At 44.4% G+C, this 107,773-nt stretch carries 103 protein-coding genes, 1 tRNA gene, 1 other RNA gene and 2 pseudogenes (1 of these 107 running past the window's edge); 56 read left to right on the top strand and 51 right to left on the bottom strand.

Annotated elements, in window-relative coordinates:
* The 3 genes from leuE to OC23_RS14055 form a co-directional block, all read right to left on the bottom strand.
* Positions 1 to 107, bottom strand: partial view of a leucine efflux protein LeuE gene (leuE, locus tag OC23_RS14045; RefSeq protein ID WP_038345509.1) — the 5' portion only. The gene continues 544 nt to the left of window position 1, outside the view; the window shows 107 of its 651 coding nt (coding positions 1–107); its start codon is at positions 105 to 107; its stop codon lies off the left edge, out of view.
* A gap of 74 nt (positions 108 to 181) precedes the next feature.
* Positions 182 to 1,171: a transaldolase gene (tal, locus tag OC23_RS14050; protein ID WP_038345510.1), complete on the bottom strand. Its 990-nt coding sequence runs from the start codon at positions 1,169 to 1,171 to the stop codon at positions 182 to 184.
* 113 nt (positions 1,172 to 1,284) lie between these two features.
* Positions 1,285 to 2,175 (bottom strand): LysR family transcriptional regulator, encoded by an 891-nt coding sequence (locus OC23_RS14055; protein ID WP_038345511.1) that lies wholly within the window; start codon positions 2,173 to 2,175, stop codon positions 1,285 to 1,287.
* An 88-nt stretch (positions 2,176 to 2,263) separates the two neighbouring features.
* Here OC23_RS14055 and aceI point away from each other — a divergent pair, with 88 nt between their 5' ends.
* Positions 2,264 to 2,692: a chlorhexidine efflux PACE transporter AceI gene (aceI, locus tag OC23_RS14060; RefSeq protein ID WP_038345512.1), complete on the top strand. Its 429-nt coding sequence runs from the start codon at positions 2,264 to 2,266 to the stop codon at positions 2,690 to 2,692.
* 284 nt (positions 2,693 to 2,976) lie between these two features.
* Here the strand turns inward: aceI and OC23_RS14065 are convergent.
* Positions 2,977 to 3,546 (bottom strand): annotated as a pseudogene (locus tag OC23_RS14065) (DUF4291 domain-containing protein).
* 235 nt (positions 3,547 to 3,781) lie between these two features.
* On the opposite strand from OC23_RS14065, the gene mfd reads away from it, so the two are divergent.
* From mfd to OC23_RS14080, 3 genes are all read left to right on the top strand, one after another.
* Positions 3,782 to 7,240 carry a transcription-repair coupling factor gene (gene mfd / locus OC23_RS14070; RefSeq protein WP_038345513.1) on the top strand — a complete coding sequence of 1,153 codons (3,459 nt, stop codon included), beginning with the start codon at positions 3,782 to 3,784 and terminating at the stop codon, positions 7,238 to 7,240.
* A gap of 198 nt (positions 7,241 to 7,438) precedes the next feature.
* Positions 7,439 to 7,873: an HIT domain-containing protein gene (locus OC23_RS14075; RefSeq protein WP_004661448.1), complete on the top strand. Its 435-nt coding sequence runs from the start codon at positions 7,439 to 7,441 to the stop codon at positions 7,871 to 7,873.
* A 52-nt stretch (positions 7,874 to 7,925) separates the two neighbouring features.
* A complete protein-coding gene (locus OC23_RS14080) occupies positions 7,926 to 9,362 on the top strand; it encodes an adenylate/guanylate cyclase domain-containing protein (protein ID WP_038345514.1) in 1,437 nt (478 codons plus the stop codon).
* 14 nt (positions 9,363 to 9,376) lie between these two features.
* Here OC23_RS14080 and OC23_RS14085 read toward each other — a convergent pair whose 3' ends face one another.
* A complete protein-coding gene (locus tag OC23_RS14085) occupies positions 9,377 to 9,832 on the bottom strand; it encodes an Rrf2 family transcriptional regulator (RefSeq protein WP_038345515.1) in 456 nt (151 codons plus the stop codon).
* 108 nt (positions 9,833 to 9,940) lie between these two features.
* Here OC23_RS14085 and OC23_RS14090 point away from each other — a divergent pair, with 108 nt between their 5' ends.
* Complete coding sequence (locus OC23_RS14090; protein WP_038345516.1) at positions 9,941 to 10,822, top strand: NAD(P)/FAD-dependent oxidoreductase; 882 nt, start codon at positions 9,941 to 9,943, stop codon at positions 10,820 to 10,822.
* A gap of 56 nt (positions 10,823 to 10,878) precedes the next feature.
* Here OC23_RS14090 and fdx read toward each other — a convergent pair whose 3' ends face one another.
* The 8 genes from fdx to OC23_RS14130 form a co-directional block, all read right to left on the bottom strand.
* Positions 10,879 to 11,217 (bottom strand): ISC system 2Fe-2S type ferredoxin, encoded by a 339-nt coding sequence (fdx, locus tag OC23_RS14095; protein WP_038345517.1) that lies wholly within the window; start codon positions 11,215 to 11,217, stop codon positions 10,879 to 10,881.
* 17 nt (positions 11,218 to 11,234) lie between these two features.
* Positions 11,235 to 13,094 carry a Fe-S protein assembly chaperone HscA gene (gene hscA / locus OC23_RS14100; RefSeq protein WP_038345518.1) on the bottom strand — a complete coding sequence of 620 codons (1,860 nt, stop codon included), beginning with the start codon at positions 13,092 to 13,094 and terminating at the stop codon, positions 11,235 to 11,237.
* Between the two features lie 38 nt (positions 13,095 to 13,132).
* Positions 13,133 to 13,651, bottom strand: a complete 519-nt coding sequence (gene hscB, locus OC23_RS14105; protein ID WP_038345519.1) for a Fe-S protein assembly co-chaperone HscB — start codon at positions 13,649 to 13,651, stop codon at positions 13,133 to 13,135.
* Between the two features lie 86 nt (positions 13,652 to 13,737).
* Positions 13,738 to 14,058: an iron-sulfur cluster assembly protein IscA gene (iscA, locus tag OC23_RS14110; RefSeq protein WP_038345520.1), complete on the bottom strand. Its 321-nt coding sequence runs from the start codon at positions 14,056 to 14,058 to the stop codon at positions 13,738 to 13,740.
* A gap of 29 nt (positions 14,059 to 14,087) precedes the next feature.
* Entirely contained in the window at positions 14,088 to 14,474 is a 387-nt protein-coding gene (gene iscU, locus OC23_RS14115; protein ID WP_004639432.1) for a Fe-S cluster assembly scaffold IscU, read from the bottom strand.
* A 91-nt stretch (positions 14,475 to 14,565) separates the two neighbouring features.
* Complete coding sequence (locus tag OC23_RS14120) at positions 14,566 to 15,783, bottom strand: IscS subfamily cysteine desulfurase (protein WP_038345521.1); 1,218 nt, start codon at positions 15,781 to 15,783, stop codon at positions 14,566 to 14,568.
* Between the two features lies 1 nt (position 15,784).
* Positions 15,785 to 16,258, bottom strand: coding sequence for an Rrf2 family transcriptional regulator (locus tag OC23_RS14125; protein WP_038345522.1), 474 nt, complete (start codon positions 16,256 to 16,258; stop codon positions 15,785 to 15,787).
* A gap of 107 nt (positions 16,259 to 16,365) precedes the next feature.
* On the bottom strand, positions 16,366 to 17,004 hold the full coding sequence (locus OC23_RS14130) for a hypothetical protein (protein ID WP_038345523.1): 639 nt from the start codon (positions 17,002 to 17,004) through the stop codon (positions 16,366 to 16,368).
* 209 nt (positions 17,005 to 17,213) lie between these two features.
* Here OC23_RS14130 and OC23_RS14135 point away from each other — a divergent pair, with 209 nt between their 5' ends.
* The 3 genes from OC23_RS14135 (at position 17,214) to OC23_RS14145 (ending at position 20,121) form a co-directional block, all read left to right on the top strand.
* Positions 17,214 to 17,669 (top strand): phasin family protein, encoded by a 456-nt coding sequence (locus tag OC23_RS14135; RefSeq protein WP_038345524.1) that lies wholly within the window; start codon positions 17,214 to 17,216, stop codon positions 17,667 to 17,669.
* Between the two features lie 168 nt (positions 17,670 to 17,837).
* Positions 17,838 to 18,110, top strand: a complete 273-nt coding sequence (locus tag OC23_RS14140) for an HU family DNA-binding protein (protein WP_038345525.1) — start codon at positions 17,838 to 17,840, stop codon at positions 18,108 to 18,110.
* Between the two features lie 139 nt (positions 18,111 to 18,249).
* Complete coding sequence (locus OC23_RS14145) at positions 18,250 to 20,121, top strand: SurA N-terminal domain-containing protein (RefSeq protein ID WP_038345526.1); 1,872 nt, start codon at positions 18,250 to 18,252, stop codon at positions 20,119 to 20,121.
* Between the two features lie 65 nt (positions 20,122 to 20,186).
* Here the strand turns inward: OC23_RS14145 and OC23_RS14150 are convergent, their stop codons facing one another.
* Positions 20,187 to 21,041, bottom strand: coding sequence for a YbgF trimerization domain-containing protein (locus OC23_RS14150; protein ID WP_038345527.1), 855 nt, complete (start codon positions 21,039 to 21,041; stop codon positions 20,187 to 20,189).
* Between the two features lie 322 nt (positions 21,042 to 21,363).
* On the opposite strand from OC23_RS14150, the gene ffs reads away from it, so the two are divergent.
* An RNA gene (gene ffs, locus OC23_RS18880) (signal recognition particle sRNA small type) lies at positions 21,364 to 21,460 on the top strand.
* Between the two features lie 10 nt (positions 21,461 to 21,470).
* Here ffs and OC23_RS14155 read toward each other — a convergent pair.
* From OC23_RS14155 to OC23_RS14170, 4 genes are all read right to left on the bottom strand, one after another.
* Positions 21,471 to 21,953 (bottom strand): regulatory protein RecX, encoded by a 483-nt coding sequence (locus OC23_RS14155; protein ID WP_038345528.1) that lies wholly within the window; start codon positions 21,951 to 21,953, stop codon positions 21,471 to 21,473.
* Positions 21,954 to 21,999: 46 nt separating this feature from the next.
* Positions 22,000 to 23,046, bottom strand: coding sequence for a recombinase RecA (recA, locus tag OC23_RS14160; RefSeq protein WP_038345529.1), 1,047 nt, complete (start codon positions 23,044 to 23,046; stop codon positions 22,000 to 22,002).
* 159 nt (positions 23,047 to 23,205) lie between these two features.
* A complete protein-coding gene (locus tag OC23_RS14165; RefSeq protein ID WP_038345530.1) occupies positions 23,206 to 23,634 on the bottom strand; it encodes an RNA-binding S4 domain-containing protein in 429 nt (142 codons plus the stop codon).
* Positions 23,618 to 24,322: an HAD-IA family hydrolase gene (locus OC23_RS14170; RefSeq protein WP_038345531.1), complete on the bottom strand. Its 705-nt coding sequence runs from the start codon at positions 24,320 to 24,322 to the stop codon at positions 23,618 to 23,620. Before OC23_RS14170 ends, OC23_RS14165 begins: the two co-directional genes overlap by 17 nt.
* Before the next feature lie 11 nt (positions 24,323 to 24,333).
* Here OC23_RS14170 and OC23_RS14175 point away from each other — a divergent pair, with 11 nt between their 5' ends.
* Both OC23_RS14175 and OC23_RS14180 read left to right on the top strand, forming a co-directional pair.
* Positions 24,334 to 25,191 carry a 3'(2'),5'-bisphosphate nucleotidase CysQ gene (locus OC23_RS14175; RefSeq protein ID WP_038345532.1) on the top strand — a complete coding sequence of 286 codons (858 nt, stop codon included), beginning with the start codon at positions 24,334 to 24,336 and terminating at the stop codon, positions 25,189 to 25,191.
* 51 nt (positions 25,192 to 25,242) lie between these two features.
* Positions 25,243 to 25,977 (top strand): histidine phosphatase family protein, encoded by a 735-nt coding sequence (locus tag OC23_RS14180; RefSeq protein ID WP_038345533.1) that lies wholly within the window; start codon positions 25,243 to 25,245, stop codon positions 25,975 to 25,977.
* Positions 25,978 to 26,107: 130 nt separating this feature from the next.
* Here the strand turns inward: OC23_RS14180 and OC23_RS14185 are convergent, their stop codons facing one another.
* Positions 26,108 to 26,530, bottom strand: coding sequence for a polymer-forming cytoskeletal protein (locus OC23_RS14185; protein ID WP_038345534.1), 423 nt, complete (start codon positions 26,528 to 26,530; stop codon positions 26,108 to 26,110).
* Between the two features lie 277 nt (positions 26,531 to 26,807).
* On the opposite strand from OC23_RS14185, the gene OC23_RS14190 reads away from it, so the two are divergent.
* Entirely contained in the window at positions 26,808 to 28,076 is a 1,269-nt protein-coding gene (locus tag OC23_RS14190; RefSeq protein WP_038345535.1) for a hypothetical protein, read from the top strand.
* A gap of 47 nt (positions 28,077 to 28,123) precedes the next feature.
* Here OC23_RS14190 and rpsT read toward each other — a convergent pair whose 3' ends face one another.
* Positions 28,124 to 28,390, bottom strand: coding sequence for a 30S ribosomal protein S20 (gene rpsT / locus OC23_RS14195; RefSeq protein WP_004771687.1), 267 nt, complete (start codon positions 28,388 to 28,390; stop codon positions 28,124 to 28,126).
* 212 nt (positions 28,391 to 28,602) lie between these two features.
* Between rpsT and OC23_RS14200 the strand changes: the two genes are divergently transcribed.
* From OC23_RS14200 to OC23_RS14220, 5 genes are all read left to right on the top strand, one after another.
* Positions 28,603 to 29,268, top strand: coding sequence for a nucleoside-diphosphate sugar epimerase (locus tag OC23_RS14200; protein ID WP_038345536.1), 666 nt, complete (start codon positions 28,603 to 28,605; stop codon positions 29,266 to 29,268).
* Positions 29,269 to 29,280: 12 nt separating this feature from the next.
* Positions 29,281 to 29,793: a ribonuclease E activity regulator RraA gene (gene rraA, locus OC23_RS14205; protein ID WP_038345537.1), complete on the top strand. Its 513-nt coding sequence runs from the start codon at positions 29,281 to 29,283 to the stop codon at positions 29,791 to 29,793.
* A 12-nt stretch (positions 29,794 to 29,805) separates the two neighbouring features.
* On the top strand, positions 29,806 to 30,594 hold the full coding sequence (locus OC23_RS14210; protein WP_038345538.1) for a glutathione S-transferase N-terminal domain-containing protein: 789 nt from the start codon (positions 29,806 to 29,808) through the stop codon (positions 30,592 to 30,594).
* A 117-nt stretch (positions 30,595 to 30,711) separates the two neighbouring features.
* Positions 30,712 to 31,065, top strand: coding sequence for a hypothetical protein (locus tag OC23_RS14215; protein ID WP_038345539.1), 354 nt, complete (start codon positions 30,712 to 30,714; stop codon positions 31,063 to 31,065).
* Positions 31,066 to 31,188: 123 nt separating this feature from the next.
* Complete coding sequence (locus OC23_RS14220; protein WP_038345540.1) at positions 31,189 to 33,696, top strand: tetratricopeptide repeat protein; 2,508 nt, start codon at positions 31,189 to 31,191, stop codon at positions 33,694 to 33,696.
* 79 nt (positions 33,697 to 33,775) lie between these two features.
* On the opposite strand, the gene OC23_RS14225 is transcribed toward OC23_RS14220, so the two are convergent.
* Positions 33,776 to 35,308, bottom strand: coding sequence for an acetyl-CoA C-acetyltransferase (locus OC23_RS14225; RefSeq protein WP_038345541.1), 1,533 nt, complete (start codon positions 35,306 to 35,308; stop codon positions 33,776 to 33,778).
* A gap of 223 nt (positions 35,309 to 35,531) precedes the next feature.
* Between OC23_RS14225 and OC23_RS14230 the strand changes: the two genes are divergently transcribed.
* The 3 genes from OC23_RS14230 to OC23_RS14240 all read left to right on the top strand — a co-directional run bounded on the left by OC23_RS14230 (position 35,532) and on the right by OC23_RS14240 (position 39,272).
* The gene (locus tag OC23_RS14230) at positions 35,532 to 36,923 is read left to right on the top strand and encodes a 3-oxoacyl-ACP reductase (protein ID WP_038345542.1); all 1,392 of its coding nucleotides are present in this window, start codon (positions 35,532 to 35,534) and stop codon (positions 36,921 to 36,923) included.
* 161 nt (positions 36,924 to 37,084) lie between these two features.
* The gene (locus OC23_RS14235) at positions 37,085 to 37,939 is read left to right on the top strand and encodes a MaoC family dehydratase (RefSeq protein WP_038345543.1); all 855 of its coding nucleotides are present in this window, start codon (positions 37,085 to 37,087) and stop codon (positions 37,937 to 37,939) included.
* Between the two features lie 79 nt (positions 37,940 to 38,018).
* A complete protein-coding gene (locus OC23_RS14240) occupies positions 38,019 to 39,272 on the top strand; it encodes a serine hydrolase domain-containing protein (RefSeq protein ID WP_038345544.1) in 1,254 nt (417 codons plus the stop codon).
* Here the strand turns inward: OC23_RS14240 and OC23_RS14245 are convergent.
* Positions 39,269 to 39,787 (bottom strand): annotated as a pseudogene (locus OC23_RS14245) (GNAT family N-acetyltransferase). The gene OC23_RS14240 and the pseudogene OC23_RS14245 overlap by 4 nt on opposite strands.
* Before the next feature lie 12 nt (positions 39,788 to 39,799).
* Positions 39,800 to 40,384 carry a TetR family transcriptional regulator gene (locus OC23_RS14250; protein WP_038345545.1) on the bottom strand — a complete coding sequence of 195 codons (585 nt, stop codon included), beginning with the start codon at positions 40,382 to 40,384 and terminating at the stop codon, positions 39,800 to 39,802.
* 126 nt (positions 40,385 to 40,510) lie between these two features.
* Here OC23_RS14250 and OC23_RS14255 point away from each other — a divergent pair, with 126 nt between their 5' ends.
* A complete protein-coding gene (locus OC23_RS14255) occupies positions 40,511 to 42,001 on the top strand; it encodes an MFS transporter (protein ID WP_038345546.1) in 1,491 nt (496 codons plus the stop codon).
* A 42-nt stretch (positions 42,002 to 42,043) separates the two neighbouring features.
* Here OC23_RS14255 and OC23_RS14260 read toward each other — a convergent pair whose 3' ends face one another.
* Both OC23_RS14260 and OC23_RS14265 read right to left on the bottom strand, forming a co-directional pair.
* Positions 42,044 to 42,637, bottom strand: a complete 594-nt coding sequence (locus OC23_RS14260) for a Maf family protein (RefSeq protein ID WP_038345547.1) — start codon at positions 42,635 to 42,637, stop codon at positions 42,044 to 42,046.
* On the bottom strand, positions 42,637 to 43,020 hold the full coding sequence (locus OC23_RS14265; RefSeq protein WP_038345548.1) for a DUF2237 family protein: 384 nt from the start codon (positions 43,018 to 43,020) through the stop codon (positions 42,637 to 42,639). Before OC23_RS14265 ends, OC23_RS14260 begins: the two co-directional genes overlap by 1 nt.
* Positions 43,021 to 43,160: 140 nt before the next feature.
* Between OC23_RS14265 and OC23_RS14270 the strand changes: the two genes are divergently transcribed.
* A complete protein-coding gene (locus OC23_RS14270; RefSeq protein ID WP_038345549.1) occupies positions 43,161 to 44,348 on the top strand; it encodes a phosphoglycerate kinase in 1,188 nt (395 codons plus the stop codon).
* A 150-nt stretch (positions 44,349 to 44,498) separates the two neighbouring features.
* Positions 44,499 to 44,750, top strand: coding sequence for a hypothetical protein (locus tag OC23_RS14275; RefSeq protein ID WP_038345550.1), 252 nt, complete (start codon positions 44,499 to 44,501; stop codon positions 44,748 to 44,750).
* A gap of 48 nt (positions 44,751 to 44,798) precedes the next feature.
* On the opposite strand, the gene OC23_RS14280 is transcribed toward OC23_RS14275, so the two are convergent.
* Positions 44,799 to 45,182: a hypothetical protein gene (locus OC23_RS14280; protein WP_038345551.1), complete on the bottom strand. Its 384-nt coding sequence runs from the start codon at positions 45,180 to 45,182 to the stop codon at positions 44,799 to 44,801.
* A 255-nt stretch (positions 45,183 to 45,437) separates the two neighbouring features.
* Here OC23_RS14280 and OC23_RS14285 point away from each other — a divergent pair, with 255 nt between their 5' ends.
* The 18 genes from OC23_RS14285 (at position 45,438) to ahpF (ending at position 64,279) form a co-directional block, all read left to right on the top strand.
* Positions 45,438 to 46,016, top strand: coding sequence for a nitroreductase (locus OC23_RS14285; RefSeq protein WP_038345552.1), 579 nt, complete (start codon positions 45,438 to 45,440; stop codon positions 46,014 to 46,016).
* A 48-nt stretch (positions 46,017 to 46,064) separates the two neighbouring features.
* The gene (locus OC23_RS14290) at positions 46,065 to 47,138 is read left to right on the top strand and encodes an NAD(P)H-dependent glycerol-3-phosphate dehydrogenase (protein WP_038345553.1); all 1,074 of its coding nucleotides are present in this window, start codon (positions 46,065 to 46,067) and stop codon (positions 47,136 to 47,138) included.
* A 75-nt stretch (positions 47,139 to 47,213) separates the two neighbouring features.
* On the top strand, positions 47,214 to 47,669 hold the full coding sequence (gene sixA, locus OC23_RS14295; protein ID WP_038345554.1) for a phosphohistidine phosphatase SixA: 456 nt from the start codon (positions 47,214 to 47,216) through the stop codon (positions 47,667 to 47,669).
* A 39-nt stretch (positions 47,670 to 47,708) separates the two neighbouring features.
* On the top strand, positions 47,709 to 48,848 hold the full coding sequence (gene gspL, locus OC23_RS14300; protein WP_038345555.1) for a type II secretion system protein GspL: 1,140 nt from the start codon (positions 47,709 to 47,711) through the stop codon (positions 48,846 to 48,848).
* Positions 48,848 to 49,327 carry a type II secretion system protein GspM gene (gene gspM, locus OC23_RS14305; RefSeq protein ID WP_038345556.1) on the top strand — a complete coding sequence of 160 codons (480 nt, stop codon included), beginning with the start codon at positions 48,848 to 48,850 and terminating at the stop codon, positions 49,325 to 49,327. The genes gspL and gspM overlap by 1 nt, the downstream gene beginning before the upstream one ends.
* A 91-nt stretch (positions 49,328 to 49,418) precedes the next feature.
* Positions 49,419 to 50,426: a quinone-dependent dihydroorotate dehydrogenase gene (locus OC23_RS14310; RefSeq protein ID WP_038345557.1), complete on the top strand. Its 1,008-nt coding sequence runs from the start codon at positions 49,419 to 49,421 to the stop codon at positions 50,424 to 50,426.
* 1 nt (position 50,427) lies between these two features.
* Positions 50,428 to 51,021 (top strand): CvpA family protein, encoded by a 594-nt coding sequence (locus OC23_RS14315; RefSeq protein ID WP_038345558.1) that lies wholly within the window; start codon positions 50,428 to 50,430, stop codon positions 51,019 to 51,021.
* Between the two features lie 24 nt (positions 51,022 to 51,045).
* Positions 51,046 to 52,584: an amidophosphoribosyltransferase gene (purF, locus tag OC23_RS14320; RefSeq protein WP_038345559.1), complete on the top strand. Its 1,539-nt coding sequence runs from the start codon at positions 51,046 to 51,048 to the stop codon at positions 52,582 to 52,584.
* Between the two features lie 101 nt (positions 52,585 to 52,685).
* A complete protein-coding gene (locus tag OC23_RS14325) occupies positions 52,686 to 54,575 on the top strand; it encodes a peptidase M48 (RefSeq protein ID WP_171194796.1) in 1,890 nt (629 codons plus the stop codon).
* A 128-nt stretch (positions 54,576 to 54,703) separates the two neighbouring features.
* Positions 54,704 to 55,504, top strand: a complete 801-nt coding sequence (locus OC23_RS14330; RefSeq protein ID WP_038345561.1) for an undecaprenyl-diphosphate phosphatase — start codon at positions 54,704 to 54,706, stop codon at positions 55,502 to 55,504.
* Positions 55,505 to 55,612: 108 nt separating this feature from the next.
* Positions 55,613 to 56,410, top strand: a complete 798-nt coding sequence (locus tag OC23_RS14335) for a PaaX family transcriptional regulator (RefSeq protein WP_038345562.1) — start codon at positions 55,613 to 55,615, stop codon at positions 56,408 to 56,410.
* Between the two features lie 121 nt (positions 56,411 to 56,531).
* Positions 56,532 to 57,527 (top strand): fatty acid desaturase family protein, encoded by a 996-nt coding sequence (locus OC23_RS14340; protein ID WP_038345563.1) that lies wholly within the window; start codon positions 56,532 to 56,534, stop codon positions 57,525 to 57,527.
* Positions 57,528 to 57,579: 52 nt separating this feature from the next.
* The gene (locus OC23_RS14345) at positions 57,580 to 58,002 is read left to right on the top strand and encodes a PaaI family thioesterase (protein WP_038345564.1); all 423 of its coding nucleotides are present in this window, start codon (positions 57,580 to 57,582) and stop codon (positions 58,000 to 58,002) included.
* Between the two features lie 147 nt (positions 58,003 to 58,149).
* Entirely contained in the window at positions 58,150 to 59,142 is a 993-nt protein-coding gene (locus OC23_RS14350; protein ID WP_038345565.1) for a putative solute-binding protein, read from the top strand.
* A gap of 175 nt (positions 59,143 to 59,317) precedes the next feature.
* Positions 59,318 to 60,094: a hypothetical protein gene (locus OC23_RS14355; RefSeq protein WP_038345615.1), complete on the top strand. Its 777-nt coding sequence runs from the start codon at positions 59,318 to 59,320 to the stop codon at positions 60,092 to 60,094.
* Between the two features lie 12 nt (positions 60,095 to 60,106).
* On the top strand, positions 60,107 to 61,237 hold the full coding sequence (locus tag OC23_RS14360; protein ID WP_038345566.1) for a toxic anion resistance protein: 1,131 nt from the start codon (positions 60,107 to 60,109) through the stop codon (positions 61,235 to 61,237).
* Positions 61,238 to 61,504: 267 nt separating this feature from the next.
* Positions 61,505 to 62,419: a hypothetical protein gene (locus tag OC23_RS14365; RefSeq protein WP_038345616.1), complete on the top strand. Its 915-nt coding sequence runs from the start codon at positions 61,505 to 61,507 to the stop codon at positions 62,417 to 62,419.
* Positions 62,420 to 62,713: 294 nt separating this feature from the next.
* Positions 62,714 to 64,279, top strand: coding sequence for an alkyl hydroperoxide reductase subunit F (gene ahpF / locus OC23_RS14370; protein ID WP_038345567.1), 1,566 nt, complete (start codon positions 62,714 to 62,716; stop codon positions 64,277 to 64,279).
* Between the two features lie 48 nt (positions 64,280 to 64,327).
* On the opposite strand, the gene OC23_RS14375 is transcribed toward ahpF, so the two are convergent.
* The 5 genes from OC23_RS14375 to dnaE all read right to left on the bottom strand — a co-directional run bounded on the left by OC23_RS14375 (position 64,328) and on the right by dnaE (position 72,708).
* Positions 64,328 to 66,349: an esterase/lipase family protein gene (locus OC23_RS14375; protein WP_038345617.1), complete on the bottom strand. Its 2,022-nt coding sequence runs from the start codon at positions 66,347 to 66,349 to the stop codon at positions 64,328 to 64,330.
* A gap of 124 nt (positions 66,350 to 66,473) precedes the next feature.
* Positions 66,474 to 67,373: an ABUW_2363 family tetratricopeptide repeat lipoprotein gene (locus OC23_RS14380; protein WP_038345568.1), complete on the bottom strand. Its 900-nt coding sequence runs from the start codon at positions 67,371 to 67,373 to the stop codon at positions 66,474 to 66,476.
* Between the two features lie 113 nt (positions 67,374 to 67,486).
* Entirely contained in the window at positions 67,487 to 68,299 is an 813-nt protein-coding gene (gene cysE / locus OC23_RS14385) for a serine O-acetyltransferase (protein ID WP_038345569.1), read from the bottom strand.
* Complete coding sequence (locus OC23_RS14390) at positions 68,292 to 69,131, bottom strand: RNA methyltransferase (RefSeq protein ID WP_038345570.1); 840 nt, start codon at positions 69,129 to 69,131, stop codon at positions 68,292 to 68,294. The genes cysE and OC23_RS14390 overlap by 8 nt, the downstream gene beginning before the upstream one ends.
* A gap of 13 nt (positions 69,132 to 69,144) precedes the next feature.
* A complete protein-coding gene (gene dnaE, locus OC23_RS14395) occupies positions 69,145 to 72,708 on the bottom strand; it encodes a DNA polymerase III subunit alpha (RefSeq protein ID WP_038345571.1) in 3,564 nt (1,187 codons plus the stop codon).
* A 215-nt stretch (positions 72,709 to 72,923) separates the two neighbouring features.
* Between dnaE and OC23_RS14400 the strand changes: the two genes are divergently transcribed.
* Positions 72,924 to 73,826, top strand: coding sequence for a tetratricopeptide repeat protein (locus OC23_RS14400; protein ID WP_038345572.1), 903 nt, complete (start codon positions 72,924 to 72,926; stop codon positions 73,824 to 73,826).
* Between the two features lie 38 nt (positions 73,827 to 73,864).
* Here OC23_RS14400 and OC23_RS14405 read toward each other — a convergent pair whose 3' ends face one another.
* Positions 73,865 to 75,295, bottom strand: a complete 1,431-nt coding sequence (locus OC23_RS14405; protein WP_038345573.1) for a pyridoxal phosphate-dependent aminotransferase — start codon at positions 75,293 to 75,295, stop codon at positions 73,865 to 73,867.
* Between the two features lie 241 nt (positions 75,296 to 75,536).
* On the opposite strand from OC23_RS14405, the gene msrB reads away from it, so the two are divergent.
* The 4 genes from msrB to OC23_RS14425 all read left to right on the top strand — a co-directional run bounded on the left by msrB (position 75,537) and on the right by OC23_RS14425 (position 78,006).
* Positions 75,537 to 75,956 (top strand): peptide-methionine (R)-S-oxide reductase MsrB, encoded by a 420-nt coding sequence (msrB, locus tag OC23_RS14410; protein WP_038345574.1) that lies wholly within the window; start codon positions 75,537 to 75,539, stop codon positions 75,954 to 75,956.
* A complete protein-coding gene (locus OC23_RS14415) occupies positions 75,953 to 76,441 on the top strand; it encodes a glutathione peroxidase (RefSeq protein ID WP_038345575.1) in 489 nt (162 codons plus the stop codon). Before msrB ends, OC23_RS14415 begins: the two co-directional genes overlap by 4 nt.
* A gap of 65 nt (positions 76,442 to 76,506) precedes the next feature.
* Complete coding sequence (locus OC23_RS14420; RefSeq protein ID WP_038345576.1) at positions 76,507 to 77,310, top strand: AraC family transcriptional regulator; 804 nt, start codon at positions 76,507 to 76,509, stop codon at positions 77,308 to 77,310.
* A gap of 72 nt (positions 77,311 to 77,382) precedes the next feature.
* On the top strand, positions 77,383 to 78,006 hold the full coding sequence (locus OC23_RS14425; protein WP_038345577.1) for a LysE family translocator: 624 nt from the start codon (positions 77,383 to 77,385) through the stop codon (positions 78,004 to 78,006).
* 44 nt (positions 78,007 to 78,050) lie between these two features.
* Here the strand turns inward: OC23_RS14425 and OC23_RS14430 are convergent, their stop codons facing one another.
* From OC23_RS14430 to OC23_RS14440, 3 genes are all read right to left on the bottom strand, one after another.
* Positions 78,051 to 81,200 carry an efflux RND transporter permease subunit gene (locus OC23_RS14430; RefSeq protein WP_038345578.1) on the bottom strand — a complete coding sequence of 1,050 codons (3,150 nt, stop codon included), beginning with the start codon at positions 81,198 to 81,200 and terminating at the stop codon, positions 78,051 to 78,053.
* A 1-nt stretch (position 81,201) separates the two neighbouring features.
* Complete coding sequence (locus OC23_RS14435) at positions 81,202 to 82,392, bottom strand: efflux RND transporter periplasmic adaptor subunit (protein ID WP_038345579.1); 1,191 nt, start codon at positions 82,390 to 82,392, stop codon at positions 81,202 to 81,204.
* A gap of 182 nt (positions 82,393 to 82,574) precedes the next feature.
* Positions 82,575 to 83,027 (bottom strand): Lrp/AsnC family transcriptional regulator, encoded by a 453-nt coding sequence (locus OC23_RS14440; protein WP_038345580.1) that lies wholly within the window; start codon positions 83,025 to 83,027, stop codon positions 82,575 to 82,577.
* A gap of 149 nt (positions 83,028 to 83,176) precedes the next feature.
* Here OC23_RS14440 and OC23_RS14445 point away from each other — a divergent pair, with 149 nt between their 5' ends.
* The gene (locus OC23_RS14445) at positions 83,177 to 83,797 is read left to right on the top strand and encodes a LysE family translocator (protein WP_038345581.1); all 621 of its coding nucleotides are present in this window, start codon (positions 83,177 to 83,179) and stop codon (positions 83,795 to 83,797) included.
* Between the two features lie 264 nt (positions 83,798 to 84,061).
* Positions 84,062 to 84,679: a DUF6037 family protein gene (locus tag OC23_RS14450; protein WP_038345582.1), complete on the top strand. Its 618-nt coding sequence runs from the start codon at positions 84,062 to 84,064 to the stop codon at positions 84,677 to 84,679.
* Between the two features lie 38 nt (positions 84,680 to 84,717).
* Here the strand turns inward: OC23_RS14450 and dapC are convergent, their stop codons facing one another.
* The 4 genes from dapC to OC23_RS14470 all read right to left on the bottom strand — a co-directional run bounded on the left by dapC (position 84,718) and on the right by OC23_RS14470 (position 90,359).
* Positions 84,718 to 85,887: a succinyldiaminopimelate transaminase gene (dapC, locus tag OC23_RS14455; RefSeq protein WP_038345583.1), complete on the bottom strand. Its 1,170-nt coding sequence runs from the start codon at positions 85,885 to 85,887 to the stop codon at positions 84,718 to 84,720.
* 25 nt (positions 85,888 to 85,912) lie between these two features.
* Complete coding sequence (gene glnD / locus OC23_RS14460) at positions 85,913 to 88,576, bottom strand: [protein-PII] uridylyltransferase (RefSeq protein ID WP_038345584.1); 2,664 nt, start codon at positions 88,574 to 88,576, stop codon at positions 85,913 to 85,915.
* 54 nt (positions 88,577 to 88,630) lie between these two features.
* Positions 88,631 to 89,848: a formate-dependent phosphoribosylglycinamide formyltransferase gene (gene purT / locus OC23_RS14465; RefSeq protein ID WP_171194808.1), complete on the bottom strand. Its 1,218-nt coding sequence runs from the start codon at positions 89,846 to 89,848 to the stop codon at positions 88,631 to 88,633.
* Between the two features lie 121 nt (positions 89,849 to 89,969).
* Positions 89,970 to 90,359 (bottom strand): tautomerase family protein, encoded by a 390-nt coding sequence (locus OC23_RS14470; RefSeq protein ID WP_038345586.1) that lies wholly within the window; start codon positions 90,357 to 90,359, stop codon positions 89,970 to 89,972.
* Positions 90,360 to 90,545: 186 nt separating this feature from the next.
* Between OC23_RS14470 and OC23_RS14475 the strand changes: the two genes are divergently transcribed.
* Entirely contained in the window at positions 90,546 to 91,010 is a 465-nt protein-coding gene (locus OC23_RS14475; RefSeq protein WP_038345587.1) for a hypothetical protein, read from the top strand.
* A gap of 65 nt (positions 91,011 to 91,075) precedes the next feature.
* Here OC23_RS14475 and OC23_RS14480 read toward each other — a convergent pair whose 3' ends face one another.
* Entirely contained in the window at positions 91,076 to 91,393 is a 318-nt protein-coding gene (locus OC23_RS14480) for a hypothetical protein (protein WP_038345618.1), read from the bottom strand.
* A gap of 203 nt (positions 91,394 to 91,596) precedes the next feature.
* Positions 91,597 to 92,301: a Crp/Fnr family transcriptional regulator gene (locus tag OC23_RS14485; protein WP_038345588.1), complete on the bottom strand. Its 705-nt coding sequence runs from the start codon at positions 92,299 to 92,301 to the stop codon at positions 91,597 to 91,599.
* Between the two features lie 106 nt (positions 92,302 to 92,407).
* Here OC23_RS14485 and OC23_RS14490 point away from each other — a divergent pair, with 106 nt between their 5' ends.
* Positions 92,408 to 92,941, top strand: coding sequence for a DUF962 domain-containing protein (locus OC23_RS14490; RefSeq protein ID WP_038345589.1), 534 nt, complete (start codon positions 92,408 to 92,410; stop codon positions 92,939 to 92,941).
* A 135-nt stretch (positions 92,942 to 93,076) separates the two neighbouring features.
* Positions 93,077 to 93,649, top strand: a complete 573-nt coding sequence (locus OC23_RS14495) for a hypothetical protein (RefSeq protein ID WP_038345590.1) — start codon at positions 93,077 to 93,079, stop codon at positions 93,647 to 93,649.
* 89 nt (positions 93,650 to 93,738) lie between these two features.
* Here OC23_RS14495 and ychF read toward each other — a convergent pair whose 3' ends face one another.
* The 7 genes from ychF to OC23_RS14530 form a co-directional block, all read right to left on the bottom strand.
* On the bottom strand, positions 93,739 to 94,830 hold the full coding sequence (ychF, locus tag OC23_RS14500; RefSeq protein ID WP_038345591.1) for a redox-regulated ATPase YchF: 1,092 nt from the start codon (positions 94,828 to 94,830) through the stop codon (positions 93,739 to 93,741).
* 94 nt (positions 94,831 to 94,924) lie between these two features.
* A complete protein-coding gene (locus OC23_RS14505) occupies positions 94,925 to 95,584 on the bottom strand; it encodes a methionine ABC transporter permease (protein ID WP_038345592.1) in 660 nt (219 codons plus the stop codon).
* On the bottom strand, positions 95,565 to 96,635 hold the full coding sequence (locus tag OC23_RS14510; RefSeq protein WP_038345593.1) for a methionine ABC transporter ATP-binding protein: 1,071 nt from the start codon (positions 96,633 to 96,635) through the stop codon (positions 95,565 to 95,567). Before OC23_RS14510 ends, OC23_RS14505 begins: the two co-directional genes overlap by 20 nt.
* Positions 96,636 to 96,646: 11 nt before the next feature.
* Entirely contained in the window at positions 96,647 to 97,477 is an 831-nt protein-coding gene (locus OC23_RS14515) for a MetQ/NlpA family ABC transporter substrate-binding protein (protein ID WP_038345594.1), read from the bottom strand.
* Positions 97,478 to 97,504: 27 nt separating this feature from the next.
* Positions 97,505 to 98,917, bottom strand: a complete 1,413-nt coding sequence (locus OC23_RS14520) for an LLM class flavin-dependent oxidoreductase (protein ID WP_038345595.1) — start codon at positions 98,915 to 98,917, stop codon at positions 97,505 to 97,507.
* Positions 98,917 to 100,140 (bottom strand): SfnB family sulfur acquisition oxidoreductase, encoded by a 1,224-nt coding sequence (locus OC23_RS14525; RefSeq protein ID WP_038345596.1) that lies wholly within the window; start codon positions 100,138 to 100,140, stop codon positions 98,917 to 98,919. The genes OC23_RS14520 and OC23_RS14525 overlap by 1 nt, the downstream gene beginning before the upstream one ends.
* Before the next feature lie 13 nt (positions 100,141 to 100,153).
* Positions 100,154 to 101,365 carry an SfnB family sulfur acquisition oxidoreductase gene (locus OC23_RS14530; RefSeq protein ID WP_038345597.1) on the bottom strand — a complete coding sequence of 404 codons (1,212 nt, stop codon included), beginning with the start codon at positions 101,363 to 101,365 and terminating at the stop codon, positions 100,154 to 100,156.
* Positions 101,366 to 101,725: 360 nt separating this feature from the next.
* Here OC23_RS14530 and OC23_RS14535 point away from each other — a divergent pair, with 360 nt between their 5' ends.
* Positions 101,726 to 102,496 carry a glutathione S-transferase family protein gene (locus tag OC23_RS14535; protein ID WP_038345598.1) on the top strand — a complete coding sequence of 257 codons (771 nt, stop codon included), beginning with the start codon at positions 101,726 to 101,728 and terminating at the stop codon, positions 102,494 to 102,496.
* A 457-nt stretch (positions 102,497 to 102,953) separates the two neighbouring features.
* Positions 102,954 to 103,424: an Lrp/AsnC family transcriptional regulator gene (locus tag OC23_RS14540; protein WP_004771770.1), complete on the top strand. Its 471-nt coding sequence runs from the start codon at positions 102,954 to 102,956 to the stop codon at positions 103,422 to 103,424.
* Positions 103,425 to 103,469: 45 nt separating this feature from the next.
* Here OC23_RS14540 and OC23_RS14545 read toward each other — a convergent pair whose 3' ends face one another.
* Together OC23_RS14545 and OC23_RS14550 are read right to left on the bottom strand one after the other, a co-directional pair.
* The gene (locus OC23_RS14545; protein WP_038345599.1) at positions 103,470 to 104,219 is read right to left on the bottom strand and encodes a YebC/PmpR family DNA-binding transcriptional regulator; all 750 of its coding nucleotides are present in this window, start codon (positions 104,217 to 104,219) and stop codon (positions 103,470 to 103,472) included.
* A gap of 143 nt (positions 104,220 to 104,362) precedes the next feature.
* Positions 104,363 to 104,908, bottom strand: coding sequence for a 1-acyl-sn-glycerol-3-phosphate acyltransferase (locus OC23_RS14550; RefSeq protein ID WP_038345600.1), 546 nt, complete (start codon positions 104,906 to 104,908; stop codon positions 104,363 to 104,365).
* Between the two features lie 277 nt (positions 104,909 to 105,185).
* Between OC23_RS14550 and OC23_RS14555 the strand changes: the two genes are divergently transcribed.
* The 3 genes from OC23_RS14555 (at position 105,186) to OC23_RS14565 (ending at position 106,779) form a co-directional block, all read left to right on the top strand.
* Positions 105,186 to 105,262 (top strand) — tRNA-Ile (locus OC23_RS14555).
* 427 nt (positions 105,263 to 105,689) lie between these two features.
* Entirely contained in the window at positions 105,690 to 106,085 is a 396-nt protein-coding gene (locus tag OC23_RS14560) for a hypothetical protein (protein ID WP_038345619.1), read from the top strand.
* A 151-nt stretch (positions 106,086 to 106,236) separates the two neighbouring features.
* Complete coding sequence (locus OC23_RS14565) at positions 106,237 to 106,779, top strand: chorismate mutase (protein ID WP_038345620.1); 543 nt, start codon at positions 106,237 to 106,239, stop codon at positions 106,777 to 106,779.
* Between the two features lie 60 nt (positions 106,780 to 106,839).
* Here OC23_RS14565 and OC23_RS14570 read toward each other — a convergent pair whose 3' ends face one another.
* Positions 106,840 to 107,280, bottom strand: coding sequence for a MaoC/PaaZ C-terminal domain-containing protein (locus OC23_RS14570; protein ID WP_038345601.1), 441 nt, complete (start codon positions 107,278 to 107,280; stop codon positions 106,840 to 106,842).
* Positions 107,281 to 107,773: the final 493 nt, after the last annotated feature.

Consider the following 107,773-nt stretch of genomic DNA (forward strand, 5'->3'; position numbering starts at 1 on the left):
CCATAACGCGAAGCGACCGACATCACATATAATGAGTTGGGGCCCGGCAATAACACAATCAAGATTGTCCCAATTATATAAGTGGTTAAATCTGTTATACCGAACACGTTGAAAACTCATTAAAAAACCGATTTTTGTTAATATAGCAAAAATCGGTTTTTATGGGTGAAAATTCGACTAATTATGGTTTGATTTCAGCATCAATTCCAAAAGATTGACGCAGCAATAAACTCAGTTGATCACGGGCCTTGATAAAGCCGTCGATACCGCCTTGCAGTAACTGGAAGGCCATCAGGTCCTGCTCAAGTTCAGCCTTAAAGCTTTCTCTGGTTTGCGCTGGACGCTCAATTTTTTCAGCTTGCTGGGCTGACTCAATGCTCAATTGGGCTTCAACCTTTTGCTGATCCTGTTCAAGCTGAGCCAGCAGGCCTGGTGCAATGGTCAGCAGGTCGCAACCGGCCAGTCCCAGTACCTGTGCAGTACTGCGGAAGCTTGCCCCCATGACTTGGGTCTGAATACCTTGCTGCTTATAATAATTGTAGATTTTCTTGACTGAAAGTACACCCGGATCTTGGGCAATTGGATATTGCTCAACGCCTTCTGCTTTTTTATACCAGTCAAGAATACGACCCACAAAAGGTGAGATCAGGGTAACGTTTGCATCGGCACAGGCCTGTGCCTGATGGAGACCAAACAGCAGGGTCAGGTTACACGGAATGCCTTCTGCTTCGAGTACTTTAGCCGCCTGAATACCTTCCCAGGTCGAAGCAATCTTGATCAGGATACGGGATTGCTCGATACCATAGCCTTGATACAGTTTGGAAAGTTCGCGTGCTTTGGCGATGGTAGCTTCTGTATCATAAGACAACGAGGCATCGACTTCGGTTGAGACACGGCCTTTAATCAGTTTTAAGATCTCGACACCAAACTTTACGGTCAAGATATCAATGGTTCGCTCGATCAACTCGTCGCTTTGATAACCTTCCTGTTTTGCTTGGGTATAGGCATCTTCAATCAGTGCGCGGCTTTCTGGTAGTTCTGCAGCAGCAGTAATCAGTGAAGGGTTGGTTGTTGCATCGAGCGGGCGAAACTTTTCAATTGCTTCCAGGTCACTACTATCGGCAACAACAGTGGTTAAATCTTTTAATTGGTGTAATGCGGTCTGAGTCATTGATATAGCGTTCTTACTTAAACATATTATTGGTAATTTCTTTTATAACATAATCCGGATGAAAGCAAAGCATCGCTTTTGTTGGCAGATTTATTCCTTAAGGTTATGTTTTATTACTTGCTGTGCTGTCGCTGTTTGCGGATATGTTCTATCAGGAACCGCGCGGCTGCACCCAGTTCGCTTTCCCGGCTCCAGACCAGATCGACATAGTATTCAAACTTGGGAGTAAAATCGTAAAGATCCAGAATTTTTAATTTCTTGCGTAATTCAGGGTTTTCATTAAACATCTGTAATGGGAGTACACCCCAGCCCAGATTCCGCACGATCATCATGCATGCCGAGTGATGATTATCGGTACGCCAGTAATCTTTAGAGTAGAGTAATTCTGGCCGGATGGTATGATCACGGCTGGCCACTACAATTTGTCGGGTCTGTACCATTTGCTCAAATGAAACCTTGTCCAGTTGAGCCAATGGGTTCGTTCTGGCAATTACGGGAACCAAAGCCTCACTTTTTAGTTCAACAAACTGTTCGCGGCTGTCGAGTTGTTCCCGTTCAAACATCAAGGCAAGTTGCGCCGTCTGGTCAAGTAACATTTGTAGCGCATCTTCCTGTGGTGCTGAAACGATATTCAGTGACAGGCTGGGAAAATGCTGGTCGAGCAGGGTAATGTAATCTGTCCAGTTGGTATGTAGCAGTTCGGAGACCACGACAATATTTAAGGTCGATTCTAACCCTGTACTTAATGCATGGGCATGCTGTTTCCACTGGTTCATCTCGATCAGTAATTGTTGTGTCTTTTCATAAAGTACAAGAGCTTCTGCCGTAGGCGTCGGTTCCCGTCCGATTCGCTCAAAGAGTTTAAGATCGAGGTCGATTTCCAGATTGGCAATCGACATACTGACCGCAGAAGGAACCTTGCCCAGTTTACGGGCAGCGGCAGAAAAGGAACCGGTCTCAATGACGGTCTGAAACATGAGTAGTTGTTCTTGGTTAATATTCATTTGTCAGAAAAATTGAAAGAATCTTATTGGATTAATCAGTATTATAAAAATAAAATGACACTTATCCAAACAAGAGAGTGTTACAAAAATGTTGATTTCCAAAAGAAGACTCATTCATGCAATCAGCTATGAAGTGATTTTATTGGTCATCATCGCGATTGCATTAAGTTTTATTTTTAGTATGCCACTAGAGGTAACGGGTATTCTAGGTACGATCATGGCGGTGATTTCTGTATTCTGGAATATAATCTTTAACCATTTCTTCGAAAAAGTAGAACACAAATATCAATGGGAAAGAACCATCCCGGTACGTATTTTACATGCGATTGGTTTTGAAGGCGGCCTGATGCTTGCAACGATTCCAATTATTGCTTACCTGATGAAGATGACAATTATTGAAGCCATCATTTTAGACTTTGGTTTAACCATGTGTATTCTGGTTTACACCTTCATTTTCCAGTGGTGCTATGACATTATTGAAGGACGTTTCTTTCCGAATGCCAAACTGGCCTCTTAATTAACAATAATCATTGAAAATGAAGCACTTTTCGTCATTTGATGAAAAGTGCTTTTTTACATGTTGGCAATTGACTCGATTTGCTTACAGTATCGATAAGGTCAGACCATTCAAGACAGGTCAACCCAGAGTTCATATGAAAATTATTTTTCGTGATTGGCCTGTAGATAATTTGGATATCCCTATTGATCGAATGGTTGTTCGGGAATCCCATTAAAAAATACATTTATAAGGTTCTAAGAGCTTAGTAATGAGAGAGTACTTAAAAATATACTAGGGCTTATCTATGCAAGATAAATTGTCTCCTGAGGTAATAATCGAGTGGCTTCATCCAATTTATTGTCTTCTATTAATGCATGAATTTGATGAGCTAGTGGAGTCACATCTGTAATCGATTTAATCCATTCATTAACATATAATTGAACAGCCTCGTGACCAAGCCCTATTTGTATTGCTCTATGATCAAGAGGATTTAATTTCAAATCTCGTTCAGGATCCCACTGGATACGAACAGGAGAACTTGATTTGAGTCGTTGCCACTGTTCCTGACTCATTGATGGATCTGGATGGCTTAAGCAGCTATGTGCCAACGCCCATTCAAAACCTTCACGCGTTATATCGATAGCCAATATTCGGCTTTGTCCCTTATCTTTGAATCCCCAACCAGACCGATACATCATCTAAAGAAATGAGGGTTTAATCCATGTCATTCTTTCCATCTTGAAGGGAGGGGAAACAAAAGTCTGATTTTCTAGTGCGGTGTTGGCAATAACGTCAGAATAAGCTTGGTATACACGTATGGTTTTATCGTTATAGACGGCACGAATTTGATGAGTAGGAATATTAGTTAACATAAACTTGTTCAATTATCTCACTTTTATCTATTTAAATATTTATTTTTTATAATAAAATTAAGTTTATCTTTTTTAAGGTTCAGATTTATTAAACTTAAATTATTGGGTTAAAATAACAAATAAAATAGCCTAAGTAAATTAAAATGCTTTTAATCGAACCGCGAATTTCTTCTTTAACTAAAAAACATCATGCTAAAATAGGGAACTTATCTTTTTAGATTGCATGATTTTCTCTATGTTTCAACAAGAAATCTCTCAATTAAACCTACAACAATTCAAAGCGGGCGAAAAACGCTGGATCGGTTCCTTGCTAGGATCATCGGCTGCATTATTATTCAAAGAAATCGCCGCCCAAAGCTCTAATCTCTATGTGATTGTGGCTCGAAATAACCAGCATCTTGCCCAGCTGGAAAGTGAACTCGAGTTTTATGGCATTAAGCCTACAATCTTTCCGGACTGGGAAATCTTGCCCTATGACCGGTTATCTCCGCATCAGGATATCGTCTCTGAGCGTCTGGCGATTTTATCAAATATGCCGCAAAAGGGCATTTTACTGATTTCGGCCAGTACCTTGGCGCAACGTGTGGCACCATATTCATGGGTGGTCGGTGAACATTTCGATATTAAAGTCGGACAAAAACTCGATTTGGAAGTCCAAAAAAAGCAGTTGGTACAAGCGGGTTATCGTCTGGTAGATACCGTATATGACCACGGCGAGTTTGCTGTTCGCGGCAGTATCATGGATATTTTTGCATCCGGTCAAAGCCAGCCGATTCGGATTGACTTGTTTGATGATGAAATTGAAAGCTTAAAATTCTTTGATCCGGAAACGCAACGTACCACCGAATCTCTAAAAAACTTCACGGTGTTACCTGCGAAAGAATTTCCTTTAAAAGAAGGACGTTCTATTTTCAGAGACCGTTATGCAGAAAGTTTCCCAACCGCAAATCCAAAGAAAAATCCAATTTATCAGGATGTGCTTGAAGGTATTTCGACACCCGGATTAGAGTTTTACCTGCCATTATTCTTTGATAAAAAGGTGATGGAAGCGCAAAGTATGTTCACGACATACTTACCAAAGCATTGCGTTGTCATTACAAACAATGAAATTGAAGATGAATTAATCAATTTCTGGAAAGAAGTGATGCGTCGCTATGAAGACCGTCGCCATAATATTGACCAACCGATTTTGCCGCCTGAAGACCTGTTCTTGATGCCCAATCATGTATTACAGGCACTCAATCAGTTCCCAAGAATTATAGCCTCAACAGATGCATTTGAAGCAAAAGCCGGTGTGTTAAATCTGGCTGCTGAGCAACCGCCCAAATTGCCGGTTGATCCGAAAAAGCCACAACCTTTTGAAGCCGTTAAACAGTATATCGATCAGGCTAAACATCCTGTACTATTGGTGGCAGAGAGTGCGGGCCGCCGTGAAACCTTAAAAGATGCGCTACGTTCTGTTTTGGGAGAGATTCAGAATGTAGAGAGTTTTGCCCAGTTCCAGAAAAATAAATTACAGGTCGCCATTACCAGTGCGCCTTTAGATCGTGGTTTGTTGCTGACAGACCAGTTATCGGTGATTTCAGAAAACCAGCTGTATGAACATCGGGTGGTGCAGCGCCGTCGTAAGCGTCAGCAGGAAGTTTCAGAAGAATTTTTAATTCGCAGTTTAACCGAGCTAAGCATTGGTGCGCCTGTGGTGCATATTGATCATGGGGTCGGGCGTTATGCCGGCTTGGTGACGCTGGAAATTGATGAGCAGGATCATGAGTTTTTACAGCTAGATTATGCTGACGGTGCAAAAGTCTACGTTCCTGTGACCAATTTACACCTGATCAGCCGTTATAGTGGTGGTGATCCGGATCTGGCTCCGCTGCATAAGCTGGGTACAGATACCTGGAGTAAAGCAAAACGTAAGGCGCTGGAGCAGATTCATGATGTGGCGGCTGAACTGCTGCACATTCAGGCGCGTCGCCAGTCCAAACCGGGCTTTGCCTTTGAACTGGATCATACCGGCTATATGCAGTTTGCCAGTGGCTTTGCTTATGAGGAAACGCTCGATCAGGCCAATGCCATTGAGGCGACCCTGCATGATATGCAATTGGCCAAGCCAATGGATCGGCTGGTCTGTGGTGATGTTGGCTTCGGTAAAACAGAAGTGGCGATGCGTGCTGCATTTGTGGCGGTACAGAACAATAAACAGGTGGCTGTTCTTGTTCCAACCACCTTGCTGGCCCAGCAACATTATGAGTCTTTTAAAGACCGTTTTGCCGATACGGCAGTGCGTATCGAGGTGCTGTCACGGTTTGGCAATAATAAAGCGCATTTAAAAACCATTGAAGATCTGGCCGAAGGTAAGGTCGATATCGTGGTGGGAACGCATAAGATTCTGCAAGAGAACGTACAGTTTAAAGATCTTGGCCTGATGATTGTCGACGAAGAACATCGTTTCGGTGTACGCGATAAAGAACGGATCAAGGCACTGCGTGCCGATGTCGATATGCTGACGCTGACTGCAACACCAATTCCGCGTACTTTGAACATGGCTTTCTCGGGAATGCGAGACCTGTCGATTATTGCGACACCGCCAGCACGTCGCTTGGCGGTAAAAACCTTTGTTCAGGAACATACCGGTGATTCGGTGAAAGAAGCGATTCTGCGTGAATTGTTACGTGGTGGTCAGGTGTATTTCCTGCACAATGAAGTCGATACCATTGAACGTGCAGCGGAAAATATTCGTCAGCTGGTGCCTGAGGCGCGTGTGGCCGTGGCGCATGGACAAATGCGTGAACGTGAACTTGAGCAGGTGATGCAGCAGTTCTATCACAAAGAATATAACGTGCTGGTATGCTCGACCATTATCGAGACCGGTATTGATGTACCCAATGCCAATACCATTATTATCGAACGTGCAGATAAGCTCGGTCTTGCTCAATTACACCAGTTGCGTGGCCGTGTAGGGCGTTCACATCATCAGGCCTATGCCTATTTGCTGGTACCTTCAATCAAACATCTGAAAGGGGATGCTGAAAAACGACTGGATGCCATTCAACGTGCATCAACGCTTGGCGCGGGCTTTATGCTGGCAACCGAAGATCTGGAAATTCGTGGTGCCGGTGAGTTACTCGGTGAGCAGCAAAGTGGTTCAATGCAGGCCATTGGCTATAGCCTGTATATGGAAATGCTAGAGAAAGCGACCAAAGCGATCCAGAAGGGGAAAACCCCGAACTTTGATGCGCCATTGTCATTAACGGCTGAAATTAATTTACATATGCCGGCCTTGATTCCCGATGACTATCTTGGTGATGTGCATCAGCGTTTGTTGTTCTATAAGCGCATCAGTAATACCGATAGTCAGGAAAAGCTCGATAATATCCGTATGGAGCTGATTGACCGTTTTGGGGTCCCGCCGCAACCTGTCAAACAGTTATTTAGTGTTCATCAGCTGCGTTTAAAGGCAGAACAGCTCGGCATTACCAAGATTGATATCAACAGTAATGGCGGTTATATCGAGTTTTCTCCAGACACGCCTGTGCAGGCGATCAGTATCATCCAGCTCATGCAAAAGCAGCCAACATATTATCGGATGGAGGGCGGGCAGCGCCTGAAAGTTATGGTGCAGCTGGCGGAGTACGACAAGCGGATCCAGTTCATTGTTGAGCTGTTAAACAGGCTGCTCAGTGAACTGAACTAGGCTGTTGTGGTGTGGGTGTTGCCTATTAATCATACAGTCGGTTTTTTTTGCAGGGATACGAGCTGTTTTTGGTCGGGTGTTGATGTAATAAATGAGGAAAATCATTGTTATTTGTAATCAAACAGGTGACTAAGAATATTCACATCAAAACTGATGTGGTAGTATTGATCATCATTATTCTGCATCATTTATAAAGATATGTTTAGTTTGCATCCACAACTTGCTCAAGATACATTTTTTGTAGGCGACTTCCCGCTTTCAACATGTCGTTTAATGAATGATATGCAATTTCCCTGGCTGATCCTTGTACCGCGTGTACCGGGTATCACAGAATTATATGAACTTAGCCAGGCAGACCAGGAACAGTTCTTACGTGAGTCTAGCTGGTTGTCAAGCCAGCTTTCACGGGTATTCCGTGCAGACAAGATGAATGTGGCTGCATTAGGTAATGTTGTACCCCAGCTCCATTTCCATCATGTAGTACGTTATCAAAACGATGTGGCTTGGCCAAAACCGGTTTGGGGCACGCCAGCGGTACCATACAGTAATGATGTGCTTGCACACATGCGTCAGACCTTGATGCTCGCATTGCGCGGTCAGGGTGATATGCCATTTGACTGGCGTATGGACTGATCCGGAAAATAGAATAAGAAACAGTATTCTATAATAAGAAAAGGAGGACAGAGTGCCACTAGATAGGTTAATTGATAAAGAACCTAGACAGTTCGCCTATTTTCATCGTTTGATGGGATACTCGATTTTGTCACTGATACTGGTAATTTATACATTTACCTCCAGCAGTGCTAGTTATCAACTCTATCTCCTTCCATTATTGCTTGTTTATTTTCTGCTTTGTCCGCGTTTAGAAAAATGGCTGCAATATAAATTTGATAAAAAAATTGAAAAAAATGTCCTGTTTGCCAATGAAGCGGTTATTGTCGCACTGGTGCTGGCAGCCTTACATCTGAGCCTGGTACCGACATTTACCATCTTGTTTGCATTGTTATATGTCGGTTTAAACAACAAGATTTCTTTACCTGTTGCCTGTCTGATTGGCCTGATTGGTGTCATTACATTTTATATCAGTACCTATCTTATCTTTGAAACTGAAGAATATTTTGAGCCGACCAACCCCGAGCTGACAGTCGTGAGCCTGCTGGGCCTGATGATGTTTATTGTGATTGGTAACTACTACCAGCACCGTCGCCTGAATATTCTGGGGCAACAGCGACAGCATTATCATAATCAGATGACCCGCTATATTGCTTTTGCAAATCAATTAAGCCGCTATGCACCACTGCAATTGTGGCAATCGATCATGCGTGGCGAGGCTGAAGCAAAAATTGAATATAAGCGTAAAAAACTGACGGTCTTCTTTTCCGATATTCAGGGCTTTACCGAGCTATCTGAAACCCTGATTCCGGACGATCTCGCTTTTCTGCTAAATGACTACCTGAGTCACATGACAGAGATTGCCAAGCAATATGAAGCGACAGTCGACAAGTTTATGGGCGATGCGATTCTTATTTTCTTTGGTGATCCAAATTCGCAAGGCGTCGAGCAAGATGCAAAATCGTGTGTGGAAATGGCGATTGCGATGCGTCAACAAATGAAACTGTTGCGTGAGCGCTGGAAGAAAATGGGCTATCCGGCCTTGCATATCCGTATGGGGATTAGTACCGGTTATTGCCACGTTGGTAACTATGGCGCTTCCCACCGTATGGCCTATACCATTGTTGGTCGTGATGTAAACCTGGCCGCCCGCTTGCAGTCTGCGGCTGAGGTTGATGAAATCCTGATTGCTGATGATACACATCAACTGATTAAAAATGAATTTCTCTGCGTGCCGAAAGTGCCTATCTATTTAAAGGGCATTCAGGGGCCGGTAAAAACCTGGCAGGTGATGGAAAAATTTACTGGCAAGAAATCCGATACGCAAAAATGGTTTGATTTTGATTATAAGGGTTTCCATCTGGTGCTCAACCTGGAAGAAGTGCAGAACTATGAATATCCGGAACTGGTCGAGATTCTGGAAAACATGGTTGAGCGTATCAAGAACCAGCAAAAAATTACCAATGCGCAGGGAATTCCTAAACTCACGCTGGATGATGAAGTCAGATAAGCAGCCTGTGATGCTTAGTGTTGAATGTTGATCTGTTTATGTTCATGCTGTGCATAGAGGTGATCAAAATCTGCAGCCAAGGCAGCAAGCGTGGTTGATTTGAGCTGCCGGACTAAAATACGCTGAGCCTCCTGAATTGCCTGATCTAAAGCGCTATTGACAACACGTTCAACCAGACATGCCGGATGATCTCTTTCATTACCTATTGCAAATATCGTCGGCTCTCCCACAGCCTGATAAATATCCCATAGGGTGATTTTTTCTAAATCTCCTGTCAGTTGCCAGCCACCACCAGCCCCTTTTTCCGAATGAACGAATCCTGCCTTTTTGAGGCCGGACATGGTGCGCCGCACCACCACCGGGTTGGTAGACAGCATGTGAGCAATTTCATCCGAAGTAAAGGTTTTATCTTGTCTGGCCATATGCAATAGCACATGAAGCATTCGGGAAAGTTTACTGTCAGTACGCATATCAGGTTGTAGTCAGGCAAGAGAAGAATAATAAATGTAACATCAAAAGTTGCAAAATAAAATAAAAAGTATTAACGTAACTTTAAAAGTTACGTTTAGGTGAATGCGATGCACTATGATGTTGTGATTATTGGTGGCAGTTATGCAGGTCTGTCTGCGGCAATGCCGCTGGCAAGAGCCCGTAGAAAAGTGCTGATTATTGATGCGGGACAACGCAGAAACCGTTTTGCCGAGTATTCACATGGTTTTCTGACTCAAGATGGTACTCGGGCGAGTGAAATTGCGCACATTGCAAAGCAGCAGGTCTTGGCATATCCGACCGTAGACTGGCAGGACGGAAAGGTTAGACGCGTTGAAAAACTTGAAACAGGTTTTGCCGTCTGCATTGATGCAACACATTCAATTACAGCCAGGCGCTTGATTATTGCCACTGGTATTACAGATCGATTGCCTGACATTACGGGACTGGCCGAACGTTGGGGGAGAACGGTATTTCATTGTCCTTATTGTCATGGTTATGAGCTGGATCAGGGAAAAATTGGTGTCATTGCGAGCTCGGAACATGCTGCCCATTTGGCAATGGTGCTCCCAGACTGGGGGGAAACTTTACTTTTCCTGAATGGCTATCCTGTAGCAGATCAGATAAAGCATCAATTACAAGGTCGGGGCGTTTCGACTGAAACACAATTCATTCAGGAAATTATCGGACACAGTGATGTTTTGCTTGAAGATGGGCGCGTTATACAGCTAGAAGGTATTTTTGTAAGCAGTCAATGCACAATTGCCCAAGACTGGATTTTTCAGCTGGGGTGTGAAATAGAGCACAATGCAATGGGTGGGGTGATTAAAACCAACAGCATAAAAGAAACCACGGTTGCAGGTATCTTTGCTTGTGGGGATGTAGCCCGTTTGGGCGGTTCTGTGGCTCTGGCTGTTGGGGATGGCAGTATGGCGGGGATTGCCGCACATCGGTCGCTGATTTTTGCCTAGAGATAAAAAAAGCTAGAGATCAACTCTAGCTTTTTCCGATCAGTCAGGCACTGGGCTTAATGATTTTCTGAAGCGTGATTAATCGTATATTTCGGGATTTCGATTTCCAGATCTTCATCCACAATTTCAACCTGGCAAGACAGGCGAGAGTCTGGCTCTAACCCCCATGCGCGGTCTAGCAAATCTGCTTCAACATCATTCATTTCTTCCAGACTGTCAAAACCTTTACGCACGATCACGTGACATGTGGTACATGCACATGACATGTCGCAAGCATGCTCGATTTTAATGCCTTGCTTTAGCAGGCTTTGGCATAAATTGGCATTCTGTTCCACTTCGAATTCGGCCCCTTCAGGACAGAATTGAGCATGAGGAAGAACTTTAATACGTGGCATATTGATCACCTATACCTTTAGTTTGAGTTTGACCAATCTTCAAGTTTCGTACCCTTTAAGGCATGGTCAATATGTCGGTTCATGCGAAGCGCAGCAAAGGCATCGCTGTGAATTTTAAGTTGTTGCACGGCATGTTCAATGGCAGCAAGATCGTCTGTTTTGAGGCGCGCTTTTAACGCTTCAGCAGCAAGAATCAAATCACGTGCTTGTTGCTGGGACAACAAATCGGTGTCTGCTTTTAAAGCTTGCTCTAGTGCTTCTAGTTCACGTTGGGCTTCAACCTTGGTTTCTTGCAAATGACGAAGCTGCTTGTCTTCCTCGGCATGCTGGAAACCTTCCACCAGTAGACGTTCGGTATCTGCTACCGATAAACCGTAAGAAGGTTTGATATCGATTTGCGCTTGAACACCAGAAGTGGTTTCTTTTGCCGAGACCGTCAGCAAACCGTCAGCATCAACCTGGAAGGTCACTTCAATGCGGGCCTGACCTGCGGTCATCGGCGGAATGCCGTGAAGTACAAAACGGCCCAACGAACGGCAATGTTCAACCAGATCACGTTCACCTTGTACTACATGAATCAGCATGGCCGTTTGGCCGTCCTGATAAGTGGTGAATTCTTGACGGCGAGCGACCGGAATGGCTGTATTGCGCGAGATTAAACGCTCAACCAAACCGCCCATTGTTTCAAGGCCAAGAGAGAGCGGGGTAACATCAAGCAGTAATGAACCGTCCTGACTATTGCCAATGAGCTGGTTTGCAGTAATCGAGGCGCCAATCGCCACGACTTCATCTGGGTTAATGGTGCATAGTGGCTCACGTTCAAAGAGCTCGCGCACCGCTTTCTGTACTGCATAGGAGCGTGTTGAGCCACCGACCAGAACCACATGCTCAATGTCATCCAGTTCAAGCTTGGCATCGCGTAATACACGCTTACATACACTCATGGTTTTATCGAGCGCCACCTGAATGATTGCTTCAAAGGTCGGGCGGTCCAGAGTTAAACGATCATCTAGCAGTACTAATTCGGCAGACTCGTGATCGGTTAGATATTCTTTGGCCTGGCGTGCAGCAACAATAAATACAGCATATTCTTCATCGCTCAATGTTTCGATATTGAGCTGTTTTTTTGCCCATTTTACGATCAGGCGATCCAGATCATCTCCGCCCAGTGCCGTGTGTCCACCAGTAGCAAGGACTTCAAAGACACCTTGCGAGAAACGCAAAATCGAAACATCAAATGTACCGCCACCCAAATCATAAATGACATAGTTCCGGTCGGTACTGAGATTACTTTCCTGATCCAGACCGTAGGCTACAGCAGCTGCAGTCGGCTCATTTAAAAGGCGTAAAACATTAAGTCCGGCAAGATGGGCGGCATCACGTGTGGCCTGACGTTGTGCTTCATCAAAATAGGCCGGAACGGTAATCACTGCGCCATTGACCGGATTCTTCAGGCTTGCTTCAGCACGGTCTTTTAATTGTTTTAAAATTTCAGCAGAAATTTCGACCGGGGTTTTGCGTCCGGCTGCTGTTTCAAATGCCGGCATTTCATTTTCTGCACCAACCAGTGTATAGGGGTGCTGGAATTTGATATCGGCCTGAGAACGACCCATAAAGCGTTTTACAGAAACGACAGTATTCTTTGGATCGGTCATCATAAACGGCTTGGCTTCGTAACCAAACGTTGTCAAATCTTTTGCATAATGAACAATAGACGGAAGTAAAACCCGATCTTTATCATCTTGTAGAACTTTCGGTTTCCCCGATAGCACTGTCGCCACTAGAGAGTGGGTTGTTCCCAGATCAATGCCAATTGCAATGCGATGTTGGTGCGGTGCAGTAGATTGACCAGGTTCAGCAATTTGCAAAAGTGCCATACGTACGGTATCCCTTGAAAAAAATTGGTAATAGCGGATTAAAAGTCATCATCCAGATCGAAGCTTTCTGCTTCATCCAGCATACGGTCTTCAGCCTTATCAATATCATTCATGACACGTTGGAAGAAACGTAACTTACGTACGGTATCGCGTGCCTCTGCCCAGTCTTCATCTGCGTAATCGATTTTAAATTCGCGAACCAGACCATCAATCCATTGCTGAATTTCAACTTTTAAAGTACGAAGCTGATCGGTAGAGGTGGCCTCATCTAGCTGTTCACGCATTTCGAGTGCCGACTGCAAGAACTCAAAATCGTTAATAGACTGGTCAAGATGATGGTCCTGTTTTTTTAAGGCAAGCAAATAGGCGGCGCGACTATCTACTTGAGATAACACTTTATAAGCCTGATTGATTTCGCTGGACTTGATCAGAGCCTGATCCTTGTCACTTGCTTTATCCGGGTGATATTGCTGTTGCAAACTTAAAAACTGTTTTTTTAAAGTTGCCAAATCTATATCGAGTGCTTCTGGTAACTGGAACAACTCAAAATGATTCATGGGAGATGAATTCCGCTATTGATAAATACGTTAAAACAGTGCGGAACACACTGTTTTGACGAAAAGAAAAAGAGTAGTGGTTGAGGTTAAACAGTGAAAGACTCACCGCAACCACATTCACCTTTTTGATTTGGGTTGTTAAACTCAAAGCCTTCATTGAGCCCGTTTTTGACATAGTCCATCTCTAAACCATTCAGATAAACCAGACTTTTAGGATCAACGAAAACCTTAACACCAAACTGCTCAAAAACCTGATCATGTGTGTCGACATCGTCAACAAACTCAAGTACATAAGCCAGTCCGGAACAACCCGAAGTTTTCACACCAACACGAATGCCTTCACCCTTACCGCGGTTTTGCAGGTAATTGCTGATGTGAGTCGCAGCATTTTCAGTTAAATGGATCATGAAAACTCCAATGTTATTTCGGTCATCAATTAAGCTTTCGCTTTTTTGCCACGATAGTCTTCAATCGCAGCCTTGATCGCATCTTCAGCCAATACAGAGCAGTGTACTTTTACTGGTGGAAGCGCTAATTCAGTGGCGATGTCAATGTTTTTGATTGCTTGCGCTTCATCAAGGGTCTTGCCTTTTAACCATTCGGTTACAAGTGAGCTTGATGCAATTGCAGAGCCACAGCCGTAAGTCTTGAAGCGAGCTTCTTCAATTACGCCATTGTCATCGACCTGAATCTGTAAACGCATTACGTCGCCACACGCTGGTGCACCGACCATACCTGTACCTACGTTTTCTGCATTTTTATCCAAAACACCTACATTACGAGGGTTTTCGTAATGATCAATTACCTTTTCACTATAAGCCATGTCGCTTCTCCAAACCTCGGGGTCAGCCTAATATTAATATGAGGGTTAAAACCTGATTTTCAATAGAGTGCCCGGACGGGCACCTGCTGAATCAGTGTTCTGCCCATTCAACTGTTGAAAGGTCAATACCTTCTTTGTACATATCCCAAAGCGGAGAAAGTTCACGCAATTTCTCAACGGCAGCTTTGGTGATGGTTAATACATGATCAATATCTGCTTCAGTCGTGTATTTACCAAAACTGAAACGGATCGAGCTATGTGCCAGTTCGTCAGACAAACCTAAAGCGCGTAATACATAAGATGGCTCTAGTGTTGCAGAAGTACATGCCGAACCGCTTGATACGGCTACATCTTTTAATGCCATCATCAATGATTCACCTTCAACAAAGTTGAAGCTGACATTAAGGTAGTTGGCAACGTTTTGCGTAGGGTGGCCATTCAGGAACACTTGTTCAAGGTCTTGTAAGCCATTCCAGAGCTTGTCACGTAACTTGCGGATACGTTCCTGTTCTGCTTGCATGGTTTTACCGGCAATTTCAAAAGCCTCACCCATACCTACGATTTGATGCGTCGCCAGAGTACCAGAACGCATACCACGTTCATGACCACCACCATGCATTTGAGCTTTTAAACGGACACGCGGGCTACGGCGAACGAAAAGGGCACCGATGCCTTTAGGGCCATAGACCTTATGACCTGAGAAACTCATCAGGTCGACTTTCATGGTTGAAAGGTCGATTTCAACTTTACCGGCAGCCTGGGCAGCATCCACATGGAAGAAGGTCTTGTTTGCACGGGTTAACTCACCAATTGCAGCGACATCTGTCACAGTACCGATTTCATTGTTAACCATCATCAGTGAAACCAGGATCGTATCCGGACGTAAAGCGGCTTTAACCATTTCCGGAGTGATCAGGCCAGTACGTGGTTCCGGCTCTAAATAGGTAATTTCAAAACCTTGTTCTTCTAGTTCACGGCAAGTATCCAACACGGCTTTGTGTTCGATTTTACTGGTAATGATATGTTTGCCTTTTGAGCCGTAGAACTGTGCAATCCCTTTCAAGGCGAGGTTGTCAGATTCGGTCGCACCCGAAGTCCAGACGATTTCGCGTGGATCTGCCTTAACCAGATTGGCAACTTGCTCACGTGCATATTCAGCTTTTTCTTCGGCTTGCCAACCATAAGCATGTGAACGTGATGCAGGGTTACCAAAAGTTCCCTCGAACGTTAAACATTCCATCATACGTTCTGCAACTTCAGGCAGAACCGGGGTGGTTGCTGCGTAATCAAGATAAATTGGACGTTTCATGTCAAATACCTGTAACCGATAGGAGGGCTGAATCTAGGCTTGGTGAATTCTGGCGTAATGCAACTGTTTGAACATTGTCGCGCGCAATCAGGTCAGCAAGGGTGATTTTTGCAAGATAATCGGCAATATGGTGGGAGAGTTCTTGCCATAAGTCATGTGTCAGACACATCGCGCCATTCTGGCAGTTACCCTTATGGTCACAACGAGTTGCATCAACAGTTTCATTTACAGCTTCGATGATTTCTAGCACAGTAATTTCTGTTGCATTGCGCGCAAGGTGATACCCACCATTTGCTCCGCGAACGCTAGAAACTAACCCATGACGCTTGAGTTTCGCGAATAACTGTTCTAAATAAGCGACTGAGATGGATTGGCGTGCTGCTATTTCCGCAAGCGTGATCGTTTGTTCAGTTGGCTGCAAAGCTAAATCAAGTAGAGCAGTCACTGCGTAACGACCGCGAGTTGTAAGACGCATGATTCGATACACATGGTTAGACTAGATGTTTAAATTTTATGAATTCCGACTAAAATAGTCAAGTTTTAAATTGCCATTCTGTGAGTGAAAAGTGAAATATATTGGAATTATTGTATCCACGTATTATAAACAAAAAAGGCGATGAAAATAAAGCTTAAAACAGCAAAACCGATGTTGATCAGGCGCTGACGTTTTTGCAGGCGATGAATACGGTTCTGATACTGTTTGACCTCTACCAATAAAGAGTTAATCTCCGAACGTTGCTGATCAATTTTTTCCAGCAGGGGGGCAACGCGTTGTTGTGAAGCAACTGTTTCAGCTTCGTCACTGAACCACTGTTTCCAGTTCATTAAAATACTGGACAGGGTAAGGTGCGGTAGCAGGTCGAGAAACTCTTCGCTGTGCCGGGCATCACCCAGAATACGCATATTGGCAATGCTGCGCTGATTGTTGAATACGAAAATCTTGATCAGGTCGATCAGTGTACTGTTAATTTCGAGATCGATTGTCCGGTCCAGTGCTTTCATATCAAATAAAAGCCCTTTTTCAGTAAACTGGATGTAAAAATCAAAGAACGGGATATAACTATTGATCCGGATCGTGATTTTTTGATCAATAAGTTTTTTTGCCTGCAAGCGTAATGTCGCATCGTGCGTCAGAATGAACGAGAAAAAAGTTTCTAAAACAATGATGACAATGTTTAGCAACAAATGCGGATGTTTATGTCTTTGTTGCGTATCATTCATAGGGCTCTTTTTCCTTACCAATCAATCAATAAAACTCAAAAACCTGTAAACCTGAGCATCCGTACCTAATTGTTAAAAATAATTTACAGGACTTTATTGCTTTGTAGAACAGTTTTTTAAAACGATCAAGTCTTAACTTTGATATTATAAAAACATTTTTATGGTTAAATACGACATACTGTTTGTAAAGTGCTTAGGAGTAAAGGTCAATGGATCACCCAAATAAAGAAATTCCTAATGAAGAAGCTGAAGTAAAAACTAAGCCAAAATCAAAGAGTTCCAAAAAATCTGCGTTAGATTTCAAAAAATATACACAACAAATCTGGCTGGCAGGATTGGGCGCATTTTCACGCGCAGAAGAAGAAGGCAACAAACTGTTTGACTCACTGGTCAAGGTGGGTGAGGAGCTGGAGTCAAAAACCGTCGATTTTGCGGACAATACCGTAGGCAAGGTGACAGAGAAAGCCAAAGAGTCGGTGACGGATACCAAGGACAAGGTAGAAAAGATTTTAGATAGCAGTGTCAATCATTCACTTAACCGGATTGGACTGGTGACACCCAAGGATCTGCAGCATATTGAACAGCTGCTTGTACAGCTTCATATCAAGGTCGATGCCCTGATCGAAGAAAATAATCAATTGAAGGCCAAATTGAATAAAAAGTAAAAAAATTGCAGGTAACTCGTCTGTTTATGTCGTATTTCAGTATTTATTTTAATTAAAAGGCCTTTCTAGTATTGCGTTCTCCCCTAAAGCATTGCTATAAAGGCGTCATGGCCTTTTAAACTATAGCCTTGGATCTTAACAAACGATATTAAGAGGATATTTTTTATCATGAATAAATCAGAATTAATTGATGCGATTGCTGAAAAAGGGGGCGTGTCAAAATCGGATGCTGGTAAGGCACTCGATGCGACAATTGCATCAATCACTGAAGCGCTTAAAAAAGGTGATACGGTTACTTTAGTTGGGTTCGGTACTTTTAGCGTTAAAGATCGTGCTGCTCGTACTGGTCGTAACCCTAAAACTGGTGAAGAAATTGAAATCAAAGCAAGCAAAGTGCCAAGCTTCAAAGCTGGTAAGGGTTTAAAAGATTCGGTTGCGTAATCTTATTAAATCAATAAACGCACCATTTTGGGTGCGTTTTTTATTTATTGAATGAAAAAGTTAATTTGATTCTTATTCTGCATTCATTCACTTTTGTTTTTCAGTTAAAATTGCCCCGAAATAAAATATTGGAATTCTTATGGAATCGTTTCGTACTCTCATTAAGGGTTGGCTTGGCAAAGTCCTGTTAGTTTTGTTTTTGGCTCCTTTAGCACTTGTCGGTATAGAAGGGTATTTTAGTGGTAGCAATAAAGCAGACGTTGCAAAATCAGTAAACGGTCAAGATATTTCTAAAAAAGAATTAGAAAGTGCAACCAAAAACTATAAAGATCAATATCTTGCTTTGGTAAAAGGCGACGAATCACTTTTAAATTTACCTGTGATTCAGGAAAAAGCACTTGATGCGCTGATTGCACGTTCGTTATTGCAACAGCAAGCTGAAAAACTGGGAATTTCCTTGAGTGAAGTTCAACTTGAGCAAATGCTGGCCCAACAGCCAAGCTTTCAGGAAAATGGCAAGTTTTCTCAAACCTTGTATGAAAACTACTTACGTTCTGTGGGAATGACCAATCAGGCCTTGATCACAAGCTTGCGTCAAGATCATGCGCTGAAAATGATTTCATCATCATTGATGGATTATGCCTTGGTGAGTAAGACGGATGTACAGCAACTGGCAAATTTGCAGACCGAACAACGTACCTTGCATTTGGCGAGTATCAAGCTTGATGACTATAAAAAAGGCGTTACAGTCTCAAACCAGGAAATTGCAGACTACTATAACAAGCATAAAAATGAATTTAAGCAGGTGGCAAGTGTTGATGTTGATTATGTGGTACTAACACCTGCCTTATTGCCTAAAGCCAACCTTGCTGTAACTGATGCAGAGTTGCAACAAGCTTATGCTGCATTTGTAGACGAGCAGAAAAAAGCGGTTAAACGTCAGGTTAAGCATATCTTAATTACCACTGATGCACGTGATGATGCGGCTGCCCAGAAACTTGCAAATGAAGTCTATGCGAAAATTCAGGCAGGCGAGTCATTTGCTCAGGCTGCGGCTCAATATTCTGAAGATCCGAGCTCCAAGGCTCAGGGCGGATTGGTAGATGCCTATGCTCCTGGAGTTTTTTCAGCTGATTTTGATAATGCTGTCAATGCCTTGAAAAACGGTGAAATTTCCAAGCCTGTTAAAACCCAATACGGTTATCACATTATTGAAGCGGAAACTCCGATGGTAAAACTACCATCATTTGAAGCTGAAAAAGCGCGTTTAACTGCTCAGATCGAGAAAAACAAGCAGTCAAACCAGTTTAGCGATACGGTAAACAGCCTTAATGAAATGATTGTGGGTAATGACTCTTTAGATGCTGCGGTACAGGAAGTGAAGGGTGCCCGTATTGAATCTGCAAATGGCGTAACCTTGGCAACTGATCATCCGTATTTAAGTGATTTGAGTGTTAAGGCAAAATTATTTAATGATGATGTGAAAAATGGTGATCGTAATGCATCATCTAATATCCAGCTGGCAAATGGAGATACCATCTGGATCAAGGTGCGTAACTATCATGCAGCTGGTGTTAAATCTCTAGATCAGGCCACTGCTGAAGTGAAAGCCAAAGTCATTGAAGCCAAGGCTTATCAGGCAGCTCAGGCAAAAGTCGCTACTATTCTGGCTGATTTTAAAACACAACCGGCAGCGCAGGTGGTTGCCAAATCTCAGGTAAACTTTGAAAATGCAGGTACTTTTGCCCGTTCCCAAGGTTTAAAACGCCCGATTGAACGTGCGGCATTTAGTATTCCTGCACCGGCCAAAGACGGTCTGTGGTCTGCAACAACGGCGAAATTGCCGAATGAGCTGGTCATTGTTGCTGTGTCTAATGTGAACAGTCGTGTTGCCAGTACTTTAGCGCCAGAACAGTTGCAGGAGTTGAATAAGCTTTATCAACAGTTCCGTGGACAACAGGTTCTGGAAGACTATACCGAGTACTTGAAATCACAAGCCAAGATCAAATAAGGGTTTGATCTGGGTCATAAAAAAGCCAGTGGATATCCACTGGCTTTTTTATTGAAGCAAAAATCTTATTTTTTCTGAATAAACTTGGCTTCTTCAGATTGAGGATACTGGCTGAGTAACTTGCTTCTATACTGATTGGCTAAAGCAGTGTCGTGATCCACTTCTTTGGCAATGCTGTAGAGCTGATAAACTGCCCGTGAGGCTTTAGCTGAATTTGGATAGCGTGTCGCAACGATATTATAGTTTTGCTTTGCTGCTTTATAGTCTACAGGTTCAACCGCCAGATAGAATTCTGCCAGCCAGAAATAGGCATTACCGACATAAATACCGTTAGGGTGGTTTTTAATAAAGTTCTGCATTGGCTGAATGGCTTTTTTTGCCCCGCCTTGTTTGTAAGCATCCAGTGCAACCGTATAAGCTGCTTTTTCCAGTTCAATCTGACTGTTGGTATTGGCAGTGGTTGCTGTGTTTGATTGCGGTTGTACAGCAGGAGTCTGGGTTGCAGGCGTGGTTTGTTGTGGTACCGGAGCGGCCGGAACAATGGCTGGTGTGCTGGTGTCTGCGTTGGTTGAAGAGGATGCAGCAGCAGGTGAGGCTTCTGCTTCTGGATTGTCTTCAGGCGGATCAATCTTTTGTGAAAGTAGTTCCAGACGTTGATCCAGATCGGTATAACGGTTAGTCAGTTCTTTTTTTAGTTGCTCAATTGCATTGTCATGTTCTTCAAGCTGTCCACGTAACTTGCGGATCTCTTCTTCAAGCTTCTGGTTTTTTTGCATGATTTCCCAGTTTAAGCTCGGTGTACCTGCGACAACATTATTGGCCTGCTGTTGGCTGAGGGCGCGCGATTCGATCGGCACATTGGCATATAAATGGGTCGTACCCAGCAGGGCCATAAAAAGTACGGAATGCTTTTTTAGCATAAAAATTCATCCATAAGTTGAAAATAAAGCTGTGGTCGGACAAGTTTTCATCTTTTACTTGTAACATACCAGATATAGATTTTTGATTTAGCCATTAAAACAGCAACTGGTTTAAATGCAATAAGCATTTACAATCTTCAAGCACTTTTGAAGAAATTAGTCTGTTCTTGTTGAATGTTTGCACATAATAGGCATAAAAAGATGAAAAATATTAGGTGTTTGATGATGAATTAGGCAGTTGAGCTGAAAACTTGCTGAAAAACAGGGACAAGGCTTGCAACTCGGCAAAAAATCTCTATACTTTGTCAGGCAATGGTAGCCCTGCTGGTAGCTTCGCAATTGTACTCTATGAACCCCGCCAGGACCGGAAGGTAGCAACGGTAGTAGATCTATGATGTGCCGAAGTCATGCTGGTAGGGCTGCCACCAGTTATTCTTCTCCGCTCGTCCGAGCAATCGCTTTCATAATAACGTCCATATCAAATCCGCGATATTGTAAAAACCGAATCTGTCTGGCCTTGATTTTTGGGTCGGTTGCGACTTCTTCTCCGAATTTCTTTATTTTAAGCTGGTACGCTTGATCAAGCCAATCTACTTCCTGCAATTCCTCTGTAATCAGTTCTGCATCCAGCTGCTTGGCTTTGAGTGCCTGTTTGATTCTCTGCAGACCTTTTCCTTTTCTTAACTGACTGGCCAGAGTCAGTTCGGCCACACGCTGGTCACTTTGATAATTTTGCTGTGCCAGCTCTGCTACCAGTGCATCGACTTCTTTCGGGTGGATTGCATATTGATTGAGTTTGGCAACCAGTTCTGCCTGTGAATAATCCCGGCGTGTGAGTAGGGCAAAGGCATAAGAACGTAATCGGGTTCCGGTCAGGGTTTTGGGCTTTTCTGTTTTTTGGTGATTAAACAAAATCTATTTCCTCATGAAAGAAAAACGCCCCGAAGGGCGTTTTAGCTTAGCTTTCTAAAAAATCTGGTTCTTCTTCATCTTCGGTTTGCAAAGCTTCAGTGTTGGTTTTGGTTAGAAGCTGCTCACGAATCAATTTTTCAATTTCTTGAGCCATGGCCGGGTTCTCTTCAAAATAACGGATCACATTGTTTTTACCTTGGCCAATCTTGTTACCTTGATACGAGTACCAGGCACCTGCTTTTTGTACGATATCCTGCTGTACGGCCAGATCAACCAGCTCACCTAGCTGATTGGTTCCCTTGCCATACATGATCTGGAACACGGCTTCCTTGAATGGAGGTGCCATTTTGTTCTTCACGACTTTAACACGGGTTTCGTTACCGGTAATTTCGTCACCTTCTTTGACCTGACCGATACGGCGGATATCCAGACGTACTGAGGCATAGAATTTAAGTGCGTTACCACCTGTAGTTGTTTCAGGGCTACCGAACATGACACCAATCTTCATACGGATCTGGTTAATGAAGATCACCATACAGTTAGAGCGTTTGGCATTACCTGTAATCTTACGCAAGGCCTGACTCATTAAACGTGCTTGTAAGCCCATGTGTGAGTCGCCCATTTCACCTTCAATTTCGGCTTTAGGGGTGAGTGCTGCTACAGAGTCGACAACGATCAGGTCAATCGCGCCTGAACGTACCAGCATGTCTGCGATTTCAAGCGCCTGTTCACCATGATCGGGTTGTGATACCAGCAGGTTGTCAATGTCGACACCCAGCTTGCGTGCATATTCCGGGTCTAATGCATGTTCTGCATCGATAAAGGCACAAGTACCGCCATTTTTTTGACATTGTGCAATGGCTTGCAGTGTCATGGTCGTTTTACCAGATGATTCAGGACCGTAAATCTCGATGATACGGCCTTTAGGTAATCCGCCAATCCCTAATGCGATATCAAGTGTCAAGGAACCTGTAGAAACGGCTTCAACCGCTTGTACAGTGTTATCACCTAGGCGCATGACTGTGTTTTTGCCAAACTGTTTTTCAATCTGGCTTAAGGCGGCTTGTAACGCCTTGCTTTTATTATCATCCATCTCAAAACCTCAAAACTTTATTTCTTAACGACTAACCCAAGTGGATGTATTGAATCTCAACTTGTTGGGACTTGAGTATAGTGGCAGATTCTCAGTGTTTATTCTACATCTGGCCTGTGTCTAAGCGACACAAGATGACGCATCCAAAAATAGGAAATTTTACTCGTCATGGTAAGACCATGACTGGACATTTTCCTGCTTAAAGCGATTGATATCACGACGATCTTTTTTGCTTGGTCGATGATCCGGTCGGGCTAGATTATGCATTTTTCGTTGTGATGCATGCAACTCCCGACGTGCAATACTTTCTGGTGTTTCTTCATAAAGCAGTTGGGCTGCAGGTGCGCCACCCCGCACAGCCGAGAGTGCCTTGACGATGACGGTCTTTTTTTCAAAACCTTGCTGGATGGTCAGCTCCATGCCGATCCGCACATCTCTGGAGACTTTGACACGGTCATTGTTGTGATGGACTTTGCCACCTTCAATTGCAGCTTTGGCAATCGAGCGGGTTTTAAAAAAACGTGCGGCCCAAAGCCATTTATCAATACGCATGGCTTCCATGCTTTCGGGTTCATGCTGTCTTGGCATCTGTTACCTGTAGGTTGGTTTCAAGATAATCAAAAAGTTCAGTTAAGTGATCAAGTGCCGGATAGGGGAGCTCGGAGGCTGTTCTGGCTGCTTTACTGCTGGAGGGTTGCAAAATACTGAACAGCTGGCAGATACCAAAATCTTCTGCACTTTTGAGTACGGCAACCGTATCGTCAACAAACACGGCCTGTGCAGGATCAAAGGGATGCTGCTGTTGCAGTTTTTGCCAAAAAGCGGTTTCCTCTTTGGCATGCCCGATTTCTTCACTACTGACTATAAGCTCAAAATATGGGCGAAGCTCGACATTTTCAAGTTTTAGTTGTAGGCCGGCACGGTCTGCATTGGTGAGTAACCAGCAGCGATAACCTTTGGCCTTGAGCTGTGCTAGCAGTTGATGGCAGCCGGCACGAGGGCCGATTTTATGGCGATATTCATGCTGGAGTTGTAGTACATCTACTCCGACTTTAGCCGTCCAGTGCGCCGAAGAATACCAAGATAGTGTATGCTTATGCTGTTGGTAAAATTGAAAGAGTGTATGTTGGCTTTGTTCCAGGCTGCATTGGTGTACCTGAGCATGACGCTCGGGCAAACAATGATTCCAGATCAAGTCATCAAATGCCAGGTCAAGTAATGTGCCATCCATGTCGAACATGGCAATCGGCTGCTGCTGTAAATCTGAATATGACATAAGGTTGGTCTATGTTTATTAAAACGCTTGCTCCACAAGATCAGTTAATTTCACAACTTGTTCCGATCATGGCGCAGGCTAGTCAAATATTGCTGGAAGAATACCAAAGTTATTGTGCCGGGTGCGAGTTTAATATTCAGGAAAAAAGTGATGATTCGCCGGTTACCCAGGCAGATTTGAAGGTGAATCATTTCTTATTGAAGCATTTGGCGACTGTCTCCCCGCAATTGCCGGTGTTGTCGGAAGAGAGTGATTATTCGGCCCGCGCGGCATGGCAACGTTGCTGGATGCTTGATCCTCTGGACGGAACCAAGGAGTTTATTCATGAGCGGGATGAATTCACGATTAACCTGAGCCTGATTGATGACCATCAAACTACATTTGCCATCATTGCGGTGCCCTGTGAACAGGTCATGTATGTGGGTTATACCTCGCAACTCCCTTATAAATATAGCTTTAGTCAACAACAATGGTTTCAGTATCAGCCACAGCCACACGACCCGGATGCGGCCCTGCAAATTGGTTTAAGCCATAATAGTAAAAATCCCAAATATCAAAATTTTATCCAGCCGATCTTGCAGCACCGCACGATAGAGCGTCGCGAAGCCGGCAGTGCCTATAAATTTTGTATGATGCTGGAGGGGGAAATCGATATCTATCCACGTTTTCATCCGACTTCTGAATGGGATACCAGCTCAGGGCAGGCTTTGCTGGAAAGCATTGGCGGCGGGCTGATGACACTGGACCAAAAGCCTTTTTTATATAATCAGCGTGAAACGGTTTTAAATGGCGGTTTTATCGCATTTAAAGATCAGCAATGCAAAAAAATTGCTTTTGAGGCGTTGGCGCTTTCCGGTATTTTCGATTGAGCATGTTCCTGCTCATGTTATAGTGGGTTAAATTCAAATTTGTGTGTGAATATGGCCCTGCACTTATTGCCTAAAAGCATGTTTGAAGCAATGGATTTATTACCGGATGCTTCAACACCTGTTACCTTGTTTACTCGTCACTCCCTGCGTGAGCTGGTGAATGGGCAGGGGCTGGCCGGTTATGATCTGCAATTGACAGAACCGGGGCGTGAGCTGGCTTATGCCTGGGGGCAATATTTGAGTCGGCATAGTGGCCGTGCCATTCAGCATTGTATCTCCAGTCCGATCCAGCGTTGTGTCGATACCGCAGCCTTGATGATAGAGGGGGCGGATCAAACCCGTAAAGCTGTGAATACGCATCATATTGAAATTGTCGAGCAGCGTTTACTGGTTGAGCCGGGAAGCTTTGTGCTGGATATCCAGCAGGCGGCGCCTTATTTCCGCAAACAGGGCGCATTGGGTTTTATTAACAGTTTTGTGAATAACGCACTGCCGGGCATGAAACATCCGATCACAGGGGTATTTGATGTATTGGAGCTGCTTTATCATACTCATCCGTCCCAGCAAAATAGCCTAAGCCTTGCGGTCAGTCACGATACCATACTGGCGGCAATCATTGCGGTGATTTCGGGTAAGAACCAGATTGAGCAAACAGACTGGCCAGATATGATGGAGGGTTTGTTTGTGTGGTTTGAAGGCGATGATTTTGCAGAGAGTCAGCTAAAATGGATTTGGCGTGGAGAAAGAAAGGTTTTGGATATCAAGCAGTTTTTAAGCGGTAAATAAGTGGGTGGCTTAAACCTGTTCTGAAAAATAAAATACCATCAGGCCTACTGGTCTGTAGAGCCGGGTTCTGCCTGAATCAACCCCGAGCCCGAATGGTGAATCCGGGTGGGGTTGAATAAGCAAATGTGCCTCATAAGGAACGGCATTGGCCGATTTTCTGTCCTTCGATACTGCTCTGGTTTACTTGTAGTCTGGTTGATGAAGCGCAATGTATATCTCCGGAAATGACCGATTTTTCTAAAGTGATTGTAGTTGCTGCCTGTGAGGCATGTACATCGCCGCTAACACTGGAATTGATTAACCGAACTGCTTTAGCCTGATTGGCGTGTATGCTGCCTTGAATTGAGGCGCTGTTTAATATCAGGCTGGCACCTTTCTGCAAGCTCACATCACCTTCTACAGACGAGTTGCTGACTGTACAGGTGGCGCCAGCAGGAATGTTAAGCTGGTTTACCGTATTGTTGTGTAGTGCACTTGAGCAGTTGGCTGCCAGGCCAAGGCTACTCCATGAAAGGGCGACTGTCAGAGGGATGATTTTCCAGATGTGAATCATAGTGCGCTCCTGCTACGATTGTTTTTGCTATTGTTTAAATAATATTCAATATAAATTAAAGAAAATTTAATAGAGTGTTATTTAGGTAATAAAATGTAGCGGGGGGCTGATCGAGAAAAATAATTTAAATCAGTGGAACAGCGTAATCGGTGTACTTTGTGATGTATAAATGTGAGAGTGACCTTAAAAATAATAAAAACTGTACTTTTAATAGATGACGTTTTTCGTCATGATAGGAAAATAAAAAGAGAAAACTGACACATAATTGGATAAAAAGATGTTATCAGACACAATTTATTTATGGGAGCCTGAGATTTTTACAGGCAAGGTGCCTTCAGAAGAAGATGCCCATCAGGTTGCTGTTGAGCTGCATCAGCAATATTGCAATATTTCCAGTCACGGCAAGACCTTGCAGGCATGGTTAAACTTATTTGCCAGTAAAATCTGTGATCCGCAATATCAGGCCTATTTCTCTGAGCCTGCTCGGCAATGGGTGCAGCAGATCAGACAGCAATTTGGCCAAGGGGTGTGTGCGAGTGTGCGTTTGAATGCATTGGTACAAGAAGCACAAAATGATGCTATTTACCGGGTCTTTTATGAAGCGGTGCAACAGAGTGGTGTTGGGTTTTACGAGCCAAATTATAATGTCTGGGCAATCGGTGAATTACAGTCTCCTGAAAATGCAGTAACCCATATGCTGCAACCTTATTTGTTGCACCCTTTGGAGCTAAAACCCGTTCAGGTGGTTGAAGAAACCAGATCACGTCTGGACACAGGCGAGTTTGAGATGCCGCATAATATGGCGGCTGCCGAGCAACTGATTGGTCAGTGGTTTGAGCAGCAGGACGTGACCAGACATCTCAAGCTTGAAGTGTTTAATGTTGCACATGATTATATTTCCAACTGGGGAAATATCGGTCGGCCAGAATTGGCGCTGGATACAGGTTATCGCTGCTTTTTGTTGACCCAGAAGCAGCTTGGGGTGTTTTATCAGTTAAAAATGGTGCTGAGAAAACTGACCATTAGTCCGATGCTGTCTTTTGCAATGGATTTTACCGATCGGTTTATTCCTCAGCACTTGCAGGAGCAGCTATCTGAACGCTTGATCTTCCGGCTGCGTTCGATGGATGTGCATCGGCGTTTGATGGGGCAATACAAGTCTGAGCCTTGCTTTGCTTTAACGGGTCGTTGGGAAAACCAAGCCGATATTCAGGAATTTTTTAAGCAGCTGGATGCTTATATTCATTTTATCTTTTCAAACATTGGAAAAGGTCGACTGGAAGTGCTGCAAGCGTGGGCCTATGGTGATATGCCTGCTGACTTTACGGTAGATCTGGATTTCCGTTTTGAGTTAATGATGATTGCACTTGGTCTGGATGATGATTATTTAAATGAGCGCTATCAGTTTTATAAACAGGCTTTTACTCGGCACAATGCGCGGACACGTGATCTGGGGCTGCTCGAGGAAAGTTATAAGTTTTGCCAGAAGCTTATGCTGATAGTAGAAGAGGCGGGGACAGGGCTACAGCCTTATCTCAAAAAATAAAGACAATAAAAAAGCCCGAAAATTCGGGCTCTTTTATATGCATCAAATTAGTTAGCTAATGCTTTAACTTGAGCGTTCAAGCGGCTCTTATGACGAGCAGCTTTGTTTTTGTGGATGATGCCTTTATCAGCCATACGGTCGATTACAGGAACAGCTTTTTTGTAAGCTTCTGTAGCAACAGTATAATCACCAGCAGCGATCGCATTTACAGTACGTTTGATGTAAGTACGAACCATAGAACGCAAGCTTGCGTTGTGTTTACGTGCTTTAACGTTTTGACGAGCACGTTTTTTAGCTTGAGCAGAGTTTGCCACTCGTGCACTCCTTGAAAATAAGTTGGTCTGGGCGGGCTGAAGTTAAAACCAAAATATATTGGCAACATTCACCAGCCCGTAAACAAGTGCCATATTTTGAGGAAACTAAGCCCCGAAGTCAAGTCTTGTGATACTTTTAAGTACATTTAACAGATGATAATCGAGCAAGAAAACGTTACATTAGCCCTAGTGATGACTTGGAAGAATTAAAAATGCAAACAGGTGACAAGAAAGCAATCGTGATTGGTGCGACAGGACTGGTTGGCCAGGCACTGGTTGATGAATTACAACGCGCTGAAGATTTTAGTTCAATTACCGTTGTGGTTAGGAAAAATTATGAAATATTAAAATCTTATCCTAAAGTTACCCAACTGGTTCTGGAAGATTTCCTGCTCTTGAATGATGAGGATGTCAGCTCTTACACCCATGCCTTTAGCTGTCTGGGAAGCACGATTAAACAGGCTGGTTCCAAAGATGCTTTTTATGCGATCGATTACGAAATTAATGCCCATTTTGCTGATTTGATTCAGGATAAAAATATTCATTTATTGATCGTCAGTGCATTGGGAGCGAATGCAAATTCGCCAATTTTCTATAATAAAGTCAAAGGTGAACTGGAAAACTACTTAAAAAGCCTGTCAATTTATAAGCTCTCTATTTTCCAGCCGTCACTGCTCATCGGGAAACGCAGTGAAATACGCCTGCTCGAGGATCTGGCGCAAACCGCCTTTAAGCTGGTCGAAAAAACATGGACTCGGCCGTTTAAACTTAAGCCTGTTACAGCAGAACAATTGGCGCATACTATGCGGGTCGCAGCACAAACCCAGACTGCCGCATTTAAACTGTACGATAACCTGAGTATACAACAAAGCAAATAACGGAGAATTTCAGTGACAACAATTCCTTTTGTAACCTGTGATTTGTTAGATGATAACCCTGAAAAAGAGCTGCAAGTGGTCACACCTTCTTTAGATGGTAAATTCTTTAAAAGCTATGGCGCGCGTAAAACCTTTGGTGGTCAAGTGGTGACTGTAAAGTGTTTTGAAGATAACTCACGTGTGAAAGAACTCTTGGCCACCGATGGTAGCGGTAAAGTTCTGGTGGTTGATGGTGGGGCGTCGATGCGCTGTGCCCTGATGGGCGACATGATTGCCGAGTCAGCGGTGAAAAATCACTGGAATGGCGTCGTGATTTATGGCTGTGTACGGGATGTAGATGCACTTGCAGAACTGGATCTTGGGGTACATGCATTGGCTGCAATTCCGCAAAAAAGTAACCGCAAAGGCATAGGTGAAGTTGATATCAGCTTGTATTTTGGTGGAGTGACCATCAATTCGGGCGATTATATCTATGCAGATAATAATGGCATCGTGATTGCAAAAGAAAAACTGGTCGACTGCTAAAAGGAGAGCACGATGCTAAATCAGGTGAATCATCAACTGAAGGTTTTACAATCTGTGGTTGCCAGTGTGATTGAAGGGGGAAGAGGGGTTTCTGGTACACCATTTCCCAATCAACCGGCAAAGGCAATCAGGCTCTATGAGTTTGAAGGTTCACCATTTTGCCGCCGTGTCCGTGAAGTGATTACTTTACTGAATCTGGACGTGGAAATTTATCCATGTCCTAAAGGCGGGCAGAAGTATCGGCAGGTCGTGATCGCACAAGGAGGCAAAGCCCAATTTCCCTTTTTGATTGATGAAAATACTGGTGACCAGTTATATGAGTCACAAGCGATTATTGATCATCTGTTTAAGCACTATGGGAATACTGGACAGACCCCGAAAAAGTACCGTCATTATCCAAAGCTTCCATACGTATCGACTTTGGCAACCCTGGCCAATGCTGCCCGTGGCATCTGGATTAACCAGCAGATTGTTGATCGTCCGGCACCAGCGCAGTTACTGGAACTATGGAGCTTTGAAGCGAGCCCCTATACCCGTCTGGTGCGCGAACTGCTAACAGAACTGGAACTGCCTTATATATTGCATAATGTGCCAAAGGAGCGCTGGCAGGATATGGGGCCAGCTGTATTGCGTTTAAAACCCGGTCAATATATTCCATTGCCAAATGGTAAACGTGAAAAGGTGGTTGCGGTGATGGGACGCGATATTCAGGTGCCTTATCTGGTTGATCCAAATACAGGCGTAAAAATGTTTGAATCTGCCAAAATTATGGAATATTTAAAGAAGCAGTACGGCGCATAACTGTTCAGAAAGCATCTGTTACAAGGTGCTTTTTTTATATCAACTGATGTGATGGTTGCTTCAAGCCTGGATTTAACGGTTTAATAGATCTGAAAATAGTCATATGATCACCCCAAAATGTTAAGTCAATTTACCAATCTCTTCAAAAGTTCTAAACAAACACCTGAGCAGCTATTTCTAAAAGAACGCGCTTTGTCTTTTGATGCTGAACAGGGGCCAATTTTAAATGGTGTGGTACTGAATGAACTGGGATTTCGTCTGGAATATTTTTCAAACCGGAAATTAGACCGTTTTGATGACTTGGAAAAGCTGTTCCGGATTGCACCGCAAATTAATGAAAAAATTGATCTGGAAATTCATTCACAACGTTTTGTTGAGCGGTTGGGTAATAGTGAAGAAAATCTCAAAGAACTCAAGCAAGCGATTAAAGTTTTAAATGATTATTATGTGAAGTTTAAACGGGCTAGATAGATCAGTATAAGTGCAACATTCACCATCAAGTAAGCAACACCTATAAGGTGTGGTTATAAAAGTGTAGTCTTACGCTGTATTCGGGTATGAACTTTCATAAAGATAATAACTAGAGACAAATACATGGCACATCGTATTTATTTATATAACGTTGATAAAGATAAACGGCATAGCGATTTAGGCTATCTAGGTGAATGGAATTATGAAATTCCACTCCTGTTACTGCCGCTGTTTTTTGCACAACCTTCCCGTAAGGGGCATTTGCTGTACTTTGACCGCCAGGGTGGTGTTGAGTACTTACAACGTTTTTATGAGTTATTAAATGAACAATATCAATTCAGTGAACAGGCGGGCTGTGTAGAGGCCCGGCAGACCATGTTTGAGCTGTTACAGCACTTGCCTTATGAGCATTTTGAAATGGATGCTACTGATGTCTTTAATATGAATGATGACAGTCATCGTCAGCAGGCACAGCAGTGGCTTGAAGACATCCTGGAGAAAAAAGTCTTGTATGATCAGGCTCTGGAGCAGCGGGATTTAACTGTTCTGGATGCTGTATTGGCCGGGACTGGTTATGAAAACTTTCTGGATATCTTGCAGACAGACTGGGTGCAATGGGGTCTGGGCTATTGGGAAGAATCTCTGTATCGGGATGCATCGGAAAGCTTTGAAGAGAATGGCCTGTGGGGGCTCAAAAACCGTAAAGGCGAGGTTGTTCTTGCACCGCAGATGAGCGAGATCTGGGCATTTAATGATGAGGGCATCGCCGTATTTGAGCGCAATGCACAATATGGTTATCTCAATCATTATGGGAAGATTCTGCTTGAGGCGCAGTTTGCAGATGCCTATGACAGTTTTCAACTTGAAGGTAAAAGTTATGCAGTGGTTCATCCACAGCAAAGCCCTGAACTAGAAGGGCTAATCTGTATTGAGGATGGACAATGGATGATTCCCGCCTGCTACGAAGCAGTTGAACAGCTTCTTTATTTTGATCTGTTTAATGTGTTTAAAGATGGTGTATATCAACTGGTTAATCTCCAGCATCAGGCTGTGATTGCTGAATCATCGGAGCATCCTTTTGAGATAGATTATTTAAGTGAACAGGTTAAGCTGTATTACAGTGCACAAAAAGGCTCGGCAAAGAGACGCTATTTCCTCAGTAACGGCAGCTATCTGGGGGAGTATGTTGAAGATGTACTAAAACCCCTCAGTCATGGCTATTTATGGGTCAAGCCGAATAAGTTCCAGCGCAAGATTTGTGTATTAAAACCAGATGGCGAGTTACTGATTGATGATATTGATCAGCTAAAAGCATGGTCGGATTATGGTTATCGGAGTTTTGCTTATCGCAAGCACAAGCAATGGTCTGTCTATCAGACCGAAACCCATCGTTTTCTGTTAGCGCAAGGTATGGAGAAGCTGATTGAGGGAGAATATCTGCATGAGCTTGAGGATATTTATCTTTTTGAACATGCAGGGAAATATGGTCTGTTCGATGCCAAGCAACAGCAATGGTTGATCCCGCTGGACAATTCGTTTGAGCGTATCGAACATGTCAGTCATGGCTTGTTCCAGTGCATCACGACAGCTGGAAGCTATTACTATGATGCAAAACAAAACATGCAGGCAACAACAGGTTTTGACTATATTGCGCCGGCAATTGAGCGTTACGACCCGGAACAGGGGTTGTTAACTTTATTTAAAGATCTGGATGTATTTTTTATCGGCCCACAGCGTCAACTGGTACAAGCTGCCCCTGATCAGATTGCACAGTTTTATTTGCGCCGCTTTAATTTTCAAGGCAAGGATTTAAGATTTTTCGAGCAGTTCTATTCACGCTGGAAAGCCGCCCAAGGCAATACTTATTTTGACCAGCTAAAGCCCAACACCTTGTTGAAAATGGCGCAGTATTTTGAAGAACATCATGATATTGCCCAAGCCATACCATATTATCAGGCTGCTGCGGATCAGGGGGATAGCGAAAGTATGGTGGCCCTGGGCCTGATTTATGATAATGGTACAGGTGTACAGCAAGACTATACGCGCGCGCTGGACTATTACTGGCAAGCAGTGCAACGGGACAATTCGTGGGGCTGGAACAATCTGGGATGTATGTATCTTAACGGGCACGGAATTGAGCAGGATGTCCAGCTGGCAATTGACTGTTTTTACAAGAGTGCACAACTGGGTAACGGGCAAGCCTGCAAAAATCTGGCAGGGCTTTATTATGACGGGATTGAGGTTGAACAGGATCTGGAGCTTGCCGCAACATATTATCAACGTGCCGAGCAGCAATTTTATTTCAGTGGAGAACAGCTTGCTGATATCTACTATCAACAGGGAGCGTATGCACAAGTTGCCAAGCTGATCAAGCGTGATAAAGACGAGGCCTATACGGCGATCTATTATGCACTGATGTATGAAGCAGGGCATCAGTTTAAGCAGAATATTAAAAAGGCCATTCAGTATTTCGAGAAAGCATTGCAGTATGCCGATTATCCTTATGCATTGAAGCAGTTACTACATTACTATGCTGAATCGGAACAGTTTAAAAATCCTGAAAAATATCAGCATTGGCAGGAATATATCGAAAGCAATGATATACAACTTGATGAATCTGCATCTGATTAAGGGGTATAACTGTAAAAGCGCTGAGTAATAAAAAAGCTGAATCAAGTGATTCAGCTTTTTTGCTTCGGTTGGTGAGCAATTATTTTTCAATAATCGCGGTCACACCTTGACCACCCGCAGCACAGATCGAAACAAGGATACGACCTGAACCTTTTTGGTTCAAGATTTTCGCAGCAGTCGCGATGATACGACCACCTGTCGCCGCGAACGGGTGACCCGCAGCTAAAGAAGAACCTTTAACGTTGAGTTTGCTACGGTCAATTGAACCTAACGGTGCATCTAAACCTAAACGCTCTTTACAGAATTTTTCATCTTCCCATGCTTTCAAGGTAGAAAGTACTTGTGATGCAAATGCTTCATGGATTTCATAGTAGTCGAAATCTTGAAGTTTAAGACCAGCGCGCTCAAGCATACGCGGAACGGCATAAGCCGGCGCCATTAATAAGCCTTCTTTCTTGCCCACGAAATCAACCGCCGCAGTTTCAGAGAAAGTCAGGTAAGCAAGGACTTCGTGACCATTGGCTTTCGCCCATTCTTCAGAGGCTAAAAGTACGCATGATGCACCATCAGTCAGTGGTGTCGAGTTACCTGCTGTCATGGTTGCAGCTTCGCCCTTACCAAACACTGGTTTTAATTTTGCCAGTTTTTCAGTCGTTGAGTCAGCACGCAAGTTATTGTCACGGCTTAAGCCCAGGAATGGCGTGATTAAGTCATCGAAGAAACCTTCTTCGTATGCTTTTGCCATTTTTTGGTGGGAAGATGCAGCTAGCGCATCTTGTTCTTCACGTGGAATGCCCCATTCAAGCGCAGTAATTGCCTGATGGTCGCCCATAGAGAGACCGGTACGTGGTTCACCATTTTTAGGTGCATCCATCAGGTCTTTGATATTGATTTTCGCTAACGCTTTTAAGCGGTCTTTACCGGTTTTGGCAATGTTTAACTCAAGCAGGGCTTTACGTAAACCGTCACCGAAAGCAATTGGTGCATCAGAAGTAGTATCAACACCACCTGCGATACCCACTTCGATTTGACCTAAGGCAATTTTGTTTGCGACCAGAAATGCGGCCTGTAAACCTGTACCACATGCCTGTTGAATGTCATAGGCTGGCGTTTCTGGCGCAAGTTGTGTATTTAATACACACTCACGTGTCATGTTGAAATCACGGCTGTGCTTTAAGACTGCACCCGCAACCACTTCACCCAGACGTTGACCTTGCAGGTTGAAGCGCTCAACCAAACCGTTTAGCGCAGCTGTAAACATGTCGATGTTAGAAGCTGTGAAATAAGCGCCGTTAGAGCGAGCGAAAGGAATACGGTTACCGCCGATAATGGCAACACGGCGCACAGTGTTTTGGCTCATGGTTTTATCCTGTTGAACAGAAGGTTTGGTTGTTTTAGTAGTCGCTGCTTTTGTCGTTGTAGCAGCAGCGTTTTTTGCAGCACCTGCACTACGTGTTGTAGAACGGGTACGCGTTGTTTTGGGTGTCGACGTTGCTGCTTTTGAAGCTGTGCTCGCAGTTTTACGTTTTGTAGAAGCTGCTTTTGATGTATTTGACACATTCTCCTGAGCAGAATTGTCGACTGCTGGATTTTCTTGAGTTGTTTTGCTCATAAGGCTTTTCCAAGCATAATTGCGATATTCTTGCTACAAACATACCATATTTCCCATACTGCTGTATTGACTAGAATGACGCTTGCGACCACATTCGGGTCAAGACATCCGGACATGAACTCAAGTATGATTTGTGATGAGTCAATCAGACATTGATTTCATGCCATATCCCAACATGATTCATGTGTTTGTAACAAATTCATTTGTATGAGAGATAATAACCATGACTGATCAGTACCAAGCATTTACACAATCACCATTAGGTAAATTTGTGGTAAAAAATCTAGGTTTACCATCACCTGTTACGCTAGATCGTTTTGAAAGTGCTCAACCGGTTGTGAATGGGGCAGTATTGCTTGGCGCAGCGCCATCAAGTACGGTTTCTGCTGCGATTGCTCAAGTTCTTAGCAATATTCATGCAGATAGCTATGTTGGCAATAATGTTGAGTTACAGCAGACTGCTGCAAAAGTCGGTTTAAATCTGCGTCCATTAAATGCCGATGATAAAGAATCTAAATTTAAAGCGGTTGTATTTGATGCGTCGGGTATTCAGGATTCTGAGCAGTTAAAAGAGTTGTATAACTTCTTTAATCCAATTGCTCGCCAGATCTCAAGTTCAGGTCGTGTGATCGTGATCGGTACTACCCCTGAAACTGCAAAGACAGTCAAACAGGCGATTGCACAACGTGCGCTTGAAGGCTTTATCAAATCTGTGGGTAAAGAGTTCAAAAAAGGCATTACTGCTCAAGTGGTGTATGTTGACCAGGGCGCAGAAGCCAACCTTGAATCAACTTTACGTTTCCTGATTTCACCACGTTCTGCCTATGTATCCGGTCAGGTGATTCGTGTCTCTAAAGCCGATGTGGCTGATCTGGACTGGGCGAAACCACTTGCAGGTAAAACTGCACTGGTTACCGGTGCAAGCCGTGGTATCGGTGAAGCGATTGCACATGTCCTGGCACGTGATGGTGCACATGTCATCTGCTTGGATGTACCACAACAACAAGCCGATCTTGAGCGTGTGGCAGGTTCAATTGGCGGTTCGGTATTGGCAATCGACATTACGGCTGCCGATGCAGGTGAAAAAATCAAGACTGCTGCTGCAAAACAGGGCGGTTTGGATGTGATCGTGCACAATGCCGGAATTACCCGTGACAAAACTTTGGCAAACATGAAGCCTGAGCTTTGGGATCTGGTGATCAATATTAACCTGTCTGCCATTGAGCGTGTTAACGATTACTTACTCTCTCATGACGGTTTAAATGCCAATGGCCGTATTGTTTGTGTATCATCAATTAGTGGTATCGCGGGTAACCTCGGTCAAACCAACTATGCAGTATCTAAAGCTGGTGTGATTGGTCTGGTTAAATTTACTGCGCCAACATTAAAAAATGGCATTACTATCAATGCAGTAGCGCCAGGTTTCATCGAAACGCAAATGACGGCTGCAATTCCGTTCGCGATTCGTGAAGCTGGACGCCGTATGAACTCGATGAATCAGGGTGGTCAGCCGGTCGATGTGGCTGAAGCAATTGCATGGTTTGCATCTACCGGTTCAACCGGTGTGACTGGTAACGTGGTACGCGTCTGTGGCCAAAGCTTGTTAGGTGCGTAAGAACTTAAAGCGATAAAATCTCCCTTGCGGAGCGAATGCTCCTCGCCCTCTTTAACAGGAGGGGGACTTCCTGAAAATTAAAGCCTATATAATTTATGGAAACTCCCTCCTTTATCAAAAGGAGGGCCGGGGAGGATTCCTGTACTATAAAAGGTTTTATTATGAATACACGTCATTTTAGTCAGTTGCCAAAACCTTATTTAGCTTATCCCAAAGTCATTCAAGGTCTGATTTTCAAAAAGCCAAAAGGCGAAAAAGTTTTGCCACAAGTTGAGTATGTGGTCGATACACTTAAAATTGATAGCAAGCATTTGGAAAGCTATAACGAGATTTGTGGTTTTAAAAATGATGGTTTCGTGCCAGCCATTTATCTGGCAGTTTTGTCGCAAAGTCTGCAAATGCACATGATGACCAGCGAAGCTTTCCCGTTTCCAATCTTGGGTTTGGTGCATATCCGTAATCAGATCAAGCAAATACGTAATATTGGCTTGAATGAGCAAATTACGTTGTCGTGCAAGTTTGGTGAGTTAAAACCGCACGACAAGGGTTTGCAATTTGATTTTATCACCACTGCGAAAGTAGACGGTGAAGTGGTGATGGAGAGTTTAACCACCTATTTATCACGTCAGAAAACTGAGAAAAAAGCAGGCGAGAAAGCTAAAGATACGCAAGAACCCGCTTATCAACCACAAGCAGAGTGGAATATTTCAGAAAATACCGGGCGCCGTTATGCGGTGATTTCGGGTGACTTTAACCTGATTCATATTCATGCGGTGACTGCAAAAGCGTTTGGCTTTAAACAGGCGATTGCGCACGGGATGTGGAGCAAGGCCAAAGCTTTGGCAAGTATCGAATTGCCTGCGGCTTATGAGGCAGATGTCTGGTTCAAGCTGCCGATGTATTTACCTTCAACGGTTGAGTTCCTCACCGCAGCTGAAGCAAAGCAAACAGATTTCCTGATTCGTAATCTGAAATCTAAAAAGCCGCATGTGGCAGGTACAGTGAAGGCACTTTGATCGATTATTCAATAAAAATACTCCCTGTTGTGCGCAATAGGGAGAGCATAAAAACATTAATATCATAAGGAATTGAGCTTTGATTAAAGAATTATTATTTGCCGATACCCATCATTATCACGGTAGCGTTGATGAACGCTTTATTGATCTGGCTCACCAGTTTAGCCGTTTACAGGATGCACGTAGCCAGCAAGGTGGCGCGGCATTGGTGGTGTATTTTCAGGGGCAGAAAGTTGTTGATATTTTCACTGGGAAAAAATCTCAACATGAAGACTGGCAAGCTGATACCTTGGCCATGTGCTATTCAACCGGTAAGGGTGTTCTTGCAACGCTGGTGCATATTCTAGTGAGTGAAGGCGTGCTGGATTATGAGCAGCCGATTGCACATTACTGGCCTGAATTCGCTCAAAATGGCAAAGCCAGTATTACCTTGCGTCATGTGTTATCCCATCAAAGCGGTTTGTTTGATATTCGCAATATGATTGATACAGCGACAGAAATGCTGGACTGGTCGCATATGCTGGATGTGGTTGCTGCAGCAACACCGCGTTTTATGGCAGGGCAAAGCTATGCTTATCAACCTTTGACCTATGGCTGGATTCTGGGTGGTGTCATTGAAAAGGCAGCCAAACAGCCGTTAAGCTGGCTGATGCAACGTTATCTGGTACAACCGCTTGAACTGGATGGCGCTTATTTTGGAACGCCTGCTTCAGAACTAGATCGTGTTGCACGTTTATTGGAAAAACCCAAAACGGCATCTCAAGCTAAACCACAGAACAAGAAAAACAGTCAACCGCGTAAAGCCTCTTTATCCGAACGGTTATTGGAGCTTTCCGGGCAAAACCCGCAAGATTTTCAGGATGCCATGATTCCAAAAGGGATGCGCCATTTTAGCTTCTATAGTGATGAGGGCTTGCAAGCTGTCATTCCGGCAGCCAATGGTGTATTTACTGCCAATAGTCTGGCTAAAGTGTATGCCATGCTGGCCAATCAGGGGCAATGGCAAGGTCGGCAACTGATTCGACCAGAAGTGTTCAAGCAACTCAGTACGGTACAAAGCAAAGCACGTGACCGGGTGATGCCGATTCCAATGCACTGGCGTTTGGGCTATCACCGTATTCTGACCCTCGGTAAACGTGCGCCACATGGCTTTGGACATGTGGGCTTTAATGGTTCTGGTGCATGGTGTGATGTTGATCGTGAACTGAGTTTTGCTTATACCCATAATTTTAATGTGACTTCGGCAACCGGAGATTATCGCCTGTGGAGCCTGAGCCAGGAAACGCTCCGCTGTGCCGATGCGCTTTTAAATGGACGCAAAGGCTGGTTTTAATTCGCCTGAATTTGATAGGGCGGAATATGATAAATCACTGCTTGATATTTTCTTTCCGTCTTGTAGCCCGCAATAGCGCCACCTAAAAACTCAGCCAGTTGACGACTGGGCTGATTATCGACTGCTACTGGATATAAGAAATATTGAGCAGATAGATGCGCAGAAGCCCAGCGAAAAACTTCAAGAATTGCTTCTTTGGCAAAACCCTGATGGTGGCAATCTTCCCGAATCCATATGCCCAGTTCCGGTGTCGAGGTCTGCATGCGATGCACACCGATCAGACCAATAAAGCGCTGGTCTTGTTTATGACGCAACACAAAATGCCGGTCTGTATTGTTGGCTTCTTTTTCTAGCCATTGCTGACCAATTTTTTCCTGTTCTGCAAAGCTGGATGCAGGCTCCCAGCTCATATAGCGTGTGAGTGTCGTTGTAACGCATGGGTAGATGTCAGCAAGATCATCCAGTTGAAATACAAATAAATTAAGTCTTTGGCTTTGTCATAAAGGCTGTTTCATGGGGTGCTCATTTTAGTTTTTAAATAATTCTGCCTGAATCATGGCTTCGGTATGGCGTTTAAAGTCGCTTTCATTTAAACCCTGCAGCCCGAGTTTGTAAATTCCTTCCAGTCCACACACAAACGCAATTAACCGCCATGCGATGTCTTCACTCTTGCCATCAAATTGAAAATCGCCTTGTACCCGGCCTGCATCAATCATACGCATAATTGAGCGATGCCAGTCCTGCATGGCGATATTGTAGGCCCGTTTTATTTCTTCATCTTGCTCAATCAGTACCTCAGCTTCATTCCAGAGCCTTAAATAAGGCTGGATCTGTTCAATATTTTCGCAACCCAGCAAGAGGGAAAGGCGCTGCAAGGGATTGGCTGTGCTGACCTGATTTTCAATTTCATCCAGTTGTTGCATTAACCTGATAAATGCTTCGGCTTTTAAATGTGAGCTGGAGGCAAAATGATGATGGACTTGTCCTGTTGAAGTTTGGGCCTCGGTGGCAATGCGGCGTACAGTCATCGCAGAAAAACCTTCGTTTAAGGCCACCTGCATGGCTGCCTGTAAAATCATTTCACGACGTTGTTCACGATGTAAATAAGCCATTGTCTGTTTGCACCTGTATGGACGGGTTAATCGGACACACACTACTCCAAATTTTAAAGTTGGACAAGTGTTCAATTTTGGTTATAATGGCACCAATTTGAACAATTGTCCAATTTAGAGGCATTTATGTCACGCAAGTGGTTAATTCTTGCAATCGTTGTATTGATCTATCTCCCTGTATCGATTGATGCAACCGTTTTACATGTGGCGACACCGACCTTGAGCGAGTCGCTTTCCTTAACGGCAAATGAGTTGCTGTGGATTATTGATATTTATTCTCTGGTCATGGCCGGTCTGATTTTACCGATGGGAGCCCTGGGTGACCGTATTGGTTTTAAACGCCTGATGATCATTGGCGGCATTTTATTTGGTCTGGCATCACTGGCCGCTGCATTTTCTTCGACTGCCTATGCCTTGATTGGTTCGCGGGCTTTACTGGCGGTGGGTGCAGCCATGATTCTGCCTGCCACTTTATCTGCGGTTCGTAATACCTTTCTGGATGAAAAGCAACGTAACTTTGCACTTGGCATCTGGGCAACGGTCGGCGGAGGTGGGGCTGCCTTTGGCCCATTGCTCGGTGGTTTCTTACTGGAGCATTTCCATTGGGGCGCAGTGTTCCTGATTAATGTTCCGATTATGCTGGCTGTATTGGCTTTAACGGTTTTCGTGATTCCAAAACAGGCAGGGCAACCAAAACAGAACCTTAATCTGTTACAGGCAATTGTGCTGGTGGTTGCGATCCTGAGCATGATCTATGCTGTTAAAACCGTGATGCATGGGTTTAGTATCTGGTCAGTGTTGATATTCGCCGTGGGCTTTGGTTTACTGGTGGGCTTTATCCGTAAACAGCTCACCTCAACTTCGCCAATGATCGATATTCAATTGTTTAAACATCCGGTGATTGCAACGGGTGTGGTGATGGCAATTGTTTCCATGATGGCACTGGTCGGTTTTGAATTGCTGATTTCACAGGAACTGCAATTTGTTTACCAGCTTTCGCCATTGGCTGCGGGTGCATTTATTTTACCGTTTATGGTGGCGATCAGTCTGGGTGGTCCAATTGCCAGTATGCTGGTCAACCGTTTTGGACTGCGTTCGGTGGCATCGCTGGGGATGTTGATGAGTGCTGTCAGTTTGTGGGGCCTGGCCAATACAGACTTTATGCAGGCGAAGATGCAGGTCTGGAGCTGGATGGTTGTGCTGGGAATCAGCGTAGAAATTGCTTTACTGGCATCCACCTCGGCCATTATGTCGTCAGTGCCGCCAAGCAAAGCGACGGCAGCAGGAGCAATTGAAGGCATGGCCTATGAATTGGGTGCAGGTCTGGGCATTGCCTTTTTCGGTCTGATGTTGTCATGGTTCTATGCCAACTCGATTGTGGTACCAGCCGATGTGCCGTCTAGCATTATTGAACAGGTCAGTAGCTCGATTGGTGAGGCAGTTCAGGCTACCAAACAATTACAGCCCGTGATTGCTGAACATGTGATTACAGCTGCAAAACAGGCTTTTAGCCAATCGCATCGTTCCGTGTTGAATGTGGCAGCCTTATTATTCTTGATCTTGTCGATCTTTATCTGGTTTGCTTTACCAAAGCGAGTCAAGGTGGTTGAGGAATAATGATTGACCCTGATCTAAAGTAGTTTAGATCAGGGTATTTTTTTAAGGCGTATTTATCCCAAACTGACGTAAAATTTTACACAACTGAATCATTGGCAAGCCCATCAAGGTGGTTTGATCATCACCTACCATTTTCTCAAATAGGCTAATGCCCAGGCTTTCACATTTAAAACTGCCCGCACAATGCAGGGGTTGGTCAATTTCAATATAACGCTCAATTTCTGCCAAGGTTAACTGACGGAATTTGACTTGGTAATGTTCAGCCACTGTCGTTTCAAAGCCAGATTGTATATGTTGAACACTGAGCGCAGTACTGAAAAATACAGTTTGACCCGAGTTGGCCTGTAATTGCTGAATGGCTTTTTCAACACCCAGCGGCTTGCCAATGAAATCGTAAGGTGCATGTTCACGCCAGGCCACCTGATCGGAACCAATCACAATTGCATCTGGATATTGCGCAGCAATCACAGCCGCTTTCTCAAAAGCGAGACGTTTAGCCAAATCATCAGCATGCAGCTCACCCATAGCAGACTCATCAATATCCGGGGAAATGCAGCGATAATCCAGCCTTAAGCGGTTCATCAGGTCTTTGCGGGTCTGGCTACTAGAGGCCAGAATCAGTTCATATTGACGCATTACACTGCATATTCCACAAGAATATTGAGCGGTACATAGTGTAGCACCGCATTGTGGCAGGCATTCAGTTTGATCGGTGGTGCATGTCCAGCCTGATAGGCTTCTACCCAGCGCGTCACACAGATGCACCAGAAATCGCCCGGTTTCAGGCCGGGAAAGCCAACCTCAGGTAATGGCGTGATCAGGTCATTGCCGACTTTTTGTGAAAAATTCAGAAATTCCGAGGTCATTTGCGCGCACATGGTGTGCTGGCCCGAATCGGTGACCGCGGTATGACAAAAACCATTACGGAAATATCCGGTGAGCGGATCAAAACAGCAGCTGGCTAAAGGTTCGCCAAGCACATTTAGGCGGTTAATTTTAGGATCTGGATGAATAGACATAGTAATAATATAGATCGGGTGACACTGATTATCATAATCAAAAGTGACGGCTTCGGCAGCTTTTCTGCAAAAAAACTCACCTTTATTTCAGAGAATCATTTAAAATTGTGCCGTTTTTAAAATCAACTAGAGAGCCATCCATGAATTTTCAGCGCATGACTGATCTTGATTTAGCAGGGAAACGTGTCCTTATTCGTGAAGACTTGAACGTTCCTGTAAAAAATGGGGAAATCACCAGCGATGCACGTTTACGTGCGGCATTGCCAACCATTAAGGCAGCTTTAGAAAAAGGTGCGGCAGTGATGGTATTTTCTCATTTGGGTCGTCCTGTAGAAGGTGAGCCAAAACCAGAACAATCACTTGCACCAGTTGCTGCTTATTTAAGCAAGGCCTTGGGTCAAGACGTTAAATTATTCACAGACTATCTGGATGGTGTGGAGGTTGCACCGGGTCAGGTGGTATTGCTTGAAAACGTGCGTTTCAACCACGGTGAAAAGAAGAATAACGAAGAACTGGCAAAAAAATATGCAGCGCTTTGTGACGTATTCGTAATGGATGCATTTGGTACAGCGCACCGTGCAGAAGCATCAACTGAAGGTGCTGCACGTTTTGCGCCAGTTGCAGCGGCAGGTCCATTACTGGCGGCTGAGTTGGATGCGCTTGGTCGTGCCATGCAAACGCCGGAAAAACCAATGGTGGCGATTGTTGCGGGTTCTAAAGTATCAACTAAGCTTGATGTCTTAAACTCATTATCAACCATCTGCGATCAATTGATCGTGGGTGGTGGGATTGCCAATACTTTCCTTGCAGCAGCAGGTTATAACGTGGGCAAATCACTTTACGAAGCAGATCTGGTTGAAACGGCAAAACAAATTGCTGCAAAAGTCAGTGTGCCATTACCAACCGATGTTGTGGTTGCAGATGCCAGCCAGATCAACTTTGAAGACTTCCTGGGTTCATTGGCAAGCGCACAAGCTGTCGTGAAAAATGTTGCAGATGTAACTGACACCGACATGATTCTGGATGTTGGTCCTGAAACGGCGAAAGCCTTTGCAGAAATCCTGAAATCTTCAAAAACCATTCTCTGGAATGGCCCGGTCGGCGTATTTGAAGTGGATCAATTTGGTGAAGGCACCAAAGCACTTTCATTGGCAATTGCTGAATCTGCTGGTTTCTCGATTGCAGGTGGTGGTGACACATTGGCTGCGATTGATAAATATCAGGTTGCCGAGCAAATCGGTTATATCTCAACCGGTGGTGGTGCTTTCCTTGAGTTCGTAGAAGGCAAGACTTTACCTGCAGTTGCAGTACTGCTTGAGCGTGCTTAATCAAAAAATAGTGCTTTGATTAAACAGGAAAATAAAAAAGAGCCGGTTTAAACCGGCTCTTTTACTTTTGTGCAACGTGGTCGTCATGAAAGTGTCATATATCTGAAATATGCTTGTCACAAGTTAACCAAGTTACTGTGGAAAGCCGTAATGAAATTTAAATTAACCCTTGCCGCGCTAATCATTGCTCCAATCATGCTGACTGCATGTGCAAAGAAAGATGAATCGAAGAACGCTGAACAGCAAGATCAGACTGCTGCTGTATCTACACAATCGACACAGACGACTCCAGAACAACAGGCTGCAATTGATGCCATTGATAAGCCAAATCTAGATGAACATAATACTGACGTTGCCGAGCAAGATGCAGCTTCAGAGGTTGCTGCGAGCGAAGCGCATTAAGCAACCCGCAATATAAAAGCCGATGTTGATACATCGGCTTTTTGTTATTTAGGCGTTGGCCTTGCAATAGAAGGTGAGTGTGGTCTGGTAATCATCATCTTTGGCTAAAGAGGCATTTTTACCTGTAATGGTGCCAATCACACCTGCGGCAGCTTCTACCATCTTGCCGGTTTGCTCATCCACCACACCTTTGAGTACGCCTTGATACGCTGTTTTTTCATCAACCACTACAGGTGAGGTATTACGGGTACAGGTTTTTTGCGCAGCGCTAATCGCATTATTTTTGGCGATCAGGTTGGTTTTACCAATGCCCGTCACTTCAAATTGATTGTTTTCTTTTTGAATGGCCAAGGTATTGGTTGAGGTCGATGCACAGGCAGTCAAACCCAGTGCCAATCCGCCAAGTAAGCTCATGATGAAGGTTTTTTTCATTGCTTGTTCTCAAGTGATTACGTAATCATATTATTTGAACATATAATTTATGGGCACTTTGGCAGGTTATGTACAGTTTGTGCAGAGACTCTGTTAATTTTGTCAAATGAATGATGGGCTTAGTAATGAGGAGGTTTTCCATTTATTGACAAAAAAGCAATATAACCCATCCTGACAAGCCGGAATTAGGCATAGTGGAATCCATTCAGATTATGCTAATCTAGCGCCATCCTTGTGTTAGTTAGATTCATTTCAATGACGGACTCAAAAATAGAGACAATTCATCAAAATATTCATCAACGTCAATCTATTGGGCAACTCATTGAGCCTGCACCGAATACAGAACAACTTGAAAAAGCAGTACAGGCTGCGCTGACTGCCCCGGATCATCACCGTTTAAAGCCGACCCGTTTTGTCATCGTTACAGCCGAGCAGCGCGCTGCTTTTGGTGAGCATCTGGCAAAAGCCCTGGCAGACCTCGGAGAAACAGATCCTGCCCAGCTCGATCGGGTCAAGCAGCATCCATTCCGTGCGCCGTTGCTGGTTCTTGCTTTAACGACCCTTCAGGACCATCCAAAAGTACCGCACTTTGAACAGATTTTAAGTACCGGGGCAGCGATCCAGAACTTTTTGCTGTCTTTACAGGCACAAGGCTTTGCCAGTATGTGGCGTTCAGGTGCTGTAGTGGAGTCTAGCTGGTTAAAACAACAGCTGGGTTTAAAAGAACAAGATTTAATTTCAGGAATTATTTATATCGGTACTGCGGCGAAGGCGATTGCGCCACGTGCAGAAATAAACAGTCAGGATTTTGTCAAGGTGTGGCAAGCAAACTGAGTCTGGTTTGTAATGATGAAAGAAAGAAAATAGGTTTCAGGATAAAAAATGACAGAGTTAAAATTTAGTGATCTGGTTGAACCGGTGGCCGTTGACCAGAAAACGGCATTAAGAATTACGGTATTGGGGGGCGGCAGTTTTGGAACAGCCATGGCGAATCTGGCTGTGCGGAATGGCTGCGATACCATGATCTGGATTCGTGATGCTGCTGTTGCAGAAGAAATTAACCAGACGCATGTCAATAAGCGCTATTTACCTGATTTTACCTTAGAGGCCGGATTGCGTGCAGTCGCTGATCTGGAGCTTGCGGTACGTGACCGTGACATTATTCTGGTGGCGATTCCGAGCCATTCATTTCGTGATGTGTTAAAGCAGATTGCGCCATTTATTAGCTCTCAGGCTGTGGTGTCATTGACCAAAGGGATTGAAGCCAAAACCTTCAGTTTCATGAGTGATATCATTCGCACAGAATTGCCAGAAGTCCCCTATGGCGTGTTATCGGGGCCCAACCTTGCCAAGGAAATCATGGCCGGTATGCCATCGGGAACAGTGATTGCCAGTGAATCCGAGCTGGTACGTTATGCCGTGCAACATGCATTACACAGTGCCTTGTTCCGTGTGTTTGGCAGTGATGATGTGCACGGTGTGGAGCTCGGTGGTGCACTGAAAAATATCTACGCCGTGGCGATGGGAATGGGAGCTGCCTATAATATTGGTGAAAATACCAAGAGTATGATTTTAACCCGGGCTCTGGCCGAGATGAGCCGGTTTGCAGTAAAACAGGGGGCTAATCCTTTGACCTTCCTGGGGCTGTCAGGGGTAGGTGACCTCTTTGCAACCTGCAACAGTCCATTAAGCCGTAATTACCAGATTGGCTTTGCACTCGGTTCAGGTAAAACACTGGATCAGGCGACCAAAGAATTGGGCCAGACTGCTGAAGGGATTAATACCATCGTGCAGGTGCGAACCAAGGCGCAGGAACTGGATGTGTATATGCCAATTACCAATGCGCTGTATGAGGTCATTTTTGAAGGTGCGCCGCCAATGAATATTGCACTGTCCTTAATGAAAAATGGTCACCGTAGTGATGTTGAATTTGTGTTACCTCATCATGAAGTCTAGGCAATATCATGAGATGTATCAAAAAACTGTCATCTATCCGGGTTATGATACCGCTATAAAAAATAAGGTCATTTTATGCAGTTAACTTTAGTTCGTCATGGTGAAGCGTCACCTGCCATCAATGGAAATGATACGCAACGCCCCCTGACTCCACGTGGGCATCAGCAGGCCGAGCAAACCGGTCAGTTTTTAAAAGATGTCATTCAGCCAGACATCTTTGTGGTGAGTCCTTTGTTACGTGCCCAGGAAACGTTGGCCCATATCAAGGCCCATTTCCATGGTGTACCGGTATTGATTTGCGATAAGATCAAGCCGGATGATCAGGCCAAAGATGCGATTGAATGGTTGTCAAAACTACCGTATGAGTCGATTGCAGTGGTCTGTCATATGAATGTGGTGGCGCATATTGCCGAGCAGCTGACTCATGAGAACTTTAATCCGTTTGCATTGGCTGAAGCCCGTATTTATGATCAGACTGTCATTGCAAATGGTTTATCGACACAAAAGAACCGTTTTACGCCAACATTATAATTTTTATAGATCCGCGTTAGGATAAGGTACTGAACACCGATGCTGTATATATGGATGCCCGAAACCAATGGAACATGGTATTGGTCGGCTGGGGAAAACTGGTTGCAGGCCAGCAGTCTTGAACAACTGATTCAGGACTTGCAGGCATATCAGGGAAAAGAGGCGGTGGTTTATTTTCCGAGCCGTTATGCACAAATACTGCAACAGCCCATGACCAAGGCACATTATAAGCAACTGGGACAAGACGGAATCAAATATCTGCTGGAAGAGTTTGTGAGCTTGCCGATTGACCAGATGAAGGTGGTGCATCATTTTCAGCATGATCAGGTCAGTATTCTGGGGGTAGCACAGTCAAATATTGAAACCTGGCAGCATGCACTGAGTCTGTTGCCTGTCCAGATTACGGCATTCTTGCCTGATTTTCTAATTGTGCCTGAACCCGAAGCAAATGAGGTGGTCATCCTTAACCTGTATGAGCGATTACTGGTCAGGGAGAATGGCTGGCTAGGTAACTCGGTAGATGATCTAGGCTTGTTACTGGAGTTCCAGCCGCCTGAAACGCAGTTTAAGTTTGCCAATTTAAATGCTGCCCAGATGGACAGTCTGGCAACCGCTTCAAGCAAAGAGCAGCGTACAGAATTCAGCTATCAGTTTCAGCCCCTGTTAAAAGCCAAGCAGCATCCACTCAATGTCTTGCCAAAGTCAAAAAATGCAGAACCCCAATGGTCTGGTTACTGGAAAGCTGCAGCAGCGGTTCTGCTGGCGATTATTGTGGTGCAATTGGGATATGATGCATTACGGTGGTCAAAGCTGAAAAAAGTGGCTGACCAGACTGCAACTCAGGCCATTGGTCAATATAAAGCCTGGTTTGGTGAGAGTGGCCGTATCACAGAACAAAATCTTAAAAACTCCTTTGAAGGCCAGTTACGTATGAGCAAGCTTGGTGATACGCAAGCCCTTTCGTTACTGAGCCGGGTCGGCCCGATTCTGATGCAGAAACAGATTGTGGCCCAGCAAGTCAGTTATGATGCCGCAACCTTGGTCATGTCGCTAAAAGCAAGATCTGCAGATGATTTGCAGGGATTGACCCAGCAACTAAATCAACAGGGGTTTCAGGCCGAGCTTGGGAATGTTCAGGCCGATAGCATCGGCGCAATCGGGGTGGTAAAAGTAAAATAATGAAAGCATTAACACGTTTGCAAAACAGCCTTGACCAGAAAGCTGAAGCGCTCAATGAATATTTGCAAGGTTTATCTGCACGGGAACGTATCATGGTCGTTTTTACTGCCATTTTTGTGCTTGTAACCGCGATCGGGTATTCGTTATGGAAAATGCATGCTTTGGCCGAGTACCAGCAAAAGCGTTTAAATGAGCTAAAAGATGTTACAGTCTGGATGCAGAGTAATGCTGTGACCTTAAAACCTGCCAGCGACCTGGCGCTTACGACGGCAGACAAGATTCAGCGTACAGCGCAACAGCAGGGGCTGGCGGTGGCTTCCCAGCCAGCTGGTGAACAGATCCAGCTGGTCGCAGAACACCAGAACTATGCTGTTTTAGCTAACTTTTTAATGCAATTGTCGCAAATGGGCGTGAGCATCCAAAAAATGGATATGGTGTCAAACAATAATCAGATTAAATTAACTGCAACAGTACAATAACCGATTAAAATAACCCTATGTCAGGCATGGCGTTTTGAGGCGCCAATGCCTATAATATGCCTACTTGAAAAAACAGTAGACTGTGGTTGGTATGTTATATTCATTGGCTCGCCCTTTGTTGTTTACTTTAGCGCCAGAGCGTGCACATGAACTTACACTTTCTATGCTGGACAAAGCCCATAAAGTTGGCTTGATGCATCAGAAAGTTGCAGCAAAACCTGTGACTTGTATGGGAATTGAATTTCCCAATCCGGTTGGTCTTGCTGCCGGACTAGATAAAAATGGTGCGCATATTGATGCCCTGGCTGCACTAGGCTTCGGATTTATCGAAATTGGTACCATTACCCCACGTCCGCAAGCAGGTAATCCTCAACCGCGTTTATTCCGTATTCCTCAGGCCAAAGCCATTATTAACCGTATGGGCTTTAATAATGACGGCGTCGATAAACTGATTGAAAATGTCAAGGCATCAAAGTTTAAGGGTGTACTGGGCATTAATATTGGAAAAAATGCCGATACGCCTGTTGAAGATGCAGTTTCCGATTATCTGATCTGTCTGGAAAAAGTATATAACTATGCTTCTTATGTGACCGTTAACATTTCATCACCCAACACCAAAAACCTCCGTAGTTTACAAAGTGGTGATGCGCTGACAGAGTTGTTACAAACTTTAAAAGATCGTCAACTCGAACTGGCAAAACAATATAATCATTATGTTCCTCTTGTACTTAAAGTTGCGCCGGATTTAACCGCTGAAGATATTGACTTTATTGCAGCACAATTATTGCAGTTCAAGATCGATGGACTCATCGTGACCAACACTACGCTTGGTCGTGAAGGGGTGGAAAACCTGGCCAACGGAAATGAGGCAGGAGGATTGTCCGGTGCACCTGTATTTGAAAAAAGTACTGAATGCTTGCGCCAGTTTGCCAAGGTACTGGCAGGACAGATTCCGTTAATCGGTGTGGGTGGTATTCTGGCAGGTGAACATGCGGTTGCTAAACAGCAGGCAGGTGCAACTCTGGTTCAAGTGTATAGTGGGCTGATTTATACAGGTCCGACCCTGGTTAAAGATTGTGTTAATGCGATGACATTGTGAAATGAACACGCTTGATATCATCATTCTGGTCATCTTGCTCATTGGAGGGCTGAACGGTTTGCGCCAAGGATTTATCAAAGCCTTTGCGAACTTGATCGGATGGATATTTGCATTGATCATTGGAGCAAAATACGCCGTAGTATTGGCACCTGCCATGAGCAGTCTGAGCCAAGATCCGGTCGTGCAAAAAATTGCAGCTTTTGCTTTTATCGCATTAATCATCGTGGTGTGTACCTGGATTGTTTCGGCACTTTTGAACGGGCTCTTGAAAAGTTTGAAACTGGGCCCATTAAACCGTTTGGCGGGTGGTGCTTTCGGTTCACTGAAAGGGCTGCTGATTGTGCTGATTGCCATGCAGGGTTTAGGACCATGGGTCGAAAGTTCACCGCACTGGAAACAATCTAAATTTATACAGATCTTATTACCTTACGCACCTTTGGCAACTGAATTGTCCAAAGATGCGGCAAATCAAGCTTTACATCAAATGACATCCGAAGGTGCGCTATTACATCGCCCTTCACCAGAAATGGACGAATCAGAGCGTGCTTCAGTCACAGACCGTTCTGATCATTCGACGAAAAATCCTTTTTATTAATCGCTAGCTTGTCGCGAGGTTGCTATGTGTGGAGTTGTTGGGATAGCCGGTAAATCGCCAGTGAACCAAATGTTATTTGATGCCTTAACGATGCTGCAACATCGGGGACAGGATGCTGCAGGGATCGTAACCTGCCATCAAGGGCGTTTATTCCTCCGCAAAGATAACGGGATGGTGCGAGATGTATTCCATACCCGTCATATGCGTGCATTGCTTGGAAACTACGGGATTGGGCATGTGCGTTATCCAACTGCAGGTTCATCTAGCAGTGCTGAAGCTCAGCCATTTTATGTAAACTCTCCTTACGGGATTACCCTTGCGCACAATGGTAACCTGACCAATGCGGCCGAAATTCATGATGACCTGTTCAAAACAGACCTGCGTCACATGAATACCGATTCAGATTCAGAAGTCTTGCTCAATGTCTTTGCGCATGAACTGCAAAAGCTTCGCACTTTAAATCCAACTCCGGACGATATTTTCCACACCGTTTCTCGCGTACATGAGCGTTGTAAGGGAGCTTATGGCGTGGTTGCCATGATTACGGGGCATGGTCTGGTCGGTTTCCGCGATCCAAATGGCATTCGTCCTTTAGTTTATGGTTCTCGCGAAACTGAACAGGGGACCGAATATATTATTGCCTCTGAGTCGGTGGCCATTACCGCACTTGGCTTTAAGGTTGAGCGTGATATTGCGCCTGGCGAAGCAATTTTCATTGACGAGAAAGGGCAGCTTTATAGCAAGCAATGTGCAGCGAACCCGGAATACCGTCCGTGTATTTTTGAATATGTCTATTTTGCGCGTCCAGATGCCACAATTGACGGTATTTCGGTGTATAAAGCCCGCTTAAAAATGGGCGAGAAGCTGGCGTATAAAATTTTAAAAGAGTGGGGCGAGCAACACGATATTGATGTTGTGATTCCGATTCCGGATACCAGTCGTACTTCTGCGCTAGAGCTGGCAAATATTTTAGGGGTTAAATTCCGTGAAGGTTTTATGAAAAACCGTTATATCGGACGTACCTTTATTATGCCAGGTCAGCAGCAACGTAAAAAATCGGTTCGTCAGAAACTCAATCCGGTCGAGCTTGAGTTTAAAGACAAGAATGTCCTGCTGGTTGATGACTCGATTGTACGTGGGACCACCTGTAATGAAATTATCCAGATGGCACGTGACTCGGGTGCGAAGAAAGTCTTCTTTGCCTCTGCTGCACCAATGGTAAAATATCCGAATGTCTATGGGATTGATATGCCTGCGAAATCCGAGCTGATTGCTTCGGAGCGTACCGTTGAAGAAATTCGTGAAATTATTGGTGCCGACCGTCTGGTTTTCCAGGATCTGGAAGATCTGAAAAATGCGGTTCGTACCAGCAAGGTACCTGATCTGACCGAGTTTGACTGTTCTGTATTTGACGGTGTGTATGTGGCTGGCGGGATTGACAAGGCTTACCTTGCAGCGCTTGAGCAGAAACGTAGTGACTCTGCCAAAAAGAAATCCGATAGCTATATTGATGTCAATATTGATGCTGCCTCGGTTGATTTGACCGGAATTAGAGAAGAGTAAGCATATTCATCTATCGAAAAGCGGGAATTTCCCGCTTTTTTATTTTATGATAGCGGGGACGGAAGCCCTAAACAGCAACAATGTAATCAGGAAAATTTACATTGAGAGAAATGAGCCATTACTTAATCGAAAACAAGAATATTGCATGGTCAATGAGCTTTTGTTGGCTGGCGATGTTACTGACGGTATTTATTCTTAACCTGATTTTAGGATTGGTGGTTCATTTTTTTGATTATACGCAGCCGATCTGGTGGCATGTGCTGAGTCCCTATTTTATTTTGCTGCTGATTCTGGTACTGGTCTGGTCTGTCGGCGCAGAGCTGTATGTATTGCGTGAGGGCGGGCATTCACTGGCCAAACAATTAAAAGCTAGACGTCTGGTTTTTGATGAAAGTACGCCAGAAGAAAGTACGGCATTAAAAATTGTGGAGCAGGTTGCCAAAAGCTTTTCCATCGATCCGCCAGCGGTCTATGTTTTACCCGATGAGATCGGGGTGAATGCCCTGACAGCAGGTTTCAGGTCACAGGATATCGTAATTATTCTGACTTGGGGGGCCTTGCAAAATCTGGATGAATTAGAGCTTTACGGTTTGCTGAGTTATGAGTTTAACCAGATTTTGTCGGGTGAAGCTGTTGAAAATACCAAGCTCAAGATTTTGTATAGTGGTTTAACCACCTTTAGTCAGTGGGGCAGTAAACTTGCCCAGGCGGGCTATAATCCTTATGCGACGTCTTATCGCAACAAGTTCGAAACGATTTTTGTTGCCATTGGCGGGGTGATCTGGTTGATCGGCAGTCTCGGGATTTTAATTACCCGTGCCATTAAATATCTGACCTTGAGTGGACGGACGTTCCGTAATGACCTGAAAACCATGCGTTTGATGAATAACAATGCCAATATTCAAACCTTGTTGCGGATCTATGTGCATCATTCGGGTTCACAAATCCATAGTGCCTATTCTGAATCGATATCGCATATGTGCTTTGCAAACTCGCTTAGCCCGCAGAGCTGGATGAATATTCATCCCGGCATTAAAGACCGGATTTATGAGCTGAATCCGACCCTGTTGCAGGATTTGCAACTGGAAAATTTAAGAAAGCTGCGGAATCGTCCGTTATTTAGTTTATTCCGTTCGCTGGAAGAAGAAACTGCTGATATTACCACGCCGTGGTGCTCGCCTCAGCCTCTACCGTTGTTGCGCTTGTCTCCGATTAGCTTTGCCCTGAATGATGCCATTAAGCCGCTTAATCCGGAAATACGTAAAAATAAAAAACGGCCTGAGCTGATCCAGCGTGCCATGCAGACCGCCACAGGCTCGCGGGAAGTAATGGTCGCAATTTTGATGATTCGCCAGTATCGCGAATTTATTCCGCAAGATGCCCCGGTCAGTCATGCCATTGTGGACGCCTTGTTGAATCTGGATGGCCGTGTGCATGTGCAGATATTCCATGATGCCTGTAAAAATATAGGTCATATGCCTGCCAGTATTGCCCGTCAGTTCTTGACCAAGCTGGCGTGTATCATTCAGGAGGATGGGGAAGTCGGGTTGCTGGATGCGTTGTTGCTGGAGCGTGTCAAATTTGAGCTCAACCTTATGCCGGCTCACTTACCTGCAGCATTTGAAGATGTAAAATCCCAGATTGTGCATTTGATTGATGCCTTGTTACATGTCCAGCAAATTAACAGCCCTAATCAGCTTGAAGTGCGTGAACGTATTTTACAGCTGCTTTTAACTGAAGACGAGATGCAGACCTATGCCGATATCTCGGATGAGCCGCTAGATCTGGCCGAAATCCTGAATGATGTTTCCGGTTTATTATTGCGGGATCGTCTCAATATTCTGTCAATTGCAGAAAGATGTCTCTGGAATGACCGTATTATTACCCAGGACGAGCTAGACGTTTTAGAGCTTTTATATTGGCGCTTGGGCTTTGATACGCATGAGGTTGTCGAGCAGATGCAAAAGAAAAATAGTCTGATGATTATTTAGGACGCTTTCATCGTTTGTTGTGTCCTCTTTTGATAAAAACGTTACGTGACCAACACATAAAATGATGCCATTTCAGAGTAAGCTTGCCGTTTATTTTTATTTTTGTATTACGTGCTTTTGAGTAAGTTATGGAACATATTGAAATTTTAAAAGCCTTATTTTTGGGCTTTATTGAGGGTTTAACCGAGTTTTTGCCGATCTCGAGTACGGGGCATTTGATTTTATTTGGTCATATGATCGACTTTCATTCAGATGATGGCCGTGTTTTTGAAGTGGTCATTCAGCTGGGTGCCATTTTGGCTGTGTGCTGGTTATATCGTCAGAAGATTGTTGACCTGCTGAAAGGTTTTTTTAGTGGAGATGCGCAAGCACGGCATTTTGCCTTTAGTGTGCTGCTGGCGTTTATTCCGGCAGTGGTGATTGGGGTATTTGCAGTCGATTTTATCAAGAGCGTGTTGTTTAGTCCGCTTGTGGTTGCCGTTGCCCTGATCGTGGGTGGTCTGATTATTTTCTGGGTAGAATCCAGAAACTTTGATCACAAAACCACTGATGCAACCCAAATTACTTATAAGCAGGCCTTTTTGGTGGGCTGTGCACAATGTGTGGCCATGATTCCGGGGACTTCACGTTCGGGTGCAACAATTGTTGGCGGGATGTTTGCCGGATTGTCACGAAAGGCAGCCACCGAGTTTTCATTTTTCCTGGCCATGCCAACCATGCTCGGAGCGGCAGTATTTGACCTGATGCGTAATGCTGATGTGTTAACCCAGGATAATATGCTCAATATTGCAGTGGGTTTCGTGGCAGCCTTCATTTCTGCTTTTTTTGTGGTGAGTGCATTGGTGAAGTTTGTTGAACGTCATACTTTACGTGTATTTGCCTGGTACCGTATTGTGCTGGGTATTATTTTATTGTTTATTTTCCTGTAATAGAATAAAAAATGCTCCCTTCTGACACATGCCAGAAGGGAGATTCCTGTTTAAAATCCTGATTTGTTATTCTCATCATTCACCTTCCAATCTTGGTTCGACTGCAATATGACAATCACTAAAATGAATGCCCGTGACTTAATTATCGATTTGCTTTTGGGGTCTCAAGGTCGTGCGATTTCAATCAAACAGATTATTTTGGCGGCCAGATTATTCAAAATCAGTGAAAACAGTATTCGTGTGGCAGTTACCCGGTTGTCGGGTGATGGTGTGATTGAGGCGATTGAGCGTGGCGTATACCAGTTTACACGTCAATCCCATGAGTGGGCCAATGTCATGCTAAACCGTAAACAGGGGATCAAGCAGACCAAGAGCTGGACTCATCAGTATCTGGCCGTTTTTACCGGAGAACTGGGGCGGGTTGATCGCACAGCTTTAAACCGTCGTGAACGGGCATTAAAACACTTTGGTTTTAAAGAGCTGGAACAGGGAATTTTTATTCGCCCGGATAATCTGGCGATTGGCTTCGATCAGCTTTTTAACGAATTAAAATCTGCCGGTTTGGAAGATTCTGCAAAAATCTGTCAAATCAGTCATTTTGACAAGACAACGCTGGCCAGCCTGCCGCAGCTTTGGGCAACCCAGACCTTAAACCAGAATTATAAAAAATATCGTGACCTGATCCAGCAGTGGCTGGCAGCAGCACCTGAGCTTTCTGTCGAGGATGCCGCAAGAGAATCATTATTGCTTGGCCGGCAGACCATTTCCTTATTGATGAATGATCCTTTATTGCCTGAGCATTTTGTAGATGTCGGGTTGCGGCAACAATTTGCTGAAAGTGTGCAGCAACTGGACCAGACGGGGCTGGAGGCATGGCGTAAATTTTATGAACAGCAGGCTGAGTAAAACCGGTCTATCAATATTACATTAATTTTAATTTAAATATATTGACAGAAATATTACTTGGTCTAGAATAAAAAGATAGATTGTGTAGTTTTATAACAATAGAACACATCGGGATAAAGATATGAATACACGTGTTGCAATAAGTGATTTATTCAGTCGTGAAGAAATTACTGAACTCACAGCCAAATCGGATCTACATGGCAGTTGGGCTGTATTTTCGACATGGGCCGTCATTGGCGGGACGTTTGCTGCGGTCGCCAGCTCCTGGGAATATCTGCCTGCCTGGGGCAAGTTGCTGATGTGTATTGCTGCTTTGGTTATTCTGGCCGGGCGTCAGTTAGCGCTGGCAATTATCATGCATGATGCTTCCCACCAGAGCCTGTTTAAAACCCGATGGCTCAATGACACGCTAACGGACTGGTTATGTGCACGCCCGATCTGGAATGACCTGCATAAATATCGTGCCCATCACATGCGTCATCACAGTAAAACCTCGACAGTGGATGACCCGGACCTGTCACTGGTCACAGGCTTTCCGGTCACTAAAAAATCATTAATGCGGAAATTTATGCGTGACTTGTCCGGTGTGACCGGATTCAAGTTTGCAGTTGGCCGTGTACTGATGGATATTGAGAAAATGGAGTGGACGGTTTCTAATGACCGTCGCTGGATTGTGCAGGAAGGACGGCACTGGATGGATTATGCGAAAGCCTTTTTTAAAAATAGTGGTGGCGCAATTGCAACCAATGCAGCACTATTTTCTGCCCTCTGGGCAGCAGGGCATCCGAAGCTGTATGCATTGTGGATTGTGGCGTATTTAACCCCGTTTCCACTCTTCCTGCGAGTGCGCTCCATGGCAGAACATGCAGGTATGGCAACCAGTCCTTCGGCTTTAACCAATACCCGGACCACCAAGGCGGGCTATCTGGCACGTGCCCTGGTTGCACCGATTCATGTCAACTATCATAAAGAGCATCACCTCATGGCGGCTGTTCCTTATTTTAAACTGCCTAAAATGCATCAGATGTTGCGGGAACGCGGATATGTTCCTGAGCCGCCAACGTACTGGCAGGTGCTTGACGAGCTTTCTAACCGGCCTGAAGAGGGCACTGTTTAACTATTTATTTATTGCCAATCAGGGAAAAGATCATAAATTGTTGGGATAACATATGGCTGCAAGTAAAGATGAAATCATGGGGTTTTTGGCACAGGAATTTCCACAAGCCCTGAAAAAAAGCGTGATTGAAGAAATCACGGTAAAAGGTGCCCAACTGCTTTATCGTGTTGATGCAGGTGATTTGCGGCCGGGGCAGACGGTATCCGGACCGACTTTGATGCTAGTGGCAGATTATGCCTTGTATATTGCCATCATGGGACATTTGGGGCTGATCGCCATGGCGGTGACCACCAACATGAATATTAATTTTTTTCGTAAACCCAATGGCAATCGCGATATACGGGCTATCTGTAAACTGATCAAGGTGGGTAAAACCCTGGTGACCGGAGAAGTCTGGCTGTATTCGCTGGATGATGAAGAACCCGTTGCCCATGTGATTGGAACCTACGCGCTTCCGCAATCTTCAGCTGGATAACCATGTAACGGCGCAGAGGCAATGAAACGGTTCTGGCTCAGAGAAGGATTGACTGTAAATCCGATAAAAAAATAAATCACGTCATAGGATATCCGAGGTGAATCGGATGAGATGAAACAATAATAACTCTGCTTTGGGAATAGCGTGATGAACATTAAAAACGGTTTACTGGCTTTGGCATTATTGGGGTGTGCAGCCAGCACTCAGGCCAGACAGACGGTCTGTGTATTTGATCCTGTCGGAAAATCGGGCGATGCCTTTGCCTTGGCAAAGGATTATGCACTTGAAGCTAAAAAATGGGGTGCTGATATCGATTTGCGTGCTTATGTGGATGAACGTGTTGCCGCAGAAGATCTCAAGGTCGGTCAATGTGATGGTGCCATCATCAGCGGTTTGCGTGGCCGCCAGTTCAATAAATATGTCGGTTCACTGGATGCCATCGGTGCGTTAACTGACTTAAAAACGGCAATTTTAGCTTACCAGCTCTTATCGAAGCCCCAGGCTGCCAAAAACATGATCAATGGGCCGTATGAAATCGCTGGTCTGGGGACGATTGGGCCAGCTTACCTGTTCGTGTCTGACCGCAGTATCAATACTTTGGCCAAGGCCGCAGGGAAGAAGGTCGGTGTGTTTGCCTACGATGAAGCACAACCGAAACTGGTTGCTCAAGTGGGGGCACAGGCTGTTGCGGTTGATGTGACCAATGCAGGCGCAAAATTCAACAATCATCAGATTGATATTGTCCCTGCCCCAATAGTTGCCTATAAACCTTTTGAGCTATATAAGGGCTTAGGCGACAAAGGCGGGATCGTCAAATTTCCGCTCACTCAAATCTCGGCAAATTTTATTATTCGCAAGGATAAGTTCCCAGCCGGATTTGGTCAAAAGTCACGTGAATGGGTGGCGGGCCAACTGGGACGTACTTTTAATATCATTGCCAACTATGAAAAGGATATTCCGGCCAGATACTGGATGCATATTTCTCCTGAAGAGCAAGTTAACTATATGAAAATGATGCGAGAGGCGCGTATTGCGCTGACCAAGGCAGGCATCTATGATGCAAAAATGATGAATTTTTTGAAGAAGGTGCGTTGCAAGCAGAATCCGAATAGTTTTGAATGTGCGCTCAATGATGAGTAAAACAGCAACTACGCCTCTTATCACCCTCTTTATTGCTTGTAATCTAGAGGGTTTTTAGACTGAGGCAAGACGCCGGATTTTAAAAAACATAACAACAATCCTGTAGGCGAAACCACCAGAACATGCTACAACTAGGCTTGTTCACATCTATTTGTACTCACGATTTCTAATGTCTATGACGATAGCGCCTGACCTGATACCTTTATCGCAAATTGAGGCAAATCAAGAACATATTTTAGCGATCAAGCGTAATGATTTATTGCCTTTATTAAACGATCCCCATCGTTTAAATCATTATGCAGATCATCTGGTGCAGGCGCAGAGTGTCCTGCTTAATGGGGTTGATCCTAAGCTGAACCAGCAATTGAGTGAAGTCATTACCCAGATTATTCAGCAACTGTCGCTTTCAAAAAAATATCTGGGTAGCCGCCGTTTTAATGCCTTGCAAAAATGGTTGGGTATTGATGTTGAATATGATGCCGGGCAAGTAAAATATATCAAAGATCTGGACCGTTTGATCAATGAAGCCAATCACCTCAGTCAGCGTCTGCAGATCGAAATCCAGAAGTCGCAGTCACGTTTGCAGCAGGCTTTGGGTTTGCGCGAGCAAATGGCTGCCTATATACAGGCAGCAGACGAGTTTCTGAAAGAATATCCGCAATTTAGCAAACAGCAGGTACTGGATCATTTTGTGGAGCGGCTTTCAAAAAAGGTCAATACGTTACAGACCTTGCAGGCCAGCAATGATATTGCAATGAAACAGATGCAACTGACCCAGCATTTATCCTTTAGTCTTTTAGACCGCTTCAAAGAAGCACAGCAGGTCTTGATTCCTGCATGGCAGTATTATTTGAAACAGAGTCGTGAGTCCGGTTCAACGGCGACCCTTGATCAACTGGACAAGAGTCGTGAAGAGCTGATTCAAAATTTGAAAAAATCATTACAGAAATAAGAGGGGAATATCATGTCAGATTCAGAACTCAGCAATGTATCTCGTGAACTTGAACTGAAACCGGAGCAACGTTTTGAGCAACTTAACTTAAAAGAGCTGGGGTTGCAGCCACAAGATCTTGCCGAAGTGATGGAAGCTCATAAAGAACTGGCAGAGATCAGTAATACGGTCGTGGCAGAGTATGGCAAGAATATCGCAAATAAAACATCGACCTATACTGATGAGTTGCTTGATCTGGTACAGAACAAGGATCTGGACCATACCGGGCAAAAGCTCAATGAAGTGGTACAGGTGGCCCAGCAGCTCAATACCTCAAGTATTCTGAATAAGTCAAAAAGCTCTGGCTTTTTTGGCGGGTTACTGAGCAGGTTTAAAAATGCCAAGCAAAGTTTCGACCAGCATTTTAATACCACCAAAGAGCAGATTGATGTACTGGTCAAGGAAATTGAAAGCTCGCAAGCTGGCCTGAAGACACGGGTGGGCACACTCGATAAAATGTTCGATGCTGTACAGGATGAATATAAGCAACTCGGCGTATACATTGCAGCCGGACAGTTAAAGCAACAGGATATCCAGCAGCAGATTTCTGATTTGACCGCTCAGGCGCAAGACCAGCAGACTACACAGCAGATTTATGACCTGAATCATTTGGCCAATAACCTTGAAAAACGGGTGAGTGATTTACAGGTGTTACAACAGTCTGCGATGCAGACACTGCCCATGATCCGGATTATCCAGTCAAATAACCTGATGCTGGTCGATAAATTCTATGCGATTAAAAACATCACTTTGCCAGCCTGGAAAAATCAGATTAGTCTGGCGATTTCCTTGCAAGAGCAAAAGAACAGCGTGCAGCTAGCCAAAGCGATTGATGATACCACCAATGAACTGTTGCGCCGTAATGCCGAATTATTGCACCAAAACTCGGTAGATACAGCCAAGGCTAACCAGCGTTCAGTCATTGATGTAGAAACCCTTGAACATGTCCAGAACACCCTCATTAAAACAGTAAATGATGTGATTCAGATCCAGAAAGAAGGCATGCAGAAACGTGCGGAAGCCACCACACGGTTACGGGCCTTGCAGGATAACCTGAATCATCTGGTGTTGGAAAACAGCCAGCACAATTCATCCCGGTCTTGATTCTGTCAGGATGAAGTTGCTCATCGGTTGAACTGGCCCATCGTTAAGCCGATATTGTGCTATGTTCTGTGCAGGGCTTTGAGCAGGTAATTTAGGCGTATTGTGCCCGATAAAAAGCGGTAAAGCCCGCTAAGATCATTGTTAAGGCCTTGCGTTTTACCATCGCCTTCGCGACTTTTACCTGCTCAGGTTGTGGAGGATATGTGCGGATATTTTTCCATCACAACATTTATATTGATGCGGACATTGTTTGAAGAGGAAAGCTCATTGTCACCCATAGACGATTTTAGTGTACAACCGATTGACCAGCGTTTAGATGTGTTAAGAAAACGTCAACGTCACCTGATGATCTGGTTTTTTCTGGCCGGTGCCATAACGGTGGTGACATTTTTCTCGCTTTTTTTTCAAAAAGAATTTGTTTATCGGTTATTTGATCTTTCCATACAGGTTCAGGACTTGGATCTGCCTTATCATGTACAGGAACTGATTCCTTTTAAACAGCCTGTAGATTATTTATTGAATTTATTGTCATGGGTCGGCTGGCTGTTCCTGAAACTGATTGTTTCATTTTCCGGTGCTTTTATTCTGGTGAGCTGGGCGAAAAAATTCAGGTTTTTCCAGCAGCGTTTTCAGGCCCGTACACAACGTTTTCTGGCATGGGTCATTTCCTTTATCATCCTCTGGTCAGGCTTGAGTTATATCCAGTATGACTGGAAAGATGAGACCAAGCAGGCTTACCAGCAGTGGATGAGTTATCAAAATAATATTGTGGAAAGTCAGATCGCCCAGGATTTGCAGCAAGCTGATATTTCTTCGACTGAAAAGGCGTATGTCTTGGCGCAAGTAGCCCTATTGCATCAACCTGTTGATCGTAAGACTGCCAATATATATGTGAACCAGCTGATTGATGCCGAAAAAACAGATCCTGTCCTGTTTAAAAAATACGATTTCAAGCCGGAACAGCTCTGGGTGATGCAACAGCAACTTTATGGTAGAAGCATCACTGCACTAACCCAGCCTCTGGATGTGCGTGCCCAGCAGGCTGAGCGTGTCTCCAATATTATCCAGGTGATGTTGTGGGGAGTGGCGATATTGCTTGTGGCGATAAGTACAGGTTTATATGGACTCGCCAGACACCTGAAAAACCGTCGTATCCGGATCAGTCAAAAGCTTGAGGATTAAGCAGCTATTATGACAGAGGCCGCTTTGTGTAAGTGGGACTGAGCTGTTTTCAGGTCAGTGTTCGAGCGGGTGACCCCGGTTTCAGCCAGCTTGCTGCGCATGGTCTATGGGCAGCACAATATGCTGATCTGGGCCATTCACGAACGGGTATGTTTTAGGTCAGCAATGTAGTTTAATAGATTTATTCGATCAAACCTATAAAAACATACTGTTTTACCTATTTATGATTTTTGCGTAGTATAGCCTTATTGAATGAATTGACCGATTTAAAAGTCTTAGGGTTTGGAGAAATACATGTTAGATCAAAATATTAAAACTCAATTAAAAGCTTATTTAGAACGTTTAGAAAGCCCGATCGAGCTGGTTGCTGCTTTAGATGACTCAGACAAAGCAGAGAAAATCAAAGAACTGGTGACTGAAATCGCGGAACTTTCTGATCAGGTTACGGCGCGTTTTGACGGTTCAAACGCTCGCCGTCCTAGCTTCGGTGTGGCTAAAGCAGGTGAACAACCGCGTGTGTTCTTTGCCGGCTTGCCGATGGGCCATGAGTTTACTTCTTTGATTCTGGCATTACTGCAAGTATCTGGCTATGCGCCAAAAGTCTCTGATGAAGTCCTGGCTCAAATCAAAGGCCTTAACCTGACTGCCAACTTTGATGTGTTTGTGTCACTGAGCTGCCACAACTGTCCGGATGTGGTTCAAGCCTTGAACCTGATTGCAATCAACAACCCGAACACCACGGCCACCATGATTGATGGTGCTTTCTTCCAGGATGAAGTGGAAGAGCGCAAGATTCTGGCAGTACCGATGGTGTTCCAGGACAACCAGCATATCGGTCAGGGCCGTATGACACTGGAAGAAATCGTGGCCAAGCTCGATACCAACTCTGCCGAGAAAGATGCAGCGGCCATCAATGCCAAAGATGCGTTTGATGTGTTGGTGATTGGTGGTGGGCCTGCCGGTGGTACTGCGGCCATCTATGCTGCGCGTAAAGGCATCAAGACCGGTATCGTAGCTGAACGCTTCGGTGGTCAGGTGATGGATACCATGGACATTGAAAACTTCACTACTGTACAAAAAACCGTAGGTCCGAAGTTTGCTCAGGATATGGAAGCGCATGTCCGTGAATACGGTGTGGATATCATGAACCTGCAACGTGTCAGCAAGATCACAGGCGCAGATCAGACTGCTAATGGTCTGGTTGAGGTTGAACTGGAAAATGGTGCCAAGCTTGAATCGAAAACCATCATTCTTTCCACCGGTGCACGCTGGAGAGAGATGAATGTACCGGGTGAAGCCGAATACCGGACCCGTGGTGTGGCTTACTGCCCGCACTGTGATGGCCCGTTGTTCAAAGGCAAACGTGTTGCGGTAATTGGTGGTGGTAACTCGGGTGTAGAAGCTGCGATTGACCTTGCAGGTATTGTTGAGCATGTCACACTGGTTGAATTTGACACCAAACTTCGTGCTGATCAGGTGTTGCAAGACAAGTTAAACAGCTTGTCAAACACCACGGTGATCATGAATGCCTTGAGTACCGAAGTGGTTGGTGATGGTTCACAAGTAACGGCATTGAAGTACAAAAACCGTGCCACTGATGTTGAACATACGGTAGAGCTTGCAGGGATCTTTGTCCAGATCGGGTTATTGCCAAATACTGACTTCCTGAAAAACAGTGCAGTTGAGTTAAGCAACCGTGGCGAGATCGTGATCAACGACCGTAACGAAACCAGTGTTAAAGGTGTATTTGCTGCCGGTGACTGTACGACCGTACCATACAAGCAGATCATCATTGCCACAGGTGAAGGTGCCAAAGCATCCCTGTCTGCCTTTGATTATATGATTCGTTCAGGCAGCTAAGTAGTTGTATAAAAAAGGCCCCAAGATCTGGGGCCTTTTTTATGGTGGTCAGTTCTTAGGTTTATATAAACCATGATCGACCAGATGCTCACGTAAAATACGACGAAGTTCCAGCACGGCTTCAGGTGTTTCCTGAATGGAGTGGCCACCTTTAAAAACCTTCTCTGAAACGGCACCGTCCAGATGGGCACTTTTATAAGGCACAATGCCATCAGTAATCACGTCAGGATCATCGCTTTTGGTCACATTGCCCATAATCGAATGGAAAACCAGCCCGCTTTCTGGCGGAATGGTGGCGGTTAATTCCATAAATTTGGACTTTTTGCTTAAATCACTTGGACCATTTTGAATGACATCATTGGTCAGTGTTTTTACAAATTCCTTCAGATCCATATCATCACTGGTCAGTGTATCTGCCAAGGTGGTCAGGAAGGTAGCCGGTAATTTGATAATTTTACGCGCAGCCAGCGTAAACCAGCGGTCTGCGTACTCTGTACCACGATGTGGAGCTGCCAGAAAGATGGCCCGGTCAAAGTTCTTGATCGGTTCCATTTTCAGACGTTCGCCAATGACAGGATGTTTTCTCAAACGGGCCTGCTGGCGGCTATTCATCAGGGTCAGTGCCTGTTTTGAAATATCTGCATCACTCACCAGCAAGCGACTGATAATTCCACCCATACTGTGACCGATTAAAACCGCATCCTGAGCTGCTGCATCTTTAGGATTGAGAGAACCAAAAGCCTGTTTTAGCAGGGCATAGATCTGGAAGCGGCTTTCCAGAATCGGCATATTGGTCGAGTAGAAAACCTGCCATACCTGATAATGCTCACGGAGTACCGCATCCCCCATAATGTCATTGGTTACAGCGATCCAGGCTTCAGGGCTACTGGCCAGACCGTGTACCAGAACAATCACTTTCTTATTTGGATTATAAGGTTCCAGCATGTACAAGTGTGGCATGGTTAAATGCTGGTCGCGGTCAATCAGGGTCAGGTAGGCAGCAGTCCCCAGATTGTTTTCAGCCAGCCACAGGCCATAAGGGGCCGAGAAATTGGCTGCCAGAGAATATTCTTTACCCGCAATGTTGACTTTCTCGATGCTATACGGATCGTAAACCTTAACCTCAAACTCGGGACTGTTCAGAACATCATCAATGCTGGCCGTGGCTTTTTTGGGTTGTGCAATAATGGTTGCAGCCAGATAACGTGCCTTATGAATGTTCGGGTTCACGCCATTGGGGTAGTTAAAGCTTAACGGGTCAAGTATATATTTATTTTCACCATGGGCTGTCCCCTCGGCCGAAGGAAATACAGCGACGAAATCTGAGCCGAAACCATCTCGCCGGTTAATCGCCCTTAAACCTGAAAAGTTCATGTTATAGCTGGAAATAAACTTTTCAAGCTTCATGTTTTGTAGGCGCTGATACGCCTGAATGTCAATGGTATAGGTACTTTTTCCAATTTTAATTGTAGGCGTGATGGTTTTGGACGGATTTCTTAAACTATGCACATTCACCAGTTTGGTCAGTGCCTGATTATAGAAATCCCGAATCTGAACCTGCCTGTTGTCAAAAATACGCTCTTGGGGCTGACGAGCGGTTTTAAATAAATAGGCATAGCTATAACGGATACTTTTATCCAGGGCCTCCAGCTCTTGATCCAGACACTGTTCATAGGCTTGCTGATTCTCTTTTTGTATTGCTTCTGCCTTATGCTTGCTCAGCTTACTCACTTTACAGTCAGATGATTCAGACAGGCTCATGGCTTTTGACAGATACAATTCGCTGGCTGTGGATAACAGTTGCTCGTCCTGAATTTGCGGAATCTTGTGCAATTCAGCAATACATTCATCTGTGGTCTGCATACAGACTTTGGCTTCTTTACCTGACATGGACAGCACATTGAGGCTGGCTTCACTCAATTTTTTCTGGGTCAGGATACTATTGCGCTCATTGGCAATCGTGACATTCAGGTCTTGCTGTTTAAGGCTGACGACCTGACAACCGCTCATTACCACTGAGCTGAAAAGGGCAAGCGTTAATAAACGTTTATTTGGGGTAAATGCTAGCATCATAGATTAGCAATTGAGCTGGGAGATGGAGGATATAATACGAAAATCGAATGTTTTTTCAATCATGCATAAAAAAATAGACTGTACAAGACAGTCTATTTTTCACTACAGAATGGGCTGTTGATTAGTTCAATACCTGCCAGACATTCCAGCGTTTACCAGATTCAACTTCCTTGATCAGGCGATCAGTTACCTCTGCTTCATCCGGATAGTTAACTTTATAGTTCTTCAAGGTCTGAATCGCATTTTTCTTCTGCTCTAACCAGAGGTAGTTATTTGCAGCAGAAAGATAAGCTTCCTGAACACCACCTTTAATTGCCTTATCGAGATAAGGGATGGCTTCACGCTGACCACCACCTTCAGACAAGCCGAAACCAAACCAGAAGTTTGTTTCTGCATCATTCGGGTTGATGGCAAGAATACGTTGGGCATAGTTCAGGGATTTGGTGGTATAAGCCGTACCCAGGTCCATGTTACGTGCCATTACGCTAGCTTTGAATGCACGTGTCAGTACATCAAGAGAGGCATTTGGCTTTTCTGCCAGCGCATCAAGCTTTTGTGTAACTTCTTTTAATTTTGCTTCGTAGCCTTTACGTTCCTGACGGTCAGGGAAACGAGGCGGATAATGGCGTGCCTTACCTTCAACCAGTTGCAAGAAGTCATCAATTTCGGTTACGTCAATTTCGTTATCGCCAGCAAGTACGGCATATTTTTCACTCCGTTGTTTGCTGTCGATGGTTGGGACAATAATTTTGTTAACTTCTAGCGTGGTTGTTTTTGATGGATCATTTTGTAATGACACAACCATTTTGGTTACAGGTTGGGCTGCTGCATTTTTAATAGCCACTTCAAAGCTTGGTGGCTGATCATATTTGATTGGATTTAAAGCATAGAACGGAGGGGTTGGTTCTGGCTCTTTAAAGACAAATGGCTCAGAAGCTTTATCTTTTTTGACTGGTGCGATCCCGCAGGCAGTTAAAAAAGAGGTGGAAAGTACAAGTAATGCCAAAGGCTTAAAATTCATGCTTTACATCCATTAATTTTAGTTAAATGAGAAGTAGATCGTTGGTTTCACCAGTCTAGGAAAAGCAAAACCAACTTGCAATGATAAGCTTGTTACATTTCTTATATATTCGATTATGTTGCTGAAGTTTTGTTCTGTGCCTCGCATTCACGTCTAACTTCTTCAATAATTTTAAGTTCTTCTTTACTCAATGGTTGATTTTTGGAATTTTGCGGTGCAAAACTCGGGTCGAGTTCAGAGAGGCGCTGGCATAGCACATTCATGCGTTTTTCATTGTTTTGCATACGGTCTAGAAGTACACGTATACCTTCCAGGATGGGATCGGACTGGTCCTGCGTAGTGGCATAAGGCTGGAAGCCAATGCTTTCGGCATAGTCACGGCGACGCACTTCATCTTGTTCAACCTGGCGTTTATCTTTAAAGATATAGCGGGCAGGGTTACCTACAGCGGTCACGCCTTCTGGAACTTCTTTGGTGACCACGGCATTCGAGCCGACTTTAGCCCCTTTATGCACGGTAAAGGGTCCCAAAATTTTAGCTCCGGCGCCGACCACCACACCATCTTCGAGCGTTGGATGACGTTTGCCTTTATTCCAGGTGGTACCACCTAGGGTAACCCCGTGGTAAAGCGTTACATCATCACCGATTTCAGCTGTTTCACCAATGACCACACCCATGCCATGATCAATAAAGAAACGCTTGCCAATTTTGGCGCCCGGGTGTATTTCAATGCCAGTGGCAAAACGGCTAAACGAAGAAAGCAGGCGGGCTGTGCCTTTATATTCCTTTTTCCAGAGTTCATGTGCCATACGGTGCATGATCAATGCATGGATGCCGGGATAGGTGGTCAGAACCTCAAGGGTATTGCGGGCTGCAGGATCACGTGCAAATACAGCCTCGATATCTTCTTTAAGCTGTTTAATCATTTGAATGATCCTCCATGTTTGTCTTTTTCCATGAACCTTTGGCCAGTGCCTGAACGCGACTGAAGATCCCGCGCAATAAATGATATTCCATACGATCTAATTGTATCCTTCCAAATAAACGACGCAAGCGCAATGGAAGTAAACGAGGATTATCCGGGTCTAAAAACTCGATTTCAGTCAGCATTTTTTCCAGATGAGGGTAGAACTCTTCCATCTGTTGCTGCGTTACCAGCGGTTCGTCCCATGCCATGCTTTGCTGTTGTTTTAGTTGCATGTGATCATCTGGTACGCTGGTAGCCGTGGTGTTTTGCTCAAGTGCGGCCATTCTTAATTCATAGCACACCACCTGAATGGCTTGAGCGACATTGAGCACACCATATTCAGGATTGACCGGAATGGTTAGATGATAATTGGCCAGAGCCAGTTCTTCATTGGTCAGGCCACGGTCTTCACGACCAAATACAATGGCAATATGTTGTGCTTTGCTTGCCGCTTGTAAGGCTTCTTTCGCCGCAGGGCGCACGTCCAGCAAAGGCCATGGAATGGTACGGCTACGCGCACTGGTACCGAATACGATATGACAGTCCTGGATGGCTTGTTCCAGCGTCTCGACAATCTCGATCTGTTCAATCAAGTCTTGTGCACCGGCAGCCAAGGCATCAATATCGGGATGCGGATAGGTCTTTGGCGCTACCAATACGAGTTTAGATAAGCCCATGGTTTTCATGGCACGCAAGGCACTGCCGATATTGGCCGGCAAGGTCGTATTGACCATGACAATACGCACATGATCCAAATGTTTGGACACGTTATTTGAGTCAAACTGGTTCATATATTATCCAAAATTAAGAGTATTGAGAGACTTCGGCCTGATAGAGATCAAGGGCTTCATCCATGGACATGTTGTCTGGCGGTGGAGCAATATTTGCCACCTTCGGTGCTTCAGCGACTTTGGCAGCTTTGGATTTCACCTGATATTCAATCACGATGGCATCTTTACCAAAATAATCGCGTAACTTGCCGAGTAGCTCATCTAATGGTGCAACTTTCCATTGCGGGCCGAGGTGTAACTCTGCGGTTGCAAAGCGCTGGTCCAGCTGGATTTGCACACCAATATGCTGGCACATGTCGACATTGCAATACGGGAGAAGAATGGCTTGCAGGTCTTTGGCGAGAGTTTTGCCCATTAGATCCGGAGCCAACCGGATTTGAATGCTTTGTGCCCGTTTCTGGCGAATCTCATTCAGGCTAAAGGCTTTGCTCAAGCGCGCCATCGGGCGGTCAAAGCCTTCACGTTCGTAGATTTCACCTTCAATCACCACCACCTGTTCCAGGCGGACGATTTCCTTATAGCGCTGGAAACGTTCATGGTTACAGCTGATTTCAACACGTGCTGTTCCGTCATCCAGGGTGATCATGATACGGTTCGGGAAGTTGGCAATATCGACCACTAGACCTGCAAAAACCGTCGTGACGCCACGGCGTGTCGGGGTAAGCTCATTCAGTTTGGACGGAATGAACGCTTTTAGCTCGGCACGATACACATCGATTGGGTGACCGGTCAGGTAAAGCCCCAGCGTATCCTTTTCACCTTTTAAACGGACTTCATCCGACCATGGTTTCACCGGTTTGGCAGGCTTGCGTTGAACTTCTTCAACCTCGCCAAACAGGTCCATGATACCTGTTTCACGGTTGCTACGGGCCTGTTCGGCTGCCTGAACAGCTTCTGGCAATTGCGCCATTAAGCTTGAACGCTCAATACCCAGACAATCCAGTGCCCCTGCGCGAATCAGGGCTTCAAGTGTACGTTTATTGATTTTTTTCAGGTCGATACGGTGACAGAAATCGAACAGATCCTTGTACGGGCCTTCATTGATACGTGAATCAATGACCGATTGCATCGCCTGTTCGCCTACACCTTTAATCGCCCCCAGACCATAGACAATGGTGGCTTCATCGCTGGCATGGAAATGATACAAGGACATATTCACTGAAGGTGGTAATACTTCCAGCTTGTTATTGCGGCAGTCATCGATCAGGAACACGATACTGTCGGTGTTCTGCATTTCCGAAGATAAAACCGCCGCCATGAACTCAGCCGGGTAGTGTGCTTTTAACCAGGCGGTGTGGTAGGCCACCAGGGCATAGGCAGCAGCATGTGATTTGTTAAAACCGTAGCCTGCAAACTTTTCCATATAGTCAAAGATATGGTTGGCGGTTGCCTCGTCAATATCTTTTTTCGCCGCACCCTCAATAAAGATCTGGCGCTGCTTGACCATTTCTTCCGGTTTCTTTTTACCCATGGCTCGACGAAGCAAGTCTGCGCCACCCAGGGTATAGCCTGCACAGAACTGCGCAGCCTGCATCACCTGTTCCTGATAAACCATAATCCCGTAGGTCGGTTCCAGCACGCCTTCAAGCAGAGGGTGGAGGTATTCAAACTCACCACCATGCATACGATGGATAAAGTCAGGAATCAGGTCCATCGGACCGGGACGATACAAGGAAACGAAGGCGATAATTTCTTCAAATTTACTTGGTCGTGCTTCCTTCAACATCTTTTTCATGCCGACGGATTCAAACTGGAATACCGCTGTGGTATTTGCCTCGGCAAACACCAGATAGGCATCTTTATCGTCTAAAGGAACATTGGAAATATTGAGCGGTGTCTCGGATTTGAGCCGCTTGTTAATATTTTGTACCGCATCTTCAATGACGGTCAGGTTACGTAAGCCCAAAAAGTCGAATTTGACCAGACCTGCGGCTTCAACGTCATCCTTATCATATTGTGCAACGCGGTTGGTTCCATCCGGATCACACAGCACTGCCGAGTAATCGGTAATCTTGCCGGGAGCAATCACCACACCACCGGCGTGTTTACCGGTATTACGGGTAATCCCTTCCAGTTTCAGGGCCATTTCCCAGATTTCGGCTGCATCGTCATTGTCCGGGTTGGACGGGTTGGTGACGATATCCTTGAGCTGAGGCTCCATGTCGATGGCGGTCGCCAGATCTACACCAAGCGGTTTGGTCGGTACCATTTTGGAAATACGGTCAGCCAGACCATAGGATTTACCCAGGACACGTGCCACATCCCGGATTGCACCTTTGGCAGCCATGGTACCGAAGGTTGCAATCTGTGAAACCGCTTGACGGCCATAGTTCTGTGCCACGTATTCAATGACCCGGTCACGGCCGGCAATACAGAAATCGACGTCAAAGTCGGGCATTGAAACACGTTCCGGGTTAAGGAAACGTTCGAACAGCAGGTCGTAACGCAGAGGATCGAGGTCGGTAATTTTTAGGCTATAAGCCACTAATGAGCCTGCACCCGAACCACGGCCAGGGCCAACAGGCACGCCATTATTTTTGGCCCATTGAATGAAGTCCATGACGATGAGGAAGTAGCCCGGGAACCCCATTTTCAGAATGATATCGACTTCATACTTGATTCGTTCATCATAGGGCTTGCGTATCTCTGGCCAGTCTTCATCACGTTCAGCCACCGGATATAAGTGATTCAGACGCTCTTCCAGACCTTCCCTAGATAAATGCTCGAAATAAGTGTCGATGGTATAACCATCTGGAATCGGGAAGTCGGGTAGGAAATAAGTCCCAAGCTTTAATTCAACATTACAGCGCTTGGCAATATGATAGCTATTGGCAATGGCACTCGGAATATCGGAAAACAGTTCGGACATCTGTTCGCCTGTCTTGAAATATTGCTCCGGGCTATAGTTTTTAGGGCGTTTGCTGTCTCCTAACACATAACCATCGGCAATACAGACACGGGCTTCATGTGCGTCAAAGTCATCCTGTTCGATAAAGTGCACATCATTATGTGCGACCACACCGATCTGATATTTTGCAGCCAGTTTTACTGCTTGCTGGATAAAATCTTCCTCACCCGGGCGTTCGGTACGGGTCAGCGCCAGATAAACACGGTTGCCGAATTTTTCAATCCATGCCTCCAGCAACGGTTCTGCCTTTTGCGGGTTGGAGGAGCAAAGCATTTTGCCGACATCACTGTGCTGGCCTAACATCACGATCAGGTCTTCTGGCTGCTCAAGTATCCATTCTTTTTGTACGCAGGGGATACTCAGTTGCTGACCTTCAATATAACCACGCGATACGATTTCGGTCAGGTTGAGCCAGCCTTTGCTGCTCATTGCAAGTAGGGTGGCTCGGTGTTCGGCATCATTGAGCCGGATGACACTGCCCAAAATGGGTTTAATGCCTTTTTTGAGGCATGCTCCATAAAACTTGACTGCAGCATGCAGGTTGGACAAGTCTGTCAGGGCCAGTGCTGGCATCTCATCTTGTACGGCAGCCTTGACCAAATCAGGTATGCGAACAATCGATTCCGTGATCGAGAATTCTGTATGGATACCGAGATGAACAAACCGCATAGAAGGACTATCCTTTTTCAAACCAACGCATAGTTTAGCATGCAAACCGAAAATGACATGCTTAATATTTTGGCAAACCGTGTCTTTGCTTGCTTATTTTGATGAAAAGTTAAAAATTAGTTTTTGATTTTCTTGAGTATATCAAGGACAATTTAAAACATTCATTTTAACGCCAGAATGTAATCGCATAAAAATATAGCAATATGAGTTAGATAATGAAATTTAAAAATATTGTGCTTGCAATATTGTTGGGCAGCAGCTTGGTAAATTTATCTTATGCCGATGAGGCGCCAGCCTGGCAGGCTTTAAAGGAACAGGCCCAGTCCGGCGATATGAAGGCACAACATGAACTGGCCACAGCCTACTATTTTGGAGAAGGCATAGAGCAGGATTATGGTGCGGCTTTGACATGGTTTAAAAGGGCTGCTGTAAAAGGAAATGCGGACGCAATGTACTATGTCGGCTACATGTATGATCTGGGAGAGGGCATTGAGGAAGATAACCTGACCGCCATGAAATGGTATGCCCAAGCCGCAGAACAGGGACAGCTACAGGCTCAATACAGTTTAGCTTATCTTTATCTTTCCGATGAGGATGGTGTGGTCAGCAACCCGAAAAAGGGTGTGGAATGGCTGACTCGAGCGGCGGATGCCGGATTTGATGTAGCGCAGACCTCGTTGGGGCGTATGTATGAAGCAGGGCTGAAAGGTCTGCCGCAAGACCCGGGGAAAGCAAGACACTATCTGCAACTGGCTGCCCGGCAAGGTGATGCTACCGCAATCAACGCCTTGGCCTTTTTCTATATTGAAGGGACGGGAGGTGTCGAGAAAGATGATAAAGAGGCTTTACGGTTATTTACCCAGGCTTCTGAGGCATCCGGTCTTGCTTCTTTTAATGCGGGGCTAATGCATGAATATGGTGAAGGGACCCTTAAAAACTATAAAAAGGCAGCCGAGTTTTATGAACTTGCCCTAGAGCAGGATAATGCAGATGGCTGGCAGGGACTTGCCCGTTTATACAAAACAGGTGGTTTTGGTCTGGCTAAAAACCTGAAAAAATCGCAACAATATGAACGGATCTGGAAGGAAGCCCAAAGCGAGAACAATGCGTCGCAATAAATAGAAAAAATCCCCCTTTGTCAAAGGGGGATGGATATTTAACGCATTTTTGCCAGAAAGCGGCTTAAACGGTTAATGGCTTCACGTAACTCGTTTTCTGCAGGTAAGAACACGACACGGAAGTGATCAGGGGTAGGCCAGTTAAAGCCGGTGCCTTGAACCAGCAAAACTTTTTCAGCTTTTAACAGGTCCAACATCAGTTTTTCGTCATCTTCAACTGGATAAACTGCCGGATCAAGTTTCGGGAAGCAGTACATGGCACCCTCAGGCTTCACACAGCTGAGGCCGGGAATTTCATTCAGCATTTCCCAGGCAATATTCCGCTGTTCATATAAACGGCCACCCGGACGGATCAGGTCGTTAATTGACTGATACCCGCCCAAAGCCGTTTGAATGGCATATTGCGCCTGATGGTTCGCACATAAACGCATTGATGCGAGCATGTCCAGTCCTTCGATATAGTCTGCTGCACGTGCCTTATTGCCAGTGATGGCCATCCATCCGGCACGGTAACCTGCAATCCGGTAGGCTTTTGATAAACCATTAAAAGAAACACAGAGCTGATCGCCAGCCAGTGCTGCTACGGCCACATGTTCGATGCCGTCATATACGATCTTGTCGTAGATTTCATCTGCAAATAAAATCAGGTCATGTTTTTTGGCCAAGGCTACAATTTGCTCTAACACATGACGTGGATAGACTGAACCGGTCGGGTTGTTGGGGTTGATAATCACGATACCACGGGTATTTGGCGTGATCTTGCTTTCCATGTCTGCAAGGTCTGGATACCAGTAATTTTCAGAGTCACATTTATAGTGAACGGCGGTACCGCCCGAGAGATTAACAGCTGCAGTCCATAACGGATAGTCTGGCATAGGCACCAGCATTTCATCGCCATCGTCCAGCAAGCCTTGCATGGCCATCACAATCAGTTCGGAAACACCGTTTCCAACATACACATCATTGACGTGCATGTCGAAAACCCCTTTTTGCTGGTAATACTGGCAAATGGCCTTACGGGCAGGGAAAATACCTTTAGAGTCGGTATAGCCAATGGCATTTGGCAGGTTTAACGCAACATCATTAATAATCTCTTGGGGGGCTTCAAAACCGAAAGGAGCCGGGTTGCCGATATTCAGCTTGATAATCTTGTGTCCTTGCTCCTCCATTTCATTGGCGGCGCGCAGTACTGGTCCACGGATGTCATAGCAAACATGTTCAAGCTTGGATGATTTTCTGATTTCGCGGCTTGATGGTTGAGACTGGGGAACAACAGTACTTTTAGACATAGCAGGATTCACTTTTGCATATCGGTATAAATAACTTTTGAAGGTTTCAACTGTGACCAGATCGAGGTCATGCTGATCTCTCAGTAATTCAACAATTTTTTCATGGGTAAAACCGGATTGTTGATATTGTCTGATGGTTGGTAATAGGTTCTGGAACACCACGCTTTTTTTCTGAGACATTGTTTGTCCTGTTTAACCGTGCGAAATTAGCATAACACCATATTTGCTTACGTAAAATAGGTCTTGGCTAGTATTTGCTTACTTTTGTAAAAATAATTTGCTAACTTTTTGCTATTTTTATTTTTAGTGCTGAAAATTCATTAAATTGTACCAACTGAGACTAGAGTTTTTGTCGGGAATGGCGTAAATATAAAATCTGTTGATCAAGATTGTTTTAACATCAGAATAAAAGGTGCAGGTTATGGGAAAAGTGAATAAAACAGACCGGGAATGGCAAAGAGAATTATCACCGGAAGAATATCGCATTACTCGCCAGAAAGGCACAGAACCCGCATTTACAGGACAATATTGGAATAATAAACAAAAGGGTACCTATGTCTGCCGTTGCTGTGGTGCGGAGTTGTTCTCATCTGAAACCAAATATGATAGCGGTTGTGGCTGGCCAAGCTTCTATAAACCGATTGATAATGTTGCAATTGAAGAACATGAAGATTTATCACATGGTATGGTCAGAACAGAAATTGTCTGCCATGATTGCGATGCACATTTGGGCCATGTGTTTGAGGATGGCCCACAGCCGACAGGACTGCGTTATTGCGTGAATTCGGCATCATTACAACTTAAAACAGATGAGAAGAATGACGAGGAAACTTATCCATGAGTAACATTTATCAGTTTGAAGCTGAGTTGTTAGAGGGAGAAACAAAAGCGCTCGCTGATTATAAAGGCAAGGTCATGCTGATTGTAAATACTGCAAGCAAGTGTGGCTTTACCCCGCAATTTGCCGGATTAGAAAAACTCTATGAAAAATATAAATCTCAGGGACTGGAAGTATTAGGTTTTCCTTGTAACCAGTTTGGAGGACAAGACCCGGGCACCAACAAGGAAATCGGGACTTTTTGCCAGCGTAATTATGGTGTTACTTTCCCAATGTTTGCCAAGGTCGATGTGAAAGGGCCGGAAGCACATGTGATTTTCCGTTATTTGACCCGCGAAGCCAAAGGCCTGCTAGGTAGCCGCAACATCAAATGGAACTTTACCAAGTTTCTGGTTGGCCGTAATGGTGAGGTGTTAGAGCGTTATGCTCCAACCACTAAACCAGAAGCGTTAGAAGCCGATATTGAAAAAGCTTTAGCGCAGAAATGATCTGGATGTGGGTTCAGGTTTAAGTGATTTTGAACTCAAGCGTTGAGTTTTGGAGCCATCCTGACATGCCGTACGTTGAAACACGTAGGGCATGTCAAAGCCGAATCTGTTATAAATCGCATAGCCATCCTACCTTTTCAATCGGGGCTATTGATGCGGGACAGAGTCATTTTTCCAGTTCTTTTGCATCCGAACAGTTGATTCAGTCGGGTAGCGTCGTGGTTATTCCAGCTCATGTAGAGCATGCTTGTAATCCTTTACCGCAACAGGCCTGGAGTTACCAGATGATGCATCTTGATGCAACATGGCTTGCCGGGCTGCTTGATGAGCTTCAACAGGAAATGGATGTGCATTTGGATTTAAACACATCCTGTGTGCCGCAATTAAAACCCATAATTCTCCATGACCTCCATCTTTACACTGCATTTACTGCATTAAATCAGCTGTTATTTGATCCCCAGATTTCACGATTAGAAAAAGAACAATATTTGATTAAGACCTTAACCGAAATGTTAATACCGAATTTTCATTGGGAAAATATTGGGGAAACAGGTTGTTTTCAGTCGTATTTACCCCGGTTGATCGAGTCTCTGGAAAGTGGTATTGAGGAACTATCGCTCCAGCAACTGGCTGAAAAATTACAGATCAGCCGTTATGCACTGATCCGGCTGTTTAAACAGTATTTGGGTTTAACCCCACATGCTTATCAATTAAATCAAAAGGTCAATCAGGCGCGTTTACGTTTGCGTCAGGGCTGTGATCTGGCCCAGCTGGCACATGAATTAGGGTTTACTGACCAGAGTCATTTTCATCGAGTCTTTAAACAATATACGGGGGTTACCCCAAAACAATATGCTAAAAAATCTTAGTGCTCGCAATTTTGTACAAGAATAAAAGCTTAAGCTTTTTTAAGCTGGCTCTCCTTCATCTGGAGAGAGACTATGGAGCTTTTTTTAACAATTGTTGTGACGCATTTTATTGCTTTGCTGACGCCCGGGGCTGATTTCCTTTTAATTTTAAAAACCTTGATGCAAAGCAAAATAGAGGCAGCACGATTGACTTGTATGGGAATTGCATTAGGTAATGCCATTATTCTGCTGGTGATTTATTGCAGTCTGTTCTTGCTGGGCAAAGTCAGTACCGAACTACTGGTCGTCATGAAATGGTTCGGTGTAGTTTATTTTGCCTATCTGGCGGTTCAATGTTTTCGCGCTGCACGTTCTGTGCACGGACTCAGCAATACTGAACTGGAACTTGATACCGAACCCCCAAAACAAGCACAGTTCAGGCACTTTTTACTGGGTTTGGCTTCGAGTCTGCTCAATCCCAAGAACCTGATGTTTTATTCGGTGTTGCTGATCCTGATCTATCCTCAATACAATGTGGTGCAAAACATACTGGTCTGTGGCTGGATGGTAGGCATGGTACTGATCTGGAATCTGGCCATGGTGAAATTGATGAGCGCAACCATGTATCTGTCATGGTTAAGTCAGCAGATGCATTATTTGTACTATCTGGCAGGCGGCAGTTTTATCTTTTTTATGCTGGCACTGATGTTATCCTGAACATAAAAAAAGACGGTCAGATGACCGCCTTTTTGAACCCCGAGCTATTGAGAGGGTTTTATGGATTCAGACTGGTTTTTTCTGAAACCATGTAGCTTGCGATTAATATCGTCAATAAAGGTATATACCACCGGTATCACCAGTAAGGACAAGAAGGTACTGGTAATCAAGCCCCCAATCACCGAAATCGCCATTGGCGCCCGGAAGCTTGGATCGGTACCAATGCCTAAGGCAATTGGCAACATGCCTGCACCCATGGCCAGCGTGGTCATGATAATCGGGCGTGCCCGTTTATGGCAGGCATCCAGCAAGGCATTGAAACGTGAGTAATGCTTTTCATCTCTGGCAATAATGGCGTAATCGACCAGCAAGATCGAGTTTTTACTGGCAATTCCCATGAGCATAATCAGGCCAATCAGGCTTGGCATGGAGAAACTGCTTTTGGCCAGTAGCAACATTACAAATGCACCGCCAAGTGATAATGGCAGGGCCACCAGAATGGTAATCGGTTGCAGGAAGTCCTTGAACAGCAGCACTAAGACAACATAGATACATAGCACACCTGTCAGCATGGCCAGTCCAAAGCTTGAGAAAAGTTCCTGCATTACTTCAGCATCACCGATATCGGTACGTTTTACTGTAGGTGGCAGGTTTTTCATGGTTGGAAGCTGGTCGACCCTGGCTGCAATGTCGCCTAGAGGCTGATTGTTCAGTTCGATGGTGAAATTAATGTTACGTAACCGGTTAAAACGGTCAATTTGCGATGGGCCACTTTCAATGTTGATATCGGCAATACTGCCTAACATGACCGGCCCACGACTGCCTTTTACCATCAGGCGTTTCATCAGCTCCTGATCTTGCCGGGCAGCAAGTGGCAGTTTGATGATTACGGGAACTTGCCGCTGTGACAGGTTTAATTTTGCCAGGTTCTGGTCAAAATCACCGGCAGTCGCAATACGCAAGGTTTCTGCAATATCATAGGTGGTAACACCCAAATCGGCAGCCTTGGCGAAGTCTGGTCGAATCACCAGTTCAGGGCGAATCAGGGCTGCACTTGAGGTAATGCTGCCTACATTCTGGATTGTCCTTAATTCACGTTCAAGGCTGCGCGCTGTTGCCATCAGGGTATCAGGGTCATCGCCAGAAAGGGCAATCTGGTATTCGCTATTATTACCTGCAAGTCCGACCTGAATGCGGGCTCCCGGCAAAGGGGCCAGACGCTGGCGAATTTCATCTTCAACCTGTTGCAAGCTGGCACTACGATCAGAACGTTCAGTGATTTGAATGGTCAGGGTCGCTTTGCGTGGTTCACTTGACGCGCCTCCTGAAAAAGGATCTGTTCCCGCAGCACCACCACCAATGGTGGTATAGATACTTTTTATTTCAGGGTGGTCTTTAATCAGGTTACGTGCATATTCAGCAGTTTTAAGGGTATCTGCAAACTGGGAACCGGGTGTCAGCTCCAGACGGACCTGGGTTTGTCCGGTATCGGGCGGTGGTACAAATCCTGTCGGCAATAACGGGATCAGCATGACCGAAGCGATGAAAAATGCAATGGCACCACCTAAAGTAATCCAGCGGTGATTGAGACACCAAGTCACCAGACGCATATAGCCACGCATGACTTTGCCATCTTTGGCACGATCTTCGGCTAAACGGGTCGTGCCTTGATCGGCGATTTTTTCTGCAATTGTATTTTCTGGCTGTTCCGTTTTACCGATCCAGGGTTTAAGAAAATAGGCCGCCATCATGGGGGTCAGTAAACGTGCCACCAGTAGGGATGCAAAAATGGCCAATGCTGCGGTCCAGCCAAACTGTACAAAGAATTTTCCTGCAATTCCGCTCATAAAGGCGGTTGGCAGAAATACCGCAATCAGGGTAAAGGTGGTGGCAATAACTGCCAGCCCGATTTCATCTGCGGCTTCCATGGCTGCTTCATAAGGAGTTTTTCCCATGCGCAGGTGCCGTATGATATTTTCAATTTCAACAATGGCATCGTCAACCAGAATCCCCACTACCAGTGACATGGCCAGTAGGGTTACGGTATTGAGGGTAAAACCAAAGAAATACATGCCGATCATGGCAGGCAAAATCGACAGTGGCAGGGCGGTTGCTGCAATAATCGTGGCACGCCAGTCGCGCAAGAACAGCCATACCACCAAGATCGCCAGTATAGCGCCTTCGTAGAGGAGTGACATGGAGCCTTCGTAATTGTCAACCACAGGATCGACAAAGTTAAATGCTTCAACGATCTTGAGGTCAGGATGGGCAGCCTTTAGCTTGTCCAGGGCTTCCACAACACCTTTTTGAACTTCAACCTCACTGGCTCCTTTACTGCGCGTGATTTCAAAGCCAATCACGGGCTGTCCATTCAACAGTGCAGCCGAGCGCCGTTCAGCTATGCCATCGCGAATGCTGGCCACCTGATCAAGGCGGATGTGACGTCCATCAGGAAGTGCGATATCCATTGCACCAATTTCAGCTGCTGTCTTGACGGTGGCAATGGTACGGATTGACTGTTCGCTACCACCAATTTTGGTTTGACCACCCGAAGCATCTTGCTGGATTAAGCGTAGTTGTCGGGTGATGTCGGTCGCTGTGGCATTGAGTGCCAGCAGTTTTTCCGGATCAAGCTCAACATCAACCTGACGTGTGACCCCGCCAACGCGCGATACTGCACCAACGCCTTTGACCTGCAGCATGGCACGGGCAATATCATAGTCCACAAACCATGACAACGCTTCTTCATCCATCTTTGGTGACTGGATGGTGTAGGTTAAAATCGGTGAACCTGACAGGTTAATCTTGCTGACAATCGGGTCGCGCAGATCGGCAGGCAAATCGGAACGGACTTGTGAGACCGCATTGCGCACATCGTCTACCGCTTCCTGCAAGGGTTTTTCCAGCTGGAATTCTGCGGTAATGGTGACCACACCATCCTGAATATTGGTGTACTGGTTTCTGAGTCCTTGTAAAGTGGCAAGCGAATTCTCGATCTTGCGTGCGACTTCGGTTTCAAGTTGCGGAGGGGCAGCGCCCGGAAGGGCTGCAGTTACAGTAACCATCGGCAGTTCAATATCCGGGAACTGCTGGATTTTCATCCATTTAAAGCACAATAAACCGGCCAGTCCCAGCATGATAAAGAGCAAGATACCGGGAATCGGATTACGGATCGACCAGGCGGAGAAGTTCATGTCATTGCTCCTGAGCGGTCACAAGCTGTTTGGTCAGCGGTGTATCCGGAATGTCTTTGGCAATATTGACCAGATCGCCATCTGCCAGAAAACCTGTGCCTGAAGACACGACTTTGACATTTGGGGCCAAATCTAAAATTTCGACCCGGTCGCCCAGACGCCGTCCTACAGTAACTTTTTGCTGTGCAACACGATTGTTTGCACCAACGATAAACACATAGGAGAAACCATCGCGCAGTAACAAGGCTGTTTGCGGAACGGTCAATGCAACTTTTTCACCCAAATCAAATTCACCTTTGACAAACATGCCCATACGCACTGCCTGTGTGGCTGGAATATCAACATAAACCAGTCCATAACGGGTCTGCGGATCAATTACTGGCGCAATCATCCTGACTTTGCCGGTTACGGCAGGTTGGGCTGGATCGGGTGAAATAATATGGGCAGTCATACCTTGTTTGAGCTTATACAGGTCAGAGGTGGTCACTTCGGCACGCCATTCGAGACGATGATCACGAATCAGCCGGAACAGTTCCTGTCCGGTTTGTGCCAAAGAGCCTACCGTGGCAGTGCGTGCCGAAATAACACCATTGTCAGGCGAGACCACTCTGGTTTGAGCCAGACGTAACTGATTGCTCTCAATCTGAGCCTTGGCTGCATCCAGCTTGGCTTGAGCCGTAGCTTGCGAAGTTTGATACTGGGTGGCTTCCTGAGCCGAGATTGCACCAGTATTTTTGAGTTGCTGAATCCGTTTGTTATTGGTAATGGCATCGGCCAGTACTGCCTGTGCCTCGGCATAACTGGCTTTGGCTGCGGCAAGGTCGGCACGGATGGTGTCGCTGTTAATCTCTGCCAGCACCTGACCACGCCGGACTTCATCACCTACATTGACATTGACGCGCGTCAGACGCTGGCCTGAAAGTTCACTGCCGATCACCACCTCTTGCCATGCGGCGATATTACCGTTTGCGGTAAATGTCTGTTTCCAGTTTTGCTGTTGAGGTGCGGCCACGGTAACAGTTAGTGATGCTTTCTGGCTGCTTGCACCGGCATTTTTTTGCTGTGCTGCCGTCGCTGATTTTTGAGTAGCTCCAGTTTGCCAGACCACGATTACAATAATTAAAAATACAATCACGAGTGCTAAAATGAGCCAACCCTTTTTCTTTATTTTCTTGGGAGTTTGCGAAGTCATCTTTCCATAATCATCAAGTTTTGATGGCTAAGTATAGACCAAGATTTCAAACGTGGGTCAAGATGAACAGGACAGATAAAAAAATTAATAAAGTGATCTGCCTTGCTTACTTTTTACATCAAAAAATATGTGATTTGATGTACATTTTTACAGTTTCGTTTTACTCGGGGCGTGAATTGTTTTTATAAAGGGAGTAGCCGGTTGGACACGACATTTTTCATGACAATGGTAGAGGTGAGACGTTGTACGTTCGGCAAGGCGGAGAGACTGTCATCATAGAGCTTCTGGAAACTTGCCAGGTCCTTTGCAACAACATGCAGCAAGTAATCGGGGTTGCCAAATAAACGCTGTGCCTGAATGACGTTGGGAATGTCGATGACCTTTTCTTCAAAGCTGGACAGCGCGCTCTTGTCTCCGTCTTTTAAGGTTACAAAGATAATTGCAGAGAAATTAAGGCCGATTTTTGAAGCTTCCAGATCGGCATGGTAACCCTTGATTACACCGCTTTCTTCTAAAGCTTTCACGCGACGATGACAAGGCGACAGACTTAAACCGATTCTTTCTGCCAGTTCTGTGATAGATAATCTTCCATTTGCCTGAAGTTCAGCAATAATTTTCTTATCAATACGGTCCACTTGGAAGAATCTCCCTATCTGGGTAAAACAAATAGAAGTATTTGGAATAACATTTTCACCATTAAAGCATATCCTTTCCTGACAATCTTCACCAGATGGTGAAAAAAGCTATTCAAAATAGCGTTGGCAGTGTAGAAAGGGCTTGGCTTATGGAACTCAGTGTAATTTTCGCCTTCTGGTGTGTTTCGATCTTGTTTGTGTTAACTCCGGGGGCCGACTGGGCCTATGCCATTCTCGCTGGTGTTAAGGGGAAATTTATCCTGAATGCCGTCACTGGCCTGATCATAGGCCATTTTTTGGCAATTTTATGTGTAGCCGCAGGTGTCGGGGCACTGGTTGCTCATTATCCCGTGCTGTTGACCGGAATGACCGTTCTGGGTGCATGTTATTTACTGTGGATGGGCGGGAATCTGTTATTGCATCCTGCCACGATTGCAAATGATAGTAATCCGATACAATCTGCTGATTCTGCAAGCTCATGGCTGATTAAAGGGGTAGGGATTAGTGGCTTGAATCCCAAGGTCTTATTGCTTTTCTTTGCCTTGTTACCTCCGTTCATTCATCCAGAAATGGCCTTTGCACCGACCACACAAATCATGTTGCTGGGTATGATTCATTTGCTCAGTTGTGCAGTGGTTTATGTCTTGGTCGGGATAGCTGCAAAAAAACTGCTGAGCACCCGTCCGGCAGCCGTCAAAATGGTTAGCCGTATTTCTGGCGGATTGATGATGGGGATTGCAATCATTTTATTTATAGGACAGCTTGGTTAAATAGAGCAGTGAAGGCGTACAAGTTTTCTAATAAAGTTTATGATTCTGTTGTTGGTTTATTTGACTAGATCAATCGTTACTATAAATACCTATGAGCATGTCATTGCAGATTGGTCGCATAGCATGCTCAGTACATTTATGTATAGAGCTAAAAAAACTACATATTCGGGAAGTGTATTTGTATGCATTTGTTAAATTTATAAGACTGAATTAAAAAAACAACTAAGCTAAAAAATTATTGTTAAGGATTAAAGGTAATTTTACATGGCTGTTTTTGATAAATTTAAACAACTTAAAGAGGATATGGATGCAAAAGGATGGGTGATAGAGGGATTTGATTTTCTATATAAAGATGTCTCTTATATTGTGCTTGTGAAAATATACTCAAAGACAGAAGTAAAGCCCCAATATGCACTTTTAAAATTAGAAATAATGAAAGAGCAGAATATGAATGAGACTTTGATTGTACCGGTAAATTCAGCTGGATTTATGCTAGATAAGATAGGAGTAAAAAGATTTAGAGAGTTTTTTAATATTGATTATGCTGCTAATCTAGGAAATATTATCCAACAGTTTAGTCAGTATTTTTCTCAATTTATTCCTGTAGAAGTAAGCTTTAAAAGAACTGCTCAGTTAAAGGAAGCGATCATTTCATCCTTATCGAGAAGTGATAGCGAGGATCCTAATAAAGTCTACTGTTTTGCAGTAAAAAGGCTTACTGAGGGCAAACGGACTATATTTAATGATAATAAAACAAGATTATTAAGACCGAGTTTATATAATAAGTTTAAGGATGATACAAAAATCAGTTTTTGCTATTCAGATGATGAGAACAGACTAAAAAGTGATGCAGAAATCATTTCTAGCTTCAGTAAAAGATAAGCCGATGCAATATATTTCGGCTTATCTTTAAGTTATGTTTACAGAATTGCTTTGAGGCGTTTGACCACTTCTTCACATTGGGCCAAATCTGCAACCAGTGCCATGCGCACATGACCTTCACCCGGGTTACCTTGTTCTGTCTCACGGGACAGATAACGACCCGGCAATACTTTAATATGCGCTTTTTCCATCAGCATTTTGGCAAAGGTTTCATCATTATCCACTTTTAACCAGTAATAAAAGCCCGCATCCGGTTTTTGCAAAGGCAACACATGACCGAGTTCGGACTGGAATAAATCAAATTTGGCACGGTATTGCTGACGGTTTGCTTCAACATGTGCTTCATCATTCCAAGCTGCAATGGATGCCAGTTGGTTTTGTACCGGCATAGCCGCACCGTGATAGGTACGGTATTGCAGATAAGGTTTTAACAGGCTTGCATCACCCGCCACAAAACCAGAGCGCATGCCCGGCAAGTTTGAACGTTTTGACAAGGAATGGAACACGATACAGTTTTTATAATCGTCTCGGCCCATCTCCGCACAAACTTCCAGCAGCCCAACCGGAGCCTGCTCAAACCACAATTCCGAATAGCATTCATCTGATGCAATCACAAAACCATATTGATCTGACAGAGCAATCAGCTTTTTAAACTGCTCTTTTGATAGCACAGTACCTGTCGGGTTGCCGGGCGTGCATACAAACAGTAAGGCTGTTTTTTCCCACACTTCCGCAGGAACCGCGTCAAAATCACCTAAATAACCATTGTCTTCGGTGCAGTTAATAAAATAGGGTTTTGCACCTGCCAGTAAGGCTGCACCTTCGTAAATCTGGTAGAACGGGTTCGGCATGACGACATAAGGTGCATCTTCACGCTTAATCAAGGCTTGAACAAAAGAGAAAAGACCTTCGCGTGTACCAGAAACGGGCAGGATATGATCTTCTGCACTGATCTGGTTCAGCTTAAAGCGATTGGTGAGCCATTGTGCAATACTTTGGCGCAGCTCTGGTAAGCCTTTACTGTTTGGGTAAGTCGATAAATGGGCAAAATTATCAATAATTGCCTGCTTCACAAACTCTGGTGCCGGATGTTTTGGCTCGCCAATTGACAGCGGGATCAAGGGTAAAGCAGCAGGTTGGACCGCTTTAAACAGCTGGTTTAACTTTTCAAAAGGATAGGGATGCAATAATGACAGACTAGAGTTCATTTCATCAGTTACCAGGCAATAAGATTCAGGATGGGTTACAAATTTGGTTCGAGGCTTCATCGAGTGCGGCTTTTAGCGTCTCAGCAAAAGCTTTGACTTCTTCATCAGTCAGCAAGACACCATTTTTCTTGGTGACAAAGAAAATATCTTCTGCGCGTTCGCCAAGTGTAGCAATTCTGGCCGAATGGATATCCAGCCCTTGCAGCATAAACAGGCCGCCAATACGGGCCAGTAGACCCGGTTGATCCAGTGTGGAAATCTCGACCATGTGCTGTTGCAAGGTCGGGTTCAGCACGATATCTACGGTATTTTGTACATCAAAATGGCGTAAATGGCGTGGAATACGGCGTTGCATGATACCCGGATACTGGTCGGAATGGCTTAAGGCATCGACCAGAGCCGCTTTCACTTTGCGTTCGCGTTCGGGATCAGTCAACAAGGTGCCAAAACGATCCAGTACCAGATAGGTGTCCAGGCTGAATGAGGTAGAGGCGGTAATAATCCGTGCATCCTGAACATCAAGGTTCATACGGTCCAGCACGGCGACAGTCGTTGCAAATAGATTGGGTTGGTCACGGGTATAGATAAAGATCTGTACCGCATCATCGGCAGCATTACGGTGGGCACGTAGTAGTACCAGAGGTTCCGGATTATCGCCGTGTTGCAAAATGGCCTGGGTATGCCATGCAATTTCATTGGCCGATTCTTTGACGAAGTATTCATCGCCCAGTTCTTGCCAGACTTTTTCTACTTCGGCTAGGGAGAAATCATTGACCAGTAATTCGCTGGCAGCAAACTTGGTGTCCTCAATCAGCATTTGATAGTCGACCGGACGGCCTAGACCTGAACGGATAACATCACGTGCATAGGTATACAGCTGGCGCATTAACGAAGCCCGCCACGTATTCCAGAGTTTCGGATTGGTTGCATTAATGTCGGCGACGGTCAGGGCATACAGATAATCGAGATGCTCCATATCACCAACTTTTTCGGCAAAGTCTTTGACTTCATCCGGATCGGAAATATCTTTTTTCTGGGCAGTGAGTGACATCAACAGGTGATTATTGATCAGCCATGCGATCAGTTTGCATTCACGCTCGGTAAAACCGTGGGTACGGCAGAACTCAATGGCATCAATCGCTCCAAGCTCGCTATGGTCACCGCCACGGCCTTTGGCAATATCATGGAAAATTGCCGCCATATACACGATGTCATGACGGGCGATGCGCTGGAACACGGAACTGACCACGGGAAAATCCTTGGCAAATTCGGGTTCTTTAAACCGGCTCAGATTACGAAGTAATAACAGGGTATGCGCATCGACGGTATAGATATGGAACAGGTCGTATTGCATCAACCCCGTGATCTGTCCAAATGCGGGAATGTAATTGCCAAGCACGCCGTAACGTTTCATTGCCACCATGGTGTTATACAGATGTGGTGACCGGATAATCGACATGAACAGGGCCTGATGTTCCGGATTATCACGAAAACGCTGGTCTATCCGTTTCGCTGCCAATACCAGCAGGCGCAAGGTCCGGGCACGGATTCCCGTGATTTCAGGCCGGTTTGCCAGCAGATAAAACAGTTCCAGAATGGCGCTTGGTTCTTCTGAAAAGACTTTGTGATGTTGAACAGCCAGCTTGTTATCAACGATTTTAAAACGTTCGTTAATGTCGATGATGTGGCGTTCATAATCTGGCAGGCGTGGTGTAATGACCGACTCATTGAAATAGGCCAGGAGCATTTCATTCAGGGTCGAGACCTGTTGCGCGGTACGGTAATAGCGCTTCATGAACTGTTCAACGGCAAAATTGACCGGTTGGCCTTCTTCACGGACATAGCCGAATTTGGCAGCTATATCACGTTGGTATTCAAACAATAAACGGTTTTCATCACGTTTGGCAAGGCGATGTAAATGGGTACGGATTTCCCATAAAAAGCTTTCAGCTTCTTCAAGTACCCCAAGTTCAAATTCGGTAATAAAGCCTAAATGCACCAGATCATAAATACGATTGACACGGAAATGGCGTTTGGCAATCCAGCCGATCTGGTTGATATCACGAATACCGCCCGGGGCATTTTTAATATCCGGTTCCAGATTGCTTTCAGTATTGTTATGTTGTGCGTAGCGTTTGGCCTGTTCAGCCATTTTGGCATCATAGAAGGTCTGATCCGTCCAGGTTTGCGCCACGATACGGCGCGGCCATTTTGCCAGTTGCGGATTGCCAGTGATCAGGCGTGCCTCAATCAGGGTGGTCGCAACGGTCAGGTCATTGATGGCCTGTTCGACACAGTTTTGAATGGTACGGACGCTGATGCCCGGTTTGAAATTACCAACATCCCATAACGAAGAAATAAAGGTCGAGATGAGTTTTTCTTGTTGTTCACTGATTTCATCCTCAGACAAAATCATGATATCAGTATCTGAATAGGGCAGCATTTCATGGCGGCCATAGCCCCCCACGGCAAATAGCCCCAATTCGGTCTGATTTAAACCCGCATGATTCCACAAAAAAATTAGTGCTTCGTCAATCGAGTCTGAACGTGCGCCAATCACTTCACGAATCGGTTGCCCATTTTCATAACTCTCCTGCAATTGCTTTTCTACATCCGTTCGCCATTGGTTAATGGCCTGAATATCATGATGACTGGTGACGTAGTTCAACAATGGAGAGGTATTGATCATGAAAATGGGTCTTCTATAAAAGTCCCTCCTGATAAAGAGGGATTTAGGGAGATTTTAAGCGTTGCTCTTTACGCTCACATAGTCTGCGGCCTGTTGGGCCAGTTCGCGTGCCAGCTCTGTACTTTCAGCACGTGCTGTGGCGACGCCCATCCGACGACGTTTAAAGCCTTCCGGTTTTCCAAATAAGCGCAAGTCTGTATCTGGATGAGCTAAAGCAAGATTCAGGCCAGTAAAGCTGAGGTTGTTGGCATCTACACCGGCATAGATGACTGCACTGGCTGCCACGCTATGACGGGCAGTATTGACTGGCAGACCTAAAATGGCACGGGCATGCAACTCAAATTCGCTTTGGAACTGTGAAGCCAGCGTCACCAGACCGGTATCATGTGGACGAGGGGAGACTTCACTGAACCAGACCTGATCGCCCTTGATGAATAGCTCAACCCCGAAAATACCACAGCCACCTAAGGCTGTTGTTACTTTGTGAGCAATGCGTTTTGCCTCTTCCAGTGCGGCAGGCGTCATAGGTTGTGGCTGCCAGCTCTCGACATAATCACCTGCATCTTGACGATGGCCGATCGGGTCACAGAAATGCGTTTCAATTTCACCTGTTTCCGGATTTTTGGCACGCACGGTCAATAGGGTAATTTCAAAATCAAAATCAATCTGTGCTTCAATGATCACGGTGCCCTGATTGACACGGCCACTTTGCATGGCATATTCCCAGGCGGCATCGACCTCATCGAAGCTTTTTACCCGGGACTGGCCTTTGCCAGAAGATGACATCACCGGTTTAACAAAGTTTGGATAACCGATGTCGTCACAGGCAGCGCGGAAACTTTCTAAAGTGCTGGCAAAGCGATACGCCGAAGTTGGAAGCCCGAGCTCTTCAGCAGCCAGACGGCGTATTCCTTCACGGTTCATGGTCAGGTTGACCGCTTTGGCGGACGGGATCACGGTTGCTGTTTTGGTTTGTTCGATTTCAAGTAAAACTTCAGTAGCAATCGCTTCAATTTCAGGAACAATCAGATTCGGTTTGACCTTTTCGATCAGTTGTTTTAATTCGGCTGGATCGGCCATATTCAGGGTATAAGCAAAATGTGCCACTTGCATGGCCGGGGCATGATCATAACGATCGGCAGCATGAACCTCGACACCCAGACGTTGTAAAGAAATCACCACTTCTTTACCCAGCTCTCCAGAACCTAACAGTAAAACCTTAAATGCAGAAGATTGAAGTGGAGTTCCAAGAGTGACGCTCATGCGAATAATCCTATCCTGAGTAATTTGTGTTTAAGCATAGCAGAACTTTTTACGGAATTAAGCCCATATCTCATAAAAAAACCTGCTTTTTGTCAGACAAAAATAATGCTTAAACAGCCCTTTGATTGATTTAGACATTGACTTGGTAATTGAGTTTTAATTCATCTGCATGTTGGCCACGAATGCCCCAGTTCACTTTGGGTGTTTCAAAAATGGTGATTTCAACGTCGTTGGGTGAGATTGCGCAGTGTTGCTGAATATAGGTAAAAAGTAACCGGATCAAACGTTTTTTCGCTTCATTGCTGCGGCCTTCAAACATGGAGATTTCAATGATCAGGTAATTTTCACTGCGATCTTCCGGATAGATAAAATCGTTGCGATCCAGACTGATAAAACGCTGGAATTTCTTTTCGACGGGGTAGTTCAGACTATCAATCAGCGCTTGATGAATGGCATGGGAAAGCTGGTTTCTAAACTGCTCAATGGTGGGCTGTAAAGCATAAATTTTAACTTGCGACATGAATGATTGGCTTCCTGATATATTATTTATTTGACCAGTAATAATATAAAGCAAATCAATCAGGAGAAAACCAGGTCTTTACATTGATTCAGCCTGCATGCGATGCGTGATTAAAATGTCACAATGATTGAGAATTATTCCCAAATTGACTAGCATAATGGCCTTACGTTTCATCGGCGATCTGATATGACTAATCTAAACACGCATGTAACAGCAATTGTGTTGTGTAGCGCCTTTTTATTGGCAGCTTGCGGCAACTCAGGTGATGAGCCAAAACAGAAGGTAGAGATCAAGCCAGCGCCAAAACTGAATAATGACGCAACTAGCTATGCCAATGCCGCATGGAAACTGATCAACGACATTGATCCGGTCGTCTATAACAGGCAGTCCGACGAAATTGAAGAGAAGGTCAGAAAGCCATTACGCCAGCTCAGTACCGATTGGCGAATCAATGTCAAAATGACCGATTCGGTGACTGAAGGGAAATATGCGTTGTGCCGTAAGGCATTAACCAGTCTGGATGCCTGGGCACGTGATGTTAAAGATAAAGAAAATGTATCTGCTCAAAAGCAGGCAGACTATGAGCGTGATAAAGCACAATGTAAAGATGCGATTGATAATCCGGCTTTAGGCAATACTTCTCCTAAATAAGCCGCTAGAGATAAAAAAAGCGAGATCAATAATCTCGCTTTTTTTATGGTTAAAGCATCGGAGGGTTATGAGCTTTTCACTGTTTTAGCGGCTTCCTGTTTGGCTTTGCTTGCTGTGGTACTGGCTACTTTTTTGCTGTCTGTTGCCGCTTTCATTGCATCACGTTTGGTCGTATCTTTCATTTTCGTCATGTCATGTTTGGCGGCTTGAGTGGTTTTGGCTGCTGCTTTCTTGGTTTTTACCACACTGGCTGCAACACATTTACCACCTTTGTGATTAGGGCCGGTACCGCCCTGGAGCTGAGTTCCTTTCGGGCAGGCAAATGCGCTAGCGCTCAGTACGGTAAATAAGCCTGCTGTTAGAATTGTTGCAATTTTTCTCATGATTGTCATCTGCATCGGGTAAGCGATAGTGCTTAGCCTTAATGTAAGCGCGTTGAAGAGCGGAAAGCAGACTGATTTTGTGAAATATTTTAGAGCATGCGTAGCATTTTATAGTGAGAGTTTGTCTTTTAATTTAGGTTTAAGTTTAAAAGCATATTGCAAAAAATGCGGTGCTTATCAATTTAAAATACAAAAGTTCAGGTTTACTCTTTTAGATAACCGACCATTGCCAATTTTCTGAGAGCTTCTAAATCGAGTACTGCAATTTTTTTAAAGCCCAACTGAATCACACCTTGCCTTTCAAACTGATTCAGTTCGTGATTGATGGTTTGTCTGGAAACGGTCAGCATATTGGCCAGTTGGTCTTGTGAGATCTGAATGTTGAAATCTTGAATCGTTGAACGGTTACCATAACCTTCCAGAATAAACAATAAACGTTGAGCCAGACGCTGGCCAATACTTTGGGTTTGAATCGCAATATGCTCTAAAAATACATAGCGTAATTTTTGACTGGTGAGCAGGGCAAAGTAATACCAGTAATAGGGATTTTGTTGCAAAAAATCATGTAAGGGCCGGGCCGGTATTTGCAGCATCACACTTTTTTTCAATGCAATTGCGTCATGCGAACGGGGCTGCCGGTCAATCAGGGAAATTTCGCCAAACCACATGATCGGTTCTGCTATGGCGGCAATCGCTTCATTACCATTTACATCGATATATCCCAGACTAATCGAGCCTTCCAGCACGCCATAGACGCCATTAAACTCATCTTGTGCATGAAACACGGCCGCATTTTTCTCAACAGTATATTGTTTGCCATGTTCAAGAATAAAATGTTGAAAAGGCTCTGCTAGCTGGCTAAACCATGCGTTTTGTTTTAAATGCTGAATATAAAGCGGTTCTAACACGATTGTTCCTTGCTTAAAAGTACATCCATTTGTCAGCTACGTGACAACTTGATCAGGCTATTTCTTATAGATTAACAGCATAAACGAATGATATGAGGAAAGAAAAATGACAAAACTGGAATGTTTACTAAGTCAGTATGCAGCTTATCATCTGGATCGAAATAATATTGTGACCCATTTTGTGGGTATTCCTTTGATTGTTTTTTCGATTTTATGCTTAACGGCGCGTGCAGGTATCGAAATTTCTGGCTTTTCAATCACTTTAGCCATGCTGCTTATTATTGTAAGTAGCATTTACTATATTTCACTGGATAAGCTGTTTGGTGGCCTGATGCTGCTTCTTTTTGTCTTGGCTTATCCCTTGGCCGTAAAAATTGCGGCTTTATCCATGTGGAGCTGGCTAGGGACCAGTATCGGTATTTTTGTGCTGGGTTGGGCGTTCCAATTCGTGGGGCATTATTTTGAAAAGAAAAAGCCTGCTTTTGTTGATGATCTGGTGGGACTGGCGATAGGTCCTTTATTTGTGCTAGCCGAATTTGTCTTCTTGCTTGGTTTTCGTAAGCCATTACACCAGCGGATTTTAAAAGAAGCACACATGAAACGTGCGGAAATGGATATGAAGCCGCAGACCATATCTTAATGTGCTTAAATCAAATAGACAAAGCCAAGTCAATTAAGCTTGGCTTTTTCATTTATTAGATTTAAGGATTCTAAAAAAGTCATTCAGTTGCTAATCTATATTTATTCAAATGTGATGGTCAGAATTAAAGAATACATGACAGGAATCTACGAATATTGGTCATTGCCGTCCAAATTAAGCATTAAATGTCCCGCATGTCAGGCCAGGGCAGATTTTGAATTTGCACGATTGGCAAAGATACATCTGAAAAAAGATGTTGGTTACTTTCAATCTCATCCAGATTTTGAATATGCACGTTTTCAGGAATATTACGGTGGTAGTTATTGGCATGCTGCATTTTATTATCCGAATCTTTCTAGCAGAATTGAGCAAATTCAAGATATGCCAGAAGGCTATGATTCAACGGCTTGGAACACATACTATTCGATGCAAAGTCGGGGTGGGGTAATCTGTGAGTCTTGTGGTTACAAACAAAAGCATGAACTGAACTGGCCGAATGATGCCTATTATGTGGTTATGTACAGGCATCAGCCATTATGGGCATTTCATCGCGAAGCGGCAGTGGAGCTTTATGAGTATTTAAGTGAATCCTTACGGGATCACAAAAAATATCGTTATTCTTTCTTTTTATTGCATATTCCGACAATCTTCAAACAGAAAAAAGCACGGCAGCATGTGACCCAGCAATTGAAAAAATTATTGAGTTAAAGGGCTGTTAAAATTGCTGTTATCTTTTGGGCAAATAAAAAAACCGCCAATATGGTCATTATTGGCGGTTTGGAAATCAAAAAACGGGTTTATACGTTAAAACGGAAGTGTAATACATCGCCGTCCTGAACAACATAGGTTTTGCCTTCCAGACGCCATTTGCCTGCTTCTTTGGCGCCATTTTCACCGTTATATTGAATGAAGTCATCATAAGCAACACATTCAGCACGGATAAAGCCTTTTTCAAAGTCTGTGTGAATCACGCCAGCCGCTTGCGGCGCAGTTGCACCAACTTTAACAGTCCAGGCACGAACTTCCTGTACACCAGCAGTGAAGTAAGTTTGTAGGCCAAGCAGTTTATAACCGGCACGGATCACTACATTTAGGCCTGGTTCTTCCATACCCATTGCTTCAAGGAACTCAGCACGGTCTTCATCTTCAAGCAATGAAATTTCAGCTTCGATCTGGTTGCAAAGAGGTACAACAATGGCATTTTCTTCAGCAGCAAGTTTTTTTACTGCTTCAAGATGCGGGTTGTTTTCAAAACCGTCTTCAGCCACATTGGCAATATACATGGTTGGTTTAAGGGTCATTAAACCGAAACCACGCACTGCTTTACGTTCATCATCTGACAGGTCAGCGGCACGTGCCGGTTTACCTTCATCAAGTAAAGGCTGGATTTTTTCCAGAACAGCTTTGGTTGCAAGCGCTTCTTTATCGCCACCTTTTGCCGCTTTAGTCAAGCGTAACAATGCTTTAGCAACGGTATCAAGGTCAGCCAAGGCAAGTTCGGTATTGATGGTTGCGATGTCATCTAATGGGTCAATTTTACCATTTACGTGAATGACATTTTCATCTTCAAAGCAGCGAACCACGTGTGCAATGGCATCTGTTTCACGGATATTGGCAAGGAACTGGTTACCCAGACCTTCACCTTTCGATGCACCTGCAACCAGACCGGCGATGTCAACGAATTCCATAGTGGTGGGTAAAACACGTTGCGGATTTACGATCGCAGCAAGTTTGTCCAGACGTGGATCTGGCACGGGTACGATGCCTGTGTTCGGTTCGATGGTACAGAACGGAAAGTTTTCAGCAGCAATCGCTGCCTTTGTTAATGCATTAAATAATGTAGATTTACCTACGTTTGGCAGACCAACAATACCGCAATTAAAACCCATGAAACCACTCACAAATGTGTAATATAAAAATTGCTGCTGATTTTACATGAAAGCCATGACAAAGTCATGGCTAGAGTGGATGATAGATTCGGGCTTAAACTTTACGTTTATCCAGTTGCTGGGCAATGTGATCGCCAGTGGCCTGCACCAGCATCACCAAAACGATCAGAACCAAGATTACAGCAAGCATCACTTGCATATCAAAACGCTGGTAGCCATAACGATAGGCAATATCGCCTAAACCGCCTGCACCAATTGCACCGGCAATCGCTGACGAGCTGATCATGGTGACAATAGTCACAGTAAAACCTGCGATAATACCGGGTAAGGCTTCTGGCAGCAGCACATGCCAGAGAATCTGCCTGCGATTACAGCCCATTGCTTGTGCTGCCTCAATCAGGCCTTGATCGACTTCGCGTAGGCTGACTTCGGCAATACGGGCAAAGAACGGAATCGCGGCGATAGTCAAAGGGACAATTGCGGCGAGCACACCATAACTGGTTCCGACAATCCAGCGGGTAAATGGTATCAAAGCCACCATTAAAATCAGAAAGGGCACGGAACGGGTGATGTTAATGATCCAGCCTAAGGACTGATTGATTCTCTTGGACGGATAAATGCCAAAATCGGCGGTGCTGACCAGAATCAAGGCAATTGGCAAACCAATCAAAAAGGCGAGAATTGCAGACACACCAACCATAATCAGGGTATCCGTGGTACCTGTCAGTAACAGATCAATGAGTTGATTGTACATAACCGATCACCTCAAGTTGTGTTATGGCTGGATGTTTTGCAAATTGGGGGCTGTTTAGATCAAACTCGAGATTGGCAATCCCGATGACGAAGGAACCAATGCTATGCTGCTGAATGGTATCAATCTGACTGTAATACACCTGAACGGGACTGTTAAATCCATCCAGTAGTTCATATAAGTCAGGCACCGATTTCGATTCACTGACATATTTCAGTTTTAAAAGCTGATGGGTACTCTGAGGCAGAATGGTTGGGCTCAGTTCAAAAGGTAAATTCACCTGTGCAAAATTGAGCAATTCCTGTGTGATCTGTTGTTGCGGATTGGAAAATACCGACCAGACCTGCCCGGACTCAACGATTTCGCCCTGATCAATCACGACCACCTGATCACAAATCTCCTGGATGACCTGCATTTCATGGGTGATCAAGACAATGGTCAAACCAAGGTCCTGATTAATCTGTTTCAGCAAAGCCAGAATATTGGCGGTACTTTCAGGGTCGAGTGCAGAAGTGGCTTCATCACACAGCAGGATTTCAGGTTGCGACACCAAGGCTCGGGCAATACCGACACGTTGTTTCTGTCCTCCCGACAGTTGTGAGGGATAATCATGTCGCTTTGCATCCAAACCTACCAGTGTCAGCACATCACTGACCCGTTGTTCAATCTCGGCCTTGTCATAAGCTGCGATCCGCAGTGGTAGCGCCACATTTTCCCACACCGTTTTGGCAGACATTAAATTAAAATGCTGAAAAATCATGCCGATTTTCTGCCGGGTCTTGATCAGCTCGGCATGACTGAGTTCTACAATATTTTGCTGATGAATCAGGATGCTGCCCGTATCAATGGATTCTAGGCCATTTAGGGTGCGCAGCAGGGAAGATTTACCGGCTCCGCTTTTTCCGATAATCCCGACAATCTGTGCTTTGGGAATATCGAGATGAATGTCTTTTAAGGCATGTAAGCGTTGGCCCTGTACATCATAAAACTTGTTTAAACCGCGTATTTTCAGATGTGGAACTGAAAAATCGACTTTTGAACCAAAACTCACCATCATCGTTCTCCTTATTTCCAGCCCGGAAACCACAACGTTGGACCGAAATCGCTATCCAAGGCTGCTTTGACTTTTGGCGAGTTTTGATAAATCTCGACAAATTGCTGTAGCTTGTTGTCTTTGTCCTGATAGTCATCACGCACCACAAATAAAATCGCATAACGTTTATTGGTGTTGTCATCAAACAGTAGGGCACTTTCAGGATCAGCCGTTTTGGCCAAACGTAAGTAGTGTGGATAACCAAACGCGAGATCAACATCGTCAATGGCACGTGCCGTTTGCGGTCCTTCAACTTCAGTAAATTTGAGGTTTTTCGGATTTGCGGTAATGTCTTTCAGTGCAGAAAGATGATTATTGCTGTCTTTCAGTTCAATCAGCTTGGCTTGTTGCAACAGCAATAAAGCACGCCCTTGATTGACAGGATCATTTGGAATGGCAACAGTGGCACCATTTGGCAGTTCATCAAAGCTTTTATATTTTTTTGAATACAGCCCCACATGCGACGCCGCACCTGCAGCAAATGACTTTAACTTAAAGCCGGTTTCTTTAATGGCATTATCCAAAAAAGGCTGATGCTGGAAAAAGTTAGCATCAATATCGCCATGACTTAAGGTGATATTTGGGGTATTCCAGTCGGAAAACTCGACCAGTTTGACATTCAAACCTTGCTTTTTGGCTTCATCTGCTGCGACCTGAAGCGGATGAGCAAAAGAAGGACTTATTCCAATTACCAGTTCACTATTACTGCTATGTCTGTATTTATTCCAGATCAACAAGGCAATAATCGCAACAACAACGACCAGGCCAATACCGAGCCATTTTTTAGAGGTTGTTTGAGCCATATATTTCTCCAATTCTTTTCTTTAATGTTAAGCACTCATTTCTTCAATTATTTTTAGGGTATCTGTATTGTTATGCGTTCTACATCGGAACTGATCGGCAGGATGGCTAGCGGCTAAATGATCCCCTTGGGCAAAAAGCTTATTGCGTAATGAACCTGTGGCATATTCAGTTTTATAACGTCCACGTTGTTGTAACTCTGGAATGACCAGTCGAATAAAATCATGATGCGATTCAGGTGCAACCGTACGTGTCAGGTTAAAACCATCAATACCGGTCTGGTCAAGCAGATCAATCAGGTATTCTGCAACCTCCGCGCCACTGCCAACAATGAGCGGATAGCGTCCACCCAGCACATGTTGGGCTTTTAGATCATTTTTGCTAATACGCTGTTCTTTAAATTTCTCATTGACTGAAGCAATGCTATTGCTCTTTTGATACGGAATCGCTTCATCATCTGCAAACCTGGCAAGATCAATGCCGACTGAACTGGCGTAATGCGCTAAACCTGCTTCAGGGCTGGCATATTCACGATATTCAGCCAATTTTTGCTGGGCAAGTTCATGTGTTTCAGCCACGACCACGGTAATGCCGACAAAGATTTTAATTGCATCTTCATCTCGACCTTGTTGCTGTGCTTGTAGTCGTATTTTATGGACTTGCTGACGAATCTTTTCGGGTTGATCACCACCAATAAAAATACATTCCGCATGACGCGTGGCAAACTGTAGTCCTTTCGGTGAAGCGCCCGCCTGAAATAAGGTTGGCGTACGTTGAAGCGACGGCGCCACCTGAAATACCCCTTGGCTTTGGTAATATTGGCCTTGATGATTGATCGAGTGGACTTTATTGGGGTCAGTAAAAACCCGCTGCTGCTTATCTTTTTTTAAGGCGTCATTTTCCCAGGAACCTTCCCAATATTGATAGCAAAGCTGTAAGAACTCCTCGGCCTGATCATAACGGGCATCATGATCTTTTAAGCCTTTTTGTCCAATCAGGCGTTCAGCACTGTCCAGATAGCCAGTGACAATATTCCAGCCCAAACGACCTTGGGTTAAATGATCAAGACTGGCAAATCGCCGTGCAAATTGATAGGGCTGCTCATAGCTGAGATTGACGGTCACGCCAAAGCTTAAATTCTGCGTGACCAAGGCCATAGCTGAAATCAGGGTAGAAGGGTCATGGCTTGGCAGTTGAATCGATTCTTTCAGGGTGAGATCGATGCCATTCTGATAGACATCATATACACCCGTAATATCGGCGAGGAATAGGCCATCAAACAGACCCTGTTCCAAGGTTTGTGCCAGTTCAGTCCAATAATTCAGCTCATTAAAGCGATGTGACTGATCACGCGGATGCGTCCATAGGCCATGATTGATATGACCGACGCAGTTCATATCAAAGGCATTGAGTAAAATTTTCTTTGCAGTGGTTTGCGTCATTACAATGTCCCCCGGCGTGGAGGCAGAATGCCATTCAATACATAATTGCCGATGAAGTAATATTTCCAGCGTGCAGCATCATGCAAGGTGTGTACACGTGCATTACGCCAGTGACGGTCTAGCCCATCGGCACGTTGACTGCCACGACTACCCGCCAGTTCAATCAGTTTCGATGAGGCTTTTAATGCAGTTTCTGTGCTATGTGCCCGGACTTTGGCAACATCAATTGAGGCTTTGGCCAGGCTTTCCGGATTGAGCTCCTGTTTGGCAGCATCAACAGATCGGGCCGCCTGTTTGAGGAGTAGTTCACTGGCTTTGACATCGGTTGCGACACGACCCAGTTCAGACAGGGTTAACGGATCTTGGGTGGCCGATTCAATATTGGCATCAATCCAGGGGCGAGCAACATGCACGCGTTGCAAGGTTTCCTCAAAGGCCGCACGGGCAATCCCGACTTCAATTGCGGCATGCATGATTTGAGCAAATGGGCCGACCAGAGACAGTTGCTTAAAGGCAGTATCAAACGGAATCACATCTTCTTTGGCAACGAAGACCTGATTAAACCTGACTGTGCCGCTGCCTGTAGTACGTTGACCAAAACCAGACCAGTCATCAATCAGCTCCAAACCTTGACTGTCGCGCTGCACAAAAGCCAGAAATTCGCGTCCAGATTCATCCACCACTAAGGTGGGAATGCGATGGGCAAACAGGCTACCGGTGCAATAAAACTTTTCTCCCTGAATCAGATAACCGTTTTCGCTTGGGATTAAGGCCGTTTGTTTATGTGCTGAGGTACGGGTTTTAAACTCAGCCAGCGCATTACCAAACCGTGCACCTTGTAATACTTCCTGATAGAGACGCTGCTTTTGTGCTTCGGTACCGGTATTGCGTAATACTTCCAGGGCATAAAAATGGTTTTGCGGAATCTGGCCGATTGAACCATCGGCACCGCTAATCAGGGCAATGACTTTGGCAACGGTTAAGCTAGAAACCTCTGCACCACCATACTGCTTAGGTACAGTAATCGCCCATAAACCTGACTGGCTATACGCTTCGATTTCGGCAAATGGCAAGTTGCGAGTGGCATCGCGTTCAATGGCTGCCTGTCTGAACTGCTGACTCAGTTGGGTGGCAATCTCCAATGCTTCTGCATCACTCTGGATGATATGGGCGGCTTTTGAATGGGGCTTGGCAAAACCTTGTAATTCTTGATATGAAGTCATGGTGGTTTTCTCCTTAAATCCAGGCATGGCGGGCAGGGTGAGTACCATTCAGGTAATAGTCACCGATGGCATGGAATTTCCAACGCACAGGATCGTGTAGGGTATGCACACGAGCATTGCGCCAGTGCTGATCAAGATTATGTTGGCTCAGGCTGGCTCGGCTACCGCCAAGTTCAAGTAGTTTTTCCGAGATGTGCAGGGCCGCATCATTGGCATAGATTTTTGCCTCCGCGACCAAAATCGAAGCGCGGGCGGCTTGCCCGGCAGAAAGCTCAGTGAGTTGATCCAGTTCATCCAGATATTCGGCGGCTTCATCGAGTAATAAAATGGCGGCATCGAGCAGGATATTGAGCTTGCCAACCTCTTGCAGGGTGTAATGTTCCTCACTGGCTCTGTCTACGCCTGCATCAATGACCGGACGCGCTTTACGCACGCTGGACAAGGTTTCATCAAAGGCAGCCTCGGCAATGCCAACATCAATTGCGACTTGTAACAGTTGAGAGTAGGCACCCCGGACATTTGGAGTATCCGCGATAATGCGTTCATCAAAAAATAAGGCCGGATCAGCGATGACGTTGTGCAGTTTGACTGTTCCACTGGCTGTGGTGCGTTGACCAAAACCATTCCAGTCATTAATGACTTCAACCCCCGCAGCATGCCGGTCAATGATGGCCAATACGGTATAACCGTCTGGATGTAAGGCACGAATGGCTAACCAGTCTGCAAAGCTGGTGCCAGTCGAGTAAAATTTTTCCCCGTTTAAAAGATATTGACCATTTTGCAATGTTAAGGTGGTTTGAATGGTCTTGGTATCTTTGGCGTTTTTTTCCGGCCCGCCATTGGCAATCCGTTTACCTGCAAGAATTTCATTATAGATAAACTGCTTTTGGGCCTCTGAACCCGTGATATTGATCAGATTGAGTAGCCCGAACTGGTTTTGAGGAATCTGCCCAACATTGGCATCGGCTTTACTTAAAATACGGAACACCTGGGCCAAGGTTTTATTGGAAACGAATGCACCACCATATTGCCGGGGGATGCGGATTCCACCCAAACCTTTTTGGCTAAACTGAATCATTTGTTCGGTGGGTAAAATACGGTTTTGATCACGTATATTGCGCTCTTCTAAGGCAAAGTCAGCAACTTGATAGGCAGCATTAATGGCCTGCTGATCATTTGAAATCAGTTGTACTTGTGCTTGGATCACTGATTGATTACTGGACATGTGAGTACCTCTAATAGATAAGAAGCACTTTACAAAAATTTTACTTTTCCACTAAACCATCAGTTGTGGCTAAGTTATCACAATAATTCCTAAGCATTTTTCATGGTAAAAATAACAAAAAAAATAATATTACATTCTGATCTAAAACAATGATTTATAAGCTTTTGGCAACAGCTGGATATAATTGATCGGCTAGCTGCTATGAAATAAATGAATAATCTCAACAGGAAAATTTATAAACAACACAGCGCCACAATTAAAAAAGATAGGCTGAAAAGGACATTGTATTCATTAGCTTTTGCTTCTAAAGTATGGAAAAGCTGATGTTTGACTGAGTAGAAAAATAAATCTGGAGATTCTATGCGGGTTTTATACCAATTTCCTTTATCTCATTATTGTGAAAAAGCTCGCTGGTTGTTAGATCATAAAGAATTGGACTATGTTGCTCATAATTTGATTCCTGGTTTCCACCGTGCATTCACCTACCTGAAGTCGGGACAATATTTATTGCCGATGCTCAAAGATGATAAACAGTGGATTGCTGACTCCACCCAAATCGCCTTGTATCTTGATGCCACGTATCCTGAGCATGCCTTGCTCAGACGAGATGAGCAGTTGCGCGAGCAAGCCTTGGAGATTGACAAACTGGCTGACGAGCTGGGTGTGCATGTCCGCCGCTGGTCTTTGGCCCATGCATTGTCAGTGGGAGATCATCCACTGGAAATCATGATGGGTGAGCAAGGCTATTTGCGTCAGTTTGAGAAAATTTCCAAACCGATTTTAAAGAGTCTGGTTTCAACCAATTATAAGTTAAGTCCTGAAAAAGTCGCGCATTCCCAACTTCGTATGACCGAGTTGATTGGCGAGCTTAACCAGCGTCTGGTCGATAATCAGGGCCGTTATCTGGTGGGGGATCGTCTTGGGCTGGCAGACATTGCCGTATGTTCTATTCTTGCACCATTATTGGTGATCAAAGGTACGCCGTGGGAACTGGAAAATGATGCTGATGAGCAATTTAACGGTGAATTAAAGCAATATTACAACTATTTATGTGACTTGCCGATTGGCCAGTATGTACAACGCATTTATGCCACAGAGCGTAATGCACGTGTGGATTGGCGCGGTTTATAAAAGCGTCCGGTCAAAATAGCCCTGATCTCGGCATCGGGGCTTTTTTATGGCAAGAAAAATATAAATATGGCTGGAATCTTAAAAAAATACCGGTAAATAAAATCAATTGTTAAAAGAAAATTCGTTTTCCACGCCAAAACGTAGAAATAATTGCCAAATTTACTTTAAAAAAAACCAAAAGAGGGAAATAATTATAAAACGGCTTTGTTATCTTATGTTTCAGGGTGTGATGGGGATCGAAACGGGTTGCTTAACAATTGGGAGATCAGTTAGGCAAATACTCACAAGGTCTCGCTTCGGCTTTGGGACAAAGATAGACCACAAGTTTATCGGAATCATGTCTGCGCTATCCATGCAGCATCGTCAAAAGTTAAACGTATGTTTTCCCTTGACCCCTAAGAATTCATCAGTGTATGCAGTTCCGGTAACAACGTAGATGAAAAGTGAGAACTGTAAAATGGAATTGGATCGTTTCGATAAACAAATTCTTGAAATTTTAACCCATGAAGATGTCAATCTGAACGAGTTATCAGAACGTATTAATCTTTCCGTGAGCTCGGTGCACCGCCGTATCAAGAACCTGATCGAATCTCAGGTGATGGGACAACTGAAAAGAGAAATCAATTTTAATAAACTGGGGTTTAGCCTACATATTCTTTTGCAGGTATCATTAAGCAAGCACGATAGTGAAACTTTTGATAAGTTCTTACAGGAATTGGAAGATATTCCGGAAGTCACCAATGCCTTTTTAGTCACGGGGCAGAGTGCAGACTTTATTCTGGAGCTGGTGGCCCGCAATATGGATGACTATAGTGAGATCCTGTTACGCCGTATTGGAAAGATCGACAGTGTAGTGGCGCTGCATTCCAGCTTTGTCATTAAAGAATATAATGTCTTTAACTGTTATAAACTTTTAAACAAGCTATAAAAAAAATGCATCTAAACAGATGCATTTTTTACTCGGCAAAAAGGTTTAGGCATCAAGTTGCGCTAAAACCTCTTCAGAGAATTCAACGTTGGTATACACGTTTTGAACATCATCAAGATCTTCAAGCATATCGATCATTTTCATGATCTGTTTTGCCTGATCAATATCGTTGATTTCAGCTTTAGTTGATGGGCTCATCACAACTTCAGCATTGTCCGATTTCAGACCTGCAGCTGCAAGCGCATCTTGTACTTCACCAAAGCTTTCCGGGCTGGTAATGACCAGAATGCTGTCTTCATCTACTTCGATATCATCAGCACCGGCTTCTAAAGCCACTTCCATGATTTTGTCTTCTAAAGACACATCTTCAAAAGAAATTTCACCACGTTTGGTAAACAGGTATGCCACAGAACCATTGGTGCCCAGGTTACCGTTGGTTTTAGAGAAACAGTGACGAACGTCAGGAACGGTACGGTTGAGGTTATCGGTCATGGTTTCAACGATAACGGCAACTCCGCCAACCCCGTAACCTTCATAGGTAACTTCTTTTAAATCATCATTTTCTTCACCACCTGCACCACGCTGGATGGCACGGTTGATCGTGTCACGTGTCATGTTAACAGAGAGTGCTTTTTCAACAACAGCACGTAAACGCGGGTTGCTTGCAGCATCAGGACCGCCCAAACGTGCAGCTGTTACGATTTCACGGATATATTTAGTAAAAACCTTACCGCGACTTGCATCTTGTTTAGCTTTACGATGCTTAATATTGGCCCATTTAGAATGACCCGCCATGGAAGTAACTCCAAAAAATTAAAACTCAAAAAAGTGCAGGAATATTAGCATAGCCGAGGTTTTGTTGAAAACTGCCCTTACTCATATTCAAAGTTTAAAATCCTGATCAAACAACAAAGAATGATCAAAAATAGAGAGAACCATCAACGAATTTTTACGTCTATGTCATATTGGGCATAGAGCGCTTTAATCTGTTCAAGATCGTGTTGTAACTCGGTCGGGTAAATTTTACCTAAAATACCGCCTTGCTTGGTGCGTGCATTGGCATACATTAAAATAATGGGCACATTGGCTGCTTTGGCGATATGCCAGAAACCGGTGCGGATCGGTTTACGCGCTTCACCGTCTTTGGCTCGTGTCGCCTCAGGCGCAATGACCAGATTAAAGCGATCATTCTGGTTAAATAGTTCCACCATTTGCGTAACGATATCTTTACTGGTTTTGCGGTCTACCGGGATACCACCGAGATGTTTCAGGAGAGGTTTGAGCGGGCCTTTGAACAATTCTTTTTTAATCAGAGTGTGAATTTTGATACCTAAAATTTCAAATAAAGCGAGGGAGAGGATGGTATCGAGATTAGAAGTATGCTCAAAACCGATAATAACTTGTTTATTCTCTAAGATTGCTGGATCAACATTATATGTCCAACCTGTTGCTTTAAAAATAGATTTTCCTAAAAATTTTTTCATATTCGAGATCATTGGTATGGTGTGATCGCAGTTTAATATGAGTCTGCTGGAAAATATATATCCAAAAAGACCAGAAAATACCAACCTGGATGGTTTTTTAATGACCAAAATCGTGCAATATTTGCTTTACGGCTTATGTACAGATCAGATAGAATCAGCGCAGTTCATGGTTTTAAGCACGATTTAAGTGTTTTGTTAAAATCATCTGCTTGTAATTTAAGTTAAATTTGACTAATATCAGGCAGCATTCATCATATGAATATGATTGAAATTTATAGGGCCTATAGCTCAGTTGGTTAGAGCAGCGGACTCATAATCCGTTGGTCCACAGTTCAAGTCTGTGTGGGCCCACCATATATATCAAGCACTTACATGCATTAATTGTAAGTGCTTTTTTTATATTAAAATCCATGTAAGCACTATGTAATAAGTTTAAAAATAAAATCGTCTTTAAATTATTCAGGCTCGATATAAATGAAATGGCCTGCATTCATCCTTGTACTAATAGCGTATATGGGGAAATTATTTAATTATATTTTCGCTGATTTATACCGAAAAATCTGGTACTTATATAAAAAGCAGATTCAGTTTTATAATGATTAAAAAATAAATAGCCAGTAGAAGTGTTTTTTGAACACGGCTTTGTGCCAAAAAATCTGGCAATATCCAAAAAGAAAGCCCAGATTAAGTCGCCTTGTTTTTGTCATTCGAGGCTATTTTTGTTATCTTACACTTTTTGAATTTATAGATTATTAAAGTGAAGAATGTTTTTATTTTCACCCTGCTGCTCAGTTTAGCCGGATGTGGAGGTTCTGAAGAGCATAAGAGCCAAGACGCTAATCCCAATGCGCCTCTGGATACCTCTGTGAGTGAGAATAATAAAAAAAATCATGCGCAAGATTTAGGCCAGACTTTCTCTGTTGTGCAAAATTCCGGCATGATTTTAAACAAGGAAAAATTAACTGAAAAATGCAAAAAGCTGTTACTTTCGGATGTATTAAATAAGAAGACGGTGAGCTTTAATGATCCTGCGAGCAATTACTATATCAGCCAGAATAGTGGTGATGTTTATCTCTATCTGGAGTTCTGTGCAGAAAATGAACGCGGAACTGCGCAGGAATTTAAAGGAAAATGTATATTCAGTATGGATGGTCAGACGAAATTCAATATATTTTAATCTTCCTAGCGAGCCTGATCCTAAGCCAAGGGTATGAGATCAAGATTATATAAAGACCAAAGAACAAATATTGACAAGATGATGGCTCAAGCTGTTGTATCAGGACTGGGGCGTCACTATTTAAACTTTAAACAGGAGAAATTTTTTGAAAATACAACAAACACGATTATTTTCTCAGGGATGTACTGTTTTGCTTGCCTTGACTTTTTCACCATTTAGCCAGGCATATCAATATGATCAGGCAGCCCGTCTGATCAATGAACGATTATCTTATATGAAAGATGTTGCAGGTTATAAAGCTGAGAAACATCTGGCAATTGAAGATCAGGAGCAGGAAAAGAAAGTCCTGCTTCAATCTACAGCAGAGGCTGAATCATTCGGGTTAGATGGTCAAAGTGCTGCACCATTTATTATTGCCCAGATGGATGCCGCTAAAGCAATCCAGTATCGCTATCGGGCAGACTGGTTATCTACACCAGAAAAAAACTGGCAGCCACAAGATTTAAGTGAGGTTCGTACCAAAATAAGTGCTTTGAATACCGCGCTTTTAAAAAATATTGCCTATGATTTAAAGCGCAACAATAATCGCGCTCCAAGCCACTGTGCTTATATGTGGCCGGTTCAACAGCCTAACTTACGAGATGCCGATAAAAGAATATTATGTCAGACATTGAATCAGATCAGATTGAAATAATCAAAAACGATGGCTGGAAATAGGGCTGCATACTTGCTTTAAAAGCATGCAGCCCAAACATCAGGATTTTTTAAAATTAAGCAATTTAGAGGTTAATCTCTGGCAGAGAATACCATTTTGATTATAAAGATCGTGATGACATGTGATTAAAACTTTAAGCGAGTTCGTTTTGCAAGGTCTGATATTAATCACTTCTGTTTTAACAAAAACACTATCTTCAGGCTTTACTGGACGATACCAGTCTACTGCCATACCTGCACCAATAATACCATGAGCTAAAGGAAAACTCTGAGTAATCAGTTTCATGGTTACAGCATTGGTATGTAGGCCGCTGGCAACGAGCTCTTTAAAAAAGGAATGTTTTGCGCGGCTTTCATTGCAGTGAAAATCTTGCGGGTCAAATTCATTTGCAAATGCCTTAATATTGTCCCGGGTAAAATTAAATTTTTTACTTGTAAAGATATCACCAATGCTTAAATCTTCTATATAAATTTTATTCATTCTTTATCTCTTATAAATAAAAAAGACATAGTAATAACTTTTTTATAATAATTTTAGCTCTGGTTACACAATTAAAATAATAAGAATATGAATAGGGAAGAGTATAGGAATAAATTGAGTATTTATTCTATATTTTAAATTTGAGTGTTTACTCTATAGCGTTGTTCTTAACGCTTTGTAATTTTTATATATCTGGCTTATAAAATTATCACTATTTGATAATTTGTCGAATTTATAGTTTGAATAAAAATAATAGAGAATACTTGATTTAGCAGTTTCCTAATTTAACAAACTCATAAGCTATTCATTTAATTGATATTTGTTTGCTGGTGAGTGGCTGCTGACTATTTTTTTCTTATTTTGAAAAAATCAGGATATGAATATTTATAAAATATAAAATGTTAAAAAACAAAGCTTTAATTTTAATCATGACTGTAAAGTTTTGTAAATTTCATATTTTTTGATACATACTATAACTAATTGAATTTATATA

Origin of the sequence: Acinetobacter sp. A47 (assembly GCF_000805455.1) — a bacterium.
Lineage (GTDB): Bacteria > Pseudomonadota > Gammaproteobacteria > Pseudomonadales > Moraxellaceae > Acinetobacter.

Coding starts and splice junctions, on each gene's coding strand:
- tal (WP_038345510.1), bottom strand. CDS start 1,171: ATGACTCAGACCGCATTACACCAATTAAAAGATTTAACCACTGTTGTT.
- OC23_RS14055 (WP_038345511.1), bottom strand. CDS start 2,175: ATGAATATTAACCAAGAACAACTACTCATGTTTCAGACCGTCATTGAG.
- aceI (WP_038345512.1), top strand. CDS start 2,264: ATGTTGATTTCCAAAAGAAGACTCATTCATGCAATCAGCTATGAAGTG.
- mfd (WP_038345513.1), top strand. CDS start 3,782: ATGTTTCAACAAGAAATCTCTCAATTAAACCTACAACAATTCAAAGCG.
- OC23_RS14075 (WP_004661448.1), top strand. CDS start 7,439: ATGTTTAGTTTGCATCCACAACTTGCTCAAGATACATTTTTTGTAGGC.
- OC23_RS14085 (WP_038345515.1), bottom strand. CDS start 9,832: ATGCGTACTGACAGTAAACTTTCCCGAATGCTTCATGTGCTATTGCAT.
- OC23_RS14090 (WP_038345516.1), top strand. CDS start 9,941: ATGCACTATGATGTTGTGATTATTGGTGGCAGTTATGCAGGTCTGTCT.
- fdx (WP_038345517.1), bottom strand. CDS start 11,217: ATGCCACGTATTAAAGTTCTTCCTCATGCTCAATTCTGTCCTGAAGGG.
- hscA (WP_038345518.1), bottom strand. CDS start 13,094: ATGGCACTTTTGCAAATTGCTGAACCTGGTCAATCTACTGCACCGCAC.
- hscB (WP_038345519.1), bottom strand. CDS start 13,651: ATGAATCATTTTGAGTTGTTCCAGTTACCAGAAGCACTCGATATAGAT.
- iscA (WP_038345520.1), bottom strand. CDS start 14,058: ATGATCCATTTAACTGAAAATGCTGCGACTCACATCAGCAATTACCTG.
- iscU (WP_004639432.1), bottom strand. CDS start 14,474: ATGGCTTATAGTGAAAAGGTAATTGATCATTACGAAAACCCTCGTAAT.
- OC23_RS14120 (WP_038345521.1), bottom strand. CDS start 15,783: ATGAAACGTCCAATTTATCTTGATTACGCAGCAACCACCCCGGTTCTG.
- OC23_RS14125 (WP_038345522.1), bottom strand. CDS start 16,258: ATGCGTCTTACAACTCGCGGTCGTTACGCAGTGACTGCTCTACTTGAT.
- OC23_RS14130 (WP_038345523.1), bottom strand. CDS start 17,004: ATGAATGATACGCAACAAAGACATAAACATCCGCATTTGTTGCTAAAC.
- OC23_RS14135 (WP_038345524.1), top strand. CDS start 17,214: ATGGATCACCCAAATAAAGAAATTCCTAATGAAGAAGCTGAAGTAAAA.
- OC23_RS14140 (WP_038345525.1), top strand. CDS start 17,838: ATGAATAAATCAGAATTAATTGATGCGATTGCTGAAAAAGGGGGCGTG.
- OC23_RS14145 (WP_038345526.1), top strand. CDS start 18,250: ATGGAATCGTTTCGTACTCTCATTAAGGGTTGGCTTGGCAAAGTCCTG.
- OC23_RS14150 (WP_038345527.1), bottom strand. CDS start 21,041: ATGCTAAAAAAGCATTCCGTACTTTTTATGGCCCTGCTGGGTACGACC.
- recA (WP_038345529.1), bottom strand. CDS start 23,046: ATGGATGATAATAAAAGCAAGGCGTTACAAGCCGCCTTAAGCCAGATT.
- OC23_RS14165 (WP_038345530.1), bottom strand. CDS start 23,634: ATGCCAAGACAGCATGAACCCGAAAGCATGGAAGCCATGCGTATTGAT.
- OC23_RS14170 (WP_038345531.1), bottom strand. CDS start 24,322: ATGTCATATTCAGATTTACAGCAGCAGCCGATTGCCATGTTCGACATG.
- OC23_RS14175 (WP_038345532.1), top strand. CDS start 24,334: ATGTTTATTAAAACGCTTGCTCCACAAGATCAGTTAATTTCACAACTT.
- OC23_RS14180 (WP_038345533.1), top strand. CDS start 25,243: ATGGCCCTGCACTTATTGCCTAAAAGCATGTTTGAAGCAATGGATTTA.
- OC23_RS14185 (WP_038345534.1), bottom strand. CDS start 26,530: ATGATTCACATCTGGAAAATCATCCCTCTGACAGTCGCCCTTTCATGG.
- OC23_RS14190 (WP_038345535.1), top strand. CDS start 26,808: ATGTTATCAGACACAATTTATTTATGGGAGCCTGAGATTTTTACAGGC.
- OC23_RS14200 (WP_038345536.1), top strand. CDS start 28,603: ATGCAAACAGGTGACAAGAAAGCAATCGTGATTGGTGCGACAGGACTG.
- OC23_RS14210 (WP_038345538.1), top strand. CDS start 29,806: ATGCTAAATCAGGTGAATCATCAACTGAAGGTTTTACAATCTGTGGTT.
- OC23_RS14215 (WP_038345539.1), top strand. CDS start 30,712: ATGTTAAGTCAATTTACCAATCTCTTCAAAAGTTCTAAACAAACACCT.
- OC23_RS14220 (WP_038345540.1), top strand. CDS start 31,189: ATGGCACATCGTATTTATTTATATAACGTTGATAAAGATAAACGGCAT.
- OC23_RS14225 (WP_038345541.1), bottom strand. CDS start 35,308: ATGAGCAAAACAACTCAAGAAAATCCAGCAGTCGACAATTCTGCTCAG.
- OC23_RS14230 (WP_038345542.1), top strand. CDS start 35,532: ATGACTGATCAGTACCAAGCATTTACACAATCACCATTAGGTAAATTT.
- OC23_RS14235 (WP_038345543.1), top strand. CDS start 37,085: ATGAATACACGTCATTTTAGTCAGTTGCCAAAACCTTATTTAGCTTAT.
- OC23_RS14250 (WP_038345545.1), bottom strand. CDS start 40,384: ATGGCTTATTTACATCGTGAACAACGTCGTGAAATGATTTTACAGGCA.
- OC23_RS14255 (WP_038345546.1), top strand. CDS start 40,511: ATGTCACGCAAGTGGTTAATTCTTGCAATCGTTGTATTGATCTATCTC.
- OC23_RS14260 (WP_038345547.1), bottom strand. CDS start 42,637: ATGCGTCAATATGAACTGATTCTGGCCTCTAGTAGCCAGACCCGCAAA.
- OC23_RS14265 (WP_038345548.1), bottom strand. CDS start 43,020: ATGTCTATTCATCCAGATCCTAAAATTAACCGCCTAAATGTGCTTGGC.
- OC23_RS14270 (WP_038345549.1), top strand. CDS start 43,161: ATGAATTTTCAGCGCATGACTGATCTTGATTTAGCAGGGAAACGTGTC.
- OC23_RS14275 (WP_038345550.1), top strand. CDS start 44,499: ATGAAATTTAAATTAACCCTTGCCGCGCTAATCATTGCTCCAATCATG.
- OC23_RS14280 (WP_038345551.1), bottom strand. CDS start 45,182: ATGAAAAAAACCTTCATCATGAGCTTACTTGGCGGATTGGCACTGGGT.
- OC23_RS14285 (WP_038345552.1), top strand. CDS start 45,438: ATGACGGACTCAAAAATAGAGACAATTCATCAAAATATTCATCAACGT.
- OC23_RS14290 (WP_038345553.1), top strand. CDS start 46,065: ATGACAGAGTTAAAATTTAGTGATCTGGTTGAACCGGTGGCCGTTGAC.
- sixA (WP_038345554.1), top strand. CDS start 47,214: ATGCAGTTAACTTTAGTTCGTCATGGTGAAGCGTCACCTGCCATCAAT.
- gspL (WP_038345555.1), top strand. CDS start 47,709: ATGCTGTATATATGGATGCCCGAAACCAATGGAACATGGTATTGGTCG.
- gspM (WP_038345556.1), top strand. CDS start 48,848: ATGAAAGCATTAACACGTTTGCAAAACAGCCTTGACCAGAAAGCTGAA.
- OC23_RS14310 (WP_038345557.1), top strand. CDS start 49,419: ATGTTATATTCATTGGCTCGCCCTTTGTTGTTTACTTTAGCGCCAGAG.
- OC23_RS14315 (WP_038345558.1), top strand. CDS start 50,428: ATGAACACGCTTGATATCATCATTCTGGTCATCTTGCTCATTGGAGGG.
- purF (WP_038345559.1), top strand. CDS start 51,046: ATGTGTGGAGTTGTTGGGATAGCCGGTAAATCGCCAGTGAACCAAATG.
- OC23_RS14330 (WP_038345561.1), top strand. CDS start 54,704: ATGGAACATATTGAAATTTTAAAAGCCTTATTTTTGGGCTTTATTGAG.
- OC23_RS14335 (WP_038345562.1), top strand. CDS start 55,613: ATGACAATCACTAAAATGAATGCCCGTGACTTAATTATCGATTTGCTT.
- OC23_RS14340 (WP_038345563.1), top strand. CDS start 56,532: ATGAATACACGTGTTGCAATAAGTGATTTATTCAGTCGTGAAGAAATT.
- OC23_RS14345 (WP_038345564.1), top strand. CDS start 57,580: ATGGCTGCAAGTAAAGATGAAATCATGGGGTTTTTGGCACAGGAATTT.
- OC23_RS14350 (WP_038345565.1), top strand. CDS start 58,150: ATGAACATTAAAAACGGTTTACTGGCTTTGGCATTATTGGGGTGTGCA.
- OC23_RS14355 (WP_038345615.1), top strand. CDS start 59,318: ATGACGATAGCGCCTGACCTGATACCTTTATCGCAAATTGAGGCAAAT.
- OC23_RS14360 (WP_038345566.1), top strand. CDS start 60,107: ATGTCAGATTCAGAACTCAGCAATGTATCTCGTGAACTTGAACTGAAA.
- ahpF (WP_038345567.1), top strand. CDS start 62,714: ATGTTAGATCAAAATATTAAAACTCAATTAAAAGCTTATTTAGAACGT.
- OC23_RS14375 (WP_038345617.1), bottom strand. CDS start 66,349: ATGCTAGCATTTACCCCAAATAAACGTTTATTAACGCTTGCCCTTTTC.
- OC23_RS14380 (WP_038345568.1), bottom strand. CDS start 67,373: ATGAATTTTAAGCCTTTGGCATTACTTGTACTTTCCACCTCTTTTTTA.
- cysE (WP_038345569.1), bottom strand. CDS start 68,299: ATGATTAAACAGCTTAAAGAAGATATCGAGGCTGTATTTGCACGTGAT.
- OC23_RS14390 (WP_038345570.1), bottom strand. CDS start 69,131: ATGAACCAGTTTGACTCAAATAACGTGTCCAAACATTTGGATCATGTG.
- dnaE (WP_038345571.1), bottom strand. CDS start 72,708: ATGCGGTTTGTTCATCTCGGTATCCATACAGAATTCTCGATCACGGAA.
- OC23_RS14400 (WP_038345572.1), top strand. CDS start 72,924: ATGAAATTTAAAAATATTGTGCTTGCAATATTGTTGGGCAGCAGCTTG.
- OC23_RS14405 (WP_038345573.1), bottom strand. CDS start 75,295: ATGTCTCAGAAAAAAAGCGTGGTGTTCCAGAACCTATTACCAACCATC.
- msrB (WP_038345574.1), top strand. CDS start 75,537: ATGGGAAAAGTGAATAAAACAGACCGGGAATGGCAAAGAGAATTATCA.
- OC23_RS14415 (WP_038345575.1), top strand. CDS start 75,953: ATGAGTAACATTTATCAGTTTGAAGCTGAGTTGTTAGAGGGAGAAACA.
- OC23_RS14420 (WP_038345576.1), top strand. CDS start 76,507: ATGCCGTACGTTGAAACACGTAGGGCATGTCAAAGCCGAATCTGTTAT.
- OC23_RS14425 (WP_038345577.1), top strand. CDS start 77,383: ATGGAGCTTTTTTTAACAATTGTTGTGACGCATTTTATTGCTTTGCTG.
- OC23_RS14430 (WP_038345578.1), bottom strand. CDS start 81,200: ATGAACTTCTCCGCCTGGTCGATCCGTAATCCGATTCCCGGTATCTTG.
- OC23_RS14435 (WP_038345579.1), bottom strand. CDS start 82,392: ATGACTTCGCAAACTCCCAAGAAAATAAAGAAAAAGGGTTGGCTCATT.
- OC23_RS14445 (WP_038345581.1), top strand. CDS start 83,177: ATGGAACTCAGTGTAATTTTCGCCTTCTGGTGTGTTTCGATCTTGTTT.
- OC23_RS14450 (WP_038345582.1), top strand. CDS start 84,062: ATGGCTGTTTTTGATAAATTTAAACAACTTAAAGAGGATATGGATGCA.
- dapC (WP_038345583.1), bottom strand. CDS start 85,887: ATGAACTCTAGTCTGTCATTATTGCATCCCTATCCTTTTGAAAAGTTA.
- glnD (WP_038345584.1), bottom strand. CDS start 88,576: ATGATCAATACCTCTCCATTGTTGAACTACGTCACCAGTCATCATGAT.
- OC23_RS14470 (WP_038345586.1), bottom strand. CDS start 90,359: ATGTCGCAAGTTAAAATTTATGCTTTACAGCCCACCATTGAGCAGTTT.
- OC23_RS14475 (WP_038345587.1), top strand. CDS start 90,546: ATGACTAATCTAAACACGCATGTAACAGCAATTGTGTTGTGTAGCGCC.
- OC23_RS14480 (WP_038345618.1), bottom strand. CDS start 91,393: ATGAGAAAAATTGCAACAATTCTAACAGCAGGCTTATTTACCGTACTG.
- OC23_RS14490 (WP_038345589.1), top strand. CDS start 92,408: ATGACAAAACTGGAATGTTTACTAAGTCAGTATGCAGCTTATCATCTG.
- OC23_RS14495 (WP_038345590.1), top strand. CDS start 93,077: ATGACAGGAATCTACGAATATTGGTCATTGCCGTCCAAATTAAGCATT.
- ychF (WP_038345591.1), bottom strand. CDS start 94,830: ATGGGTTTTAATTGCGGTATTGTTGGTCTGCCAAACGTAGGTAAATCT.
- OC23_RS14505 (WP_038345592.1), bottom strand. CDS start 95,584: ATGTACAATCAACTCATTGATCTGTTACTGACAGGTACCACGGATACC.
- OC23_RS14510 (WP_038345593.1), bottom strand. CDS start 96,635: ATGGTGAGTTTTGGTTCAAAAGTCGATTTTTCAGTTCCACATCTGAAA.
- OC23_RS14515 (WP_038345594.1), bottom strand. CDS start 97,477: ATGGCTCAAACAACCTCTAAAAAATGGCTCGGTATTGGCCTGGTCGTT.
- OC23_RS14520 (WP_038345595.1), bottom strand. CDS start 98,917: ATGACGCAAACCACTGCAAAGAAAATTTTACTCAATGCCTTTGATATG.
- OC23_RS14525 (WP_038345596.1), bottom strand. CDS start 100,140: ATGACTTCATATCAAGAATTACAAGGTTTTGCCAAGCCCCATTCAAAA.
- OC23_RS14530 (WP_038345597.1), bottom strand. CDS start 101,365: ATGTCCAGTAATCAATCAGTGATCCAAGCACAAGTACAACTGATTTCA.
- OC23_RS14535 (WP_038345598.1), top strand. CDS start 101,726: ATGCGGGTTTTATACCAATTTCCTTTATCTCATTATTGTGAAAAAGCT.
- OC23_RS14540 (WP_004771770.1), top strand. CDS start 102,954: ATGGAATTGGATCGTTTCGATAAACAAATTCTTGAAATTTTAACCCAT.
- OC23_RS14545 (WP_038345599.1), bottom strand. CDS start 104,219: ATGGCGGGTCATTCTAAATGGGCCAATATTAAGCATCGTAAAGCTAAA.
- OC23_RS14550 (WP_038345600.1), bottom strand. CDS start 104,908: ATGAAAAAATTTTTAGGAAAATCTATTTTTAAAGCAACAGGTTGGACA.
- OC23_RS14570 (WP_038345601.1), bottom strand. CDS start 107,280: ATGAATAAAATTTATATAGAAGATTTAAGCATTGGTGATATCTTTACA.